The sequence below is a fragment of the Oceanibaculum nanhaiense genome (assembly GCF_002148795.1).
GTDB classification, from domain to species: Bacteria; Pseudomonadota; Alphaproteobacteria; order Oceanibaculales; family Oceanibaculaceae; genus Oceanibaculum; species Oceanibaculum nanhaiense.
In genome coordinates this window covers 57,185-164,565 of record NZ_MPOB01000007.1, presented here as the reverse complement: position 1 = coordinate 164,565, position 107,381 = coordinate 57,185, and the positions used below count along the sequence as shown (strand labels likewise).

At 65.9% G+C, this 107,381-nt stretch carries 111 protein-coding genes (1 of these 111 cut by a window edge); 57 read left to right on the top strand and 54 right to left on the bottom strand.

Annotated elements, in window-relative coordinates; all coding sequences use genetic code 11:
* A partial coding sequence (locus BKM74_RS18865; protein WP_217895488.1) for a hypothetical protein occupies positions 1–265 on the bottom strand: 265 nt, incomplete at its 3' end.
* A gap of 179 nt (positions 266–444) precedes the next feature.
* On the opposite strand from BKM74_RS18865, the gene dusA reads away from it, so the two are divergent.
* Entirely contained in the window at positions 445–1,455 is a 1,011-nt protein-coding gene (gene dusA, locus BKM74_RS14060; RefSeq protein ID WP_086466339.1) for a tRNA dihydrouridine(20/20a) synthase DusA, read from the top strand.
* Between the two features lie 298 nt (positions 1,456–1,753).
* Here the strand turns inward: dusA and BKM74_RS14055 are convergent, their stop codons facing one another.
* From BKM74_RS14055 to BKM74_RS14045, 3 genes are all read right to left on the bottom strand, one after another.
* On the bottom strand, positions 1,754–2,200 hold the full coding sequence (locus BKM74_RS14055) for a MaoC family dehydratase (protein ID WP_086466338.1): 447 nt from the start codon (positions 2,198–2,200) through the stop codon (positions 1,754–1,756).
* A complete protein-coding gene (locus tag BKM74_RS14050) occupies positions 2,197–3,261 on the bottom strand; it encodes a tartrate dehydrogenase (protein ID WP_086466337.1) in 1,065 nt (354 codons plus the stop codon). Before BKM74_RS14050 ends, BKM74_RS14055 begins: the two co-directional genes overlap by 4 nt.
* 115 nt (positions 3,262–3,376) lie before the next feature.
* Positions 3,377–3,631 carry a sulfurtransferase TusA family protein gene (locus BKM74_RS14045; protein WP_086466336.1) on the bottom strand — a complete coding sequence of 85 codons (255 nt, stop codon included), beginning with the start codon at positions 3,629–3,631 and terminating at the stop codon, positions 3,377–3,379.
* A 140-nt stretch (positions 3,632–3,771) separates the two neighbouring features.
* Between BKM74_RS14045 and BKM74_RS14040 the strand changes: the two genes are divergently transcribed.
* The 5 genes from BKM74_RS14040 to BKM74_RS14020 all read left to right on the top strand — a co-directional run bounded on the left by BKM74_RS14040 (position 3,772) and on the right by BKM74_RS14020 (position 6,801).
* Complete coding sequence (locus BKM74_RS14040; RefSeq protein WP_086466335.1) at positions 3,772–4,095, top strand: ArsR/SmtB family transcription factor; 324 nt, start codon at positions 3,772–3,774, stop codon at positions 4,093–4,095.
* A gap of 25 nt (positions 4,096–4,120) precedes the next feature.
* A complete protein-coding gene (locus tag BKM74_RS14035) occupies positions 4,121–4,459 on the top strand; it encodes a rhodanese-like domain-containing protein (protein WP_086466334.1) in 339 nt (112 codons plus the stop codon).
* Between the two features lie 121 nt (positions 4,460–4,580).
* The gene (locus BKM74_RS14030; protein WP_086466333.1) at positions 4,581–5,501 is read left to right on the top strand and encodes a sulfite exporter TauE/SafE family protein; all 921 of its coding nucleotides are present in this window, start codon (positions 4,581–4,583) and stop codon (positions 5,499–5,501) included.
* Positions 5,498–6,271 (top strand): TIGR02186 family protein, encoded by a 774-nt coding sequence (locus BKM74_RS14025; RefSeq protein ID WP_086466332.1) that lies wholly within the window; start codon positions 5,498–5,500, stop codon positions 6,269–6,271. The genes BKM74_RS14030 and BKM74_RS14025 overlap by 4 nt, the downstream gene beginning before the upstream one ends.
* A 5-nt stretch (positions 6,272–6,276) precedes the next feature.
* Entirely contained in the window at positions 6,277–6,801 is a 525-nt protein-coding gene (locus BKM74_RS14020; RefSeq protein ID WP_086466331.1) for a universal stress protein, read from the top strand.
* 2 nt (positions 6,802–6,803) lie between these two features.
* Here the strand turns inward: BKM74_RS14020 and BKM74_RS14015 are convergent, their stop codons facing one another.
* Positions 6,804–8,042: an MFS transporter gene (locus BKM74_RS14015; RefSeq protein WP_086466330.1), complete on the bottom strand. Its 1,239-nt coding sequence runs from the start codon at positions 8,040–8,042 to the stop codon at positions 6,804–6,806.
* Positions 8,043–8,525: 483 nt separating this feature from the next.
* Here BKM74_RS14015 and BKM74_RS14010 point away from each other — a divergent pair, with 483 nt between their 5' ends.
* The 11 genes from BKM74_RS14010 to BKM74_RS13960 all read left to right on the top strand — a co-directional run bounded on the left by BKM74_RS14010 (position 8,526) and on the right by BKM74_RS13960 (position 21,087).
* Positions 8,526–9,689 (top strand): phosphoserine transaminase, encoded by a 1,164-nt coding sequence (locus tag BKM74_RS14010; protein ID WP_086466329.1) that lies wholly within the window; start codon positions 8,526–8,528, stop codon positions 9,687–9,689.
* Between the two features lie 45 nt (positions 9,690–9,734).
* A complete protein-coding gene (gene serA / locus BKM74_RS14005) occupies positions 9,735–11,312 on the top strand; it encodes a phosphoglycerate dehydrogenase (RefSeq protein WP_086466328.1) in 1,578 nt (525 codons plus the stop codon).
* A gap of 156 nt (positions 11,313–11,468) precedes the next feature.
* Positions 11,469–12,818, top strand: coding sequence for a M16 family metallopeptidase (locus BKM74_RS14000; protein ID WP_086466327.1), 1,350 nt, complete (start codon positions 11,469–11,471; stop codon positions 12,816–12,818).
* 33 nt (positions 12,819–12,851) lie between these two features.
* The gene (locus tag BKM74_RS13995; RefSeq protein ID WP_086466326.1) at positions 12,852–14,204 is read left to right on the top strand and encodes a M16 family metallopeptidase; all 1,353 of its coding nucleotides are present in this window, start codon (positions 12,852–12,854) and stop codon (positions 14,202–14,204) included.
* A 189-nt stretch (positions 14,205–14,393) separates the two neighbouring features.
* Complete coding sequence (locus BKM74_RS13990; RefSeq protein WP_086466325.1) at positions 14,394–15,695, top strand: glucose-6-phosphate isomerase; 1,302 nt, start codon at positions 14,394–14,396, stop codon at positions 15,693–15,695.
* Positions 15,696–15,702: 7 nt separating this feature from the next.
* Positions 15,703–17,520, top strand: coding sequence for a DNA mismatch repair endonuclease MutL (gene mutL / locus BKM74_RS13985; protein WP_086466324.1), 1,818 nt, complete (start codon positions 15,703–15,705; stop codon positions 17,518–17,520).
* Positions 17,521–17,623: 103 nt separating this feature from the next.
* A complete protein-coding gene (locus BKM74_RS13980) occupies positions 17,624–18,220 on the top strand; it encodes an EF-hand domain-containing protein (RefSeq protein WP_086466323.1) in 597 nt (198 codons plus the stop codon).
* 34 nt (positions 18,221–18,254) lie between these two features.
* Positions 18,255–18,863: an RNA polymerase sigma factor gene (locus BKM74_RS13975; RefSeq protein WP_086466322.1), complete on the top strand. Its 609-nt coding sequence runs from the start codon at positions 18,255–18,257 to the stop codon at positions 18,861–18,863.
* Positions 18,860–19,366, top strand: coding sequence for a hypothetical protein (locus BKM74_RS13970; RefSeq protein ID WP_086466321.1), 507 nt, complete (start codon positions 18,860–18,862; stop codon positions 19,364–19,366). The genes BKM74_RS13975 and BKM74_RS13970 overlap by 4 nt, the downstream gene beginning before the upstream one ends.
* Positions 19,359–19,859 (top strand): periplasmic heavy metal sensor, encoded by a 501-nt coding sequence (locus BKM74_RS13965; RefSeq protein WP_086466320.1) that lies wholly within the window; start codon positions 19,359–19,361, stop codon positions 19,857–19,859. The genes BKM74_RS13970 and BKM74_RS13965 overlap by 8 nt, the downstream gene beginning before the upstream one ends.
* Before the next feature lie 193 nt (positions 19,860–20,052).
* On the top strand, positions 20,053–21,087 hold the full coding sequence (locus BKM74_RS13960; RefSeq protein ID WP_086466319.1) for an OmpA family protein: 1,035 nt from the start codon (positions 20,053–20,055) through the stop codon (positions 21,085–21,087).
* A gap of 146 nt (positions 21,088–21,233) precedes the next feature.
* On the opposite strand, the gene BKM74_RS13955 is transcribed toward BKM74_RS13960, so the two are convergent.
* Positions 21,234–21,749 (bottom strand): hypothetical protein, encoded by a 516-nt coding sequence (locus tag BKM74_RS13955; RefSeq protein ID WP_140056092.1) that lies wholly within the window; start codon positions 21,747–21,749, stop codon positions 21,234–21,236.
* Positions 21,750–22,036: 287 nt separating this feature from the next.
* Between BKM74_RS13955 and BKM74_RS13950 the strand changes: the two genes are divergently transcribed.
* Positions 22,037–22,801 carry an SDR family oxidoreductase gene (locus tag BKM74_RS13950; RefSeq protein WP_086466317.1) on the top strand — a complete coding sequence of 255 codons (765 nt, stop codon included), beginning with the start codon at positions 22,037–22,039 and terminating at the stop codon, positions 22,799–22,801.
* A gap of 25 nt (positions 22,802–22,826) precedes the next feature.
* On the opposite strand, the gene BKM74_RS13945 is transcribed toward BKM74_RS13950, so the two are convergent.
* From BKM74_RS13945 to BKM74_RS13885, 13 genes are all read right to left on the bottom strand, one after another.
* Positions 22,827–23,723, bottom strand: coding sequence for a methyltransferase domain-containing protein (locus BKM74_RS13945; protein ID WP_140056091.1), 897 nt, complete (start codon positions 23,721–23,723; stop codon positions 22,827–22,829).
* 140 nt (positions 23,724–23,863) lie between these two features.
* Positions 23,864–24,964 carry a branched-chain amino acid ABC transporter substrate-binding protein gene (locus tag BKM74_RS13940; protein WP_086466315.1) on the bottom strand — a complete coding sequence of 367 codons (1,101 nt, stop codon included), beginning with the start codon at positions 24,962–24,964 and terminating at the stop codon, positions 23,864–23,866.
* A 132-nt stretch (positions 24,965–25,096) separates the two neighbouring features.
* Positions 25,097–25,444: a DUF6867 family protein gene (locus BKM74_RS13935; protein WP_245825942.1), complete on the bottom strand. Its 348-nt coding sequence runs from the start codon at positions 25,442–25,444 to the stop codon at positions 25,097–25,099.
* Positions 25,445–25,455: 11 nt separating this feature from the next.
* Positions 25,456–26,166 (bottom strand): ABC transporter ATP-binding protein, encoded by a 711-nt coding sequence (locus tag BKM74_RS13930; protein WP_217895492.1) that lies wholly within the window; start codon positions 26,164–26,166, stop codon positions 25,456–25,458.
* 5 nt (positions 26,167–26,171) lie between these two features.
* Complete coding sequence (locus tag BKM74_RS13925; RefSeq protein WP_086466312.1) at positions 26,172–27,089, bottom strand: ABC transporter ATP-binding protein; 918 nt, start codon at positions 27,087–27,089, stop codon at positions 26,172–26,174.
* A complete protein-coding gene (livM, locus tag BKM74_RS13920; protein WP_086466311.1) occupies positions 27,086–28,435 on the bottom strand; it encodes a high-affinity branched-chain amino acid ABC transporter permease LivM in 1,350 nt (449 codons plus the stop codon). Before livM ends, BKM74_RS13925 begins: the two co-directional genes overlap by 4 nt.
* A gap of 2 nt (positions 28,436–28,437) precedes the next feature.
* Positions 28,438–29,352: an ABC transporter permease subunit gene (locus tag BKM74_RS13915; RefSeq protein WP_086466310.1), complete on the bottom strand. Its 915-nt coding sequence runs from the start codon at positions 29,350–29,352 to the stop codon at positions 28,438–28,440.
* A gap of 346 nt (positions 29,353–29,698) precedes the next feature.
* Positions 29,699–30,409 carry a DUF3035 domain-containing protein gene (locus BKM74_RS13910; protein ID WP_086466309.1) on the bottom strand — a complete coding sequence of 237 codons (711 nt, stop codon included), beginning with the start codon at positions 30,407–30,409 and terminating at the stop codon, positions 29,699–29,701.
* The gene (gene lspA, locus BKM74_RS13905) at positions 30,406–30,921 is read right to left on the bottom strand and encodes a signal peptidase II (RefSeq protein ID WP_350038979.1); all 516 of its coding nucleotides are present in this window, start codon (positions 30,919–30,921) and stop codon (positions 30,406–30,408) included. Before lspA ends, BKM74_RS13910 begins: the two co-directional genes overlap by 4 nt.
* On the bottom strand, positions 30,918–33,824 hold the full coding sequence (ileS, locus tag BKM74_RS13900) for an isoleucine--tRNA ligase (protein WP_086466308.1): 2,907 nt from the start codon (positions 33,822–33,824) through the stop codon (positions 30,918–30,920). Before ileS ends, lspA begins: the two co-directional genes overlap by 4 nt.
* Positions 33,825–33,893: 69 nt before the next feature.
* Complete coding sequence (locus tag BKM74_RS13895) at positions 33,894–34,859, bottom strand: bifunctional riboflavin kinase/FAD synthetase (RefSeq protein WP_086466307.1); 966 nt, start codon at positions 34,857–34,859, stop codon at positions 33,894–33,896.
* Positions 34,860–34,964: 105 nt separating this feature from the next.
* Positions 34,965–35,411, bottom strand: a complete 447-nt coding sequence (locus BKM74_RS13890; RefSeq protein WP_086466306.1) for a MaoC family dehydratase — start codon at positions 35,409–35,411, stop codon at positions 34,965–34,967.
* A 163-nt stretch (positions 35,412–35,574) separates the two neighbouring features.
* Complete coding sequence (locus tag BKM74_RS13885) at positions 35,575–36,057, bottom strand: peroxiredoxin (RefSeq protein ID WP_086466305.1); 483 nt, start codon at positions 36,055–36,057, stop codon at positions 35,575–35,577.
* 192 nt (positions 36,058–36,249) lie between these two features.
* Between BKM74_RS13885 and BKM74_RS13880 the strand changes: the two genes are divergently transcribed.
* Positions 36,250–36,843 (top strand): YqgE/AlgH family protein, encoded by a 594-nt coding sequence (locus tag BKM74_RS13880; protein ID WP_086466304.1) that lies wholly within the window; start codon positions 36,250–36,252, stop codon positions 36,841–36,843.
* Here BKM74_RS13880 and BKM74_RS13875 read toward each other — a convergent pair.
* Positions 36,840–37,442 carry a GNAT family N-acetyltransferase gene (locus BKM74_RS13875; RefSeq protein WP_086466303.1) on the bottom strand — a complete coding sequence of 201 codons (603 nt, stop codon included), beginning with the start codon at positions 37,440–37,442 and terminating at the stop codon, positions 36,840–36,842. The two genes, BKM74_RS13880 and BKM74_RS13875, sit on opposite strands and share 4 nt — an antisense overlap.
* A gap of 155 nt (positions 37,443–37,597) precedes the next feature.
* Here BKM74_RS13875 and ykgO point away from each other — a divergent pair, with 155 nt between their 5' ends.
* From ykgO to glcF, 4 genes are all read left to right on the top strand, one after another.
* Positions 37,598–37,723: a type B 50S ribosomal protein L36 gene (gene ykgO / locus BKM74_RS13870; RefSeq protein ID WP_086466302.1), complete on the top strand. Its 126-nt coding sequence runs from the start codon at positions 37,598–37,600 to the stop codon at positions 37,721–37,723.
* A gap of 191 nt (positions 37,724–37,914) precedes the next feature.
* Positions 37,915–39,402, top strand: coding sequence for an FAD-linked oxidase C-terminal domain-containing protein (locus BKM74_RS13865; RefSeq protein ID WP_086466301.1), 1,488 nt, complete (start codon positions 37,915–37,917; stop codon positions 39,400–39,402).
* Positions 39,403–39,412: 10 nt separating this feature from the next.
* Positions 39,413–40,642 (top strand): FAD-binding protein, encoded by a 1,230-nt coding sequence (locus tag BKM74_RS13860; protein WP_086466300.1) that lies wholly within the window; start codon positions 39,413–39,415, stop codon positions 40,640–40,642.
* Positions 40,643–40,647: 5 nt separating this feature from the next.
* A complete protein-coding gene (glcF, locus tag BKM74_RS13855; RefSeq protein WP_086466299.1) occupies positions 40,648–41,940 on the top strand; it encodes a glycolate oxidase subunit GlcF in 1,293 nt (430 codons plus the stop codon).
* Here the strand turns inward: glcF and BKM74_RS13850 are convergent.
* Both BKM74_RS13850 and BKM74_RS13845 read right to left on the bottom strand, forming a co-directional pair.
* Positions 41,937–42,248 (bottom strand): helix-turn-helix domain-containing protein, encoded by a 312-nt coding sequence (locus BKM74_RS13850; RefSeq protein WP_086466298.1) that lies wholly within the window; start codon positions 42,246–42,248, stop codon positions 41,937–41,939. The two genes, glcF and BKM74_RS13850, sit on opposite strands and share 4 nt — an antisense overlap.
* On the bottom strand, positions 42,238–42,585 hold the full coding sequence (locus BKM74_RS13845) for a type II toxin-antitoxin system RelE/ParE family toxin (protein ID WP_245825940.1): 348 nt from the start codon (positions 42,583–42,585) through the stop codon (positions 42,238–42,240). The genes BKM74_RS13850 and BKM74_RS13845 overlap by 11 nt, the downstream gene beginning before the upstream one ends.
* Positions 42,586–42,692: 107 nt before the next feature.
* Here BKM74_RS13845 and gmd point away from each other — a divergent pair, with 107 nt between their 5' ends.
* The 11 genes from gmd to BKM74_RS13790 all read left to right on the top strand — a co-directional run bounded on the left by gmd (position 42,693) and on the right by BKM74_RS13790 (position 53,449).
* Positions 42,693–43,727 (top strand): GDP-mannose 4,6-dehydratase, encoded by a 1,035-nt coding sequence (gmd, locus tag BKM74_RS13840; protein ID WP_086466297.1) that lies wholly within the window; start codon positions 42,693–42,695, stop codon positions 43,725–43,727.
* Positions 43,728–43,730: 3 nt separating this feature from the next.
* Positions 43,731–44,681 (top strand): GDP-L-fucose synthase family protein, encoded by a 951-nt coding sequence (locus BKM74_RS13835; RefSeq protein ID WP_086466296.1) that lies wholly within the window; start codon positions 43,731–43,733, stop codon positions 44,679–44,681.
* A 32-nt stretch (positions 44,682–44,713) separates the two neighbouring features.
* Positions 44,714–45,295 (top strand): SIS domain-containing protein, encoded by a 582-nt coding sequence (locus BKM74_RS13830; RefSeq protein ID WP_086466295.1) that lies wholly within the window; start codon positions 44,714–44,716, stop codon positions 45,293–45,295.
* Positions 45,292–46,767 carry a D-glycero-beta-D-manno-heptose-7-phosphate kinase gene (gene rfaE1, locus BKM74_RS13825; protein WP_086466294.1) on the top strand — a complete coding sequence of 492 codons (1,476 nt, stop codon included), beginning with the start codon at positions 45,292–45,294 and terminating at the stop codon, positions 46,765–46,767. Before BKM74_RS13830 ends, rfaE1 begins: the two co-directional genes overlap by 4 nt.
* A gap of 26 nt (positions 46,768–46,793) precedes the next feature.
* The gene (locus tag BKM74_RS13820) at positions 46,794–47,567 is read left to right on the top strand and encodes an SDR family NAD(P)-dependent oxidoreductase (RefSeq protein ID WP_086466293.1); all 774 of its coding nucleotides are present in this window, start codon (positions 46,794–46,796) and stop codon (positions 47,565–47,567) included.
* A 215-nt stretch (positions 47,568–47,782) separates the two neighbouring features.
* Positions 47,783–48,889, top strand: coding sequence for a TRAP transporter substrate-binding protein (locus tag BKM74_RS13815; RefSeq protein WP_086466292.1), 1,107 nt, complete (start codon positions 47,783–47,785; stop codon positions 48,887–48,889).
* 5 nt (positions 48,890–48,894) lie between these two features.
* Entirely contained in the window at positions 48,895–49,416 is a 522-nt protein-coding gene (locus BKM74_RS13810; RefSeq protein WP_086466291.1) for a TRAP transporter small permease subunit, read from the top strand.
* A gap of 36 nt (positions 49,417–49,452) precedes the next feature.
* Entirely contained in the window at positions 49,453–50,778 is a 1,326-nt protein-coding gene (locus tag BKM74_RS13805; RefSeq protein WP_086466290.1) for a TRAP transporter large permease, read from the top strand.
* Between the two features lie 68 nt (positions 50,779–50,846).
* Positions 50,847–51,521 carry a TerC family protein gene (locus BKM74_RS13800; RefSeq protein WP_086466289.1) on the top strand — a complete coding sequence of 225 codons (675 nt, stop codon included), beginning with the start codon at positions 50,847–50,849 and terminating at the stop codon, positions 51,519–51,521.
* A gap of 114 nt (positions 51,522–51,635) precedes the next feature.
* On the top strand, positions 51,636–52,988 hold the full coding sequence (locus BKM74_RS13795) for a pentapeptide repeat-containing protein (protein ID WP_086466288.1): 1,353 nt from the start codon (positions 51,636–51,638) through the stop codon (positions 52,986–52,988).
* Positions 52,985–53,449, top strand: coding sequence for an MmcB family DNA repair protein (locus BKM74_RS13790; RefSeq protein WP_086466287.1), 465 nt, complete (start codon positions 52,985–52,987; stop codon positions 53,447–53,449). Before BKM74_RS13795 ends, BKM74_RS13790 begins: the two co-directional genes overlap by 4 nt.
* A gap of 63 nt (positions 53,450–53,512) precedes the next feature.
* Here BKM74_RS13790 and rpmB read toward each other — a convergent pair whose 3' ends face one another.
* Together rpmB and BKM74_RS13780 are read right to left on the bottom strand one after the other, a co-directional pair.
* Positions 53,513–53,806 carry a 50S ribosomal protein L28 gene (gene rpmB / locus BKM74_RS13785; protein ID WP_086466286.1) on the bottom strand — a complete coding sequence of 98 codons (294 nt, stop codon included), beginning with the start codon at positions 53,804–53,806 and terminating at the stop codon, positions 53,513–53,515.
* 162 nt (positions 53,807–53,968) lie between these two features.
* On the bottom strand, positions 53,969–54,448 hold the full coding sequence (locus BKM74_RS13780) for an Lrp/AsnC family transcriptional regulator (RefSeq protein WP_086466285.1): 480 nt from the start codon (positions 54,446–54,448) through the stop codon (positions 53,969–53,971).
* Positions 54,449–54,570: 122 nt separating this feature from the next.
* On the opposite strand from BKM74_RS13780, the gene BKM74_RS13775 reads away from it, so the two are divergent.
* Together BKM74_RS13775 and BKM74_RS13770 are read left to right on the top strand one after the other, a co-directional pair.
* A complete protein-coding gene (locus tag BKM74_RS13775; RefSeq protein ID WP_086466284.1) occupies positions 54,571–55,215 on the top strand; it encodes a LysE family translocator in 645 nt (214 codons plus the stop codon).
* A 4-nt stretch (positions 55,216–55,219) separates the two neighbouring features.
* Positions 55,220–55,651: an NUDIX hydrolase gene (locus BKM74_RS13770; protein WP_086466283.1), complete on the top strand. Its 432-nt coding sequence runs from the start codon at positions 55,220–55,222 to the stop codon at positions 55,649–55,651.
* Positions 55,652–55,663: 12 nt separating this feature from the next.
* On the opposite strand, the gene BKM74_RS13765 is transcribed toward BKM74_RS13770, so the two are convergent.
* Positions 55,664–56,023 carry a PilZ domain-containing protein gene (locus BKM74_RS13765; protein ID WP_086466282.1) on the bottom strand — a complete coding sequence of 120 codons (360 nt, stop codon included), beginning with the start codon at positions 56,021–56,023 and terminating at the stop codon, positions 55,664–55,666.
* Positions 56,024–56,166: 143 nt separating this feature from the next.
* On the opposite strand from BKM74_RS13765, the gene BKM74_RS13760 reads away from it, so the two are divergent.
* The gene (locus tag BKM74_RS13760) at positions 56,167–56,463 is read left to right on the top strand and encodes a hypothetical protein (protein ID WP_086466281.1); all 297 of its coding nucleotides are present in this window, start codon (positions 56,167–56,169) and stop codon (positions 56,461–56,463) included.
* An 8-nt stretch (positions 56,464–56,471) separates the two neighbouring features.
* On the opposite strand, the gene BKM74_RS13755 is transcribed toward BKM74_RS13760, so the two are convergent.
* A complete protein-coding gene (locus tag BKM74_RS13755; protein ID WP_086466280.1) occupies positions 56,472–56,882 on the bottom strand; it encodes a DUF120 domain-containing protein in 411 nt (136 codons plus the stop codon).
* Between the two features lie 15 nt (positions 56,883–56,897).
* The gene (locus BKM74_RS13750; protein ID WP_086466279.1) at positions 56,898–57,434 is read right to left on the bottom strand and encodes a hypothetical protein; all 537 of its coding nucleotides are present in this window, start codon (positions 57,432–57,434) and stop codon (positions 56,898–56,900) included.
* A 205-nt stretch (positions 57,435–57,639) separates the two neighbouring features.
* On the opposite strand from BKM74_RS13750, the gene BKM74_RS13745 reads away from it, so the two are divergent.
* On the top strand, positions 57,640–59,322 hold the full coding sequence (locus BKM74_RS13745; RefSeq protein WP_086466278.1) for a formate--tetrahydrofolate ligase: 1,683 nt from the start codon (positions 57,640–57,642) through the stop codon (positions 59,320–59,322).
* A gap of 19 nt (positions 59,323–59,341) precedes the next feature.
* Here BKM74_RS13745 and BKM74_RS13740 read toward each other — a convergent pair whose 3' ends face one another.
* The 3 genes from BKM74_RS13740 to BKM74_RS13730 all read right to left on the bottom strand — a co-directional run bounded on the left by BKM74_RS13740 (position 59,342) and on the right by BKM74_RS13730 (position 62,825).
* The gene (locus BKM74_RS13740) at positions 59,342–60,298 is read right to left on the bottom strand and encodes an acetyl-CoA carboxylase carboxyltransferase subunit alpha (RefSeq protein ID WP_086466277.1); all 957 of its coding nucleotides are present in this window, start codon (positions 60,296–60,298) and stop codon (positions 59,342–59,344) included.
* 82 nt (positions 60,299–60,380) lie between these two features.
* Entirely contained in the window at positions 60,381–61,787 is a 1,407-nt protein-coding gene (locus BKM74_RS13735) for an MATE family efflux transporter (protein ID WP_086466276.1), read from the bottom strand.
* A 270-nt stretch (positions 61,788–62,057) separates the two neighbouring features.
* Positions 62,058–62,825 carry an MOSC domain-containing protein gene (locus BKM74_RS13730; protein WP_086466275.1) on the bottom strand — a complete coding sequence of 256 codons (768 nt, stop codon included), beginning with the start codon at positions 62,823–62,825 and terminating at the stop codon, positions 62,058–62,060.
* A gap of 210 nt (positions 62,826–63,035) precedes the next feature.
* Between BKM74_RS13730 and clpB the strand changes: the two genes are divergently transcribed.
* Complete coding sequence (gene clpB, locus BKM74_RS13725) at positions 63,036–65,633, top strand: ATP-dependent chaperone ClpB (protein ID WP_086466274.1); 2,598 nt, start codon at positions 63,036–63,038, stop codon at positions 65,631–65,633.
* 77 nt (positions 65,634–65,710) lie between these two features.
* Here clpB and BKM74_RS13720 read toward each other — a convergent pair whose 3' ends face one another.
* From BKM74_RS13720 to ptsP, 8 genes are all read right to left on the bottom strand, one after another.
* On the bottom strand, positions 65,711–66,637 hold the full coding sequence (locus tag BKM74_RS13720; RefSeq protein ID WP_086466273.1) for a DUF4167 domain-containing protein: 927 nt from the start codon (positions 66,635–66,637) through the stop codon (positions 65,711–65,713).
* A gap of 229 nt (positions 66,638–66,866) precedes the next feature.
* Positions 66,867–67,751 carry a peptide chain release factor N(5)-glutamine methyltransferase gene (gene prmC, locus BKM74_RS13715; protein ID WP_086466272.1) on the bottom strand — a complete coding sequence of 295 codons (885 nt, stop codon included), beginning with the start codon at positions 67,749–67,751 and terminating at the stop codon, positions 66,867–66,869.
* Positions 67,748–68,824: a peptide chain release factor 1 gene (gene prfA / locus BKM74_RS13710; RefSeq protein WP_086466271.1), complete on the bottom strand. Its 1,077-nt coding sequence runs from the start codon at positions 68,822–68,824 to the stop codon at positions 67,748–67,750. Before prfA ends, prmC begins: the two co-directional genes overlap by 4 nt.
* A gap of 4 nt (positions 68,825–68,828) precedes the next feature.
* Positions 68,829–70,133, bottom strand: a complete 1,305-nt coding sequence (hemA, locus tag BKM74_RS13705; RefSeq protein ID WP_086466347.1) for a glutamyl-tRNA reductase — start codon at positions 70,131–70,133, stop codon at positions 68,829–68,831.
* Between the two features lie 15 nt (positions 70,134–70,148).
* A complete protein-coding gene (gene hisS / locus BKM74_RS13700; RefSeq protein ID WP_086466270.1) occupies positions 70,149–71,393 on the bottom strand; it encodes a histidine--tRNA ligase in 1,245 nt (414 codons plus the stop codon).
* 30 nt (positions 71,394–71,423) lie between these two features.
* Positions 71,424–72,554 (bottom strand): flavodoxin-dependent (E)-4-hydroxy-3-methylbut-2-enyl-diphosphate synthase, encoded by a 1,131-nt coding sequence (gene ispG / locus BKM74_RS13695; RefSeq protein ID WP_086466269.1) that lies wholly within the window; start codon positions 72,552–72,554, stop codon positions 71,424–71,426.
* A gap of 125 nt (positions 72,555–72,679) precedes the next feature.
* Complete coding sequence (locus BKM74_RS13690) at positions 72,680–74,113, bottom strand: RodZ domain-containing protein (RefSeq protein ID WP_176342540.1); 1,434 nt, start codon at positions 74,111–74,113, stop codon at positions 72,680–72,682.
* Between the two features lie 278 nt (positions 74,114–74,391).
* Positions 74,392–76,626, bottom strand: a complete 2,235-nt coding sequence (ptsP, locus tag BKM74_RS13685; protein ID WP_086466267.1) for a phosphoenolpyruvate--protein phosphotransferase — start codon at positions 76,624–76,626, stop codon at positions 74,392–74,394.
* Between the two features lie 23 nt (positions 76,627–76,649).
* Here ptsP and BKM74_RS18770 point away from each other — a divergent pair, with 23 nt between their 5' ends.
* A complete protein-coding gene (locus tag BKM74_RS18770; RefSeq protein ID WP_176342539.1) occupies positions 76,650–76,817 on the top strand; it encodes a hypothetical protein in 168 nt (55 codons plus the stop codon).
* Here the strand turns inward: BKM74_RS18770 and BKM74_RS13680 are convergent.
* Positions 76,796–78,016 (bottom strand): aspartate kinase, encoded by a 1,221-nt coding sequence (locus BKM74_RS13680; RefSeq protein ID WP_086466266.1) that lies wholly within the window; start codon positions 78,014–78,016, stop codon positions 76,796–76,798. The two genes, BKM74_RS18770 and BKM74_RS13680, sit on opposite strands and share 22 nt — an antisense overlap.
* 149 nt (positions 78,017–78,165) lie before the next feature.
* Here BKM74_RS13680 and ubiG point away from each other — a divergent pair, with 149 nt between their 5' ends.
* Positions 78,166–78,897 (top strand): bifunctional 2-polyprenyl-6-hydroxyphenol methylase/3-demethylubiquinol 3-O-methyltransferase UbiG, encoded by a 732-nt coding sequence (gene ubiG, locus BKM74_RS13675; RefSeq protein ID WP_086466265.1) that lies wholly within the window; start codon positions 78,166–78,168, stop codon positions 78,895–78,897.
* Positions 78,898–78,907: 10 nt separating this feature from the next.
* A complete protein-coding gene (locus tag BKM74_RS13670; protein ID WP_086466264.1) occupies positions 78,908–79,642 on the top strand; it encodes a class I SAM-dependent methyltransferase in 735 nt (244 codons plus the stop codon).
* 7 nt (positions 79,643–79,649) lie between these two features.
* On the opposite strand, the gene BKM74_RS13665 is transcribed toward BKM74_RS13670, so the two are convergent.
* From BKM74_RS13665 to BKM74_RS13650, 4 genes are all read right to left on the bottom strand, one after another.
* Positions 79,650–80,834: a M20 aminoacylase family protein gene (locus tag BKM74_RS13665; RefSeq protein WP_086466263.1), complete on the bottom strand. Its 1,185-nt coding sequence runs from the start codon at positions 80,832–80,834 to the stop codon at positions 79,650–79,652.
* A 93-nt stretch (positions 80,835–80,927) separates the two neighbouring features.
* Complete coding sequence (locus BKM74_RS13660) at positions 80,928–81,635, bottom strand: RluA family pseudouridine synthase (protein WP_086466262.1); 708 nt, start codon at positions 81,633–81,635, stop codon at positions 80,928–80,930.
* Positions 81,632–82,042, bottom strand: coding sequence for a cupin domain-containing protein (locus BKM74_RS13655; protein ID WP_176342538.1), 411 nt, complete (start codon positions 82,040–82,042; stop codon positions 81,632–81,634). Before BKM74_RS13655 ends, BKM74_RS13660 begins: the two co-directional genes overlap by 4 nt.
* 41 nt (positions 82,043–82,083) lie before the next feature.
* On the bottom strand, positions 82,084–82,437 hold the full coding sequence (locus BKM74_RS13650) for a hypothetical protein (protein WP_086466261.1): 354 nt from the start codon (positions 82,435–82,437) through the stop codon (positions 82,084–82,086).
* 216 nt (positions 82,438–82,653) lie between these two features.
* Here BKM74_RS13650 and BKM74_RS13645 point away from each other — a divergent pair, with 216 nt between their 5' ends.
* The 3 genes from BKM74_RS13645 to BKM74_RS13635 are packed head-to-tail and all read left to right on the top strand — an operon-like array spanning position 82,654 to position 84,632.
* Complete coding sequence (locus BKM74_RS13645; protein WP_086466260.1) at positions 82,654–83,130, top strand: MaoC family dehydratase; 477 nt, start codon at positions 82,654–82,656, stop codon at positions 83,128–83,130.
* A 25-nt stretch (positions 83,131–83,155) separates the two neighbouring features.
* Positions 83,156–83,950, top strand: a complete 795-nt coding sequence (locus BKM74_RS13640) for an SDR family NAD(P)-dependent oxidoreductase (protein ID WP_086466259.1) — start codon at positions 83,156–83,158, stop codon at positions 83,948–83,950.
* Between the two features lie 16 nt (positions 83,951–83,966).
* Complete coding sequence (locus BKM74_RS13635) at positions 83,967–84,632, top strand: aspartate/glutamate racemase family protein (protein WP_086466258.1); 666 nt, start codon at positions 83,967–83,969, stop codon at positions 84,630–84,632.
* Between the two features lie 59 nt (positions 84,633–84,691).
* On the opposite strand, the gene BKM74_RS18555 is transcribed toward BKM74_RS13635, so the two are convergent.
* Entirely contained in the window at positions 84,692–84,886 is a 195-nt protein-coding gene (locus tag BKM74_RS18555) for a hypothetical protein (protein WP_140056089.1), read from the bottom strand.
* Here BKM74_RS18555 and BKM74_RS13630 point away from each other — a divergent pair.
* From BKM74_RS13630 to BKM74_RS13610, 5 genes are all read left to right on the top strand, one after another.
* Positions 84,876–85,178, top strand: a complete 303-nt coding sequence (locus tag BKM74_RS13630) for a BufA1 family periplasmic bufferin-type metallophore (protein WP_086466257.1) — start codon at positions 84,876–84,878, stop codon at positions 85,176–85,178. The two genes, BKM74_RS18555 and BKM74_RS13630, sit on opposite strands and share 11 nt — an antisense overlap.
* 62 nt (positions 85,179–85,240) lie before the next feature.
* The gene (gene bufB / locus BKM74_RS13625) at positions 85,241–86,101 is read left to right on the top strand and encodes an MNIO family bufferin maturase (RefSeq protein WP_086466256.1); all 861 of its coding nucleotides are present in this window, start codon (positions 85,241–85,243) and stop codon (positions 86,099–86,101) included.
* Positions 86,094–86,861, top strand: a complete 768-nt coding sequence (locus BKM74_RS13620; RefSeq protein WP_176342537.1) for an HvfC/BufC N-terminal domain-containing protein — start codon at positions 86,094–86,096, stop codon at positions 86,859–86,861. The genes bufB and BKM74_RS13620 overlap by 8 nt, the downstream gene beginning before the upstream one ends.
* Positions 86,858–87,301 carry a DoxX family protein gene (locus BKM74_RS13615; protein WP_086466254.1) on the top strand — a complete coding sequence of 148 codons (444 nt, stop codon included), beginning with the start codon at positions 86,858–86,860 and terminating at the stop codon, positions 87,299–87,301. The genes BKM74_RS13620 and BKM74_RS13615 overlap by 4 nt, the downstream gene beginning before the upstream one ends.
* A gap of 182 nt (positions 87,302–87,483) precedes the next feature.
* Positions 87,484–87,912 carry a CBS domain-containing protein gene (locus BKM74_RS13610; RefSeq protein ID WP_086466253.1) on the top strand — a complete coding sequence of 143 codons (429 nt, stop codon included), beginning with the start codon at positions 87,484–87,486 and terminating at the stop codon, positions 87,910–87,912.
* 12 nt (positions 87,913–87,924) lie between these two features.
* Here the strand turns inward: BKM74_RS13610 and BKM74_RS13605 are convergent, their stop codons facing one another.
* Both BKM74_RS13605 and BKM74_RS13600 read right to left on the bottom strand, forming a co-directional pair.
* Positions 87,925–88,236, bottom strand: coding sequence for an ArsR/SmtB family transcription factor (locus tag BKM74_RS13605; RefSeq protein WP_086466345.1), 312 nt, complete (start codon positions 88,234–88,236; stop codon positions 87,925–87,927).
* A gap of 102 nt (positions 88,237–88,338) precedes the next feature.
* Positions 88,339–89,673 (bottom strand): dicarboxylate/amino acid:cation symporter, encoded by a 1,335-nt coding sequence (locus BKM74_RS13600; protein WP_086466252.1) that lies wholly within the window; start codon positions 89,671–89,673, stop codon positions 88,339–88,341.
* A 152-nt stretch (positions 89,674–89,825) separates the two neighbouring features.
* On the opposite strand from BKM74_RS13600, the gene BKM74_RS13595 reads away from it, so the two are divergent.
* From BKM74_RS13595 to BKM74_RS13580, 4 genes are read left to right on the top strand one after another with little or no spacing between them, the layout of a single operon-like run.
* Positions 89,826–91,328 (top strand): thymidine phosphorylase family protein, encoded by a 1,503-nt coding sequence (locus BKM74_RS13595; protein ID WP_086466251.1) that lies wholly within the window; start codon positions 89,826–89,828, stop codon positions 91,326–91,328.
* On the top strand, positions 91,325–92,938 hold the full coding sequence (locus BKM74_RS13590) for an MBL fold metallo-hydrolase (protein ID WP_086466250.1): 1,614 nt from the start codon (positions 91,325–91,327) through the stop codon (positions 92,936–92,938). The genes BKM74_RS13595 and BKM74_RS13590 overlap by 4 nt, the downstream gene beginning before the upstream one ends.
* Positions 92,935–94,377, top strand: coding sequence for an alanine/glycine:cation symporter family protein (locus BKM74_RS13585; RefSeq protein ID WP_086466249.1), 1,443 nt, complete (start codon positions 92,935–92,937; stop codon positions 94,375–94,377). Before BKM74_RS13590 ends, BKM74_RS13585 begins: the two co-directional genes overlap by 4 nt.
* Before the next feature lie 22 nt (positions 94,378–94,399).
* Positions 94,400–97,108, top strand: a complete 2,709-nt coding sequence (locus BKM74_RS13580) for a bifunctional acetate--CoA ligase family protein/GNAT family N-acetyltransferase (protein ID WP_086466248.1) — start codon at positions 94,400–94,402, stop codon at positions 97,106–97,108.
* Here the strand turns inward: BKM74_RS13580 and BKM74_RS13575 are convergent.
* Positions 97,105–97,557 carry a hypothetical protein gene (locus BKM74_RS13575; protein ID WP_140056088.1) on the bottom strand — a complete coding sequence of 151 codons (453 nt, stop codon included), beginning with the start codon at positions 97,555–97,557 and terminating at the stop codon, positions 97,105–97,107. The genes BKM74_RS13580 and BKM74_RS13575 overlap by 4 nt on opposite strands.
* A gap of 168 nt (positions 97,558–97,725) precedes the next feature.
* Here BKM74_RS13575 and BKM74_RS13570 point away from each other — a divergent pair, with 168 nt between their 5' ends.
* The 3 genes from BKM74_RS13570 (at position 97,726) to BKM74_RS13560 (ending at position 100,331) form a co-directional block, all read left to right on the top strand.
* A complete protein-coding gene (locus BKM74_RS13570) occupies positions 97,726–98,469 on the top strand; it encodes a cyclic nucleotide-binding domain-containing protein (RefSeq protein WP_086466344.1) in 744 nt (247 codons plus the stop codon).
* Positions 98,470–98,631: 162 nt separating this feature from the next.
* A complete protein-coding gene (locus tag BKM74_RS13565) occupies positions 98,632–99,969 on the top strand; it encodes an NAD(P)/FAD-dependent oxidoreductase (RefSeq protein WP_086466343.1) in 1,338 nt (445 codons plus the stop codon).
* Between the two features lie 11 nt (positions 99,970–99,980).
* Positions 99,981–100,331: a hypothetical protein gene (locus BKM74_RS13560; protein WP_086466246.1), complete on the top strand. Its 351-nt coding sequence runs from the start codon at positions 99,981–99,983 to the stop codon at positions 100,329–100,331.
* Positions 100,332–100,336: 5 nt separating this feature from the next.
* Here BKM74_RS13560 and BKM74_RS13555 read toward each other — a convergent pair whose 3' ends face one another.
* The 7 genes from BKM74_RS13555 to BKM74_RS13525 form a co-directional block, all read right to left on the bottom strand.
* Positions 100,337–101,311 (bottom strand): ABC transporter ATP-binding protein, encoded by a 975-nt coding sequence (locus tag BKM74_RS13555; RefSeq protein WP_086466245.1) that lies wholly within the window; start codon positions 101,309–101,311, stop codon positions 100,337–100,339.
* A gap of 18 nt (positions 101,312–101,329) precedes the next feature.
* Positions 101,330–102,322 (bottom strand): ABC transporter ATP-binding protein, encoded by a 993-nt coding sequence (locus BKM74_RS13550; RefSeq protein ID WP_086466244.1) that lies wholly within the window; start codon positions 102,320–102,322, stop codon positions 101,330–101,332.
* Between the two features lie 13 nt (positions 102,323–102,335).
* Complete coding sequence (locus tag BKM74_RS13545; protein ID WP_086466243.1) at positions 102,336–103,277, bottom strand: ABC transporter permease; 942 nt, start codon at positions 103,275–103,277, stop codon at positions 102,336–102,338.
* Entirely contained in the window at positions 103,243–104,202 is a 960-nt protein-coding gene (locus BKM74_RS13540; RefSeq protein ID WP_086466242.1) for an ABC transporter permease, read from the bottom strand. Before BKM74_RS13540 ends, BKM74_RS13545 begins: the two co-directional genes overlap by 35 nt.
* A 79-nt stretch (positions 104,203–104,281) precedes the next feature.
* Positions 104,282–106,075: a peptide ABC transporter substrate-binding protein gene (locus tag BKM74_RS13535; protein WP_086466241.1), complete on the bottom strand. Its 1,794-nt coding sequence runs from the start codon at positions 106,073–106,075 to the stop codon at positions 104,282–104,284.
* Between the two features lie 184 nt (positions 106,076–106,259).
* Positions 106,260–106,652: a response regulator gene (locus tag BKM74_RS13530; protein ID WP_086466240.1), complete on the bottom strand. Its 393-nt coding sequence runs from the start codon at positions 106,650–106,652 to the stop codon at positions 106,260–106,262.
* Between the two features lie 19 nt (positions 106,653–106,671).
* Positions 106,672–107,381, bottom strand: partial view of an ATP-binding protein gene (locus BKM74_RS13525; protein ID WP_176342536.1) — the 3' end only. It continues 2,404 nt past the right edge of the window; 710 of the gene's 3,114 nt are visible here — the last part of the coding sequence; the start codon falls outside the window, past its right edge — the gene reads right to left on this strand; its stop codon occupies positions 106,672–106,674.

The following is a 107,381-nucleotide window of genomic DNA, read 5'->3' as shown; positions in this document are numbered from 1 at the left end:
CTATATGACTATCGATCAAGAAATGCCTTGATTGAGGTGGTAGGGCAAGTCGACTAAGAATAAATCGAACTATAAATTTTTCAGGGAATTTTCTTTCGGCTGCTTTTAGAAAATATATGGCCGAAAGACCGCTATCTCCTCCGACTATGATATCTGGACCATCCATCAGTAGAGGGTGATCTGGCGATGCAACAACTACTGAACTGGAATCGAGTCCATGCTGTAACAGGCGAGATACATTCCTACGCTGGTCATAGACATGCATTCTTAACAGCCTAATTTAGATTAAAATCACAAAACGCTGCCATGTACAAAGCTAAGAGTCGAGTACCCATCACGTCTTCTTGTGCATGAAGTAAGGCTGGCGTTTGCATGCCTGCGGTACCATTGACAGAAATGCCCCCCACATTGACCTCAGGACGGATAAGACGTACCTGATGCGCCATGAAGGCTGTTCCCGCGCATAGGCTCTCCGTCGCCCCGATGATGGACTGGACGGACCGGCATGACCGCTTCTTCCTGCGGCTCATCAGCCGGCAGGCGCTGCTCTATACCGAGATGGTGACGACCGGTGCCGTGCTGCATGGCGACCGGCAGCGGCTGCTGCGCTTCGACGGGGCCGAGCATCCGGTCGCCTGCCAGCTGGGCGGGTCGGAGGCGGACGATCTGGCGCGCGCGGCGGAGATCGTCGCGGGCTTCGGCTATGACGAGGTGAATCTGAATTGCGGCTGCCCCAGCGACCGGGTGCAGAAGGGCCGCTTCGGCGCCTGCCTGATGGCCGAGCCTGAGACCGTCGCGGCCGGCGTGAAGGCGATGATCGCCGCGACATCCCTGCCGGTCACGGTGAAGTCGCGCATCGGCGTCGATGAGATGGAGGATTACGCCGACCTGAAGCGCTTTATCGAGACCGTCGCGGATGCCGGCTGCCGCAGCTTCATCGTGCATGCCCGCAAGGCCTGGCTGAAAGGGCTGAGTCCGAAGGAGAACCGCGAGATTCCGCCGCTGCGCTACGAGCTGGTCTATCGGCTGAAGCAGGAGTTGCCGGAGCTGACCATCGTGCTGAATGGCGGCGTGACCACGCTGGACCAGGCGGCGGCGCATCTGGCCCATGTCGATGGCGTGATGATAGGCCGCGCGGCCTATCAGGAGCCGTACATGCTGGCCGAGGCCGACCGGCGCTTCTTCGCAGCATCCGCGCCCGCGCCCAGCCGTCGGCAAGTGCTGGAAGCCTTCATCCCCTATGTCGAGCGGGAACTGGCCGAGGGCACGCCGCTGGCCCACATGACCCGGCATATTCTGGGGCTGTATAACGGGCTGCCGGGTGCCCGCGCCTTCCGCCGGTATCTGTCGGAGAACGCGCACCGGCCGGGCGCCGATGCGTCGCTGATCCTGGAGGCCGCCGACAAGGTGCGCCTGCCCATCTCGCCCCCAGGCTTCTCCGACGCGGCGGATTAATCAGACTTTCCCTCGCCCCTTGCGGGAGAGGGTTGCGGAGCCTTATGAGCGAAGCGAATTAGGCGGCGCTGGGTGAGGGGTAATCGCACGGGCGGAGCCGCCCCCTCACCCGGACGCTGCGCGTCCACCCTCTCCCGCGAGGGGAGAGGGTTGGTTGGACGGCAATCCTCCACTTCGTCACCCTCGGGCTTGACCCGAGGGTCCAGCCGTCCGTGCGGTTCGCTCGGTCGCTGGATGGTCGGATCAAGTCCGACCATGACGAATTTAAAAACCCCTCTTCCGCGAGGAGAAGGTCTCGTTACACCGGCCGTCGGCGGACGATCTGCGCGGCCTTGAAGCTCATCACCTTCTCGCCCTTCTGGTTGAAGGTCTCGTAGCCGAAGGTGACGAAGCCGCGGTCCGGCTTCGAGCCGGATTCGCGCACTTCCAGCACCGACAGCACCACCTTCAGCGTGTCGCCCGGCCGCACCGGCTGCTGCCAGCGCAGCGCGTCCATGCCGAAGGCGCCCATGCCGGATTCGGCGATCAGCCCCAGCTGGTAGGTCAGCCGGAAGCTGACCGCCAGCGTCTGGAAACCGCTGGAGATCAGCCCGCCGAACGGGCCGGCCTCGGCTGCCGGCCTATCGATATGGAAGGGCTGCGGGTCGTACTGGAAGGCGAAGTCGAGGATCTGCGCTTCCGACAGCGTGACGCCCGGCGTCTCGAAGCGCTGGCCGACCGCGAAATCCTCGAACCACATCGTCATGACGACGCCACCACCTCGGCAATCGCGGAGCCGAGATCGGCGGTGCTGGCCTGGCCGCCCAGATCCGGCGTCTTCGGCCCGCCCTCGCGCAGCACCGTCTCGATGGCCTTCAGGATGGAATCATGCGCGTCCTGGTGGCCCATATGCTGCAGCATCATGGCGCCGGACCAGATCTGGCCGATCGGGTTGGCGATGCCCTTGCCGGCGATATCCGGGGCGGAACCGTGCACCGGCTCGAACATCGAGGGGTGCTTGCCTTCCGGGTTCAGGTTGGCCGAGGGCGCGATGGCGATGGTGCCGGTGGTCGCCGGGCCGAGGTCGGACAGGATGTCGCCGAACAGGTTGGAGCCCACCACCACGTCGAACCAGTCCGGGTGCTGCACGAAATGCGCGGTCAGGATGTCGATGTGGAACTGGTCGGTCTTCACCTCCGGGTAGGCCTGCTTCATCGCGGCGAAGCGCTCGTCCCAGTACGGCATGGTGTGGATGATGCCGTTCGACTTGGTGGCCGAGGTGACATGGCGGCCGCGAGTCATCGCCAGCTCGAAGGCGAACTTCATGACGCGGTCCACGCCGCGCCTTGTGAACACCGTCTCCTGCAGTACGAATTCATGCTCGGTGCCGGCATTGTGGCGGCCACCCATGGCGGAATACTCGCCCTCGCAATTCTCGCGCACGACGTAATAGTCGATGTCGCCGGGCTTGCGGTCGGCCAGCGGGCTGCGCACACCCTCGAACAGGCGGACCGGGCGCAGATTCACATACTGATCGAACTCGCGGCGGATCGGGATCAGCAGGCCCCAGAGCGACACATGGTCGGGCACGCCGGGCCAGCCGACAGCGCCGAGGAAGATCGCATCATGGCCGGAGAGCTGCTGGATGCCGTCCTTCGGCATGAACTCGCCGGTATCCTTGTAGCGCTCGCACGACCAGTCGAAATGGGTGAATTCATAGCTGATGCCGAATTTGCGGCCGGCGGCGTCCAGCACCTTCAGCCCCTCGGGCACCACCTCGGTGCCGATACCGTCGCCGGGGATGATCGCGATCTTGTGGGCAGCCATATGCCTCTTCCTATGCATTATTTTCCATTGGGCGGCACTCTATCCCGCCAGGCGCGAAACCCGCAAGAAACCGCCCCGATTGCTGCTATGCACAAAACGCAGATGAGCCCCGCTCCTATGCCGGGCGTTCCAACAGGATGGTATAGACCTCGCCGGCCTGGTCCCAGGACAGGTAGCGCGTGCCCGTCGCCTCGCAGAAAGCCTCGAAATCCTTGATCGCGCCGGGGTCCGTGGCCAGCACTTTCAGCTGCCCGCCGGGCGGCACCTCGCGCAGTTTCTTGCGTGCCTTCAGCACCGGCAGCGGGCATTTCAGACCCGTCGTATCCAGCTCGACTGCCTGCGTCGCTCCGCCGCACGCTTCCTTATTCATTGGCATTTCCTGTTTTTTCCACTAGATAAGCGCAGCAACTGGTTCGCAATACGCCACCCTTAGCGGTGGCTTGGTATGGCGGGCCGTCCCTCTAGCTGTTACCGGCTTCTCACCATATAGGGTTTATCTAGGAAATCGCGATGTTCAAGCAGAACACCCGACGTGCAAGCGCCGTTCTCAAAGCCATGGGCAACGAGCGCCGGCTTCTGATCCTGCATCTCCTGGCGAGCGAGGGCGAGAAGTCCGTCAGCGAGCTGGAGAAGCTGGTGAAGCTGAGCCAGTCTGCCCTGTCCCAGCATCTGGCGCGGTTGCGCCGCGATGGGCTGGTCAAGACCCGCCGCTCGGCACAGACCATCTTCTACTCGATCTCCACCGAGGAGGTCACGACCATCCTCGGCACGCTGTACGGCCTGTATAACTCTGCCCCCGTGCAGGAAGCCGCGCAGCAGGCCGACGCGGCCTGACGCGCCTTACCACGGAACGGCAGCCATGAGTGCTCCCGACATCCGCATCGAGACTCCCGCGACCATCCATGACTGGATGGTGCGCGGCGAGGCGGTGCTGATCGATGTGCGCGAGCCGCAGGAATGGGCGCAGGCCCGCATTCCCGGTGCCGTGCTGTTGCCCTTGTCGGGCTTCGACCCGGCGTCAGTTGAGGTGCCGCCCGGCAAGAAACTGGTGTTCCATTGCCGCAGCGGCGTGCGTTGCGGGGCGGCCGCCGAATTGCTCGCGGCCTCCGGCCTGGCACCCAAGGATGCACCGATCCACCGGCTGGGTGGCGGTATCCTTGCCTGGGCACAGGCCGGGCTGCCGATTGAGCAGGGCTAAACGGGCAAGGCGGTAAAAATACCACTGTACCAATACTATCCATTGCGTACCGGTCTGGTTAGCGCCACAGTATAAGCGCCTTTGATCGGCGCGCGTCCTTACCCTGGCGGCCCACGCGACCATGTATGTTTACCTGCCCATCGCCGAAATGTCGGTGAACGTCGTCCTGATTCTCGGGATGGGTTGGGTGGTGGGGTTCCTGTCAGGCGTTTTCGGCGTTGGCGGCGGATTCCTGATGACGCCGCTGCTGATCTTCATCGGCATCCCGCCGGCCGTCGCTGTCGGCACCCAGGCCAACCAGATCGTCGCCGCCTCGGTCTCCGGAGTGATCGCGCAATGGCGGCGCAAGAACGTCGATTTCAAGATGGGCGCTGTGCTGCTGGCCGGCGGCATCTTCGGCTCGACCATCGGCGTCTGGGTGTTCAGCTGGCTGCAGACTCTCGGCCAGATCGACCTCATCATCTCGCTGCTCTACGTCTTCCTGCTCGGCATTGTCGGGCTGCTGATGCTGCAGGAATCGCTGCGCGCCATCCTGCGCCGCCGCCGCGGCGTCGCCCGGCGCGGCAAGCTGCACGAACATAACTGGCTGCATGGCCTGCCGCTGAAGATGCGGTTCCGCCAGTCCAAGCTCTATATCAGCGCACTGCTGCCCTTCGCCATCGGCGCGCTGGTCGGCATCCTGTCGGCGATCATGGGTGTCGGCGGCAGCTTCATGCTGATGCCGGCCATGATCTATCTGCTGGGCATGCCGACGGCGATCGTGGTCGGCACCTCGCTGTTCCAGGTCATCTTCGTCACCGCCAACGTGACCTTCCTGCAGGCCTACCAGAACCAGACGGTGGACGTGTTCCTGGCGCTACTGCTGCTGGCCGGTGGCGTGCTGGGCGCACAGACCGGCGCGCGCTTCGGCGCCGCCCTGCGCGGCGAGCAGCTGCGCGCCCTGCTGGCGCTGCTGGTGCTGGTGGTCTGCGGCAAGCTGCTGTTCGACCTGGTGGTGGTGCCGGACGATTTCTTCTCGCTGCAATTCCCGGGGCGGCCATGAGCGGCGCCGCGGCAAGCCGCCTGCCGGCGCCCATCGGGCCGATATTGCTGGCGCTGATCCTGCTGCTGCCGGCCGGACGCGCCTCGGCGCAGGAGCTGGTCGCCGACCTGTCGAACCATCTGGTGGCGATCACCGCCGGCTTCACCGGCACCGAGGTGCTGTTGTTCGGCGCCATCGAGGGCGAGGGCGATGTGGTGGTCGCGGTGACCGGCCCGACGCAGGAGGTGCTCGTCCGGCGCAAGGACAAGCTGCTGGGCATCTGGCTGAACACGCGCTCCGTCGGCTTTACCGATGTGCCCGCCTTCTACGCCATCGCCAGCAGCCGCCCGCTGGAGGAAATCGCCAATGCGGCGGTGCGGGCCCGGCTGGAGATCGGCACCGGCAATCTGCGCCTGCCACTGGCCGAGGGGGAATCCCTGACGGCCACGGACGAAGCCGATTTCCGCGCCGCGCTGATCCGCCGCAAGCAGGCAAGGGGACTGTATCCGCCAACAGTGGGGCAGGTCGGATTCGTTGGCCGCACCCTGTTCCGCACCCGGCTGTTCCTGCCCTCCAACGTACCGACCGGCACCTATACGGTGACCGTCTATCTGATCCGCGAGCAGGAGGTGGTCAGCGCCCAGACCACGCCGCTGCTGGTCAGCAAGGCCGGCTTCGGTGCCGATGTCTATGAATTCGCCTACAATCACTCGGCCGCCTACGGCGCGATTGCCGTCATCATCGCGGTAGTGGCAGGATGGCTCGCCTCACTGGTCTTCAGAAAGAGCTGACGAGGATGACCGATACGCCAGAAACCGACTCCGGGAGCGACATGGGGGACGACATGCCCGCCAAGCAGCAAGAACGCGTCTTCCTGGTTATCGTGGACGACACGCCGGAAATGGCGGCAGCGCTGCGCTATGCCGCCCACCGCGCGCGCAATTCGCGCGGCCGGCTGGCCCTGCTCTATGTCATCGAGCCGGAGGATATCGAACCCTGGATGTCGGTCGGCGACCTGATCCGCGAGGAGAAGCGCCAGGAAGCGGAGGAAAATGTCGGGCGTTGCTCCGACCAGGCGGCGGCGATCACCGGCAAGATTCCCGTCGTGTATATCCGCGAAGGGCGGCGGCGGGAGCAGATCCTGCAACTGATCGACGAGGAGCCCGGCATCTCCATCCTGGTGCTGGCCGCCAGCATCGGGCCGGACGGGCCGGGACCGCTGGTCAGCCATATGATCGGCAAGATCGCCGGCAAGATGCGCATCCCGATCACCGTGGTGCCGGGCAATCTGTCGGCGGACGATATCGAGGCGCTCACCTGATTTCAGCCGGCGGCGTCTTCCTCGCCGCGCGGATCGAGTTCCGACGCCATGCCGGTCATCCGGGTCAGCGGCACGAACGGCCCCTGCTCCTCCACCGTCGGTGCGGCCCGGCGGGTCATGCGGTAAAGGCCGAACCCGGCAACCAGAACCGAGGTCAGCGCCAGCGTGTAATACAGCGCTTCCGGCCCGATCCGTTCCATCGCCTGCGACGCGCCCAGCGGCCCGATCACCGCCCCCGCGCCATAGGCGATCAGCAGGCCGGCCGAGGCCGGCACCAGATCGTCGGCGGAGATGTGATCGTTGGTGTGGGCGACGCTCAGCGGATAGACCACGAAGCTGAGGCCGCCCTGTAGGGCCGCCACCACCAGCAGCAGCTCGAAAGACAAGCCCAGCGCCGGCACGACCGCGAGGCTGACCAGCGCGGCGGCGACCAGCACCGCGACCATGACGCTGCGGCGGTCGAACCGGTCGGACAGCTTGCCGACCGGCCATTGCAGCACCAGCCCGCCCAGGATGGTGGCGCTCATGAAAGCGGAGATGCCGGCCAGCGACAGCCCCATCTCGGACGCGAAGATCGGCCCCAGCCCGTAGAAGGCGCCGGTCAGCACGCCGCTGGCCAGACAGCCGACGACACCCAGCGGCGATATCCGGTACAGCTTGGCGAAGCTGAACAGGGTGGGCTGCACCGGCGTCGGGTTCGCCTGACGGTCCAGCGCCAGCGGCACCAGCGAAATCGAGAACAGGATAGAGGCCAGGCTGAACAGCACGAAACTGGCCGGGTCGTAAAGCGTCAGCAGGAACTGGCCGAGGCCCAGCGCCAGATAGGTGGTGATCAGATAGGCGGAGAGCATCTGACCGCGATTCTGGTTGGTCGCCGCGCCGTTCAGCCAGCTTTCCGTGACCACAAAGACACCGGCCATGCAGATGCCGGTCAGCCCGCGCAACACCGCCCAGACCAGCGGATCGACGAAAATCGCGTGCAGCATGGCAAAGGCGGAGATCAGCGAGGCCAGCGCGGCGAAGGTGCGGATATGGCCGACCCGCTCGACCAGCTTGTGGGCGATCAGGCTGCCCAGCATCAGCCCGGCGAAATAGGCCGCCCCGACCACGCCGGCCAGGCCGATGGAGAAGCCTTCCGTCGCCATACGTACCGCCAGCAGCGTGGAGAACAGCCCGTTCGCCAGCAGCAGCAGGGCGACACTGACCAGCAGCGCCGCGACCGATTTCAGCATGCCGAACATTGGCCGGCCCCCTGGCTTTCCTCACCTTGTGCCTGCATGCGGCATATCGGCGGCGGATGCAACCGGGAACGGCGGGCGCTGTCGCCTTTATGAGGGATGCTGGCTTTGGGATGCTGGTGGCCGATTCATCTCAACCCGTCACCCCCGCACTTGTTGCGGGGGTCCAGGCTTCCGCGTGCTGGATATCGGTCGAGTAAGCTGAAGCCTGGATTCCCGGGACAAGCCCGGGAATGACGGTTGGAGTGGTGGCTCATGCGAGCATCGCTTTTCCAAAACGGTTCTGAGGGGAAACACACCCCCTCCCCCTTCTGCGTGGCGGAAACTCTTTCCGCAGGGTGAAAGCGGCGGAAATGCTGGCCTGTAAGCGCTGTTTACAGGCATGCCCCCTGCGTCAAGCTGTGCATTGACGCGATGCAGCATTATGCGCTTAGTATCGCCCGCAACCGCCTCCATTAGCGGCACCGAAAATAGGGGAACCCCGCCATGAAGCCGACCACGCGCCCCGTTGTCCCGTATTTTTCCTCCGGCCCCTGCGCCAAGCGCCCCGGCTGGTCGCCCGACGCGCTGACGGATGCAGCGCTGGCGCGCTCGCACCGCGCCAAGCTGGGCAAGGCCAAGCTGGCCGAGGTGATCGACCGCACCCGCGCCATCCTGGGCGTGCCGGCGGACTGGCGCATCGGCATTGTACCGGCCTCCGACACCGGCGCCTTCGAGATGGCGATGTGGACGCTGCTGGGTGCGCGCGGCGTCGATGCGCTGGCGTGGGAGAGCTTCGGCGCCGGCTGGGTCACCGACATCCTGAAGCAGTTGAAGCTGGACGATGTGCGCGTCATCGAGGCCGATTACGGCAAGCTGCCGGACCTCGGGCAGGTCGATTTCGCCCGCGATGTGGTGTTCACCTGGAACGGCACGACCTCGGGCGTGCGCGTGCCGAACGGCGACTGGATCCCCGCCGACCGTAAGGGGCTGACGCTGTGCGACGCCACCTCCGCCGCCTTCGCCATGGACCTGCCCTGGGACAAGCTGGATGCCGTCACCTATTCCTGGCAGAAGGTGCTGGGCGGCGAGGCGCAGCACGGCATGCTGATCCTTTCCTCGCGCGCCGTCGAGCGGCTGGAGAGCTACAAGCCGGCCTGGCCGCTGCCCAAGCTGTTCCGCATGACCAAGAACGGCAAGCTGAACGAGGGCATCTTCAAGGGCGAGACCATCAACACGCCCTCCATGCTCTGCGTTGAGGACCAGATCGACGCGCTGCGCTGGGCCGAGAGCATCGGCGGGCTGAAGGGGCTGATCGCCCGAAGCCAGGCCAATCTGAAGGCCGTCGAGGCCTGGGTCGAAAAGAGCGACTGGGCCGCCTTCCTGCCGGAGACGGCGGAAACCCGCTCCAGCACCTCGATCTGCCTCGTCATCAAGGATGCCTGGTTCACCGCCCTGCCCGCCGAGGCGCAGGCCGCTGCCGCCAAGAAACTGGCCGCGCTGGTCGAGGCCGAGGGTGCGGGCTATGACATCGGCGCCTATCGCGATGCGCCGGCCGGCCTGCGCATCTGGGGCGGCGCCACCGTCGAGACATCCGATATCGAGGCTTTGCTGCCCTGGCTCGACTGGGCCTACGCCCAGGTGAAGACCGAGGCCGCCAAGGCCGCCTGATACCCACTGCTGCCCTAATCGCTACTAAGGAAGAATAGGAAGACGATGCCCAAGGTTCTGATTTCCGATGCCCTGTCGGAGCGCGCCGTCGATATTTTCCGCGAGCGCGGGATCGAGGTGGATTACAAGCCCGGCATGAAGGCCGACGAGCTGGTCTCCGTCATCGGCAATTACGATGGCCTCGCCATCCGCTCCGCCACCAAGGTGACGGAAGCCGTGCTGGAAAAGGCCGGTGGGCTGAAGGTGATCGGCCGCGCCGGCATCGGCGTCGATAATGTCGATGTGCCGGCCGCCACCAGGAAGGGCGTGGTCGTCATGAACACGCCGTTCGGCAATTCCATCACCACGGCGGAACACGCCATCTCCATGATGATGGCGCTGGCCCGGCAGATTCCGGAGGCCAACGCCTCCACCCATGCCGGCAAGTGGGAAAAGAACCGCTTCATGGGCGTGGAGCTGTTCGGCAAGACGCTGGGCGTCATCGGCTGCGGCAATATCGGCTCGATCGTCATCGATCGCGCGCAGGGGCTGAAGATGAAGGTGATCGGCTTCGATCCCTTCCTCAGCGACGAGCGCGCGCTCGATCTCGGTATCGAGAAGGTGGATCTGGACGAGCTGCTGGCCCGTGCCGACTTCATCACCCTGCACACGCCGCTGACCGATTCCACCCGCAATGTCCTGAACGCCGAGAACATCGCCAAGACCAAGCAGGGCGTGCGCATCGTCAATTGCGCGCGCGGCGGGCTGATCGACGAATCGGCGCTGAAGGCAGCGCTGAAATCCGGCCATGTCGCCGGTGCCGCGCTGGACGTATTCGAGGTCGAGCCGGCGAAAGAGAACCCGCTGTTCGGCATGGCGAATGTGGTGGTCACGCCGCATCTCGGCGCCGCCACCTCGGAAGCGCAGGAGAATGTCGCGCTGCAGGTCGCCGAGCAGATGGCCGACTATCTGCTGACCGGCGCGATCTCCAATGCCGTGAACGTGGCGTCGGTTTCCGCCGAGGATGCGCCGAAGCTGAAGCCCTACATGCAGCTGGCCGAATATCTCGGCAGCATGCTGGGCCAGCTCACCGTCGAGGGCATCGGCCAGGTGACGGTGGAGCTGGAAGGCCATGCCGCCACGCTGAACAGCAAGCCGATCCTGGCCGCCGCACTGGCCGGGCTGATGAAGCCGATCAGCGACAGCGTGAACATGGTGAACGCACCCAGCTTCGCCCGCCAGCGCGACATCGCCGTCAGCCTGACCGCGCATGACCGCGACTGCGACTACCAGACGCTGGTGCGGGTGACCACCACCGATGGCTCGCAGACCCGCACCGTCGCCGGCACGCTGTTCGGTGGCCGTGCGCCGCGCCTGGTCGAGGTGCGCGGCATCAGCATGGAAGCCGATTTCGGCGCCACCATGCTGTATGTCCGCAACCGCGACGAGCCGGGCTTCATCGGCAAGCTGGGCAACGCGCTGGGCGAGGCCGGCATCAACATCGCCAGCTTCTATCTCGGCCGCACCGAGAAGGGTGGCGTCGCCCTGTCGCTGGTCGATATCGACGGCGCGGTCGATGACGCGATGCTGCAGCGCATCCGCGCCCTGCCCGGCGTCATCCGCGCCGAGCTGCTGAGCTTCTGACCTTTCGGCATTCCGAAAGCATGGCGCGGCGGTCCTCTCGGCCGCCGCGTTTTTATTTCCCTAACCTAGTACGCACACCTCGCCGCCGCGCCATCATCGGGCCATATTGATCGGGCTGGATCACCTTACCGTCCCGACCCCCGAGGAAAAGGCGCCATGACCCTGCCGAGACCCATCCTTCTCCACCTCTGTGCCGTGCTGGCGCTGCTGCTGGTTGCCGCCTCCCCAGGCCGGGCCGCCGTCTTCAATCCGAAGAGCTTCACGCTGGAAAACGGGTTGCAGGTGATCGTGGTGGAGAACCACCGTATCCCGGTCGTCACCCATATGGTCTGGTACCGCACCGGATCGGCCGACGAGCAGCGCGGCAAGTCAGGCATCGCGCATTTCCTGGAGCATCTGATGTTCCGCGGCACCGGCGATCTGGCCCCCGGCGAGTTCAGCCGCATCGTCAACCGCAATGGCGGCCAGGACAACGCCTTCACCTCCTGGGACTACACCGCCTACTTCCAGACCGTCGCCGCCGACCGGCTGGAACTGATGATGAAGCTGGAGGCCGACCGCATGGCCAATCTGGCGCTGACCGACACGGTGGTGCTGCCGGAACGCGATGTGATTCTGGAGGAACGCCGCCAGCGTATCGACAACAACCCCAGCGCCATCCTGGGTGAGCAGATGCGCGCCGCGCAATATCTGCACCACCCCTACCGTATCCCGATCATCGGCTGGGAATCGGAGATGCGCACGCTCTCCACCCAGGACGCGCTGGACTGGTACAAGCGCTGGTACGTGCCGAATAACGCCTTCGTGGTGATCGCCGGCGATGTGACGGTGGAGCAGGTCCGCCCGCTGGCCGAGAAATATTACGGCCCGATCCCGCGCCGCGAGATCGCCCCGCGCGACCGCGTGAATGAGCCGCCGCAGCAGGCCGCCCGCCGGCTGGAGCTGAGCGACGCCCGCGTGCAGCAGCCCAGCTTCTCCCGCCAGTATCTCGCCCCCTCCTATGTCTGGGGTGACAGCGAGCATGCCGACGCACTGGACGTGCTGGCGGAGATCCTGTCCGGCGGGCCGACCAGCCGGCTCTACCGCCGTCTGGTGATCGGCGACGGCATCGCCGCTTCCGCCGGCGCCTATTACAGCGCCGACGCGCTGGGGCCGGGCAATCTCGGCTTCTACGGCTCGCCGAAACCCGGCGTGGAGGTGGAACGGGTGGAAGCCGCCATCGACGCGGAGATCGCAGCATTGCTGGAATCTGGCGTGACCGACCAGGAAATCGCCGACGCCAAGCAGCGTCTGCGCGCCGATGCGGTGTTCGCCCGCGACAGCATCCGCGGCCCCGCCAATGTGATCGGCCGGGCGCTCGCCACCGGCCAGACGCTGGAGGATGTGGAAGCCTGGCCGGCGCGCATTGAGGCGGTGACCCGCGACCAGGTGGAGGCGGCCGCGCGCGCCGTGCTGCGCCCCGAACAATCGGTGACCGGCATCTTGCGCCCCAAACCCGCAAGCTAAGCCCGCCAGCTAAGCCCAAACAAGGATCAGACAATGCGGACCCATCTTTCCCGTCTGCTCGCCATCCTCCCGCTGCTGGCCTTCGCCCTCTTCGCCGCGCCGGCCCACGCCATCGAGATCAAGCGTGTGGTCAGCCCCGGCGGCATCGAGGCCTGGCTGGTCGAGGACCATTCCAACCCGATCATCGCGCTGGAAGCCGGCTTCCGGGGCGCTGGCGCCACCGCCGACCCCGACGGCAAGGCCGGGCTGGCCGGCATGACCGCCGACCTGCTGACCGAAGGCGCCGGCGACATGGACAGCCAGGCCTTCCAGAAGAAGCTGGCCGATTTGTCGATCTCGCTGGGATTCTCCGCCAGCCAGGACGGCATCAGCGGCGGGCTGCGCACCCTGACCGAGAACCGCGACACGGCGTTCGAGATGCTGCGCCTGGCGCTGACCCAGCCGCGCTTCGATCTTGAGCCGGTGCAGCGGGTACGCGGCCAGATGCTGGTCGGTCTGAAACGCGAGCGCGAGCAGCCCGGCAGCATCGCCAGCCGCGCCTTCTGGACCAGCGCCTATCCCGATCACCCCTATGGACGGCGCGGCAGCGGTACGCCCGAGTCTGTCGCCACGCTGACCGCCGACGACCTGAAGCAGGCGGTCGGACAGCGCTTCTCCCGCGCCAATCTTCTGGTCGGTGTGGTCGGCGACATCACGCCGGAAGAGCTGGCCCCGGCGCTTGACCGCATCTTCGGCACCCTGCCTGCCACGGCAAGCCTGCCGGAAATCCCCGAGATCCAGCCGGCCTTCGCCGGCGACCTCATGGTCATCGACCGCACCATGCCGCAAAGCACGGTGCTGTTCGGCCAGCGCGGGCTGAAGCGCGACGATCCCGACTATTTCGCCGCCGCCATCCTGATGGAGATCATGGGCGGCGGTTTCGGCTCCCGCCTGACCGAGGAGATCCGGGAAAAGCGCGGCCTCGCCTATTCCGTCTCCGCCGGCCTGACGCCGATGGACCATTCGGCGGCCATCGTCGGCAGCGTCGGCACCGCCAATGCGCGGGTCGCGGAATCCATCGCCCTGGTGCGCGCCGAATGGCAGCGCATGGCCGGCGACGGGCCGACCGAGGCAGAGGTGGCAGACGCCAAGGCGTACCTTACCGGTTCCTACTGGCTGTCGCTGGATGGCTCTGGCCGCATCGCCTCCATGCTGGTGGCGATCCAGCGCGAGAAGCTGGGCATCGATTATCTGGAACGCCGCGCCGGCCTGATCGAGGCGGTGACGATGGACGATCTGAAACGTCTCTCCGCCAGCCTGTTCGACCCGAAGGCGTTGACCTTCGTCATCGTCGGCCAGCCCGAGGGCGTCACCGCGACGAAGCCGGCGCCGAAGCAGGAATCCTGAAGCGGGAGCTTTCGGCGCGTTTGCGCCGTTATAGACTTGTTCCTGTGACCGTCACCCCTGGGACAAGCCCGGGCATGACGTAAGGTGGGGCGGCCAATTATCGAGCAACCCCCTCCGCCTCCCCAGCCCCCCTTGGCGGCGGGCCGGCAGCTTGCTACCCTACAGTTTACCTATTAATGGTGTTTTTTTATGTTCTACACACAAGATATTGCGGGCTGCCTGTCGGGGCGTATCGGCCCGGCCGGCCCGCGCGACAGCGAGCTCGGCCGCCGCGTGGCGCTGGCGGCACCAGCGCTGGCGACGCTGCGGCAGTGGCACAAGGACGGCAGCCTGCCGCTGCTACGCCTGCCGGCGCGCACCGACGATCTGCCCGCACTGGAGGCTATCGCCGCCGACTACCGCGCCCGCTTCGCCGATGTGATCGTGCTGGGCACTGGCGGTTCCAGCCTCGGCGGGCGCACGCTCTACCGCCTCGCCGACAAGGGTTTCGGCCCGCCCGAGGGTACGCCGCGCCTGCATTTCATGGACAATGTCGATCCCGCGAGCTTCCAGGCGCTGTTTGCCGCCGTCGATTTCAAGCGTACCGGCATCATCGTCATCTCCAAATCCGGCGGCACATCGGAAACGCTGATGCAGTTCCTCACCTGCCTGGAACCGCTGGTGCTGGCGGTCGGCGAGGATGGCGTCGCCGCGCATGTCACCGCGATCACCGAGAAGACCGAGAACCCACTGCGCAAGCTCGCCCAGCGCTATGGCATCCCGACCATCGACCATGATCCGAAAGTCGGCGGGCGCTATGCCGTGCTGTCCTGCGTCGGCATGCTGCCGGCGCTGATCGCCGGGCTGGATGTCCGCGCGCTGCGCCAGGGCGCGCAGTCGGTGCTGGACACCGCCTTCGCCGCAAAAGACCCGATGGACTGCCCGCCGGCGGTGGGCGCGGCGCTGTCGCTGCTGCTGGCCGACAGCCGGGGGGCGGCCCAGACCGTGCTGATGCCCTATCTCGACCAGCTGAACGACCTCAGCTTCTGGTACCGGCAGCTCTGGGCGGAAAGCCTGGGCAAGGACGGCAATGGCACGACGCCGGTGAACGCCCTGGGCACGGTCGATCAGCACAGCCAGCTGCAGCTCTATCTGGCCGGCCCGGCCGACAAGATGTTCACCCTCATCCTGGGCAAGGTGGCAGGCACTGGCCCGCGCATTGCCGACGGGGTGGCCGGCGAGACGACGCCGGAATATCTGCGCGGCCGCACCATGGGCGATTTGCTGGATGCCGAGCAGCGCGCCACCGCCGAGACGCTGATCCGCAACCAGCGCCCGACGCGGCTGATCCATATCGACAAGGTGGATGAGGGCACGCTGGGCGCGCTGATGATGCATTTCATGCTGGAGACCATCATCGCCGCACACCTGCTGGACATCGACCCGTTCGACCAGCCCGCCGTCGAGGAGGGCAAGGTGCTGACCCGCGACTACCTCGCCGCGATGGGCTGACGCCGCCATGGCCATCCGCCGCCTGCCCGACATATTGGTCAACCAGATCGCCGCCGGCGAGGTGGTGGAGCGCCCGGCCAGCGCCGTGAAGGAGCTGGTCGAGAACGCGCTGGACGCCGGGGCGACACATATCGACGTGATCCTGCGCGATGGCGGGCAATCGCTGATCTCGGTCAGCGACGACGGTTTCGGCATGACATCCGACGAGCTGGAACTGGCGGTCGAGCGGCACGCCACCTCGAAGCTGCCGGACGATGATCTGGTGCGCATAGCCTCGCTCGGCTTCCGGGGCGAGGCGCTGCCTTCCATCGGCGCGGTCAGCCGGCTTTCCCTCACCTCGCGCAAGGCGGGTTCCGACAGCGCCTGGAAGATCGCCATCGAGGGCGGGCGCAAGCTGCCGGTCGAACCCGCCGCCCATCCGCCGGGCACGCGGGTCGAGGTGCGTGACCTGTTCTACGCCACGCCGGCACGGCTGAAATTCCTGAAGACGCCGCGCGCCGAATATGGCCAGGCGGTCGATGTGCTGAACCGTCTTGCCATGGCACACCCGCATGTCGGCTTCACGCTGGGCGACGGCACGCGCAGCTCCGTGAAGCTGGCCGCCGGACAGGGCGAGCTATTCGATATAAGACTGCGCCGGCTGGCTGCGATCATGGGCGATTCCTTCGCCGAGAATGCGCTGCGCATCGACGCCACCCGCGAAGGTCTGCACCTGACCGGCTATGCCGGGCTGCCGACGCTCAATCGCGGCAATGCGCAGATGCAGTATCTTTTCGTGAATGGAAGGCCGGTGAAGGACCGGCTGCTGCAGGGCGCGGTGCGCGGGGCCTATCAGGATTTCCTGTCGCACGACCGGCATCCGCTGCTCGCGCTGTTCCTAGAAGTGCCGCCGGAAGCGGTGGATGTGAACGTGCATCCGGCCAAGGCGGAGGTGCGCTTCCGCGAAGCCGGGCTGGTGCGTGGCCTGATCGTCTCCGCCCTGAAGCACGCGCTGGCCGAGGCCGGGCACCGCGCCTCCACCACCGTCTCGGCGGCGGCGCTGGGTGCTTTCCGAAATGAAGGACCGGGAATGGGGCCGCAGGGCTGGCGCAGTCCGGCCTATGCCTATCCCATGCCTTACGCGCCGGCAGCACAGGGGGGCGCGTTGGCGGAAGCGCTGCATGATTATCATGCGCCGCTACCCGGCCTGGACGCGCAGCCCGCCGCCCGGCCGGTGCCCGTCCCCGACGCATCGCCGGCCGTCAATCTGCCGCTGGGCGTGCCGACAGCGCAGCTGCACGGCACCTATATCGTCGCCCAGACAGCCGATGGCATCGTCATCGTCGATCAGCATGCGGCGCATGAACGGCTGGTCTATGAGCGCATGAAGGAGGCGCTGGCGCGCGACGGCGTGAAGCGCCAGACGCTGCTGCTGCCCGAAGTGGTGGAGCTGGAGGAAGCCGCGGTCGAGCGGCTGACAGCCCGCGCCGAGGATCTGGCCCGGCTTGGCCTTGTCATTGAGGCTTTCGGTCCCGGCGCCGTGGTGGTGCGCGAGGTGCCTGTGCTGCTCGGCCAGACCAACGCCGCCGGGCTGGTGCGCGACCTCGCCGATGACCTCGCCGAATGGGATCAGGCGCTGACGCTGGAGGACCGGCTGGCGCATGTCTGCGGCACCATGGCCTGCCACGGATCGGTGCGCGCCGGCCGCCGGCTGAACGCCGAGGAGATGAGCGCGCTGCTGCGCCAGATGGAGGCGACGCCGCATTCCGGCCAGTGCAACCATGGCCGGCCGACCTATGTCGAGCTGAAGCTGGCCGATATCGAAAGGCTGTTCGGCCGGCGCTGAGGTAAGGGCGCTAGAAGACGCCGCGACGGAAATAAGCCGCCCCTGCGTGTATAGGGCAGGTCCAGGAGAAACGGACCGCCCCCTACACGAAAGGACTACCCCCATGACCACTTCCAACACACGCAAGCGGACCCCCCGCACCACCCTGCGTATCGCCCTGCTCGGCGCGGTCGCACTCGGTGTCACGCTCGGCGCCTTTTCCGCCCTGCCCGGCATCGCCCATGCGGTAAACGACATGCGCCAGGGCAAGATGAGCGCCGATCAGAAGGAGCGTGGCGAGCAGCGCGTCCAGCACATGCTGGAGCGTTTCGACGCCAACAAGGACGGCCAGATCACCCGCGCGGAGGTCAAGGCCGCACACGAGGCCCGGTTCGCCAGCTTCGATGCCGACAAGGATGGCGCCTTGTCGCAGGACGAGTTCCGCTCGATGATGGCGGCGCGGCTGGATGAGATGGCCAAGCGCGGCTTCGAGCGGATGGACAGCAACAAGGACGGCAAGATCGAACCCGGCGAGCAGCGCCATTCGCCCGCCTCTATGTTCGGCAGGATCGACGCCAACTGGGACGGCGTGGTGACGGCGGAGGAACTGCGCGAGGCGCGGTTCGAACGCAAGCATGACGGCCTGCCGCATCATGGTACGTTCCGAGACGGGCGCCACATGATGGGCCCGCGCGGCGACGCGCCGGGCGCGCGCGACTGATCCTACCTACAAGGCATCGGGCAGGAGCGGCGCCGTGCGGCGAACGACAGAATGGGGATGGCGTGTGCAGAAGACGGACGAGTCCGACGCTTCAGACGACAGCCTCATCCTGCGTCTCGCCGCCGGCGACGATGCCGCCTTCGCCCTGCTGCTCGACCGCCATCTCGGCATGCTTCACCGGCTCGCCTGGCGGTTACTGGGCGACCGGTCCGAGGCCGAGGATGTGGCGCAGGAAAGCTTCCTGCGGCTGTGGAACAACGCAGCCACCTGGCGGCCCGGCGAGGCCGGGCTGAAGAGCTGGCTCTACCGCGTCGCCTTCAACCTCTCCCATGACCGGCTGCGCCGCCGCCGGCTGGTGCTGATGGACGAGCCGCCGGAAACCGTCGATCCCGCCCCCCGGCCCGGCGAGGCGATGGAGGAGGACGAGCGCGGCGCCGCCGTACGCAACGCCCTCGACAGCCTGCCGGAGCGCCAGCGCGCGGCGCTGATCCTGAGCTATTACGAAGGGCTGAGCCAGGCCGAGGCGGCCGGGCTGATGGAAATCAGCGAGGAAGCACTGGAATCGCTGCTGGCGCGGGGCCGGCGCAAATTGCGCGAATTGCTGGGCGCTGAAGGGCGCGACCTGCTGGAGGGTTTGTCATGACCGAAAAACTTCAAGCGATGGATCTGCAGCGGCTGGAAACGCTGCTCGACGCCTATGGCGCCGACCCGGCGCGCTGGCCGGTAGTGGAACGCGCTGCCGCGCTGGCCTTGCTGGCCATTGAGCCCGCCGCGCAGGCCCGGCTGGAACAGGCACGCCAGCTGGACCGCGCGCTGGATGCGCTGCCGCCCGCCCCTGCACCGGCAGGCGACCTCGCGGCGCGCATCCGGGCCGCCGCCCGGCACCAAGACGCTCCGGCGGCACCGGTGGCGCCAATCCCGGCACCAATTCCGGCAAACGGCAACCGCGCGCCCTGGCGCTTCACCATGGCGCTGGCGGCCTCCGCCGTCATCGGCCTGTGGCTGGGATTCGCCGCCGGGCCATACACCCTCAATACCGGCGGCACAATCGACCTCGCCGCCCTCGACCAGCAGGATGTCGCTGTCCTGGCCTTCGGCCCGCTGACCGCCGGCCAGAACGCAACGGGAGATACGAGTTATGACTGACGCCCCCGAATCCACGACATCGGCGCCCGCGAAGAAAACCCGGTTCCGCCGCTGGCTGCTGCCCGCCTCGCTGGTGCTGAACCTGCTGCTGGTCGGGATCATCGCCGGCTCTGCGCTGTCGCACTGGCACGGCGATCGCGGGCCGAAGGACCGGCGGTTCGGCTTCGGCCCGCTGGAACACGCCGTGCCGCAGCAGGCGCGGGAGAAGCTGGGGCCGGTGTTCGAGCGTGAACGGGCCAACATGCGTAGCGCCTTCCGAGAACTGCGCGCGGCGCGCAGCGACATGCACGAGGCGATGCTGAAGCAACCCTACGATCCCGATGCGGCTTCCCGCGCGCTGGAGGATGTGCGCGACCGCTCGGCGGCGATGCAGGATGTGCTGCACAATCTGCTGCTGTCGATCAACGAAAAGCTGACACCGGAAGAACGCCGGCAGTTCCTTGACGCGCTGGAACGGCCGCTGAAAAAAGCGCCGCCCGGCCCGAAACAGTGAATCACGGTAGCCGGATAGTTTTTATGTGTCCTTTCAGCCACATTGGTAACCAATGAGCCACAGTCGATTGGAATCCCGTGAAGCCGTCCCCGTTATTTGATATTGCTATGAATAGTGTCGGTCGCGAGGAAACCATCCGGGGTCTGATGGCCGCCAGTTATTTCCTTCTACAAAAAAGAAGAGGGCACCTGTCATGAAGTTCAATGCGCCAATTATCGCCGCGGCGCTGCTGGTCGGTTTGCCGACTGCCGCTCTGGCGCAGCCGGAAGGCTGGTATATGGGCCTGGGTGCCGGCATCAACCTGCAGGAAGATGCCGATATCTCCGGCTCCGGCATCAGCAGCGAGGCCGATTTCGACACCGGCGCGCTCGGTGCGGCCTCTCTCGGCTACAAGTTCGGCGCCCCGCGCCTTGAGCTTGAATTCTCCTATCGCGGCAATGACGCCGATAGCGTCAGCGGCGTGAACGGGGCGGGCAACACCCGCGCCCAGGCGCTGATGATGAACCTGCTGTACGATTTCGACATGGGCGGCTTCACCCCCTATCTCGGTGTCGGTCTCGGTGGTGCTGCCGTGAAGTATGACGGCATTGCCCCGATTGGCGGCGGCAGCCTCAGCGACTCTGACATCGTGCTGGCCTATCAGGGCATCGCCGGCGTCGGCTATCAGGTGAGCGAGCAGCTCGGCCTGTTCGCTGACTACCGCTATTTCGCCACCCGCGATGCCGGCCTCACCACCTCGACCGGTGCCTCTGTCGATGCCGAATATGCCGCGCACACCGTTCTGGTCGGCCTGCGCTGGGCCTTCAATCCGCCGCCGAAGCCGATGCCGGCACCTGCCGCCGCACCGGCCCCGCAGCCGGCTCCGCAGCCCGCAGCCCAGCCGGCCCCGCCGGCCGTGCCGCGCAACTATCTGGTGTTCTTCGACTTCGACCGTTCGGACCTGACGCCGGATGCGCGCCAGATCGTGAAGCTGGCCGCCGACAATGCCAAGAAGGGCGGCATCAGCCGTCTGAACCTGGTTGGCCATGCTGACCGCTCCGGCCCGGCTGCCTACAATCTGCGTCTGTCGCAGCGCCGCGCCGATTCGGTGCAGGCTGCCCTGACCGCCGATGGCGTTCCGGCCGGGCAGATCAGCTCAGAGGCCCGTGGCGAGACCGACCCGCTGGTCCCGACCGCCGATGGCGTCCGCGAGCCGCAGAACCGGCGTGTGGAAATCATCTTCCGCTAGAGTGCGATCGCTTTAACGGGAAAACCCGGCTGTACAACCAGCCGGGTTTTTTCATGCCCAGAAAGAAGGCCGGCAGACGAAATCCGGCGCACAAAAAAGCCGGCTCCCTTGCGGGGCCGGCCAAATGTTTGCGCGAAACGGCGATGTTAGCGGGTACGGCCCCCGCTGTTGGGCACCGTATTGGACGCCGTGTACTGGCAGGCTTCGATACCGTGATTGGACGCGCCCGGCTGCAGGCTGGCGAAACTCTCGAAGCTGTGCGGCTGCCGCTCGTCCATCAGCGCCGTGAACTTGTCTTCCGCCGCGCTGCAGAATGCCGCGAACTCGGCAAGGCTGCGCTGCGAGGCTTCGTTCGCCATGCGGGTCACGAAGCCGTTCAGCTCCTGCGACGACCGCGCGCCATGAACCCGTGCGAAATACCCCTTCAGCGCCTTGCCGGTACCAGCCATCTCCCCCTGATAGCGGGCGACGACGGCATTGTAGCTGGGCCGCTGGTTGCAGCTCAACGCCGCCACCATGAGTTCGCTGAGCAGGACCCGCGCCTCAAGGGCAGCGTTCTCCTTCGGCGTCGCACAGGCGGCGAAGCTGACCGCCGGCGTTCCCGCCACGGTGACCGCAACCGCCAGAGCGGCGAGGCCACGCTTCAAAGCCGTTGATCGCATTGTTCCCCCTAGCCGATGCTGCAACGCGACTCCCGCTCCCCAGCGGTCGCGCCAGCACATATTCCGAACAGTATGGCACCATCAGGATTTTTCAGCAACCGCTTGATATTGTGTGATAACTGCTGGCCACACCCATATACCGCGTGGCGGCCGCCGATGGCGCATGGCAGACCGCCAACCGGCGCCGGCACTGCCGGATGACAGGGCGGACACGCGCAGGATACACTTTCTCCCACGAGGCCGGCACAGACCGGCCAGGGCAAATTGAACGGACCAAGGAGGATATCATGCGCCTGCAAGGCAAAGTCGCCATCGTCACCGGCGCGGGTTCCGGGTTCGGCGAGGGCATCGCCAAGCTTTATGCGCGCGAAGGCGCCAAACTCGTGGTGAATGACGTGAACGAGGCCGGCGGCGCCCGCGTGGCCGCCGAGATCGACAAGGAGCACGGCCAGGGCACGGCGATCTTCGTGAAGGCCGACGTTGCCAGCGATGCCGATGTGAAGGCCATGGTGGAGAAGACGCTCGCCACCTATGGCCGGCTGGACATCATGGTCAACAATGCCGGCGTCACCCACAAGAACAAGCCGATGCTGGAGGTGACGGAAGAGGAATTCGACCGCTGCTTCGCGGTGAACGCCAAGGCAATCTTCCTGGCCGCCCGGCATGCGGTGCCGGTGTTCCGCAAGCAGGGCCAGGGCGGCGTCATCATCAACACCGCCTCCACGGCGGGCCTGCGGCCGCGGCCGGGCCTCACCTGGTACAACGGCTCCAAGGGGGCGGCGATCACGCTGACCAAATCAATGGCCGCGGAACTGGCGCCGGAGAAGATCCGTGTGAATGCGCTGTGCCCGGTGGCCGGCGAGACCGGCATGCTGAACGACTTCATGGGTGAGGACACGCCGGAGCGGCGCCGGCAGTTCACCTCGGTCATCCCGATGGGCCGGTTCAGCCAGCCGGCCGACATCGCCAACGCGGCGCTGTTCCTGGCGGAGGACAGTTCGGAGTTCCTGACCGGCCTGGCCATGGAGATCGACGGCGGGCGCTGCATCTGAGCGAGCGCCGACGCCACGCTTTCGCTTACTCGGTCGGCTTGGTGACGTAGAAACGCTGGTAGCGCAGGCCGCCGGAACGAAGCGCCCCCACCCGGCGGACCCAGCGCTCGGCCTCCTCGACCAGGTACTGCATGGTTTCGGGCGCCAGGCCGCCGGGCTTCAGCCCGGCGGTCAGCGTTGCCCAGCCTTCCAGGATCGCCTTCTGGTGCGGCTCGCTCATATCCTCGGAGATGCGCACGTCCAGGTTCAGATTGACCAGCTCGACCTCGTAATGCTTCGCGGTCCAGGGCTGTGGCACCGGGTCCTCGCTGGTCATCCAGCCCTGCACGGCCGGGTTCTCCTTGGCCTCTTCGGAGGTCAGCACGTAATCGGTGAAGGTGAACTGGCCGCCCGGATGCAGGCCCTTCTCGATCATGCGCAGCAGGTGGCTCTTGTTCTCGATCCAGTAGAAGGCGCCGACCGCGAAGGCACAGTGATAGGCGCTGTCGCGCATGGTGAAGGTATCGGGTTCGAGATAGCTGACCGGCGCCTTGCGCGAGAGACCCATCCGTTCCGCCCGCTCCTCGCCAAAGGCCGCGCGCTCGGGATCGAACTCGTAGCCATTGACCCAGGCACCATATTCTTCCGCGACGATCTCGCCGCCGCCGCCGAGCCCCGCGCCGAAATCAGCGGCCGAGAAGGCCGGGTTGAGGCCGAAGGGCGAGACCAGCTTCAGCAGGTGCTCCTTGCCGCCCGGAAACACCAGCCCGTCGCCCCACAACGCCTGGATGAGGCCGAACCGGTCGGTTGACCATTGCTCGACTTTTTCGCTGGCGGCAGCTTCGCCGTCAGCCTGCATGCTGTCGTCGGTCTGCGCCATCGGGGTATGAGGAACATACTCATAGCCCTCCCACCATGCCCGGAATCGTTCCTTGAACGACATGCCCCCACCCTGAATACGGCGCCTTCACCGGTGGCCCGCTTGATAAAATCGTATCCTCGCAGAAGGCCATTAATCCAGTCTTAACGAAAAAGGCCCGGCCGCTACCGGCCGGGCCTCATCGCGCTGACGCGTATTACGCGTCAGAGATAGTCGTACTTGCCGTTCTTCCAGACATAGAAGACATAGCCCGGCAGGGTGACGTCGCCCTTCTTGTCGAAGGACAGGTCGCCCAGCACGGTGTCGAACTTCATGCCGCTCTGCAGCACCGGCAGGATCTTGCCGATGTCGGCGGAACCGGCCTTCTCGGCGGCCTGCTTGAAGATCTGCATCACCGCATAGGTGTAGAGCACATAGCCTTCCGGCTCGACGCCCTTGTCGCGGAACGCCTTCACGATCGGCGCGGCCTTCTCGTTCTTGCGCGGATCCGGGCTGAAGGTCATCAGCGTGCCTTCACCGGCCGGGCCGGTGATCGACCAGTACTCGTCGGTGACCAGCGCGTCGCCGGAAACCAGCACGGTGTTCATGCCCTGCTCGCGCATCTGGCGCACGATCAGGCCTGCCTCGGTGTGGTAGCCGCCGACATAGAGCACATCGACGCCGGCCTGCTTCAGCTTGGAGACCAGCGCGGAATAGTCCTTCTCGCCCGCGGTATAGGCCTCGTACATCACTTCCTTGCCGCCGGCAGCCTTGTAGGACTTCAGCGTCTCGTCGGCGAGACCCTTGCCGTAGGCGGTCTTGTCATGCACGAAGGCGATCTTCTTGCCGGCATAGTTCTTGGCGAGGAACGCACCGGCGACCTCACCCTGCTGGTCGTCACGGCCGCAAACGCGGAACACGTTCGGCCCGCCTTCCTCGGTCAGCTTCGGATTGGTCGAAGCCGGCGAGATCATCAGGATGCCTTCCTCCTCATAGACCTTGGAGGCCGGGATGGAGGAGCCGGAACAGAAATGGCCGGCCATCAGCTTCACGCCCTGGCGCACCATGTCGTTGGCGACAGCAACCGCCTGCTTGGGATCGCAGGCATCGTCGCCGACGCTCAGCTTCAGCTGCTGGCCGAGCACGCCGCCAGCGGCGTTGATATCGGCAACCGCCTGCTCCGCACCCGCCTTCATCTGGGCGCCGAAGCTGGCATACTGACCGGTCATCGGACCGGCGGTCGCCACCGTGATATCGGCTTTCGCGACCTGCCCGGTCAGGACCAGCGCAGCCGCTGCCAGGACCAGTGTGGATAGTTTCTTCATATCGATCTCCCTGCTCTTTTACTCGGTTGAAAGGGACCAGCCCTCACGCGCGGTAAAACGGCACGTTAACCACACAGTAGGACCGGCCACGGAAGCTGGCAACGGATTCCCGCTACCACCACCCGCCGCGTCTCACCCGTCGCGACGCGCACGCCAGCCGAACAGGCCGGCACGTTCGTACAACCAGGGGTATTGTGCCGCCATGCGGCTTGCCAGCGTCGCCCGATAGGCCACGAAGGCCATCAGCGCCAGCACCACCACATCGACGATGTAGCCGCTCAAGGACAGCAGATCGCCGCCAAACAGCGCGAAGCTGATGAAGCGCGAGGCCAGCCCCAGCAAGGCGCTGTACAGCAGACCCTGCCAGAACGGTCGCCAGGTGCGGGCCAGCGCGCTGCCCATCAGCATGGCGGCCCCGCCGGCCAGCACGATGGTGACGCCGATGAAAGTCGGAATGTCGTTGCCGAGAAGCTGTTCCATTGCCATCGCCCTCAATGCCCGCCTTCGAGATAGGCGGCGCGCACCTCCGGCCGGGACAGCAGATCGGCGCCGGTGCCCGACATGGTGATCTGGCCGGTCACCAGCACATAGCCGCGATGGGCCAGGCGCAGCGCGTGATAGGCGTTCTGCTCGACCAGCAGGATGGTCATGCCTTCCTCCTCGTTGATCTGCTTGATGGCCCCGAAGATCTGCTTCACCACCAGCGGCGCCAGCCCCAGCGACGGCTCGTCCAGCAGCAGCAGGCGCGGCCGGCTCATCAGCGCCCGGCCGATGGCCAGCATCTGCTGCTCGCCGCCCGACAGCGTGCCGCCGCGCTGGCCGCGCCGTTCCTTCAGGCGCGGGAACAGGGTGAAAACCTTCTCGATATCCTGGTCGAAATAGGCCGGATCGGTGGTCGTCGCCCCCATCTGCAGATTTTCCATCACCGTCATGCGCGGGAAGATGCGCCGCCCTTCCGGCGACTGCGCCATGCCCATGCGCATGATCTCGTGCGTCGGCATCCGGGTGATATCGACGCCATCATAGACGATGCTGCCGGTGCGGGCCTGCGGGCTGCCGCAGATCGTCATCAGCAGGGTCGATTTGCCGGCGCCGTTGGCGCCGATCAGCGTGACGATCTCGCCCTTGGCGACGCTGACATCGACGCCGCGCAGCGCCTGGATATTGCCGTAGAAGGTCTCGACCCCGGCGATCTCGAGCAGCGCGCTCATGCCCCGTCTCCCGTCTTCTGCTCGCCCGTCTTCTTTTCGATATCGGCGGCAATCTCGGGCGGCAGCTCCTCTTCCTCATCCTCGCCGAGATAGGCCTTGATGACCTTGGGGTCGTTGCGCACCGCCTCGGGGGCGCCATCGGCGATCTTGCGACCGTAATCCAGCACGATCACATGGTCGGAAATGCCCATGACGACGCTCATATCATGCTCGATCAGCAGCACGCCGATGCCATGCTCGTCGCGCACATAGCGCAGCAGCTCGTTCAGCTCCAGCGATTCGCGCGGGTTCAGGCCGGCCGCCGGCTCGTCCAGGCACAGCATCACCGGATCGGTGCACATGGCGCGGGCGATCTCCAGCCGGCGCTGGTCACCATAGGGCAGGTTGCCGGCATTCCAGTCCGCCCGGTCGGCCAGATTGATGCGTTCCAGCCAGTAGCGCGCCTTCTCCACCGCGTCCCGCTCAGCGTCGCGATAGCTCTTCAGCCCGATCAGCCCGGCAAAGCTCATGCCCGACGCCCGCATCAGCTTGTTGTGCTGGGCGACGACCAGATTCTCCAGCACGCTCATCGCCGGAAACAGCCGGATATTCTGGAAGGTGCGGGCAACCCGCGCCTCGTGCGCGATGCGGAAATCCTCCATCCGCTCCAGATAGAACAGCGTGCCGTTCCGGTTCAGCCGCAACTGGCCGACCGTCGGCTTGTAGAAGCCGGTCAGGCAATTGAACACCGTGGTCTTGCCGGCGCCGTTCGGGCCGATGATGGCGGTGATCTCCCGCTTGCGCGCCTCCAGCGACACATCGTCGATGGCGACCAGCCCGCCGAAGCGCATCGTCAGATGCTCGACCGTCAGCAGCGGCGTATCCGCGGTGGCGGCGTCGGTGGCGACGCGCGGATCGTCGAACAGCCCGATCATGCCGCCTCTCCTTCCGTACCGACGATCGGCTTCGCCTCCGGCTTTCGGCTGGGCGGCAGCTTCAGCGTCGGCTCGCGATGCGCCAGCAGGCCGCGCGGCTTCCAGATCATGATCAGCACCATGGCGCCGCCGAAGGCCAGCATGCGGAACTGCTCCAGCTCGCGGAACACTTCCGTGCCGCCGATCAGGAAGACCGAGGCGATGACAACGCCAATCTGGCTGCCCATGCCGCCCAGCACCACAATGGCGAGGATCACCGCCGATTCGATAAAGGTGAAACTTTCCGGGCTGATGAAGCCCTGGCGGGTGGCGAAGAACGCGCCGGCGAACCCGCCGAACATCGCGCCGATGGCGAAGGCCGTCAGCTTGGTGTTGGTCGGGTTGATACCCAGGGACCGGCAGGCGATCTCGTCCTCGCGCAGTGCCTCCCAGGCCCGGCCGACCGGCAGCTTGCGCAGCCGCAGCGTCACCAGATTGGTGATCAGCGCCAGGATCAGGATGATGTAATAGAGGAAGATGATGCGGTGCAGGGAGGAGAATTCCAGCCCGAAGAATTCATGGAAAGCGGTGCCGCCCTCCGGCGCGAAGCGGGAGAATTCCAGCCCGAAGAAGCTGGGGCGCGGGATGCCGGAAATACCGTCCGGCCCGTTGGTGAACTCGTACCAGTTCAGCAGCACGACGCGGATGATCTCGCCGAAGCCCAGCGTCACGATGGCGAGGTAGTCGCCGCGCAGCCGCAGCACCGGAAAGCCCAGGATGACGCCGAAGAAACAGGCGAACACACCGGCCAGCGGCAGGCAGACCCAGAACGACCAGCCGAAGCTGGTGGCGATCAGCGCGTAGGAATAGGCCCCCACCGCGTAGAAGGCGACATAGCCGAGATCGAGCAGGCCGGCGAGGCCGACCACGATGTTCAGCCCCCAGCCCAGCATGATGTAGGTCAGCACCAGGATGGAAATGTCGAGGATATAGCGGTCGGCGAAGGGCAGGCCCGGCATGATGAAGGCGAAGATGATCGCCACTGGCCCGCCATACAGCCCGACCTTCTTCATGAAGGCGGCGAAATTGTCGCCGCCGATCGCCTCGGCCTTGGGCTTCGGCCTGGACCGCCCGCCATAGCCCCACCAGATGTTGAGCGCCAGCCGGCCCAGGAAACCGGCCAGCACGGCGAACGCCACATCGCCCCAGCGATAATCGATGACCAGGCCGCCGGCGCCGTCCATCGTGCGCAGGCCGATGATCGGCACCGCCATCGCGAAGACGACCAGCGTGCTGGCCAGGCAATCCTTCAGAATCGCCGGAAGGTCGAGCGACCCCTCGGCGGTACGCACATGCGGCGCTGCCATGCTCAGACCTTCTCGATTTCGGGTTTGCCGAGCAAGCCGGTCGGCAGGAAGATCAGCACCAGCACGAGGATGGAGAACGCCGCCACATCCTTGTACTCAATGCTGAAATAGGCCGACCAGAAGGTCTCGATAAGGCCGATCAGCAGGCCGCCCAACATCGCGCCCGGCAGCGAGCCGATACCGCCCAGCACCGCCGCCGTGAAGGCCTTGATGCCGGCCAGGAAGCCGATGAAGAAATCGATCACGCCGTAATACAGCACGAACATCATGCCCGCGACCGAGGCCAGCGCGGCCCCCATCACGAAGGTCAGCGAGATCGTGCGATCGACATTGATGCCGAGCAGCGAGGCCATCTTCCTGTCCTGCTCGCACGAGCGCTGCTGGCGGCCCAGCGCGGTCTTCGCGATCAGCAGCGAGAAGCCGGTCATCAGCACCAGCGTGGTGACGATGATCAGCACCTGCATGTAGCTGAAGGTCACCACGAAATCGCTGCTCTTCATCATCGTGAAGCCGCCCTCGACCACCGGCTGGATCGGCTTGACCCGGGCGCCCTGGGAAAGCTGCACATAATTCTGCAGGAAGATCGACATGCCGATGGCAGAGATCAGCGGCGCCAGGCGGAAGGAGCCACGCAGCGGCCGGTAGGCGATGCGCTCGACCGTCCAGCCATAGACCGAGGTCAGCAGCATCGAGACGATGAGCACGATCAGCAGCGCCAGCGGGATGAAGGTCAGCCCGATACTGCCCAGGATGATCAGCGCGATCAGCGCAATGAAGGCGCCGATCATGAAGACGTCGCCATGCGCGAAATTGATCATGCCGATAATGCCGTAAACCATCGTATAGCCGATGGCGATCAGCCCGTAGATCGATCCGAGCGTCAGCCCGTTGATCAACTGCTGAAGGAAATACTCCATGCTTCCCGTTCCCCCGCGGATTGGAAACCCATAGCCTGTTCAAACTGGCAGCCGTCTTGCGGCCGTCCTTATTTCTTCAAGCATAGGCTGATTCGACGCTCAGGCCAGCCCGCTTTCCCACGCCCCTAAAGGGCAATCGCGAAAGCGGCCGCCGGAACACAACCGTGCTTACCTCGGGCATTACCGCATAGCACGCATGCTTGGCAAGCAATTGTCGCCCGGACAATGACCGGCACCGTCCGCAAAACCGATGACAGGCCCGGCCGAAGGCGTTTCGCGGCACGCCATGAAAAAACCCCCGGAAAACAGGCTTCCGGGGGTTTCCAATTTCGATTATTGCGGCCGATCAGAACAGGCTGACACCCTTGCGCTTGCGCTCGATGGTCGGCACCTCGCCGCTGTTCGGCGCGGAGCCCAGCGCGGCGTTTTCCTGCAGCCGCTTGCGCTCGGCCGCCGGGTCAACCACCACGGCGCTCGGGTCTTCCTTCTGCTTCCAGAACAAAAGATCGTCGAGCAGCCGGCTGTCGGCCTCGACGAGCTGCGTATGCTCGCGGTTGATCTTGGTGCGGATATCCGGGTCGGCCTGATTGAGCCCAAGCTGCTGACGGAAATTCTGCACCCCCGGCGTGGTCGGCGCGGCAGCGCTGACGCTGCGGTCGCCGCCGCTGCCCAGGGCCGCCCCACCCAGCGCGAAGCCGCTCTGCGAGAACGGCTTGCCGCCGCCCAGCGCGGCAACCGCGCCCTGCTGCTGCGCCGCGGCGCCGCCTGTAGTACCGCCACCCAGCACCTGCTGGCGCGCCTGCGCGGTCGGCGAGGGTTCCTGCGGGCGCGGCGCACCCGGCTCCGGCGGCCGCAGCGAATATTCCGGCGGCAGGCTGAGCGGCGCACGCTTCACCACGGTGAACTCGTCCGGCGCGCGCTTGCCCAGGCCCATCGCCTGCCTGGCTTCGCTGCAGCCGGCAAGCAGTCCGGCGGCGACAAGAAGAATTCCCGCTGCGCGTGCAGCGCCAAACCAGCGACCGCCGCCTGACCGATCCGTGATGAGCACCGTCCTCATTCCTTTTCTCCCGAAGCCTGGCCCGAAGCCAGGAACAACTCATGATACAGGATCATGACAACCCCAAGGCTGATCGCCGCATCGGCGATGTTAAACGCCGGCCAATGATAACCCGAAATGTGAAAATCGAGAAAATCCACGACCGCCCCGAACCGCACCCGGTCGATGACATTGCCCAGCGCCCCGCCGATCACCAGCCCCAGCGCCGCCGCGAGCAACGGGTTCCGGGCCCGGCGCAGCCAGACAAACAGGCCGGCCGCGATGATGATGGCAACCAGCGACAGGATCCAGGGGATCCATTCCTGATGTCCGGCGAACAGCCCGAAACTGACCCCCCGGTTCCACACCGGCGTCAGGTTGAAGAAGCCGGTCAGCACGATGCGGCGTGGCGGATCGAAAATCAGCGCCAGCATCCATTCCTTCGTCGCCAGGTCGGCGACAAACACCAGCAGAGCGATGATCAGCCCCAAGCGTGTGTGGGAAAGCCGCGTGCGGTAAACGCCTGACGTCACGCCGCCGCACCCTGGATGGTCTCAACCGCCTCGGCACAGCGCTGGCACACCGCCTCGTGGCCCTGCACATGGCCGACCTCGGGAAGCTGGCGCCAGCAGCGCTCGCACTTCTCGCCCCCGGCCAGGCCCGGCACCACGGCCACGCCGGCCACATCCGGCAGGCGGAACGCCTCGGCGGGTGCGTCACCGGTGGTCAGCGTCGCCTCGGAGGTGATGAAGATTTCCGCCGCGTCCAGCCCCTGATAGGCGGCCAGCGCCGCGTCCGAGACATGCACGGTGGGATGCGCCTGCAATGAGGAGCCAATGCGCTTCTGCGCGCGCTCCAGCTCCAGCGCGCCGGTGACGACGCGGCGCACATCGCGCACGATCTCCCATTTCGCCGCCAGCGCCGTGTCCAGCCAGTCCGCCGGCACCTCGGGGAACAGCTCCAGATGCACCGACCAATCCTCGGACGGGTGCCGGGCGAGCCAGGCCTCCTCCATGGTGAAGGGCAGCATCGGCGCCAGCCAGGTGACGGTGCAGTGGAACAGCCGGTCCACGACGTAAAGCGCTGCCTTGCGCCGCGGACTGTCCGGCGCGTCGCAATAGACCGCGTCCTTGCGCACGTCGAAATAGAAGGCTGACAGATCGACGGTCATGAACTGGATCATCGCCGCGACGATGCGCTTGAAGTCATAGACCCGGTAGCTGTCGCGCACCAGCCGGTCCAGCTCGGCCAGCCGGTGCAGCATGAGGCGCTCCAGCTCCGGCATCTCGGCCAACGGCACGGCAGCGCCGTCATAGCCGTCCAGCGTGCCCAGCATCCAGCGCATGGTGTTGCGCAGCTTGCGATAGGCATCGGTCGTGGTCTTCAGGATTTCCGGGCCGATACGCTGGTCCTCGGCATAGTCGGTGCTGGCCACCCACAGCCGCAGGATATCGGCGCCGGACTGGTCGATGACATCCTGCGGGAACACCTGGTTGCCCAGCGACTTCGACATCTTGCGGCCGTCCTCGGCCATGGTGAAGCCGTGGGTGATGACCGCGTCGTAGGGTGCCCGCCCGCGCGTGCCGCAGCTTTCGATCAGCGAGGAATGGAACCAGCCGCGATGCTGGTCGGTGCCTTCGAGATAGACATCCGCCGGCCATTTCAGGTCGGGCCGCTGTTCCAGCACGAAGGCGTGGGTCGAGCCGGAATCGAACCAGACGTCGAGAATGTCGCGCACCTGCTCCCACGGCTCCAGGTCGTTCACCAGCCCGCCGAGGAAACGCTCCCTGGCACCTTCGGCAAACCAGGCATCGGCCCCTTCCGCCGTAAAGGCATCGCGGATGCGCTTGGCCAATTCGTCATTGCCGGCGAAATCCGGTCCGGGGGCCAGTTCGCCGGTCTCCTTGTGGCGGAACACCGCGATCGGCACGCCCCAGGCGCGCTGGCGCGAGACCACCCAGTCCGGCTTGTTCTGGATCATCGAGCGCAGCCGGTTCTGCCCGGCCGCCGGGAAGAACGCCGTCTCGTCGATCGCCTTCAGCGAGCGCGCGCGCAGGCTGTCGCCCTTGCCCGCGATGTCGCGGTCCATATGGATGAACCATTGCGGCGTGTTCCGGAAGATGATCGGCTTCTTGGAGCGCCAGCTGTGCGGGTACTGGTGCTTCAGCCGGCCGCGCGCGACCATCATGCCGGCCGCCGCCAGCGCATCGATCACGGCCTGGTTGGCGTCGCCCTTCTCGCCCGTGTCGGTGATCACCCGGCGGCCCTCGAAGCCAGGGGCTTCTTTCGTGAAGAAGCCGTCATCATCCACCGTGAAGGGGATCGTCGTGTCGATGCCGCGCGCGGCGAGGACGCGGGCATTGTCCATCCACGCCTCGAAATCGTCGGCGCCATGGCCGGGGGCGGTATGCACGAAGCCGGTACCGGCCTCGTCGGTGACATGATCGCCTTCCAGCAACGGCACGTCGAATTCATAGCCCTGACCGCGCAGCGGATGGGCGCAGATACCGCCGGCCAGCGCCTCGCCCGGCACGCCGGTCAGCCGCTCATAGGCATCGACCTTGGCAGCCTTGAGCACACCCTCGGCCAGCGCGTCGGCCAGAATCAGCTTCTGCCCTTTCGCCGCCCAGTTACCCTCCGGCGCGTCGGTCACTTCATAGAGGCCGTAGGCCACGCGGTCGGAGTAGCAGATCGCCCGGTTGCCCGGCATGGTCCAGGGGGTGGTGGTCCAGATCACCACGCTGGCCCCGTCGAGCGCCGGGTCGCCACTCTTCACAACCGGAAACCGCACGAAGATCGTGTCCGACTGGTAGTCGTGATACTCGATCTCCGCCTCGGCCAGCGCGGTCTTCTCCACCACCGACCACATGACCGGCTTGGAACCGCGATAGAGCTGGCCGGTTTGCGCGAATTTCAGCAGCTCGGCGGCGATGATCGCCTCGGCCTCGTAGGCCATGGTGAGGTAGGGCCGTTCCCAGTCGCCCTCGACGCCCAGCCGGCGGAATTCCTCAGACTGGATGGCCACCCACTTTTCCGCATAGCGCCGGCATTCGGCGCGGAAATCGTTGATCGGCACCTCGTCCTTGTTGCGGCCGGCGGCGCGGTATTCCTCTTCCACCTTCCATTCGATGGGCAGGCCGTGGCAATCCCAGCCGGGAACGTAATTGGAGTCCTTGCCCAGCATCTGCTGCGAACGCGTGACCACATCCTTCAGCGTCTTGTTCAGCGCGTGGCCGATATGAAGATGGCCGTTGGCGTAGGGCGGGCCGTCATGCAGCACGAAGAGCGGGCGCCCCTTGGCGGTCTCCCGCATCTTCCGGTACAGGCCGATCCTCTGCCAGCGCTCGATCAGGCGCGGCTCCATCTGCGGCAGCCCCGCACGCATCGGGAAATCGGTCTTCGGCAGAAAGACGGTCGCTTTATAGTCAACGCTCATGAAACGAACTCTTGGTAGTCGAGAGGGGCCTGGCCCCGAAAAACAGTGGCGCCCGATCGGTTTCCGGTTTCAGGTTCCGGCAGCGGCGGCCCCGCGCGGCCCGGCGGCGGCAAGCCTTTCCCGCACCACGCGGCAATCGAGCGCGATTTGTGCCTGCAAAGCGTCCAGCCCGTCAAACTTCTTCTCCGGCCGCACATAATCGACCAGCCGCACACCGAGCCGCCTGCCATAGAGATCGCCGGTGAAATCCAGCAGATGCACCTCCATCAGGTCGCCGCGGTCGGCCACCGTCGGGCGGATGCCGAAATTCGCCGCCCCCGCGTGCCAGGGGCCGTGCCCGTCGATCTGCGCTTCCACCGCATAGATGCCGCGCGCCGGGTGCAGCACTGAACCGAGGCGGAGATTCGCGGTCGGGAAGCCGATCCTGCGGCCGATCTGGTCGCCGCGCTCGACCATGCCGTGCAGCGTCCAGTAGCGGCCCAGCAGCGCCGCCGCCTCGGATGGCCTTCCCTCGGCCAGCAGCGCGCGAATGCGGCTGGAGGAGCACACGCCGCCATCGGGGGCCGGTACCGGGGCCAGCGCGGTCACGCCGAAACCATGCTGCGCGCCCAGTTCGCCCAGCAGCGCGACATCGCCACCGCGCTTGTGGCCGAAATGGAAATCCTCGCCGACCACCACATGGCTGACGCCGAATTTCCGCACCAGAATCTCCTCGACGAACTCTGCCGCCGGCAGCAGCGACAGCGCCCGGTCGAAAATCTGTACATAGGCGGCGTCCAGCCCGGTCCCGGCCAGCAGCGCCAGCTTCTCCTCCGGCCCGTACAGCAGGAAGGGGGCAGCGTCCGGCTGGAACAGCAGCCGCGGATGCGGCTCAAAGGTCAGCGCGGCGGCGGGGCGGCCGCGCTCGGACGCAATGGCGCGCGCGCGGTCGATCAGCGCGCGGTGCCCGAGATGCACCCCGTCCATATTGCCGATGGCGATGGCTGCGCCGCGCTCGGCCGCCGGAATCGCCGCGAGGTCACGCCAGATGCGCATGGCCCTGCCTGTATTGTTTCACGAAAGCGGCCTGTAAGCTGGCCAATCTGGCCGGCAAGATCAACAGACTCTTATGCGGACGGCCTCCCGGCGCGTCGTAATGTCCTACTCCGCCGCCTCGGCGCGGGCGGGCACCATCACCGTCGCCTCGCCATCCAGCACCGCCTTGTTGCCGACATGGCAGACCGTCTCCAGCACCACGCGGTTCTTGTCCGGGAAGATTTCCTTCACCGTGACGCGGGCAGTCACCGTGTCGCCGATGCGCACCGGCGCCTTGAAATTCAGCGTCTGGTTGAGATAGATGCAGCCCGGCCCCGGCAGCTTGGTCCCCAGCACCGCCGACAGCAGGCTGGCCGACAGCAGGCCATGGGCAATCCGGCCGCGGAACACGGTCTGTCCGGCATATTGTTCGTCCAGATGCACCGGGTTGGTGTCGCCCGAAATACCGGCGAACAGCACGATATCGGCATCCGTTACGGTCTTGCTGAAACTCGCGGTCTGGCCGACCGCCAGCTCGTCGATATAAGCGCCGCGCCTCTCCTCAAGCGACATCGGACTCCCCATTGCTGCGTTGCACAACGGACGCGACTATAAGGCCTGCCCTGGCCCTTCACAAGCGAGCGGTCATGTACCGCACGTCGTGTACAGGGCATTATGCGGCAGAAACGAAAAAGGCGCCGCGAACGGCGCCTTTCCCGATTCAAAACTGGAAAGCTTACAACTTCGCCAGGATGTTCTCGGCGCTGGAAACCTGGAAGGCGCCCGGCTCCTCGACCTCGAGGCGGCTCACCTTGCCATCGTCCACGACCATGGCGTAGCGCTGCGAGCGCACACCCATGCCGCGTGCCACCAGGTCCAGCTCCAGGCCGACCGCCTTGGTGAAGGCAGCGCTGCCATCGGCCAGCATGACGATCTTGCCGTCGCTCTTCTGGTCCTTGGCCCAGGCGTCCATGACAAAGGCATCGTTCACCGACAGGCAGGCGATGGTGTCAACGCCCTTGCCCTTCAGCTCGGCGGCCTTCTCGACGAAGCCCGGCACATGCTTGGCCGAGCAGGTCGGGGTGAAGGCACCCGGCAGGGCGAACAGCACGACCTTCTTGCCCTTGAAGAAATCGTCGGTGGACACCTCGTTGATGCCGTCGGCGGTCTTCACCTGCAGCGTCACGGACGGAATCTTGTCGCCAACCTTGATCGTCATCGGACGTCATCCCTTCTCTGGATTTTCATCATTGCGCGGCGGAAATGCGGAACGTCGCCGGCATTCGTGCGAGACTATAACGCAATGCCCGGCGAAATCCAGTTGCGCCAGCCTGTAACGGCAGGACGTGATTTACCTGACCGCCGCCCCTAAATATAGTGACGATATTCTGACGCCTGCGACGAGACGCCGATGAGCTTCGACGACAGACACGACCCGCACGGCGACGATGGCTACCTGACGGGTAAGCTGCTGATCGCCATGCCGACAATGCGTGACCCGCGATTCGCCCGGGCGGTGATCTATCTGTGCGCGCACAATGAGGAGGGTGCGATGGGCCTGGTGGTGAACCGGCTGATCGGCACGCTGACCTTCACCGACCTGATGGCGCAGCTGAACCTGTCGCCGCCGCGGACCGAGCCGGACAAGAAGATTCATTTCGGCGGGCCGGTGGAGACCAGTCGCGGCTTCGTGCTGCACAGCGCGGAATACCGGCAGGAGGAGACCATGATGGTCGATGACGGCTTCGGGCTGACCGCGACCATCGATATTCTCCGCGCCATCGCCGATGGCGGCGGTCCCAGCCGCTCGCTGCTGGCGCTGGGCTATGCCGGCTGGGGGCCGGGGCAACTCGACACCGAAATTCAGGAGAATGGCTGGCTCAGCGTCGATGCCGACGATGCGCTGGTTTTCGATGCCGGCGACCTCGACCACAAATGGGAGCGTGCCATGGCGAAGATCGGCGTCGAGCCCAGCATGCTATCGGGCGAGGCAGGCAGGGCCTAAACGCTCTGGGGCAGGCTGTTCCGCAGATCCTCGCGCAGGATGGCGTAGAGCAGATGATCCTGCCAGGCGCCGTCGATCTTCAGATAACCGCGCGCCAGCCCTTCCCGGATGAAACCGGTTTTTTCCAGCACCCGCCGGCTGGCCTCGTTATGCACCAGGCAGGCCGCCTCCACCCGGTGCAGGCCCAGCGTACCGAAGGCGAAGCGCAGGCCCAGCCGCACCGAGTCCGTCATATAGCCCTGGCCGGCGAACGGCACGCCCATCCAGTAGCCGAAGCTGCCGCACTGCGCGACACCGCGCCGGACATTGCCCAGCGTGATGCCACCCAGCAGCTGGTCGTCATCCTTGCGAAACAGGAAGAAGGCGTAGCCCTCGTCGCGCTCCCACTCCTCGGCATAGCGCTGGAGGCGGCGGCGATAGGCGGAGCGGCTGAGCGCATCGCCCGCCCAGGTCGGCTCCCACGGCGTCAGGAAATCGCGGCTGAGCGCGCGCAATTCCGCCCATTGCCGCCAGTCGCGCCGACGCGGCGGGCGCAGATAAAGCCGCTCGCCCCGCAGGGCGGTTTCCGGCGTTGAGGGTGTCAAGAACGTCAGAACCACGGCCTATAATGACACCGTGAACCGAGCGCGGTAAAGCGGTAGCCGATCCGCCCGGAATCGTTTCCGCCGGGAATCCGTCGATCCGCCGTTGACAGGGGGGATTGCGGTCCGTATGTTCCCGGCCTCCTTCCATTCGACATACAAGGATTGCCGCGATGAAGATCGTCAATTCGCTGAAGTCGGTCAAGCAGCGCGACAAGAACTGCCGCATCGTGCGTCGTCGGGGTCGCCTGTATGTGATCAACAAGAAGAATCCGCGCTACAAGGCCCGCCAGGGTTAAGTCCTGAAGGCTTGGTCGCGGCTTCTGCCGCTATTCACGAAACCGCCGGTACCGCAAGGGCCGGCGGTTTTCGTTTGTGGTGGCTATGCCTTCCCCCACCGCGCCATTGCCCCCGGCGTCGCCTGGCTGTATGCAGGATGACAAGGGAAGACCCAACTGGTATTACCAATATGGGTTGAGGGAGGGTAGCCATGCAGATGCCGGAACCGGACAAGGCAACGCTGGCCCGCCGGGGCGAGATTGTCGCCGCGCTGCGCGCCATCGTACCGGGCGAGGGCGTGATCGACGCGCCCGAGGAAATGAAGCCCTATGAGAGCGACGGGCTGACCGCCTACCGCACCCTGCCGATGATCGTCGTGCTGCCCTCGACAACCGCGCAGGTTGCCGACGTGCTGCGCTACTGCCACGAGAACAAGGTGAAGGTGGTGCCGCGCGGGGCCGGCACCTCGCTGTCCGGCGGGGCGCTGCCGCTGGCCGATGGCGTGCTGCTGGGGCTGGGCAAGTTCAACCGCGTGCTCGATATCGACTATGAAAACCGCTGCGCCGTGGTGCAGCCGGGCGTCACCAATCTGGGCATCACCACCGCCGTGCAGGAGCAGGGCTTCTATTACGCGCCCGACCCGTCCAGCCAGATCGCCTGCACCATCGGCGGCAATGTGGCGGAGAATTCCGGCGGCGTGCACTGCCTGAAATACGGCCTCACCACCAACAATGTGCTGGGCGTGGAGATGGTGCTGATCGACGGCACGGTGGTGCGCATCGGCGGCAAGCACCTGGACTCGGAAGGCTATGACCTGCTGGGCGCGGTCATCGGCTCGGAAGGGCTGCTGGGGGTGGTGACGGAAGTGACCGTGCGCATCCTGCAGAAGCCGGCGGTCGCCCGCGCCGTGCTGCTGGGTTTTCCGACCAGCGAGAGTGCCGGCAATTGCGTCGGTGCCATCATCGGCGCCGGCATCATTCCCGGCGGCATGGAAATGATGGACAAGCCTGCGATCCACGCCGCCGAGGATTTCGTGCATGCTGGCTACCCGCGCGATGTCGAGGCGCTGCTGATCGTCGAGCTGGACGGGCCGGCGGTCGAGGTCGATTACCTGATCGAGCGCGTGGCCGCGATCGCCGCCGACCATGGCGCGGTCTATAACCGGGTCAGCGAGAGCGAGGCCGAGCGGCTGAATTTCTGGGCCGGGCGCAAGGCCGCCTTCCCGGCGGTCGGGCGCATCTCGCCGGATTATTACTGCATGGACGGCACCATCCCGCGCGGCCGCCTGCCCGAGGTGCTGGCCCGCATGACCGAACTGTCGAACCAGTACGGGCTGCGCGTCGCCAATGTGTTCCATGCCGGCGACGGCAATCTGCATCCGCTGATCCTGTACGACGCCAACAAGCCGGGCGAGCTGGAAAAGGCGGAGGAGTTCGGCAGCGACATATTGCGGCTGTGCGTCGAGGTCGGCGGGGTGCTGACCGGGGAGCATGGCGTCGGCGTCGAGAAGCGCGACCTGATGCCGGCCATGTTCACCGAGATCGACCTTGCGCAGCAGCAGCGGCTGAAATGCGCCTTCGACCCGGACGGGTTGCTGAACCCCGGCAAGGTGTTCCCGCAGCTGCACCGCTGCGCCGAGCTGGGCCGCATGCATATCCATCGCGGCCAGCTGCCGTTCCCCGACCTTCCGCGCTTCTGAGGCCCCGGTCATGAGCGATGTGATGCGCCCCGAAACGCTGGAGCAGCTGCGCGACGCCGTCGCCTGGGCGGTGGGTGAGGAACAGCCGCTGGAGATTGTCGCACGCGGCACGAAGCGCGGCCTGGGCCGCCCGGTGCAGGCCGGCCACACGCTGGATACCAGCGGCTTCAGCGGCATCAGCCTGTACGAAGCCGACGAGCTGGTGATGAGCGCCGGCCCCGGCACGCTGCTGGCCGAGATCGAGGCGGCGCTGGCGGAAAAGAACCAGCAGCTGGCCTTCGAGCCCGGCGACTGGGGGCCGCTGCTGGGCCAGAAGGCGGGTGCCGGCAGCATCGCCGGCATCTTCGCCTGCAACATCGCCGGTCCACGCCGGCTGAAGGCAGGTGCTGCGCGCGACCATATACTGGGCTTCAAGGGTGTCAGCGGGCGCGGCGAAATCTACAAGGCCGGCGGCCGGGTGGTGAAGAACGTCACCGGCTACGATCTGCCGAAGCTGTTCTGCTCCTCCCATGGCACTCTGACCGTGGCCTCGGAACTGACCTTCAAGGTGCTGCCGGCACCGGAGAAGACCTATACGGTGCTGGTGCTCGGCCTCGACGGTGCCGCCGCCACCCGCGCCATGGCGCTGGCGATGGGCAGTCCGCACGAGGTCGCCAGCGCCGCGCATCTGCCCGCCGACATCGCGGGCGGCTCCGCCGTCTCCTATCTGCGCGAGGCCGGCGCGTCGGTGACCGCGATCCGCGTCGAGGGGCCAGGCCCGTCGGTCGAGCATCGCTGCCGCGAACTGCGCACCCTGCTCGGCAGTCTCGGCCCGACCGAGGAGCTGCACACACATAACTCGAAGACACTGTGGCGCGAGCTGGCCGATGTGGCACCCTTCGTCGCCCGACCGGAGCTGCAGCTCTGGCGGATTTCCGTGGCGCCGATGGCAGGCGCCGGTGTCGCCGCCGCGATCACTGCCGCCGCGCCGGGCGCGGTGCATTATCTTGACTGGCAGGGCGGGCTGGTCTGGCTGGGCATGCCGCCCGTCCCCGACGCCCATGCCGGGACCGTGCGCGCCGCCGTGGCGGCATCCGGCGGCGGCCATGCCACGCTGATCCGGGCATCCGCGGATGTGCGCACCGCCATCGATATGTTTCAGCCACAGGAACCGGGCCTCGCCGCCATCAGCCGGCGGGTGAAGGATGCGTTCGATCCGCGCGGGGTGCTGAACCCCGGCCGGCTCTATCCGGGGGTGTAAGCCAGATGCAGACGAATTTCTCCCTGGCGCAGCTCGCCGACCCGGACATCGCCGTTGCCAACGATATTCTGCGGTCCTGCGTGCATTGCGGCTTCTGCACCGCGACCTGCCCGACCTATGTGCTGCTGGGGGATGAGCTGGACAGCCCGCGCGGCCGCATCTACCTGATCAAGGAGATGCTGGAAGGTGACCGCCCGGCGACCGAGAAGGTGGCGAAGCATATCGACCGCTGCCTCAGCTGCCTGTCCTGCATGACCACCTGCCCGTCCGGCGTGCATTACATGCATCTGGTCGATCACGCGCGCAGCCATATTGAGAAGACCTACAAGCGGCCCTTCCTCGACCGCGCGATGCGCGCACTGCTGGCCAATCTGCTGCCCTATCCGGACCGTTTCCGCCTCGCGCTGATCGGCGCCTGGCTGGCAAGGCCGCTGCGCAATGTCCTGCCGGGAAGGCTCGGAGCGATGCTGGCGCTGGCGCCGAAGGCGATCCCCAGCCCCTCCCCGGTGGACCGACCGCAGACCTTTCCCGCGCAGGGGCCGCGCCGCAAGCGCGTGGCGCTGCTGTCGGGCTGCGCCCAGCCGGTGCTCGCACCCGGCATCAACGAGGCGACCATCCGCCTGCTCACCCGCCATGGCTGCGAAGTGGTGGTGGCGGCTGGGGCAAGCTGCTGCGGTGCCTTGACCCATCATATGGGCCGCGAGGACAGCGCCCATGCCCTCGCCAAATCCACCATCGCCGCCTGGACCCGCGAGATCGAGGGCGAGGGGCTGGATGCCATCGTGATCAACGCCTCGGGTTGCGGGACCACGGTGAAGGATTACGGCTTCATGTTCCGCGAGGATGCGGACTGGGCGGAAAAAGCCGCCAGGGTCTCGGCTCTCACGAAGGATGTGACCGAGCTGATGGAAGAGCTGGGCCTGGCTTCCCCCTCGGTGGAGACCGGCCAGATTGTGGCCTACCACTCCGCCTGCTCGATGCAGCACGGCCAGAAGATCAAGACCCTGCCGCAGGCGCTACTCACCCAGGCCGGCTTCACCGTGAAGGACGTGCCGGAAGGGCATATCTGCTGCGGCTCGGCGGGCACCTACAACATGCTGCAGCCGGAAATCGCCAAGCGGTTGCGCGACCGCAAGCTGGCGAATATCGAGCGGACGCAGCCCGATATCATCGCCGCCGGCAATCTCGGCTGCATGACGCAGATCGGCAGCGCCACGGACATCCCCATCCTCCATACGGTCGAGTTGCTGGACTGGGCGACCGGCGGCCCCAAGCCGCAGGCGCTGGAACGGGGTTAGGCGGCCTCTAAAGCCCGGCGAACGGCCTGAGGCTCTTTGTCGATAATCGTCAGCAAAACGCGCGCCGGCCCTTCAGGCAGGCGGCGCCCCTGTTCCCAATTCTGGATCGTCCGAACGCTAACCTTGCAGTAGCTGGCAAATTCCTGCTGGGTAAAACCAAGTTTCGCACGTAGCACCGCGACATCCGGAATTGGCAGTTCGATCCGCGTTTCCCGCCCGCGCGACTTATCTCCATCAGCATAGGCCAGCGCGTCTTCCAGCCCTTCCATGATGCGATTGAAAGCGTCCTTACCCATTTCACCGACCATATCGTAATGCCAGCGCCTTGCAGCTCTTGGCCAAAATTGCGAGATCGCGTTTGCTTAGATCCGCCTTTTCATTCTTCGCAAATACCGTCAGCAGGAAAACCAGCACTGTGTGATCATAAAAATAATAGATCACCCGCGCGCCCGCACTTTTTCCCCTCCCACCGGTCGCCACGCGGAGCTTGCGGAGACCGCCACCGCCATCGATCAAAACACCGGCTGCCGGATTGCGGGCAAGCGTAACGATCAGCGCGTCTCTCTCATCGCTGCTCAGGCGCGACTTTGCATCCGCGATAAAGCGCGGTGTTTCAATGATGCTTATGTAGCCAGGGTGCGTCAATCGGAACCTACGTCATTGGCGTATATTGAGTGTCGATTCTCTCTTTTAATAGAATATTTTTTTATTATACTACTCTTATGAATCATCCCCTGCCCCGGACCTGAGCCATGAAGACCGCCCTGATCACCGGCGTGGCCGGTCAGGACGGGTCCTACCTCGCGGAATTCCTGCTGGAACAGGGCTATACCGTGCATGGTCTGGCGCGGCGCATCGAGGGTGGCGCCATCTGGCGCCTCGCGCCTCTGCTGGCCGAAAGCGACGAGACGGAACGCCGTTTCTTCCTGCATGAGGGCGATATTCTGGACGCCGGCTTCCTGCGCCGCCTGATTGACGAGACGCAGCCGGACGAGCTCTACAACCTCGCCGGCCAGAGCCATGTCGGCCTGTCCTTCGTGCAGCCCGCCCGCACCATGGCGGTGATCGCCACCGGCACGGCCATGGTGTTGGAAGCTTTGCACGCGCATTGCCGGGCCAGCGGGCGGCAGGTGCGGTTCTATCAGGCCGGATCGTCAGAGATGTTCGGCGCGTCGCCGCCGCCGCAGAACGAGGACACGCCCTTCCACCCGCGCAGTCCCTATGGCGTGGCCAAGCTGGCCGCGCATAACGCCACCGCGGTCTACCGCGACGCCTACGGGCTGTTCGCCTGCAACGGCATCCTGTTCAACCATGAAAGCCCGCGCCGGGGCGAAAACTTCGTCACCCGCAAGGTGACGCTAGCCGCCGCCCGCATCGCCGCCGGCATGCAGGACCGGTTGGCGCTGGGCGATCTGTCCGTACGCCGCGACTGGGGCCACGCCGCCGATTATGTGCGCGCCATGTGGCTGATGCTGCAGCAGGAGGAGCCGGAGGATTTCGTCATCGCCACCGGCCAGTCGCATGCCATCGGCGAATTGCTGGAGATCGCCTTCGGCCAGGCCGGACTGGACTGGCGGCGGCATGTGGTGGCCGATCCTGCCTGTCGTCGCCCGCTGGAGGTCGATCATTTGTGCGGCGATGCCGGCAAGGCGGCGCGGCTTTTGGGCTGGCGCCCGACCATCGGGTTCGAGGCGCTGATCGCGGAGATGATGGAAGCCGACCTCGCCCGCCTCGGGCTGCAGCCGGTCCAGGCGGCCCAGCCCGCGCCACGGCTGATGACCGCCTGAGCCATGCCGGGACCGGACAGCCGGATTTACGTGGCTGGCCATACCGGGCTGGCCGGATCGGCGATCTGTCGCAGGCTGGAGGCAGTGGGCTACCGAAACCTCATCCTGCGCACCCATGCCGACCTTGATCTGACCGACGAACGCGCTGTGGAGCGCTTCTTCGCCGCCGAACGGCCCAGCCATGTCATCCTCGCCGCCGCGAAGGTGGGTGGCATCGCCGCCAATGCCGCCTTTCCGACCGAGTTCCTGTCGGTCAATCTGCGCATCGCCGCCAATGTCATCGACTCCGCCTGGCGGCACGGGGCGGCGAAACTGCTCTATCTCGCCTCCTCCTGCATCTACCCGCGCCTGACACCGCAGCCGATCCGCGAGGAGGCGCTGCTGAGCGGCGCGCTGGAGCCGACCAACGAGGCCTATGCCATCGCCAAGATCGCCGGGCTGAAACTCTGCCAGGCCTACCGCCGGCAGCACGGGTTCGACGCCATCGTAGCGATGCCGACCAACCTCTATGGCCCGCACGACCGCTTCGATGCGGAGAGCAGCCATGTGCTGCCGGCGCTGCTGCGCCGCTTCCATGAGGCGAAAGAGGCAGGCGCGCCGGATGTGACGGTCTGGGGCAGCGGCACGCCGCGCCGCGATTTCCTGCATGCCGACGATCTGGCAACGGCCTGCCTCGCCATGCTGCGCGGCTATTCGGACGCGATGCCGGTGAATATCGGCAGCGGCAGCGACATCTCTATCCGCGAGCTTGCAGAGCTGATCGCGGACATCGTCGGCTATCGCGGCGCCATCCACTTCGATCCATCCCGGCCCGACGGCACGCCGGAAAAGCGCCTCGACATCACGCGCATCACGGCGCTGGACTGGTATCCCGCCATCGATCTGCGCCGTGGAATCGAACAGACCTATCGCTGGTACCGGGAGAATTGTGCTAGGGAAACCGCCACAGTCTGAATTCGGAACTCCTTAACCCGAACGGGGCGGTAATGGATCTTGCATCCTTCTACGCGGCGGAATTCGCGGAGCATGCGGACGTCACGGCGGCGACGCGCGATGCGCTGGCGAAACCCTTCGCGGCGCTGGTCGAGGCGTGCTGTGCTTCCGTCCAGGCCGGCGGCAAGCTGATCTTCTTCGGCAATGGCGGCAGCGCCGCCGACGCGCAGCATCTGGCGACCGAACTGTCGGTGCGCTACATCACCGACCGCAAGGCGATCCCGGCGCTGGCGCTGACCACCGACAGCTCGGCGCTGACCGCCATCGGCAATGATCTGGGGTTCGAGCAGCTGTTCGCCCGGCAGATCGAGGCGCTGTGCCGCAAGGAAGACATGGTGATCGGCATCTCCACCTCCGGGCGCAGCGCCAACGTCATCAAGGGGCTGCAGGCGGCGAAAGCCATCGGCGCGGGCGCGGCGGCGCTCAGCGGCAAGGATGGCGGCGATCTGGTTGGCCTTGCCGACCCGCTGCTGATCGTGCCGTCCTCGACCACCGCGCGCATCCAGGAGATGCACATCACGCTGGGCCAGATGTTGTGCGGCGCCATCGAACAGAAGCTGGGGCTGGTCGGATGACCGAGGAAACCACCGATTTCACCGCCGATCTGGAGCGTATCGCCGGCGCCCGTCTGCTGTGCGTCGGCGATGCCATGCTGGACCGCTTCATCTATGGCAGCGTAGACCGCATCTCGCCGGAAGCGCCGATCCCAGTGCTGCAGATTCAGCGCGAGCAGGCAATGCTGGGCGGTGCCGGCAATGTGGCGCGCAACCTGGCAGCGCTGGGCACCGAGAGTTGCTTCCTGACCGTGCTGGGCCGCGACGAGGCCGGCCGCATGCTGATCGGGCTGGTCGGCGAGGAAACCCGGATCGAGGCGCAGCTGCTGTTCGAGGAGAACCGCCGCACCACGGTGAAGCGCCGCTACATCGCCAGCGGCCAGCAGCTGCTGCGCGCCGATGACGAGCTGGTGGCCGCGATCTCCCCCGCCAATGTCGCCGATCTGCTGTCGCGCGCCGAGACCGATCTGGCGACCAGCGGCGGGCTGATCCTGTCCGATTACGGCAAGGGCGTGCTGACCGATGCGGTCGTCACCCGGCTGATAGAGATGGCGCGTGCCGCCGGCCGGCCCATCATTGTCGATCCCAAGGGGGCGGATTTCGGGCGCTATCGCGGCGCCACCATCCTGACGCCGAACCGCAAGGAACTGGCCGAGGCCAGCCGCCTGCCAGCCGGCACCGACGACGAGGTGGAGGCAGCCGCCCGCAAGATCATCGAGACCTGCGACGTCGCCATGGTGCTGGTGACGCGCAGCCAGGACGGCATGACGCTGGTTCAGGCCGACGCCCCGCCGCTGCATCTGAAGGCCGCCGCGCGCGAGGTCTATGACGTATCGGGCGCCGGCGACACGGTGGTCGCCTTGCTGGCCGCCGCGCTGGCCGCCGGCATCCCGGTCGAACGCGCGGCGGAACTGGCCAACCTCGCCGCCGGCATCGTCGTCGGCAAGGCCGGCACCGCCGTCGCCACGCCGGGCGAAATCCTGAACGCGCAGCACGCCACCAGCCTGATGTCGATGGACCGCAAGACCCTGCCGCTGTCCAGCGCCGCCGAGACGGTGCGCGGCTGGCGCGCGCATGGCCTGAAGATCGGCTTCACCAACGGCTGTTTCGACCTGTTGCATCCGGGCCATGTCTCGCTGCTGGCGCAGGCCCGCAAGGCCTGCGACCGGCTGGTGGTCGGCCTCAACAGCGATGCCTCTGTGAAGCGGCTGAAGGGCGAGGACCGGCCGGTGCAGTCGGAAGCCGCGCGCGCCGCCGTGCTGGGATCGCTGGCCAGCGTCGATATGGTGGTGATCTTCGCCGAGGACACGCCGATCCACCTGATCGAGACATTGCGCCCCGACGTGCTGGTGAAAGGCGCAGACTACACCGTGGACACCGTTGTCGGCGCCGAGATCGTGCAATCCTATGGCGGCAGGATCGTGCTGGCGACGCTTGAGGAAGGCTTCAGCACCACCGGCACGATTGGCAAGCTGACCGGCAGGAAGGCGTAGGGCACGCGGGTATAGGAGGCAGGGACATGGGCAGGCTGGACGGCAAGGTGGCGCTGATCACCGGAGCGGCTTCCGGCATTGGCCGGGCCATCGCCCGGCGCTTCGCCGCCGAAGGGGCCGCCATCGTCATCGCCGACCTGTCCGAGAGTGTGCGCGAGGGCGGCGAGCCGACTCGCGCGCTGATCGAGGCTGGTGGCCATCCCGTGCGCTTCGTCGCCACCGATGTTTCCGACGAAAGCCAGGCGCAGGCAGCGGTCGATACCGCCGTGGCCGCCTTCGGCAAGCTGGACATCCTGGTGAACAATGCCGCCATCGGCACCGACACGCCCCTGACCGACACGCCGCTGGGCGACTGGAACCGCGTCATGGCGGTGAATCTGACCGGCCCGTTCCTGATGGCGCGCGCCGCCGTTCGGCAGATGCTGACACAGGAGATCGTGCAGGGCGTGCGCGGGCGGATCGTGAACATCACCTCGCAGCACGGCATGGTCGCCGCCCCCAACGACATCGCCTATGGCGTGTCCAAATCCGGCCTGGTCTATATGACGCGGCAGATCGCGGTGGATTATGCGAAGCACCACATCCTGTGCAACGCCGTGGCGCCGGGCAAGATTCTGACCGGCAAGACCGGCCGCGCCGTCGCTCCCGAGATCCTCGCCTATTCCGAATCGCGCACGCCGATGCCGCGCCTCGGCACGCCCGACGATGTGGCGAGTGCCGCGCTGTTTCTCGCCTCCGACGATGCCAGCTATGTGACCGGCGAGAACCTCATGGTCGATGGCGGCTGGATGGCGTATTAGCCCCGAAATTGTGCAGCGCAGCGCGGCATTGCCCACGCTTTCATCGCCAGTCGCGCATATAGGCCCGCGTCGTCCGGCCCGCTATTGCCACCTAACCTCCTGATCTTCTGTCCTTTTGTCGCTGGTCCTACCAATGGCACGCGGCTTGCAGTTTGTACGGCGAAGCCTCGTTGCGAGGCTCCCAAGCAAAACAGACGGACAGAGGAGCACTTCACATGGAACGCCGTTCCTTCATCAAGGCTGGCATCAAGGCCGGCCTTGCCGGCACGGTGGGCGCGACCGCCGCGCTCGCCGCCCCCACCGTCGCGCGGGCACAGTCCAGCATCACCTGGAAGATGACCAACGCCTATGGCCCGAACGCGCCGTTCTATGTCGTCGGCCCGGGCAGCCCGACCGACATGGCGAAGAAGCTGGAGACCATGTCGGGCGGTCGGCTGAAGATCCAGCATTTCGCGGCAGGCGAGCTGATCCCGGCGCTGGAGGGCTTCGACGCGGTCGCCGCCGGCACGGTCGAGAGCAACGCCGCCAACTCCTATTTCTGGTCCGGCAAAGTGTTCGCCGCACAGTATTTCACCACCGTGCCCTTCGGCATGAGCTTCCAGGGCCACATGGCCTGGCTGTATCACGGCGGCGGCATGGAGTTGTGGCAGGAGGTCTATAAGCCCTTCAACATGGTCGCCTTCCCGATGAACAATACCGGCGTGCAGATGACCGGCTGGTTCCGCAAGCCGGTGGAGACCGTCGAGGATCTGAAGGGCCTGCGCATGCGCATTCCGGGCCTGGCCGGCAAGGTCTATGGCCAGCTCGGCGTCGATGCCCGACTGCTGCCCGGCGGCGAAATCTTCCCGGCGCTGGAGCGCGGCGTGATCGATGCGGCGGAATTCGTCGGCCCGTTCCAGGACCGCCGCCTCGGCCTGCAGAAGGCGGCCAAGTTCTACCACACCACCGGCTGGCACGAACCCGCCACCACCGGCGAGCTGATCATCGGCCTGGCGGCCTGGGAGAAGCTGCCGGCCGATCTGAAGGAGATGGTGAAGGTCGCCTCGATGGCCTGCGTGCTGGAAAGCCTGACCTGGAGCGAAGCGGTGAACGGCGAGGCGCTGACCGAGCTGGTGGAGAAGGACGGTGTCACCGCCAAGCCGCTGCCCGACGCGGTCATCGCGCGGCTGAAGGAAGCCACCTACGACACGCTGGCGGCCGAGGCGGCGAAAGACCCGCTGACCAAGAAGGTCCATGACAGCTATATGGGCTTCAAGAAGAAGCACGATAAATGGGCGAAGCTTAGCGAAGGTGCCTTCCAGAGCGCTGCCCTCGGCAGCTGAGGCCCATGACCGCACAGCAAAAACAAACGCTGGCGAAACTGGCCGGGCGGCTCGACCTCGTGGTCGAGCTGTTCGGCCGCCTCGCCGCCTGGATCAGCATCGCCTTGGTGCTGCTGGTCGCCGGCAATGTGCTGGTGCGCTATTTCCTGCACACCGGTGCGATCTGGCTGCAGGAGCTGGAGTGGCACCTGATCGCGCCGATCGCGCTGTTCGGCATGTCCTACGCCCTGCTGAACGGCGAGCCGCTGCGTGTCGATGGGCTGTACCAGCGCTTTCCCGCGCGCCTGCGCCTTGCCATCGACATCGTCTCCGGCCTTGCGATGGCGGTGATCGCCGCCCTGCTGGTGAAGCTGTCGATCCCCTTCGTGCTGCAATCCTACAATATGGGCGAAGGCTCACCGAACCCGGATGGCATCCCCCACCGCTTCCTGCTGAAGGGGCTGATCCCGCTGGGCTTCGCCGTGCTGTGCCTGCAGGCACTGGCGGAAACGCTGAAAGCTGTCCTCAGGCTCACCCCCTCCCGCTGACCCCCTTCTCCCCTGATCTACCTTTCAAGGGCCACCATGTCCCCGAACGAGATCCTGGCGATCCTGACGGTCGTCTCCTTTTTCACCCTGCTGATGGTGGGCGTGCCGGTCGCGGTCGGGCTCGCCGTCTCCGGCTTTGTGTTCGGCTATATCGGCTTCGGCCCGCTGCTGTTCAATCTGCTGCCGGCGCGCATCTTCGGCGTGGTCTCGAACTACACGCTGCTGGCCATCCCGCTCTTCGTCTTCATGGGGGTGATGCTGGAAAAATCGAAGCTGGCGGAGGAACTGCTGGACGTTGTCGGCCATCTCTCCGGCTCGATGCGCGGCGGCATGGGCATCGCCATCGTGTTGGTCGGCGTGCTGATGGGGGCCTCCACCGGCATTGTTGGTGCGACCATCGTGACGCTGGGCCTGCTGACCCTGCCGGCGCTGCTCCGGCGCGGCTACGACAAGGGGCTGGCCTGCGGCACGATCTGCGCCTCGGGCACGCTGGGGCAGATCATTCCGCCCAGCCTGATCCTGCTGCTGCTGGCCGATATATTGGGCGAATCGGTCGGCACCATGTTCGCCGCCGCCGTGTTCCCCGGCCTGATCCTGGCAGGGCTCTATGTGCTCTATATCCTCGCCACCGCCTATTTCCGGCCTGCCCACGCCCCGGCAATCTCCGCCGAGGAGCGCGCGGCAATGCCACGCCGGCAGCTCTACGCCAAGCTGTTCAAGGTGGTGCTGCCGCCGCTGTTGCTGGTGGTCGCCGTGCTGGGGGCGATCATCGGCGGCGTCGCCGCACCGACCGAGGCGGCCTCGATGGGGGCGCTGGGGGCGATCATCGTCTGCGCCGTCTCCGGCAAGCTGAACTACGCGCTGCTGCGCGATGCGGCACGGTCCAGCCTGTCGATTTCCGGCATGGTGTTCCTGATCCTGATCCTGTCGCAGGTGTTCGGCCTGGCGTTTCGCGGGCTGGGCGGCGAGAAGCTGGTCGAGCACATGTTCGACTGGGCGCCCGGCGGCGTGACCGGCAGCCTGATCTTCCTGATGCTGCTGCTGTTCGTGCTGGGCTGCTTCCTGGAATGGATCGAGATCAGCTACATCGCGGTGCCGCTGTTCCTGCCCTATTTCATCGCGCAGGACGTGAATCTGGTGTGGCTGGGCACGCTGATCTGCGTGAATTTGCAGACCAGCTTCCTGACGCCGCCCTTCGGCTGGGCACTGTTCTTCCTGAAAGGCGTCGCCCCGCCCGGCGTGACCACCGGCGACATCTATCGCGGCGTGGTGCCCTTCGTGCTGCTGCAGATGATCGGCATTGCCATCGTTTTCCTGATGCCGCAGACCGCGACCTGGCTGCCCGCGGCGATCGGTTGGTAGCGCCCCACTTGTAGAGAAGGGGCCGGCATGCGATGTAAGGGCCTCCCGCCGCTTAGAGACCCCTTCCCATGCTGGGCTTCGACTGGCTGACGCCGGACCTGTTGAGCGCCTTCTTCCAGGTGCTGATGATCGATATCGTGCTGGCCGGCGACAATGCCATCGTCGTTGGCCTCGCCGCGGCTGGCCTGCCGAAAGACCAGCGCGTGAAGGTCATCATGCTGGGCATCGCGGCGGCGACCGTGCTGCGTATCGTCTTCGCGCTGATGACCACCCAGCTGATGCAGGTGATCGGGCTGCTGTTCGCCGGCGGCATCCTGCTGCTGTGGGTGTCCTGGAAGATGTGGCGCGAGCTGCGCGCCGGCCACGCGGCCGAGGTGGCCGCCGCCAATGCGGCGCTGGACAGCGCCGATGGCAGTTCCCAGGACCCGGCGAGCAAAACCGCCCCGGAACTGCCGCGCAAGAGTTTCGCCCAGGCCGCCCTGCAGATCGTGCTGGCCGACGTCTCGATGTCGCTGGACAATGTGCTGGCGGTCGCGGGGGCGGCGCGCGAACACCCGGAAGTGCTGGTGATCGGCCTGATCCTGTCGGTTGCCTTCATGGGGCTGGCCGCCAGCCTGATCGCCAATCTGCTGAACCGCTATCGCTGGATCGCCTATGTCGGCCTCGTCATCATCCTCTATGTGGCGCTGGCGATGATCTATGAGGGCGGGATGCAGATCATGGCGGCGGCCCAAACCCTCTAGACCCAGACCCTCTAGACCCAGACCCTGTAGGCCCTAACCCTGTAGGCTGAGGCGCCTCGACAAAGCCACAGAAGCGCGCCAGTCTGGCTTCATGAAAGTTCGCCTGGAACGCGCATGAAGACGACACCATCAGCGGACAATGATGGCGGCTTCGAGTGGAAGCGGCTGACCCAGCAGGAGCTCGACCGCGCGCTCGACCTGCATGAGCAGTTCATCGGCGGCCGCATGGGTGGACAGCGCGCAAACTTCCTGCTGCATGACCTGTCCTATCTGGATTTCTCGGAGCGCGATATGTCCAACGCCGACCTGTCGGGCGCGCGGCTGCACCATGCCGTTCTGGAGGGCGTCAATCTGCGCGCGGCCTGCCTGTTCGGCGCCGACCTGACACAGGCCAATCTGCGCGGCGCCAACCTCACCCGCACCGATCTGCGCGGCGTACATCTGCGCGGCGCCGACCTGACCGATGCCATGATGGTCGAATGCGACCTGCGCGACGGGCTGCTGATGCGCCCCGACAAGAAGGGCAATCTGGTCGGCATCGGCCAGCATGCGCGCACCACCGATGTCGGTTCTGCGATCATGGCGCGCGCCGACCTGTCGAACGCCAAGATGTCGAATGCCTTCATCGTGCAGACCGACCTGACCGACTGCATCCTGCGCAATGTGAAGCTGGTGCGCGCCGACCTCAGCAACTCCAACCTCACCGGCTCGAACCTGGAAGGGGCCGACCTGACGGAGGCGACCTTCGACGGCGCCATCCTGCATGGCGCGATCCTGATTGGCGCCATCCTGAGCGAGACATCCTTCGCCGGTGCGGATCTGGCCGGGGCCGTGTTCGGCACCGTCGATTACGGCGCCGCCAATTTCCAGAACGCGCTGAAGCCGGTGCATTTCGATACGCTGGACATTACGCTGCAAACCCTGGTCCGCCAGCATTTCGACTGGATCCGCACCGCCGGCAAGAAGGGCAAGCGCGCCAACCTGACGCGGGTCGATCTCAGCGGCATGAAGCTGGCGGAGCTGAACTTCTCCGCCGGCGCCTTCGAATTCGCGGTGCTCGCCAATACCGACCTGCAGAAATGCGAGCTGCTGATGGCCGATATGGGGTTCGCCGATTTGCGCGGCGCCGACCTGTCGCGCTCCGATCTGCGCGGGGTCAATCTGAAGCGCGCCAACCTGACCGGCGCCCGGCTGGTCGCCGCCAAGATGAACCCGGTGCCGATCTTCGGCGCGGTGACCCAGTTCTGGACCAGCCAGCTGGAGCACGCGAAATTCATCGAGGCTGATCTGTCCGGCATCGACATGCGCAAGGCCGTCGCCCGCAACGCCAGCTTCGTGAAGGCGGTGCTGCGCAATGCCGATCTGTCGGGGGCCGACCTGCAGGACGCCGATTTCACCGACGCCGATCTGCGCGGCGCCAATCTCGAAGAATGCGACCTGCGGGGTGCCAAGGGGATCCGGCAATGAGCGACCTGGCGGCCAGCCCCTACCCGCCCCTTGCCAGCCCTCTCCTTGCCGGCGACATCGTGCGCGGCACCTGCCGGCTGCTGGCCGCCCACGGCTATGGCACGCTGACGGAAGTAACACTGCGCACCGGCCGCCGGGTCGATGTAATGGCGCTGGCGCCGGATGGCGGTATTGCCGTGGTCGAGGTGAAATCCTCGGTGCAGGATTTCCGCAGCGACCGCAAATGGCGGGACTATCTCGACTTCTGCGACCGGTTCTTCTTCGCCGTGGGTGAAGGCTTCCCGCACGACATCCTGCCCGGCGAGCCCGGACTGATCGTCGCCGACCGCTTCGGCGCGGCAATCCTGCGCGATGCGCCCGAGACGCGCCTGGCGCCGGCGCGCCGCAAGGCGCTGACCCTGAAATTCGCGCTGCTGGGCAGCCAGCGCCTGACCCGGATGCGCGACCCGGAAGCCTGCTGAGCCCCAAAAGCAAAAGGCCCGCTGCAAGAGCGGGCCTTCGCATCTCTCTGGAAGCGGCGCTTATCAGGCGGCCTGCTTCTTCTCCATCGCCTTCACCACGCGGCGCTTCAGCTGACGCGCCTCGGTGGTCAGCGCGGTCGCGCGGGCGTTCAGCAGATAGGCGTCGATGCCGCCATTCTTCTCGATGGTGCGGATCGCGTTGGTGCTGAGGCGCACACGCACCATGCCAAGCACATCGGACAGCAGCGAGGTTTCCTGCAGGTTCGGCAGGAACCGGCGGCGGGTCTTGTTATTGGCGTGGCTGACGTTGTTGCCGACCAGCACGCCCTTGCCGGTGATCGTGCAGCGTTTCGCCATATCTCGTCTCCGAATTCCTAAGGCAGGGCAAGCCCTGACGGTTGATCGGGCTTCCGCCCCACAAATAGCGTTCCGAGCCGGTGATCCGGCGCGGGGAGCGCGGTTTGTAGCCGTTCCCGCCAGCCCCGTCAAGTCGTCCGCGCTGGATTCTTTAACGCGGCCTCAAGGTTCGATGCGCACGCTGGGCCCGGACAACAGCATCTTGCTCTTTACCGGCGAGGACAGCACGATGGAGCTGCTGGTCTGGCCGAAGGTGCGCAGCTGGGCGATCACCGCCTCCAGATGCGCCGGGGAAGACACCAGCACCTTGAACAGGAAGCAGTCCATGCCGGTGACATGGTGGCATTCGATGACTTCGCTGAGATTGCGGGCCATCGCGGCGACACGGGCATACTGATCGCCGTTCAACCGCAGATGGATGAAGGCCAGGGTCGGAAAGCCCAGACGCGTCGGGTCGATGGTCGCGCGATAGCCGGCGACGATGCCCATATCCTCCATGCGGCGCACGCGTTCGGCCACGGCGGGTGAGGATAAACCCACGCGGCGTCCCAGCTCGCTGAAGGATAAACGGGCATCTTCCTGCAAAGCACGCAGGAGTTGCCACCCAACCTTGTCTAGAACACTTTCCGAATCGAAAGCCATATTATCTGGGGAGTTTGGTTTTAAGGATATTTTTTTTACTTTACTTTCCATCCACAGTTTCATCAACATTTTCCACAGCCACCGCGAAAACAATCAGCCGGCAGCACCCGATCGGACCCTCAATGGATCTGCTTTTCTTCTACAAGGCACTGGCTGTCGGCTTCGCGATCGCCGCTCCCGTTGGCCCGATTGGCGCACTGTGTATCCAGCGCACGCTGAAGCGCGGCCTGCCGGCGGGGCTTGCCGTCGGGCTGGGCGCCGCGCTCGCGGATGGCACCTATGGCGCCATCGCCGCCTTCGGGCTGGTGTCGGTGATGGATTTCTTCGTGCTCTGGCAGGATGTGCTGAAAATCGGCGGCGGCGTCTTCCTGATCCTGCTCGGCGTGAAGGCCTTCCTGATCTATCCCGATACCGGGCCGGCGCCGAAGCGCCCCGGCCTCCCCTTCCTTTCTCCCGGCGGGAAGCTGGGGCTGGCGGGCGAGGTTGCCACGACCTACGCGCTGACCCTCACCAACCCGATGACCATCCTGTCCTTCATCGCGATCTTCGCCGGGCTGGGGCTGATGCATGCCGGCGGCGAGACCGGCCAGTCGGTCGCCCTGGCGGTCGGGGTGTTTGTCGGCTCCGCCCTGTGGTGGGTGCTGCTGTCCGGTGTCGTGACGGCAATCCGCGGGCGGATACCGGACACGGCGCTGCCCTGGATCAACCGCTTCGCCGGCGCGCTGCTGATCGGCTTCGGCGCCGCCGCCATCACCAGCCAGGGCTGAACCGATGGCCGGGCCTGTCTTTCCGGTATCGATCAAGGGGGTGATCCTGCATCGCGGGCAGGTCATCCTGCTGCGCAACGAGCGCGCGGAATGGGAATTGCCGGGCGGCAGGCTGGAACCAGGCGAGCAGCCGGAAGCCTGCCTGCATCGGGAAATCTTCGAGGAATTGTATCTTGATGTCGCGGTGGGGGCGCTGCTGGATTGCTGGACCTACCGCATCGCGCAGGTGGATCGGCCAGAACCGATTGGAGAAGTGGTGATCGTCAGCTATGCCTGCCGGCTAAAGCACGATCTGGGGGCGCTCAGCTTCAGCGATGAGCACCTCGATGTCGGATTATTTTCGGTCGATGATCTGTCCGGGGATGCCTTATCCGGCCTCGCCCTGCCGGAAGGCTATCGCCGCGCCATCGCGAGGGCGGCCGCAGGCGGCCTCTGATCGGCGAAGCTGTTAATTCTCGTCGCCGACGAGTTCGCGCTGATGCGTGAAATATTTGATGATCTGCTTCTTCAGCCCCGGATTCATGCTGTAGAAGAAGGCGCCGACCATGCCGTCAGGCTGCACGCGTGCCACCACCGCCTCGACCGGAAAGTCGATATCGACCGCCTCGTCCTTCACGCACAGCCGCAGATAGATTTTCTGCTTCGGCACGACCAGATCGCACGGGCCGAAGAACAGGCCGGTGAGGCTCCAGTTCTTCAGGGCAAAGCGATGGCCATCGAGTTCCACGAAACAGTCGCCAACCGGCTCGACGCGCGGGGCGATCCGGCGATCATCGACCGTGAGCATTTGCTTCAGTTTCGCGAACATGACCCTATCTTGCCTTTCCGTGGCCCAACGTCTCAAATGTTCGCCACGAAACAATTAAACACGGTTAAGCTGAATCAATCGTTAACGCCGCAAAATATTGAGAACGCGGCCTTATTATCTCCGCCGGGGAAGGATTTCCGATCATGGCCGAAGCGAATCTGCTGCACGATCTGGGGGCGATGATCGGTGCGGCACTGGCCTGGGTCGCCGACACGGTGCTGGGTGCCCTGAACACGCTGCGCACGGTGCTGGCGGATTTCTTCGACGGCGTTGCCGCCGGTTCCGGCATGGGTGACGCCACGCTGTTCGCCTGGGTGCTGATGGGGCTGGGGGCGCTGTTCTTCGTCGGCGCGCTGCAGGCCTTCATCGCGGCCCGGATTGTCGGCGGCATCTTCCAGCTTGTCATCGGCGCCGCCCTGATCGGCTGGGCGATAACCTGACGGCGCTGCTATCTGAAACTATCGACCAGGCGGAAATCCAGGCGGGCGCCATCGGCCAGCCCCAAAGTGTCGCGCAGCCGCACCTCGCAGGCGATCTCCACCTGATTCGCCGGATAGGCCGGCTCGTCGCCGCGCAGCACCAGCCCGCGATAACGCTCGGCGATCAGCGCCCGTCCGATCGACAACCCCTTGCGGCCGGGCACATGGTCCGACCAGATGACGCCGCCCAGATCGGCCTCCGTCACATAGAAGGGCAGGACCCCGGCAAATGGCAGATCGAGCAGCAGGTTCAGCGTGCCAGGCACCATGGCGATGCCGCCGCCCAGCGCCTGCAATCCCTGCTGTACCTGGGGCAGCGCCATGCGCTCGCTGGCGAAACCGCGCCCTGACGCGACGCGGCCGAGATGGGCCGGCCCCATGCCCATCGTCTCCGGTCAGTCGAACAGGCGGTCGATATCGTCCTGGCTGACGCCCTGGCCCTTCAATTGCGGGCCATTCAACAGGGCTTTGTCGCCCTCGCGCACATCCTCGCCGATCTCCTTGGACAGGCGCGCCAGCTCGTCCTTGCCCCACAGGCTGACCATGGTGTTCAGCTTCTCGTCGATGAATTTCAGCGAGGTCACGACCTTGGAGACGCGCTGTCCGGTGATGTCCTGGAAGGTGCAGGCCTCGAACACCGCGCCGATGCGGTCGCCAATGGCATCCAGCTTCGCGGTCATCGGCTTGTTGTCCGGTGCCATGGCGCGGATATCCTGGGCGATGGCGTCGATCTCCTCGACGCTTTCCAGGATCGTGTTGGTCGCATCCTCGGTCGCCGCAACAATGGCGTCCAGTTCCTGCGACATGCTGTTGAACCGGTCCGAATCCTCGCCCGGCTTGCGAATCGCGGCAAGCTCGTTCCGGATCTTCTGAGTGAAGGCGAAAAGCTTCAGGATTTCGGGCTTCAGGTCGTTCGAATTATTGCCGGACATTGTCGCTCCCCACAGGCGGCGCACGCCGGCCGCATCGCACTAGACTAAATTCGCTTGGCTTAAGCAAAGGTTAACAAGGCCTTGCTGGACGAAAGCCAGCAACATTCGCCATAGTGGCCGCCGATATTCAGAAAACCCTTCCGACAGAATGCCAGCGTCAGATCGCCGCGGCCACCGGGAAAACAAAAACAGGGGGAGACCACAGGTGTCGAGCAGCCCGAAATCCGATATCGAGATTGCCCGCGAAGCCCGGCTGAAGCCCATCGAGGACATTGCCGCGCGCCTGGCGATCCCGGCCGACAAGCTGTACCGGTACGGGCCGACCAAGGCGAAGATCGACCTGGCCTATATCGCCTCCCTCAAGGACCGGCCGGACGGCCGGCTGATCCTGGTAACGGCGATGAGCCCGACGCCCGCCGGCGAGGGCAAGACCACCACCACGGTGGGTCTCGGTGACGGGCTGAACCGGATCGGCCGGAAGACGATGATCTGCCTGCGCGAGCCCAGCCTCGGCCCGTGCTTCGGCATGAAGGGCGGGGCCGCCGGCGGCGGTCACGCCCAGGTCGTGCCGATGGAAGATATCAACCTGCATTTCACCGGCGATTTCCACGCCATCGCGGCGGCGAACAATCTGCTGGCCGCGCTGATCGACAATCACATCCATTGGGGCAACAAAATCGGCATCGACACCCGCCGCGTCACCTGGCGCCGGGTGCTGGACATGAACGACCGGGCGCTGCGCCAGATCGTCAGCTCGCTGGGCGGCCCCGCCAACGGCTATCCGCGCGAGGACGGGTTCGACATCGTCGTAGCGTCGGAGGTGATGGCGATCTTCTGCCTGGCGACGGACCTGGAAGACCTGACCGCGCGGCTGGGCCGCATTGTCGTCGGCTACACAAGCGAACGCCGGCCGGTGCGCGCGGCGGAGCTGATGGCCGCCGGCCCGATGGCGGCGCTGCTGCGCGATGCGCTGATGCCCAATCTGGTGCAGACGCTGGAGAACAACCCGGCCCTGGTGCATGGCGGCCCGTTCGCCAACATCGCGCATGGCTGCAATTCGGTCATCGCCACCAAGGCAGCGCTGAAAATGGCCGATTACGTGGTCACTGAGGCCGGCTTCGGCGCCGATCTGGGGGCGGAGAAATTCTTCGACATCAAATGCCGCAAGGCCGGGCTGGCGCCGGACGCCGCCGTCATCGTCGCCACCATCCGCGCGCTGAAGATGCATGGCGGCGTGGCCAAGGCCGATCTGGGGCAGGAGAATGTCGCCGCCGTCGAGGCCGGCCTCGCCAATCTTGGCCGGCATATCGCCAATGTGCGGAAATATGGCGTCCCGCTGGTGGTTGGCATCAATGCCTTCACCGGCGATACCGGGGCGGAAACGGCGGCGGTGCTGGAATATTGCCGGGCGCAGGGCGTCGATTGCTTCCTGAACCGGCACTGGGCCGAGGGTGGTGCGGGCATCGAGGCGATGGCCGCGCGCGTGGCCGAACTGGCGGATAGCGGCCAGTCCAACTTCAAGACCCTCTATCCTGACGAGATGCGGCTGGCGGAAAAAGTGCGTACCGTTGCCCGGTCGATCTACGGCGCCGAGGACATCGCCTTCGACGCCACCGTCGCCCGCCGTTTCGAGCAGATGGAGGCGGACGGCTTCGGGCATTTCCCGGTCTGCATCGCCAAGACGCAATACAGCTTCTCAACCGACGCCACAGCGCGCGGCGCGCCCGCCGGCCATATCGTGCCGGTGCGCGAGGTCCGGCTGTCGGCAGGCGCCGAATTCGTGGTGGCGATCTGCGGCGACATCATGACGATGCCCGGCCTGCCGCGCGTGCCGGCGGCCAATTCGATCTATGTGAACCAGAAGGGCGAAATCGAGGGGCTGTTCTAACACAGCCCCTCAAAGCCGATCAGGACAGGCCGATCTTGCCCATGGCGAGGAATTTCTCACGGCGCTTCGCCTTGAGGTCCTTGCCATTCTGCGGCAGCAGAATCTTCAGCGCCTTCTCGATGGAATCGCCGAGCGCCGTCAGCGCCTCGTCAGGGCGGCGGTGCGCGCCGCCCACCGGCTCCTGCACGATTTCGTCGATCACATCCAGCTTGTACAGATCCTGCGCGGTCAGCCGCAGCGCCTCGGCGGCGACCTGCGACTGATCGGCGCTGCGCCACAGGATCGAGGCACAGCCTTCCGGCGAGATCACCGAATAGACCGAGTGTTCGAACATGATGATGTGATCGGCGGCGGCCAGCGCGATGGCGCCGCCGGAACCGCCCTCGCCGACGATGCAGGCGATCACCGGCACCTTGACGGCGAGGCAGGCCTCGATGGAGCGCGCGATGGCCTCGGCCTGGCCGCGCTCTTCCGCGCCGACGCCGGGGTAAGCGCCCGCCGTGTCGATGAAGGTCACGATCGGCAGGCCGAACCGGTCGGCCAGCTCGATCAGCCGGCGGGCCTTGCGGTAGCCCTCGGGCTTGGCCATGCCGAAATTGTAGCGCACGCGCTCTTCGGTGGTCGAACCCTTCTCCATCCCCATGACGACGACGGAATGGCCGCGGAACCGGCCCAGCCCGCCCGGCAGCGCGGAATCCTCGCCGAAGTTGCGGTCGCCCGCCAGCGGCGTGAATTCCTCGATCAGATGCGAGATGATGTTCCTGAAGCGCGGCCGGTCCTGATGGCGCGCCACCTGCACCTTCTGCCAGGGCGTGAGCTTCTGATAGGTGGTCAGCAGCAGACGCTCGACCTTGCCTTCCAGCCGCGCCACTTCCTCGGCAATGTTGATCTCACTGCCGCCGGACAGATGCCGAAGCTCCTCGATCTTGCCTTCGACCTCGGCAATCGGCTTCTCGAAATCCAGAAAACTGCGCATGCGTCCCCAGTGACCTGTTCAGTCGCGAAGTCGGCGGCACCATACCGGCGCCGCCGCCTCGGCACAAGTCAGGGGTTTTCGCCTAAACCCGCGTGCGGGCAAGAAAGCGCAGGATGAGCGCCACCGCCACGCTGGCAAGCCCGATGACGAAACCCAGCCACACGCCATAGACGCCGCCCCAGCCCGGCGCGATCTCGACCCAGTAGCCCAGGATCACCGCGCCGGTGAAGCCCAGCCCCCAATAGCCGGCAATCGCATAGGCCATCGGCACGGCGGTATCGCGCAGACCGCGCAACGCCCCCAGCGCGATGGTCTGGGTGGCGTCGAACAGCTGGAACCAGGCGGCGATCAGCAGCAGCCGCACCGCGATCTCGATGACCGGCAGATTTTTCGGATCGTGATGATCGAGGAACAGCCCGGCGATGAAGTCGCCCGCCAGCCAGAGGCCCAGCGCCGCAGCGACCGCATAGCCCAGCCCCAGCGACAGCGAGATCACCCCGGCACGGCGCACGCCGGGCCGGTTCTCCGCCCCTGCCGCCAGCCCGACACGGATCGTCGTCGCCTGCGACAGCCCATAGGGCACCATGAAGCTGAGCGCCGCGCATTGCAGGGCGATGGCGTGCGCCGCCAGCGCCTGGATGCTGATCGCGCCGATCAGGAAGCTGGCCGCCGAGAACAGCCCGACCTCCGCCAGGTTGGTCAGGCCGCTGGGCACGCCGATGCGGAAAATGGTGGCAAAGCGCGGCCAGTCCGGCCGCCACCAACGCGCCAGGATGCGATAGCGCCGCAGCCGCCGGTTCGTCAGGCAATAGGCCAGCAGGACCGAGAACATGGCGACGTTCACCAGCACGGAGCTGATCGCCGCCCCCACCAGCTCCAGCCTCGGAAAGCCGAAATTGCCGAACATGAAGGTGTAATTGCCGAGAATGTTCAGGAAGAAGCCGGTGGTGGAGCTGATGAGCACCAGATGCGCCTTGCCGTGCGAGGCCAGCAGGATGCGCAGCGGAATCAGCCACAGCACGAAGGGAATGGCGATCATCGATACATGCAGATAGCGTTCCGCCTCGGCCACCGCCTCCGGCTTCTGACCCAGCAGCGCCATGATCGGCGCCGAGAACAGCAGCAGGAAGAAATAGGGCACGGACAGCGCGGCACCGGCCCAGAAGCCCTGGCGCACGCTGCGCCGGACATTGCGGAACTGCCGCGCCCCCAGCGCCTGCGAGATCAGCGGCGCAACCGCCGCCAGAATCCCCATGCCCAGGAAGAACAGCGGAAACATATAGTTGGTCGCCAGCGTGCCGGCGGCCAGCATCTCCGGCCCCAGCCAGCCGGTCATCACAACATCGGTTGTGTTGATCGCCATCTGGGCGAGCTGCGCCAGAATCAGCGGCAGCGCCAGTTTCAGGGTGGCGCGGGTTTCGTCCCAGTTGGGCCGGCCGCTTTCGGCGGGCGGACGCGTGTCTCTCAGCAGACTGGCAGCGACGGACATCTCTTGTTCCTCCGCCGAGGGGCCGGAAGACGAGGGCGCTGGATTTTGGAGGCAAGAAGCCTGGCGATTAAGAAAAAGCGCGCCTTCGTCAGGGTCCGGCGCGCTCGGCTGTTCTTATATCAGCGTTGAATTATGGCGCGCGGCGGGCGGACTCGTCCCGGGAGTCCTCTTTGACTGCCGAGAACGGGACGGTCACAAGCCTGATGAAGGTGCGCTTTGCCATAATGATCCTGTCCTACCCGCCCCTCGCTGCCGGGTCAAGCAGGGAAGTCAGGAAACCGCCAGCGCGTCCCCGACCCGCACGGTGCCGGGTTCCGTCACCTGCAGATAGACACCCATGTCGAGATGGCCAAAGCCGCGGCGCAGCGCCAGCGGCAGATTGGCGTCGCGCTCCGCCGTCGCCGGATTCACATTGGTCGCCGCACAGCGGCCGATGCGCTTGTAGAGCCGGAACTCCACCCCGCCCAGCCGGATTTTCGTGTCCCCGGTCCAGCCGAATTCCGCCCAGGCCGGCAAGCCCTCGATATAGAGATTGCCGCGAAACCGGATCGGATCGACCGGATGGCCGGTCACCCTCTCCAGATCGTGGATGCTGGCGAGGTTGATGAGCGACAGCTTGCCTTCGCGCGAATCGGTGAAGGCATCCTCCTTCGCCTCGATCAGCCGGAGCGCGCCGCGAACCTCGCCTGCCAGATAGGCGCGCAGGAAATCCTCGACGATGGTGCGACCGAGCGGCGTACTGATATCGGCGCGTGCCACCTGCCTGCCGTCGCGCTTCAACGTCAGAAAGCCGGTTTCCGCATCGAAGCCGGCCTCGATGCCGGCCAGCTTGGCGCAGTTCACCAGCGTGACGAAATTCGCCTTGGGTGCCCACCCGCCATCCGGCGGCAGGTCGGTGGTCGAGCCATGGGCGATGGCGAAACGCCGGTCATGCGGCATCGCCATTCCCACGGAAAGCGCCACCGAATCGAGCTCATTCGCGCTCATCCCCTTCACGGGGTAGCGGCACAGGCGGGTAAGGGTCGGCGAATCGGACATGCGTCACTCTCTAAACCTATAGGCTGACCTGTCAACGCGCGATTCCAGTCGCTTATTCGCGCGCCTGCCTCTTGTGTGACACAAAGGACACGCCATCTCTAGCAAAGAGCATGGATCCGGTTCCGAAGCGGCCGCCGCCAGGCGGGGCCGCACTCTCGGAAATGGCCTGAGGGGCAGGCGGATCGATGTGTCGCAACAGGAGACAATCGCATGGATATCGAGAAATTCACCGAACGGTCGAAGGGCTTTCTGCAGTCTGCCCAGACCATGGCGCTGACGCGCGGCCATCAGAGGCTGATGCCGGAACACCTGCTGAAGGTGCTGCTGGACGATTCCGAAGGGCTGGCCGCCAACCTCATCCGCGCCTCGGGCGGCGATCCCGCCAAGGCGCTGTCAACCGTCGATGCGGCGCTGGAAAAGCTGCCGCGTGTCGAGGGCAGCGGTGCCGGCCAGGTCTATCTCTCGCCGGAACTGGCGCGCATCCTCGATCAGGCGACCAAGATCGCCGAGAAGGCGGGCGACAAGTTCGTCACCGCCGAGCGGCTGTTGCTGGCGCTCGCCCTGGCCGAGGGCAGCGATGCCGGCAAGGCGCTGAAGGAGGCCGGCCTCACCCCGCAGAAGCTGAACGAGGCGATCAACGATGTCCGCAAGGGCCGCACCGCCGACACCGCGTCGGCCGAGCAGGGCTATGACGCGCTGAAGCGCTATGCCCGCGACCTGACGGCCGCCGCCCGCGAGGGCAAGATCGACCCGGTGATCGGCCGCGACGAGGAAATCCGCCGCACCATCCAGGTGCTGTCACGCCGCACCAAGAACAATCCCGTGCTGATCGGCGAGCCCGGCGTCGGCAAGACCGCCATCGTCGAGGGGCTGGCCCAGCGCATCGTCAATGGCGACGTGCCGGAGACGCTGAAGAACCGCCGGCTGCTGTCGCTCGACCTGGGGTCGCTGATCGCCGGCGCCAAGTTCCGCGGCGAGTTCGAGGAGCGACTGAAAGCGGTGTTGAGCGAAATCTCGGCGGCGGCCGGCGAGATCATCCTGTTCATCGACGAGATGCACACGCTGGTGGGTGCCGGCAAGGCGGATGGCGCGATGGACGCCTCCAACATGCTGAAGCCGGCCCTGGCACGCGGCGAGCTGCATTGCGTCGGTGCCACGACACTGGACGAGTACCGCAAGCATGTGGAAAAGGACGCCGCCCTGGCGCGGCGCTTCCAGCCGGTGTTCGTGTCCGAACCCTCGGTGCCGGAGACCATCTCCATCCTGCGCGGGTTGAAGGAGAAGTACGAGCTGCATCACGGCGTGCGCATCACCGACAGCGCCATCGTCGCGGCGGCACAGCTCTCCAACCGCTATATCACCGACCGCTTCCTGCCCGACAAGGCCATCGATCTGGTGGACGAGGCCGGCAGCCGGCTGCGCATGCAGGTCGATTCCAAGCCGGAGGAAATCGACGAGCTGGACCGCAAGATCATCCAGCTGAAGATCGAGCGCGAAGCGCTGAAGAAGGAGACCGATTCCGCCTCGCGCGACCGGCTGGAGAAGCTGGAGGTGGAGCTGTCCGAACTGGAGAGCGAGAGCGCCGACCTGACCGCGCAGTGGCAGAGCGAGAAGGAAAGCCTGTCGGCCGGCCAGAAGCTGAAGGAACAGCTGGACCAGGCCCGCACCGAGCTGGAGATCGCACAGCGACGCGGCGAACTGCAGCGCGCCGGCGAGCTGATGTATGGCGTGATCCCGGAGCTGGAGCGCAAGCTGAAGGGTGCGGAGGATGATGACAGCCATCACATGCTGAAGGAGGAAGTGACGGCAGAGGAGATCGCGCAGATCGTCTCGCGCTGGACCGGCATCCCCGTCGACAAGATGATGGAAGGCGAGCGCGAGAAGCTGCTGACCATGGAAGGCAAGCTGCGCCAGCGCGTGATCGGCCAGGATCCGGCCGTCATCGCCGTCTCCAACGCCATCCGCCGCGCCCGCGCCGGGCTGCAGGACCCGAACCGGCCGATCGGTTCCTTCCTGTTCCTCGGCCCCACGGGTGTGGGCAAGACCGAGCTGACCAAGGCACTGGCCGAGTTCCTGTTCGACGACGAGCAGGCGATGGTGCGCATCGACATGTCGGAATATATGGAAAAGCACGCCGTCAGCCGGCTGATTGGTGCGCCTCCCGGCTATGTCGGCTATGAGGAAGGCGGGGCGCTGACCGAGGCGGTACGCCGCCGGCCTTACCAGGTGATCCTGTTCGACGAGGTCGAGAAGGCGCACCCCGACGTGTTCAACGTGCTGCTGCAGGTGCTGGACGATGGCCGCCTGACCGATGGCCAGGGCCGCACGGTCGACTTCCGCAACACGCTGATCATCATGACCTCGAATCTGGGGTCGGAGATGATGGCGGGCGATTCCAGCGGTGCCGAAGTGGAAAGCATGCGGGCCGCTGTGATGGAGGTGGTGCGTGCCGCCTTCCGTCCGGAATTCCTGAACCGGCTGGACGATATCCTGCTGTTCCACCGGCTGACGCGGGAGAACATGACCGGCATCGTCGAGGTGCAGCTGGGCCGGCTCTACGCGCTGCTGGAAGACCGCAACATCGCGCTGGAGCTGTCCGACGCCGCCAAGATCTGGTTGGGCGATGCCGGCTACGATCCGGTCTATGGCGCAAGGCCGCTGAAGCGGGTGATCCAGCGCGAGCTGCAGAATCCGCTGGCGACCATGATCCTGGAAGGCTCGATCCATGATGGCGACCGGGTGAAGGTCGATGTCGAGGACGGCGTGCTGGCGATCAACGGCAAACGGATCGTCGAACAGGCCGCCTGACGCTATCCATACCCGCGCAAAGCAAAACCCCCGGGAGCGATCCCGGGGGTTTTTTTGTACCGTTACAGCATGGCCAGTCAGGCTGCGCCGCTTTCCTCTTCCACCGGCAGGGTGCCCTGCTCGGCATCGGCACTCCGGGAGCGCGGGGCGCGGCGGCGGCGCACCGGGGCCGCCTGCGGCTCTGCCGTCTCAACAGCCTCCGGCGCGGCAGCGGCTTCCGCCGGTGCCGCGTCGGCATCGCGCGGCCGGCGCGGGCGGCGCAACGGACCGCGCCGCGGCGCCGTATCCTCATCGCCCTCGCCCTGCGCGCTGCTGGTGCTGGCCGGCGACCCGCCACCCAGGCCCATCATGCGCTGCAGCCCGTCGGCATCATCTTCGTCCCGGGACTCGTTCCGGCGCTCGTCACGCGGCGGACGCGGACGGCGCTCGCCCTGAGGTGCGGCCTGGCGACGCTCGGAACGGTCGGAGCGATCAGACCTGTCCGAACGGTCGGACCTGTCCGAGCGGTCGGAACGGTCATCGGACTCGTCCTCGGCCTCGCCATGCCGGTTCAGCATGACGACCTGGCCGTCACCATCCTCGTCTGACTCGTCGCTGGCATCGCCATCGCCGGTCTGCCGGTCGTCGCGGCCCCGTTCGTCGCGCCCGCGATCGTCACGGTTACGGTCACCGCGCTGCTCGAAGGAGCGCTCGCCGCCCTGATTGCGGTTGCCATTATGGCGCTGCTGGTTCTCGTCATACTCCGCCTGCGCGGCCTCTTCGGCCTGGATAATGCGCAGATAATGCTCGGCATGCTGCAGCAGGTTTTCGGCGCGGACGCGATCGCTCGACGCCGACGCGTCGCGCGCCAGCGCCATGTATTTCTCGTGAACCTGATAGGCGGTTCCCCGGATACGGACCTCGGGACCATTGCTGTCATACGTATGGTTCCGGGGCGACGAATGCGGCTTGCGTCCGCCGTTGCCGCGCCCGCGGGAGCGCTTCTGATGAGGACCTTGTCTCATGGCACCATTCTACACGTTGTAATGGGCATCACACGCCGGGCCGGCAGCACGAAAGGTGCGTCTCAACAGGACGAACCACCGATATTCGGGAGAGCTTGGCTTGGCGTTTTTCAACGCTGGGCCGCCGGGCGTTCAGCCGCGTTCAACCTAGTCGCTAATTCCGCCCTGTCCAACATTTTTTTACGTTTTGGCCGGCAAATTTGTCAGGACCGTTTACCGGCAGGCGGCGTTAACCACTTCCGGGAACCAGTTCCAGGCACCGCGCGATCCCGGCCAGATCGGCATGCAGTGCCCGCTGTATCAGCCCGCACTGCTGCGCCAGCGCCGCGACATCCGCTGCCTGACCCTGCCCCAGTTCCAGAAACGCATGTCCCTGCGCTGCCAGCAACCGCGCCACATCGGGCAGCAGCCGGCGATAGGCATCCAGCCCGTCCGCACCGCCGGCCAGCGCCAGCAGCGGGTCATGCCGTGCCACTTCCGGCGCCAGCGCCGGCACCACAGCCGCCTCGATATAAGGCGGGTTGGACAGGATGATGTCGAACGGCTCCCCCACCCCCTGGCCCCCAAGACCCTGGCCCCCAAGACCCTGGCCCCAGTCGCCCAGCCGGATTTCCGCCCGGCCGGCAAGGCCCAGATCAACAGCATTGGCACTGGCCGTCGCCACCGCGTCCTCCGCCTTGTCGATGCCAAGCCCGGTAGCATTCGGATATTCCGACAGCACCGCCAGCAGCAGACAGCCGGTGCCGGTGCCGAAATCCAGCACGCGCAAGGGCGCCGTCCGGTCCGGGAAGGCCTTCAGCACCGCCTCCACCAGCGTCTCGCTGTCCGGCCTGGGGTCCAGCGTCGCCGGCGACAGCCGGAAGGTGAGCCCCCAGAATTCACGCCGCCCCAGGATACGCGAGACCGGCACACGCGCCGCGCGCGCCGCCACGAAACCGGCAAAGCGGTCAGCGGCCGCGGGCGGGACATTGGTCTGCGGCTCCAGGATCAGCCGGTGCGCCTCCACCCCCAGCGCCTCGGCCAGCAGCAGGCGGGCATCGCGCCGTGCCTCTTCCACCCCGGCGGCCTCCAGCTGCACGGCGGCATCGCGCAGCAGAGCGACGGCAGGCGTCACGTCAGTTCCGCCAGCATCTCCGCCTGATCCTCGGCGGTCAGCGCGTCGATCACCTCGTCCAGCGCCTCGCCCAGCATGACTTTCTCGATCTTGTGCAGGGTCAGGCCGATGCGGTGATCGGTGACGCGCCCTTGCGGGAAATTATAGGTCCGGATGCGCTCCGACCGGTCGCCGGAGCCGACCTGGCTCTTGCGCGCGGCGGAGCGTTCGGCGTCCAGCTTGCCGCGTTCCAGATCGTACAGTCGGGACAGCAAGATCCGCATCGCCTTCTGCTTGTTGCGCAGCTGCGATTTCTCGTCCTGCTGGATAACAACCAGCCCGGTTGGCAGATGGGTGATGCGCACCGCGCTGTCGGTGGTGTTCACCGACTGGCCGCCCGGCCCGCTGGCCCGAAACACGTCGATGCGCAGATCCTTGTCCTCGACATTCACGTCCACTTCCTCGGCTTCCGGCAGCACGGCGACGGTGGCGGCGGAGGTGTGGATGCGGCCCTGATTCTCGGTTGCCGGCACGCGCTGAACGCGATGCACGCCGGATTCATATTTCAGCCGGGCAAAGACATTGGCGCCGGTGATGGTGGCAATGCCTTCCTTCATACCGCCGACATCATTCTCCGAGACTTCCATCACCTCGAAGCGCCAGCCATGCAGCACGGCATAACGGCGGTACATCTCGAACAGTTCGGCGGCGAAAAGCCCGGCCTCGTCGCCGCCGGTGCCGGCGCGGACTTCCAGGATGGCGTTCTTCGCATCTGCCTCATCTTTCGGCAGCAGGGCGATCTTCACCGCCTGCTCCAGCTTCGTCAGGCGATCCTCCAGGACGGACAGCTCGTCCTCGGCCATCGACTTCATTTCCGCATCGGTCGCCGGATCGGCCAGCATCTGGACCAGCCCGTCGCGCTCCGCCTCGCCGGCACGCAGGGCGTTGATGCTTTCGACCACGGCCTCCAGGTCGGAATATTCCTTCGACATGCGCGCGAAGCGCTGGGCATCCATCGGCCCGCCCGACGACAACATCGCCCGCAGCTCGTCATGCCGGGCAACCACGCGGTTCAGTTTGTGATTCAGGTCCACCGACCTACTCCTCATACTTCGTATCGTCAGGCGTATCGTCAGCCGGCACATCCAGAAACAGCCGCCGCAACAGCGCTTCGGCCGCCACCTGTTCTTCTGCCGCCCCTGGTCCCGTCACGGCCATCCGGCGCAATTCCGCCATCGGCCGATGCAGCAGCCGGTTCACCAGCAACTGGGTCGCGCGCTCCAGCGCCGGCCGCGCCGGATCGTCCGGCGGCAGTTCCGCCAGCACCGCCTGGCGTGCCGCCTCGAATCCCGCACGCAGCGCCACCAGCGTCGGCACCGCCTCACGCTCGGCCTGGCGTTGCCGGAAGCCAGCCAGCTCCGTCTCCAGGATCGCCCAGGCAGCACCGGCTGCCGTCTCGCGTTCGGCGCGGCCTTGCAGCGCCACCTGCTCCAATTCGTCCAGATCGTACAGAAAGGCGTCTTCCAGCCGGTTTACCGCCGGCTCGATGTCGCCCGGCACCGCCAGATCGACCAGGAAGACCGGCCGCCGCCGGCGACGGCGCAGCGCGCCCTCCACCATGTCGGCGCTCAGCATATAGCGCCCTTCGCCCTGGCACGCCACGACGATATCGGCCTCGGCCAGGCGATCCGGCAACTCCTCCAGCAGCGCGTAATGGCTACCAAGCCGGCGCGCCAGCGCCTCCGCCCGGCGCGCGGTGCGGGCAATCACCGTCGCTCCGCCCAGCCCGGAGGCCAGCAGCTGCTGCATCAGGAACTCGCCCATGTCGCCGGCGCCGATCAACAGCGCCCGGCAGCGCGACAGATCGCCCTGCACATCGCGGGCAAGCTGGCAGGCGGCAGCCGCCAGCGACACCGGGCGCTGGCCGATGGCGGTCTCATTGCGCACGCGCTTGGCCGCCTGATAGGCCGCCTGCAGGATCGGTTCGAGATGCGGGCCGACCCGGCCGGCATCGCGCGCCAGCCGGTGCGCCGCCTTCACCTGGCCCAGCACCTGCGGCTCGCCGATTACCTCGCTGTCGAGCGAAGCGGCGACCGCGAAGGCATGGCGCAGCGCCGCCTCGCCGGTTTCCAGAAAGCGCTGCGGCAACAGCGCGCGCGGCTCCATCCCGGCGTTTTCCGCCAGCAGGGCGAAGGCTGCCGCTCCCCCGTCTGGCGTGTCCCCGGCACCCCAGATTTCCACCCGGTCGCAGGTGCACAGCACCATCGCCTCGGCCATGCCGGCCGCGCACAGCCGATCGAGCAGCGCCGGCACAGCCTCATCCTCGACATAGAGACGGTCGCGCAGCTCCGCCGGTCCGGTCCGGCGATTGACGCCGACGACGGTAAAAATGCTGGCGGTCATGGCGCCGCGCACATGCTAACGCAAGCTGGTGAGGCGATCCGCGAGCAGCTCCAGGGGAACCTCCACCTGCTCGCCGCTGTCGAGATCGCGCAGCGTCGCGACCTGACGGGCAAGCTCGCTCTCGCCGAGCAGAATTGCCGCACGGGCGTTCAGCTTGTTGGCGCGTTTCATGCGCTTGCCGACATTGCCGCCATAGCCCATCTCCACCGCATGGCCGGCGCGGCGCAGCCGGTCGGCCAGGGCCAGCGCCGCCGGCTCCTCCGCCGCACTCACCGGGATGATGGCGACAGGACGCGGCGCTTGCGGGGTTTCCGTCAGCAGCAGGGCGAGACGCTCGATGCCGGCGGCCCAGCCGATGCCCGGCGTCTCCGGCCCGCCCATCATACCGACCAACCCGTCATAACGCCCGCCGGCCATCACCGTGCCCTGCGCGCCCAGCGCCTCGGTCACGAACTCGAAGGCGGTGTGGGTATAATAGTCGAGGCCGCGCACCAGCCGGGGGTTGACGGTATAGGGGATGCCCAGCGCCTCCAAACCCGCTTTCACCGCGCCGAAGAAATCCTGCGAGGCCTGGTTCAGATAATCGGCGAAGACCGGCGCATCGGCGATCAGCGCGCGGTCGCCTTCATCCTTCGAATCGAGGATGCGCAGCGGGTTGCGGTGCAGCCTCTCCTGGCTGTCCTTCGACAGCCTGTCGAGATGATCCTGGAAATAGGCGACCAGCACCTTGCGGTAGGCATCGCGGCTTTCCGGATCGCCCAGCGTGTTCAGTTCCAGATGCGTATGCTCCCACACACCCAGCCCTTCGAGGATATGCTGGCCCAGCGCCAGCACCTCGATATCGGCCTGCGGCCCCGGCACGCCCAGCAGCTCCACGCCGATCTGGTGGAACTGGCGCAGCCGCCCCTTCTGCGGCCGCTCATAGCGGAACATCGGCCCGGCATAGAAATATTTCAGCGGCAGATGCTGCGACAGACCGTTGGAGATCAGCGCGCGGGCCACGCCAGCGGTGTTTTCCGGGCGCAGCGTCACCTGCTCCCCGCCCTTGTCGGTGAAGGTGTACATTTCCTTCGTCACGATGTCCGAGGTGTCGCCCAGCGTGCGCTGGAACACTTCCGTGAACTCGAAGATCGGCGTGGCGATGGGCGCGAAGCCATACAGCGACGCGGTCTCGCGGGCGATATCGATGACGCGGGCGTGCCGGCGGAAATCGTCCGGCAACAGATCGTGGGTGCCGCGGGCCGGCTGCAGGGAAGCCACGCTGTTCAGTCTCCTGGAACGGGAAAATCTCTATTCGGCGGCGGTCGGCTGTGCCGGTTGCTGGCCGGCGGCGTCGATCTCCGCCGCCTTCTTCTCAATCAGCGAGACCAGATGGTCAACGATATTCGCGTCTTTCAACCGGTGATCGGGCAGGCCGTTCACATAGACCTGATGGGTGCCGTTGCCGCCGCCGGTGAAGCCGATATCGGTCTCGCGCGCCTCGCCCGGCCCGTTCACCACGCAGCCGATCACCGAAACGGTCATCGGCGTGGTGATATGGGCCAGCCGCTCCTCCAGCACTTCGACGGTCTTGATGACCTGGAATTGCTGGCGCGCGCAGGACGGACAGGAAATCACCGTGACGCCGCGCCGGCGCAGCCCCAGCGACTTCAGAATATCGTAACCGACCTTCACCTCCTCGACCGGATCGGCCGAGAGCGACACGCGGATCGTGTCGCCGATGCCGGCCCACAGCAGGCTGCCGAGGCCGATGGAGGATTTGATGGTGCCGGCGCGCAGGCCGCCGGCCTCGGTCACGCCCAGATGCAGCGGATAGTCGCAGGCATCGGCCAGCCCCTGATAGGCGGCGACGGCGAGGAACACGTCGGACGCCTTCACGCTGATCTTGAATTCGAAGAAATCATTGTCTTCCAGGATGCGGGCATGATCGAGCGCGCTTTCCACCATCGCCTCGGGGCAGGGCTCGCCATATTTATCCAGCAAATGCTTTTCCAGGCTACCGGCATTCACGCCGATGCGCATGGAGCAGCCATGATCCTTCGCCGCCTGCACCACCTCGCGCACCCGCGCGGCGGAGCCGATATTGCCGGGATTGATGCGCAGGCAGGCCGCGCCGGCCTTCGCCGCCTCAATGGCGCGCTTATAGTGGAAATGGATATCGGCGACGATCGGTACCGGCGACTGGCGCACGATCTCCGCCAGTGCCGCCGTGGACTCCTCGTCCGGGCAGGAGACGCGTACGATATCGGCCCCCGCCTCGGCGGCGGCCTGCACCTGGGCGACCGTCGCCGCCACATCGGGCGTCAGCGTGTTGGTCATGGTCTGCACGCTGATCGGCGAATCGCCGCCGACCGGCACGGAGCCGACATGGATCAGCCGCGACTTGCGGCGCTGGATATCACGATAAGGGCGAACGCTCATGCGTCGTCTCTCCCGTCCCGGGCGGTTGGGTGAAACCAGTGCTTAAGCTGCGCGTTCCGGCGCCGCGGATCAAGAGGCCGAAGGATGAAAAGGCGGAAGTCGCCAGCGCCTTATTGCCGAACGCCCTATTGCCGCGCGCTGGCCCCCGCCAGCAGCGACTTCGGATCGAGCGCCACATCGCGCCGGACAGCGCCCAGCGGCCCCAGCGTCGGCGCCGGCTGGCCATCGACCAGGATCTCCAGCGCGCCGGCATTGCCAGTCAGCAGGGTGAGGCCGCTGCGATTCGGCACGCGGTAGCTGTCGCCCTTGCGCAGGATGCGGGTGACCAGCGCATTGTCGCCATCGCGAATCTGCAGCCAGACCTCGTCGGTCGCGTTCAGCACGATGCGCGGCCCGACCGTCGGGCCAGCTTCCGGCGCAGCGCTGGCGCCAGCGGAGGCAGCCGGCAGGCTGGCGAGCGTTTGGGGCGCTGAAGTCTGGGATGCTGAAGTCTGGGATGGTTCAGGAGCGGCAGCCGGCGCCTGAGTCGCAGAGTTCTGGGTCGCGGAGTTCTGGGCCGTGACAGGCGCAGGCACGCGCTCCTCGCTGGCGGCCGGTTCGCGGGCAGCCAGGGCCGGGCCGGAATTCGTCGGCGTGCCGGAAATGCTGGAGGGCTCGGGCGTGCTCTCCTCCTCGCTGGCAGGCGCGCCGGCCGGCGCGCTGACTGTCGGGGCTGCTGGGGCGGCCGGGGCAAGAGACGGCGCGGCGACGATATCGGTCGCGGCCTGCGGCACCGGTTGCGGCACGGCCTGCGGGGCAGCCAGAGGGGTGGCCTGCGGGGTAGCCTGCGGGGTAGCCTGCGACGGCACCGGGTCCGCCGCTCGCGGCGGCACTGGTGCCACCGTCGCGGCAGGCGCTGTAACAGCGGGCCCCGTCAGAGCAGGGGTCGGCAATGTTGCGGTGGCGGGAGCAGGCAGTGGCGGTTCTTCGTCGCGGGCAGTCGCCGCGACAGCTTGGCGGGCCGACGGCTCTTCCGTCGCGACCGGTTCCGTCGCGACCGGTTCCGCCGCACGACCGCCTTCCAGCAGGGCGACCAGCCGTTCAGGGACTGCCGGCACCAGTTCCGCCACGCCTTTTTCCGTGACCGAAACATAATACCAGCCGCCATAGGCCAGCAGCGCGACCAGCACCGAGACGAACAGGATGGCCCCGCCGGGAATCCGGCCTTCGGGCGGCGGCGAGGGGAAGACCAGTTCCGTGCGGCCCTTCAGGGCCGTGGTCTCGGCCTTGAATTCATTGACCAGCCGGGCGGCGTCCAGCCCCAGCAATTCGGCATAGGCGCGCACGAAGCCGATCGCATAAGTACGGCCCGGCAGCGCGTCATAGCGCTCCGCCTCGATGGCTTCGAGGTAGTTTTTCCGGACCCGCAGATAACCGGCCACATCGGCAATCGAATAGCCGGCACCCTCCCTGGCCTGGGCCAACCGGAGCCCGACGCCGTTCGGCGTCTCCGCCGATTTGGCCGCACCGGACACTTCCTCAATCTCCAGGAAATTCAGACGGTTCTTGCTTTTCAGCACATCGCCCTCAACGCTTACGCCTTCCCCACCCATCGCCTTCCTCACCGCCGCCGGTTCGGGATTCACCGGCGAAACAAGACTTTGACAGCGCGCCACTGCGCCGCGCTGTCCGGGCAGTCAAAACGCCAAATCACGCGTCCTGCCCAGAGGAAGACGTAGCACCTTGCGACTCAGTCTCTAGCGCAAAGCACGTCGTAACGAGAATCAAACAGAATCAATATAATGGAGCATACACCAGAGATATAGTATTAGCAAACACTACACACCCTCAGGCGATCCTACAAAATAACGCCGTAATCTTTTGCGAAAGAACGGAGTTTGCGGCGCAGGGAATGATCGGGTTGGTGCAGCAGCGTCAGGATGTATTCCTGGGCCTGTGCCAGGTCCAGGCTACGCACCATGCTCTTCACCGGACCGATTCCCGCCGGGTTCATCGACAGGCGGCGGAACCCCAGCGCCAGCAGCGCCATCGCATCCAGCGGCCGGCCTGCCATCTCGCCGCACACGGTGATCGGCTTGCCGGCGGCATCCGCCTTCTCCACGATCCCGCGCAGGAAGCACAGCATGGCTGGTGCGAGACAGTCATAACGATCGGCCAGAAGCGGGCTGCCGCGGTCGCTGGCGAAGAAGAACTGCAACAGATCGTTGCTGCCGACCGACAGGAAATCGACCCGCTGCAAAACCTGGTCGAGCTGCCAGTAGAGCGACGGCACCTCGATCATCACCCCGACCGACAGGGGCTGCGGCAGCGGCCGCCCGGCCGCCGCCTCGCGCGTCATTTCCATATCGAGCACGGCGCGCGCCACATCGATTTCCGCGACCTCCGCCACCATCGGGAACATCACCGACAGCGGCCGCCCCGCCGCCGCGCGGATCATCGCGCGCAGCTGCTGGCGCAACATCGCCGGCCGGTCGATGGAAATGCGCATGGCGCGCCAGCCCATCGCCGGATTCTCGTCATCGTCATAGCTGAAATAGGGCAGCCTTTTGTCGCCGCCGACATCCAGCGTGCGGAACACCACCGGACGGTCGCCGGCACGTTCCAGCGCGCGGGCATAAATCTCCACCTGGCTCTGCATGTCGGGATAGGCCGAGCGGATCATGAACGGAATTTCCGTGCGGTAGAGGCCGATCCCCGCCGCCCCGGTCTCCTCGACATGGGTCAGGTCGGCCAGCATGCCGGCGTTCAGCAGCAGCCCGACATCGACGCCATCCTTGGTGCGTGCCGGCAGGTCGCGCAGCGCAGCATAGCCCGCCTTCTGCTGCTTGCGGGCGCCCATAGCCGCCGCAAAATGCTCCAGCACATCCTCGCCCGGCCGCACCATGACCAGGCCGTTATCGCCATCGACGACGATCTGGTCGCCACTCTCTACCCGGGCGACGATGCCGGACACGCGGCCGATCACGGGAATGTCCAGCGCCCGCGCAACGATGGCGACATGCGAGGTGACGGAGCCCTCCTCCAGCAGCAGTGCGCGCAGGCTGGCGCGGTCATAGTCCAGCAGCTCCGCCGGTCCCATCGAGCGCGCGATCAGCACCACATCGTTCGGCGGCAGATCGACAAGAAGATCGGGATCGCCGGACAGATGCTGCAGCAGCCGCATGGCCAGATCGTCGAGATCCAATAACCGCTCGCGCAGGTAAGGGTCAGTGATCTGGTTCATGCGGGCGCGGGTGTCGTTCTGCACCTTCTGTACCGCCGCCTCGGCGGTGAGGCCGGTGCGGATCGCCTCGGCGATACGACCGATCCAGCCGCGATCCTCGGCGAACATGCGATAGGATTCCAGAATGTCGCGATGCTCGCCCGCATCGATATCGCTGTCCACCGCATCAATCATCCGGGCAATCGCCGACTGCATGCCGGCCAGCGCGGTGCGGAAGCGCAACAACTCCTCCTCCGCATCCTCGGCCACCACGCGGCGGATGACGACCTGGCGCTGGTGCAGCACGGCCTGGCCGATGGCCAGCCCGCCATTGATTTTCACGCCCTCCAGCCGCGAGGGCAGCATGGCATTGCCCTCGGTCGAGAGCATCTCGGCCGGCTTGATCAGTTCGCCGGTGGCAACCAGTTCCGCCAGCACCATGGCGATGGTTTCCAGATGCTCGGCTTCTTCCTCGGTATATTGCCGGCGCGTCCGGTTCTGCACGGCGAGCACGCCCAGCACCTTGCCGGAGCGCAGAATCGGCACGCCCATCAGCGAGGCATAGACTTCTTCCCCGGTTTCCGGGCGATAGGCGAATTGCGGATGGGCCTGCGCGTCGGCCAGCGCCAGCGGCCGGGCATGCGCGGCGATATCGCCTACCAGGCCTTCGCCGATGCGCAGCCGCGTGCGGTGCACCGCCTCGGGATTCAGGCCTTCGGTGGCGAACAGTTCCAGCAGCTCGCCGGCGCGCCTGATATAGACCGAGCACACCTCGGCCACCATGTCGGCGGCGATCACCGTCACGACCTGTTCGAGGCGTTCCTGCGCGCTGCCAGGTCCGGCCATGACATCGCGCAGCCGCTTCAACATCTGACGCGGCTGGGGACGTACGCTTGCAGGTGACATCAGCGAAGAATCCCGAGCCGGCCCGGCTTGAGGAGGGGTCGCGGGCCGCGCCAGACCATGGCGCCACCGGCGCGCTGACAGGCCTGCCGATCGGCAGTTCCGGTCATCGCGAGGGCGGCGGCATGGATCATCGTCAGGCGGCGTCCAGCCCGTAGGCGGTGTGCAGCGCGCGCAAAGCGAGCTCGGTATATTCCTCGTTGATCAGCACGCTGATCTTGATCTCCGAGGTGGAGATGACCTGGATGTTGATGCCGCGGTCGGCCAGCGTCTTGAACATGGTCTGCGCGACGCCGGCATGGCTGCGCATGCCCACGCCGATGACCGAAACCTTCACGACATTGGGGTCCGGCGTGATCGCCTTGTAGTCCAGATCGGCCTTGCGCGATTCCAGCACCTGCACGGTACGGTCGAGATCCGCCTTGGTGACGGTGAAGGTAAGGTCGGTGGATTTACCGTCCTCCGACACGTTCTGCACGATCATATCGACATTGATCGCCGCATCGGCCAGCGGCCCGAAGATGCCCGCCGCGATGCCCGGCCGGTCGGCGACCTTCACCAGGGTGATCTTCGCCTCGTCCTTGGAATAGGCGATGCCGCTGACGACTTGCTGTTCCACGATCTCTCCCTCATCGACTACCATGGTGCCGGGCGCATCCACGAAGCTGGACAGCACCTGCACCCGCACCCCGTGATTCATTGCCAGCTCGACCGAGCGGGTCTGCAGCACCTTCGCCCCGAGGGATGCCATTTCCAGCATCTCCTCATAGGTGATCTTATCCAGCTTGCGCGCCTTCGTCACGATGCGCGGATCGGTCGTATAGACTCCATCCACGTCGGTGAAGATGTCGCAGCGGTCGGCATTCAGCGCGGCAGCCAGCGCCACGGCGGAGGTATCCGACCCGCCGCGCCCCAGCGTGGTGATTCGATTGTCCGGCCCCAGCCCCTGAAAACCGGCGACGACCGGGAACTGGCCATCCTTCATGCGCTTGACGAGATCGCCGGTGTCGATCCCCAGAATACGCGCCTTGCCGTGCACGCCGTCGGTGCGCACCGGAATCTGCCAGCCCAGCCAGGACCGCGCATTCACGCCCACGGCCTGCAGCGCCAGCGCGGTCAGGCCGGCGGTCACCTGCTCGCCCGAGGCGACGACGGCGTCATATTCGCGCGCATCGTGCATCGCCGCCGCTTCGCGCGCATACGCCACCAGCTTGTTGGTCTCGCCCGACATGGCGGAAACCACCACCGCCACCTCGTTACCGGCATCAACCTCGCGCTTCACGCGCTCTGCCACCGCCTTGATGCGGGTCATGTCGGCGACCGATGTGCCGCCGAATTTCATCACGATACGCGCCATAACAGCCCCTTCGGCCAAGTCCCCGCGCCGATGGCCCCCTCGAAAGCGGTTGCCGGGCGCAAGCCGGGCCCATACATACTCTGTGGGTTGTGCCGGAGCAAGGCTGCCGGGACAGCCAGACTTACCTTTTTCGACGAAAGGCAACAGCAATGGGCAGCACGGTTGACGCAAGGGAAATCGCGCAGTTCGCCGCCATCGCGGATGCCTGGTGGGACGAGGAAGGCGCGTTCAAGCCGCTGCACCGGCTGAACCCGGTCCGGCTGCGCTATATCCGCGACAATCTGTGCGCGCATTTCGGACTCGATTCCGAGGCGCCAAAACCGCTGGCTGGCCTGCGCCTCGCCGATGTCGGCTGCGGCGGCGGACTGTTGTGCGAACCGCTGACCCGGATGGGGGCGACCGTCACCGGCATCGACGCCGCCGAGGAAGGCATCGCCGCCGCCAGGGCGCATGCCGAAGCGGTCGGGCTGGAGATCGACTACCGCGCCGCCACCGCCGAATCGCTGGTCGCGGCGGGAGAGAGTTTCGACGCCGTCATTTCCATGGAGGTGCTGGAGCATGTCGCCGATGTCGATGCCTTCCTGGCCGCATGCCGCGACCTGACCCGGCCGGGCGGGGCGCTGGCGCTGTCCACGCTGAACCGCACGCCGAAATCCTACCTGATGGCCATCGTCGGCGCGGAATATGTGCTGCGCTGGCTGCCGCGCGGCACGCATGACTGGAAGAAATTCATCCGCCCGTCCGAACTGGCGGCAGCGCTGCGCCGGCAGGGGCTGGAGATGACGGACCTGACCGGCATCGAGTACAGCCCGCTGGCCGACCGCTTCTCGCTGGGCGACGATCTCGGCGTGAACTATCTGGCTTTCGCGACGCGGCCCTGAAAACGCGGTCATGACCCAGAATATCTACGACGATTCCGGCTTCTTCGAGGGCTACAGCCAGCTGCCGCGTTCCGTACACGGGCTGGCGGCGGCGCCGGAATGGCCGGCGCTGCGTGCGCAGCTGCCCGACATGAAGGGGCTCAGGGTGCTCGATCTCGGCTGCGGCTTCGGCTGGTTCTGCCGCTGGGCGCGGGAGCAGGGTGCGGCCAGCATGCACGGCGTCGATGTGTCGGAGCGCATGCTGGCGCGCGCCCGCACGGAAACATCCGATTCGGCAATCACCTACGAACGCGCCGACCTGGAAAGCTTCGCCATCGCACCGGGTTCCATCGACCTCGCCTACAGTTCGCTGGCCTTCCACTACATCCGCGATCTGGCGGGGCTGTTCGCGCGCCTACATGCCGGGCTGGCGCCGGGTGGGCGCTTCGTCTTCTCGGTCGAGCATCCGCTGTTCACCGCCCCCTCCCGCCCCGGCTGGGTGACGGACAAGGACGGCAAGCGGACCTGGCCGCTGGACATGTATCTCGGTGAGGGGCCGCGCGTGACCGACTGGCTGGCCCCCGGCGTGGTGAAGCAGCACCGCACCGTCGCAACCTATCTGACGCTGCTGATGCAGGCGGGCTTCGCGCTGACCTTCATCGACGAGTGGGGGCCAGACGCGGCGCAGATCGCGGAACGGCCGGACTGGGCGGCCGAACGCGACCGCCCGCCCTTCCTGCTGATCGCCTGCCGCCGCGACGGCTAACCGTGGCTTACACGCCTTCCTTCTGCAGGAAGCGCTCCACCGTCTGGGCGTAGAGGGCAGCCCCCAGCGGCAGGATCTTGTCGTTGAAGTCATAGCCCGGATTGTGCACCTCGCAGGAGGTCTCGCCGACGCTGTTGCCGCCGCCGCCGATCAGCATGTAGGCACCCGGACGCTCCAGCAGCATGGAGGCGAAATCCTCCGACCCCATGACCAGATTGCCGTTGCGCTCCACATTCTCCTCGCCGACCAGTGCGGCGGCGCAATCGGCATAGAGGTCGGTTTCCTCCGGATGGTTCACCAGCGGCGGGAACTTGCCGCGGAAGCTGAGCTCCGCCGTGGCGCCGAAGCCCTCCGCGACCGAGGCCGCGATGCGGCGCATATTGTCCTCGATCAGCTTCATGTTCTCCTTGGTGAAGCAACGCGCCGTGCCGCGCATCACCGCCGTTTCCGGGATGACGTTGTAGGCGTCACCGGCATGGATCTGGGTAATCGACAGCACCGCCGTATCCTGCGGACGCATGTTGCGCGACACGATGGTCTGCAGCGCCGTGGCGATATAGGACGCGACGACCACCGGGTCGATGCCGGATTCGGGGCGCGCGCCATGTGCGCCCTTGCCCTTGATGTTGATGTCCCAGGACGCGCCGCCGGCCATCATCGGGCCGGTACGGATGGCGAACTTGCCCGGTTCCAGGCTGGGGCGGTTATGCATGCCGAAGATGGCATCGCAGGGGAACTTGTCGAACAGCCCGTCGGCCAGCATGGCGTCGGCGCCACCCAGCCCTTCCTCGGCCGGCTGGAAGATGAAATGCACCGTGCCGTCGAAATTCTTGGTCGAGGCCAGATAGCGCGCCGCCCCGAGCAGCATGGTGGTGTGGCCATCATGGCCGCAGCCATGCATCTTGCCGTCGAACTTCGAGGCGTGCGGCAGGCCGTTCGTCTCCTGCATCGGCAGGCAGTCCATGTCGGCGCGCAGGCCGATCGATTTATGCGCGTTGCCGACGCGCAGCGTGCCGACGACGCCGGTCTTGCCGATGCCGCGCGCCACCTCGCAGCCCCAGCCCTTCAGCTTCTCGGCGACGATGTCGCTGGTGCGCTCCTCCTCGAAGCCCAGCTCGGGGTGCATGTGGATGTCGCGGCGGATCGCGGTCAGTTCGTCGTGATAGGCGGAAATCTTCTCGAGAATGCTCATCGGCCTGCCTTTTGGGTCTGGGGGTCTGGTTGATCTTCGTTGCCGCCAGCAAAGCACGAAGCCCGCCCGGGTGCCAAGCGCGGGCGGTGCATATCAGCCGCCATACCCGCACGCCCGGAGCGCCTTCAGCATGTGCGCGGGCGGTTCGGCGGTGACAGAGACCGGGTCGCGCTTCGGATAGAGCGGCACGCTGACAGCACGGGCATGCAGATGCAGCGGCACGCCGCCAGTTTCTCCCCCCAATTGGCCCGGCACGGGTCCATAGACCGGGTCGCCGAGAATCGGCCAGCCCATCGAAGAACAATGGATGCGCAGCTGATGGGTACGGCCGGTCAGCGGCTTCAGCTCCAGCCAGGTCACCCCACCATTTGGGCCATCGGCCCGGCCCAGCACGCGGAAGTCGGTCTGCGAGGGCTGGCCTTCCGGATCGACCACCATCTTCCAGCCGCTCTTCTTGTTGAGTTTCGACAGCGGCTTGTCGATATGGCCGGCCTCCTCGGCCGGGCCGCCCGCGACCACCGCCCAGTAGGTCTTGTCGATGCCGCCGGAGGAGAAAAGCCGTCCCAGCTTCGCCAGCGCCTTGCGGTGCCGGCCCAGCACCAGGCAGCCGCTGGTGTCGCGGTCGAGCCGGTGGGCGAGCGATGGCGGCTTCGGCAGGCCGAAGCGCAGCGCGTCGAACAGCGCCTCCAGATTGGGGCCGCCCTTCGGTCCGGCATGGCAGGGCAGCCCCGCCGGCTTGTCGATGATCAGCATCAGCCCGTCACGATGCAGCACCCGGGCCTGCAACTCCTCGGCTTTCAAGGTGCCTCGATCGCCACGGTCTCGAATTCGGCAGGGCTGACGATCTCGATCAGCTCCAGATCCGCCGAATGCTCAATCTCGCGGTGTTTGATGCCGGGCGGCTGATAGACGCAGGAGCCGGGCTTCAGCACCACCTCGCCGACGCCGTCATACTCGAAGCGCACCCAGCCCTTCAGCACATAGACCATCTGGAAATCGAGATTGTGATAATGCCAGCCGCCGGTCGCCTTGTGGCCGTCCTTGGCGCGGATCACATGCGCCTGCACCTTGCCGCCGCTGACCCCGGCCATGCCGAGATCGCGGTAATCGAAGAATTCGCGCAGGCCGCCATCGAACCCGGCCGCGTCGGCATGCGTCACCACGAAATCATCTGCGGGCCGTTTTGCCGGCTTGTCCAGTTCCGCCATGTCATCCTCCCTCACTGCCGTTTCCGCCATCCTAGAGGGGATCAGGCGGTTCCGCTATCGGGGCCAGAATCGGGACCAGCATCGGGGCCAGAACGCACGACACTCTCCACCGCGCCCAGCGCCTCATCGACCAGCTGATGCGCCATCGCCGTGGTGGTCAGCGCCGGTGCCGGGATCATCGCCGTGCGCACCGCCAGCGCCATGGCGAGTGCCTGGAGAATGTCGCCATTCGCGGTCTCGCCCAGCGTGCGGACATCGCGGTCGAGCGCGCCCAGGAGGGTGTTCACCAGCTGCGACACCCGCATCGGCGAGGCAGTGTCCTTGTGCAGCGGGAAGGAGAAATCGAGAACCGCCCCGGTCTGGGTGTGGGCGGTGAAGGGAAGGGTTTTGGCCAAAGGAACCTCGGCGTTGTTCGAAACGATCCTTCTTATACTGGACCCATGCCCGCCGATGTCGAGAGAGACCAAGCCATGTCACGAAGGCCCCCATGTCATGAAGGCACTCATGTCATGAAGGCCCCCATGTCATGAAGACACTGGCGATATCCGGTTTCTGCCCTTACCGTTCCGCGCAACGAGAAAAGCACCGCAAAACATCCACGGGGAACTCCCATGAGCGACGGGCACGATGACATCCCGAAAATCGGGGTCGGCTTTCATTTCGAGGATCTGCACCAGGGCATGCGGTTCCGCACCGCCAGCCGCACGCTGACCGAGGCCGACCTGGTCAATTTCTGCAACATGACCTGGCTGACCGAGGAGCTGTTCACCAACACCGCCCATCGCGGCGAGATGGCGCTGACGGAGCGCGTGGTGCCGGGGGCGCTGGTCTATTCCTTCTGTGAGGGGCTGATGCTGCCGATGATGCAGGATACCGGCCTCGCCTTCCTGCATATGGAACTCGACGTGAAGGCGCCGACCCGCGTGGGCGACACCATCACCGTGTTCTGCGAGGTGATTGAGCATCGGCTGACCTCGCGCGGCGACCGCGGGCTGGTGCGCACCCGCAACAGCGTACGCGACCAGGATGGACGCGAAGTGCTGGTCTATACGCCGCTGCGGTTGATAAAGCTGCGCGGCAAGGCGTGATCCGGAAACGAAGGAAAACACAAGAATGCTCAGTCTGAAAGGCAAGGTGGCGCTGGTCACCGGCTGCGGCTCCAGCGGCCCCGGCTGGGGCAATGGCAAGGCCATCGCCACCCTGTTCGCGCGCCAGGGCGCCATCGTCGTCGGCGTCGATATCAATCTCGCCGCCGCCGAGGAGACGAAGAAGATCATCGAAGGCGAGGGCGGCCTCTGCGAGGTCGCCAGCTGCGATGTCACCGACCTGGCGCAGGTGCAGGCGCTGGTGGACGGCATCGTCGCGCGCCATGGGCGGCTCGACATTCTGGTGAACAATGTCGGCCAGTCGGAGCCGGGCGGCCCGGTCGAGATGGCGCCGGAGGTCTGGGACCGGCAGCTGCAGCTGAACCTCACCACCGCCTATAATGGCTGCAAGGCGGCGATCCCCGTCATGGAGCGCCAGGGCGGCGGGGCCATCGTGAACATCTCCTCGGTCGCCGGGCTGCGCTATATCGGCAAGCCGCAGGTCGCCTATGCGGCGGCAAAGGCGGCGCTGATCCAGTTCACTAAGACCACCGCCGTGATCCACGCGGCGAAGAAGGTGCGGCTGAACTGCGTGGTGCCCGGCCTGATCTTCACGCCGCTGGTCACAAGGCTGGCCGACAAATATGCCGGCGGCGATTTCGATGGCTTCGTCGCCAAGCGCAACGCCCAAGTGCCGATGGGCCATATGGGCGAGGCCTGGGACATTGCCAACGCCGTGCTGTTCCTCGCCTCCGACGAGGCGAAATATGTGACCGCGACCGAGATCGTCGTCGATGGCGGCATCACCGCCACCACGCCCTGAGCGCCGGAGAGAAATCATGACCGACCCCACGCCCCGCATCATGCTGATCCACGCGCTGCGCGAATCGCAGGTGCCCGCCTGGCGCGCCTTCGAGGCAGGCTGGCCCCAAGCCCGCATCTTCAATCTGCTCGACGATTCGCTGTCGGCCGATGTCGCGGCGCGCGGCAAGCTGACCGACGACATGATCGAACGTTTCCTGACGCTGGGTCGCTACGCCGCCGGCACCGGGGCGGATGCGATCCAGTTCACCTGCTCCGCCTTCGGCCCGGCCATCGAGGCGGTGAAGCGGGACCTCTCCATCCCGGTGTTCAGCCCCAGCGAGGCAGCCTTCGAGGCGGCGCTTGAAAAGGGCTGCCGCATCGGGCTGATGGTCACTTTCCCGGTCTCGCTGACGCTGCTGGGCGACGAGCTGACCGCCATCGCCGCGAAGAAGGGCAGGCCGCTCGATATCCACGGCATCCTGGTGGATGGCGCCATCGCCGCGCTGCAATCCGGCAATGTCGCCGAGCATGACCGGCTGGCGCTGGAGGCGGCAAAGAACCTGCCGCCGCTCGACGCGCTGGTGCTGGGGCAGTTCTCGCTGGCGCATATGGCCGGGCCGATAGCGCAAGCGACCGGCCTGCCGGTGTTCACGACACCCGACAGCGCGGTCACGAAACTGCGCGGACTGCTCGATTCCTGACCGGGAACGGCACAGGACATGGCGCGGGATTCTTCCGGTTTTCCGCGCCATTAAAGAGATCACGCACGCCTCACATCAGCGTGATTGCTGTTGATTTTCCTCCCTTCCAGTAATTCGCCATTCTGTGCCGGCGATAAACGGGCATACGCCAAATAAAGCATTGCCCAGTATTTGTTGCCGACTAATGCGAAATCTGCGGAAGACGCGGCAACGCCGCGCGCCGCGACATGAAGGAGGATCACGATGAAGCTCAACAGCATGGCCCTGGGCGCCGCCCTGGTTTCCGCCCTCACCCTGACCGCCGCCAACGGCGTGCAGGCCCAGTCCGCCAATATGGAGAAGTGCTTCGGCGTCTCGATGGCCGGCAAGAATGACTGCGCCGCCGGCCCCGGCACCACCTGCGCCGGCACCTCGAAGGTGGATTATCAGGGCAATGCCTGGAAGCTGGTCCCGAAGGGCACCTGCGAATCCATGGTCATCAAGACGATGGACGGTAAGGAAGTGAAGGGCAGCCTGACGGCGCTGAAGCGTAACCTGCCGAGCTGAAAGCCGGACCACGGAAAGGGCGGTGCCGGGGGTGCCGCCCTTTTCGATCCCGCGAGGCACCCATGACCCATGGCAACCCGACCATCCCTGCCCGCGCCGGCGCCGGCTTCAAGCTGGGGCATGCCGCCGACATCGCGCACGACCGTCCCGATATCGGCTGGTTCGAGGTGCATCCCGAAAATTACATGGTCGAGGGCGGGCCGCGTCTGGCCGCGCTCACGCGCCTGCGCGCCGATTATCCGCTGTCGCTGCATGGCGTCGGGCTGTCGCTGGGCAGCGCGGCGCCGCCCGATCTGGGGCATCTGAAAGAATTTCGCCGGCTGATCGACCGCTTCGATCCCGGCCTGATTTCCGACCATCTATCCTGGTCGGCCGAGGGTGGTACCTATTTCGCCGATTTGCTGCCGCTGCCGCTCACCGAAGAGGCGCTGGACATTGTCTGCCGCAACATCGTCATCGCGCAGGATGTGCTGCGCCGCCCGCTGCTGATCGAGAACCCGTCGGTCTATGTTGGCTTCGAGGGGGCGGAAATGGACGAGCCTGAATTTCTCATCCAGCTCGCCCGGCGCACCGGGTGCGGCCTTTTGCTGGACGTGAACAACGCCTATGTCAGCGGCCGCAATATGGAGTACGACCCCGCCGCCTATCTCGATGCTTTTCCCGGTGATCTGATCGGCGAGATCCATCTCGCCGGCCACACAATCGAACGCCATCCGGAAGGCGAGTTGCTGATCGACACTCATTCCACCGCCGTGCCGGCTCCGGTCTGGCAGCTCTATGAGGCGCTGATTGCCCGCATCGGCCCGCGCCCGACGCTGATCGAATGGGACAATGACGTGCCCTCCTGGCCGGTGCTGGCCGCCGAGGTGCAAAAGGCCGACGGGATTATCGCCGCGCTGGCGCGGGAGCCGGCTCATGCTTGAAATCGTTCAGGCCAACTTCGCCGCTGCGCTGCGCTGGCAGGACACACCTCCCGCCGGTCTGGTCGACGATCCGCAGGGCAGGCACCCGCTGACCCGGCGCTTCGCGGTCTATCTGAACAATGTGCATCACGGGCTGACCCAGGCGCTGGCCGATGCCTATCCGGTGGTGCGGCGGCTGGTCGGTGACGACTTCTTCTCCGCCATGGCGCGGCTCTATGTGGCGGAGAACCTGCCGCGCACGCGCGGCCTCACCCATTATGGCGACCGCTTCCCGGCTTTCCTGTACCGGTTTCCACCGGCCCGCACCCTGCCCTATCTGGCCGATGTGGCGCGGCTGGAACGCGCCGCGCTGGAGGTGCTGCATGCCGCCGACGCCCCCGCCGCGACGCCGTACGATCTGCTGGCGCTGGGCGAGAGCCTCGCGGAAATACCGTTGCCGCTGCATCCCGCCGTGCGGCTGATCGCCTCGCGCCATCCCGCCCTCGCCATCCATGCCGCCAACAGCGGTGACACAACGGGTGACGAAGAGATCGAGGACCGGCCGCAATCCGTGCTGATCTATCGCGACGGGCCTGCCGTCCGATACACCGAAATCACCGTCGCCGAGTTGCACCTGCTGCGCCGCCTGAAGGCTGGCTGGTCCCTTGCCCGCATCGCCGAAACCTGCCCGCCGCAGCAGGAAGGCGCGGGGCTGGTCGCGCGTTTCCAGCGTCTGGCCGCGCTGCCGATTTTCACCCTGCCGACCGGAGACACAGCATGACACCGCACCAGCTTCTCGCTGCTGGCCAGGCCATAACCGACCGTCTTCAGCCCTTCGCCCTGCTCGCGCTGCGCCTGCCGGTCGCCTGGGTGTTCTGGGCCTCGGCCCGCACCAAGGTGGAGGGCTGGAACATCTTCGCCCCCAGCCCCAGCGCCTTTTTCCTGTTCGAGCATGAATACGGCCTGCCCTTCCCGGTGCTGTCCGCCCATCTCGCCACGCTGGCCGAACATATCCTGCCGGTGCTGCTGGTGCTGGGGCTGGCGACCCGGCTGGGCGCGCTGGGCCTGCTCACCATGACCCTGGTGATCCAGCTTTTCGTCTATCCCGACGCCTGGGTGTCGCATCACATGTTCTGGGCTTCCATCCTGTTCGCCGTGCTGGCGCTGGGGCCGGGCCGTTTCTCGCTGGACCATCTGATCTTCCGGCGACTGCAGGGCTGACCTGTCCACTTCTCGGCCTGCCGCGATTGCCAAGCCGCCTGTTCCGGGCCATCATCGGAACATTAGAAACAATAAATACGTCTATAGAGAATCGGGTCGCCCGGTTCCGGCGCTGTCTCTTCCGCGTGGCCCCGGGCGCCCGCCTGCAAAAGACGGCCAGAAACAGACGGGAGGATAAGGCCATGCTGGTATCCGATATTCTGAAGACCAAAGGCTCCGACGTCGTCGCCGTGCCGCCGACCATGGCGGTGTCCGACGCGGCAAAGCTGCTGGCGGAAAAGCGCATCGGTTCGGTGCTGGTGCTGGACAAGGAGAAGATCGCCGGCATCCTGTCCGAGCGTGACATCGTGCGCACGCTGGCCGCCGAAGGGGCAAGCTGCCTGGACGGCCCGGTCTCGCGGCTGATGACCGCCAAGGTGGTGACCTGCCGGCCGGATCAGTCGATCGGCGACGTCATGGAGCTGATGACGACAGGCCGGTTCCGCCATGTGCCGGTGGTCGAGGACGGCCACCTTGCCGGCATGATCTCCATCGGCGATGTGGTGAAATGGCGGCTGGAGGAAGCGCAGGAGGAAGTGCGCCAGATGGCGGCCTATGTAAGCGGCGCCTGACGGTCCTGCCGTTTATCGCCGCCGGGATATCTCTTCCGGTCCGCAGAACAGATCGTGCAGCAGGGCGATGACCTGCTGCGCCGCCGGATCGTCGATGCGGTAATAGATCGTCTGCCCGTCGCGCCGGGTGCTGACCAGCCTGTCCTTGCGCAGCAGGGCCAGATGCTGGGAGACATTGTTCTCCCGCACGTCCAGCACATCGGCGATCTGCCCCACCGATTTTTCCGATTCGACAAGGCTGCACAGGATTTTCAGGCGAGTCGGGTTGGACAGTGCCTTCAGCAGTTCGCTGGCCTGTTCCGCCGCCGCAGAGAGTCGCGTCATTTCCATTTGTTCGTATATATGGAAATCTCCCGGCGTCGGCAAGCGCGCGGCAAGGCGGCACGCCGGCTTCCTGATCACCGCCACCGTGCGTCTGGTCTCCGGTCAGGCCGGTGTCTCATCCTCCCGCGCGGACCAGCGTTCGATCAGCAGCGCCGTCACCAGATCGCCGTTCACATTCACCGCCGTGCGGCACATGTCGAGCAGCCGGTCCACCCCGATGATCAGCGCGATACCGGCCGCCGGGATGCCGACACCGGTCAGGATCGTCGCCAGAATGACGATCCCCACGCCGGGCGTGCCGGGCGAACCGATGGAGGTGCCGACCGCCGTCACCACGATCAGCACCAGAGCGGCGAGGCCCAGTTCGATGCCGAACACCTGCGCCAGGAACACCGCGGCCACGCCCTGATACAGGGCGGTGCCCGACATGTTGATGGTGGTGCCCAGCGGCACCACGAAACGCGACACCGCCGACCTGACATGCAGCTTGTCTTCCGCCGTGCGCAGCGACATCGGCATCACCGCAGCCGAGCTGGAGGTCGAAAAGGCCAGCAGCGTCACCTCGCGCACCGCCTTCAGATAAGTGAGCGGTCGCCGCCCACCTGCCAGCCAGGCGAGCAGGATGAAGGCCGCGTACAGCAGCCCCAGCCCCAGCAGCACGGTGCCGACATAGGCGGCCACGCCCACAATGGCGCTCAGCCCGACCTTCGCCGTGATTTCGCACAGCAGGCCGAACACCGCAAAGGGGGCCAGCTTCATGACCCAGCCGACCACCACCATGCAGGCGGCCTGGATCGACCCCATCAGATCGAAGAACGGCCGTGCCTGCTCGCCCGGCACCATCAGCAAGGCGCCACCGATCAACGCCGCGCCGATGACGATCTGCAGCATCGAGCCCTCGGCCAGATCGGAAAACGGATTCTGCGGAATGATTCCGATGATGCGGTCGGTCAGCGGAAGATCGCCGCCCACCGGCGCGATGCCGGAGACCAAAGTGTCACCCGCCATCGAGGCGATCAACCCGCTGTCGATCTGCAGGCCGGGTTGCAGCGCAAAGGCCAGCGCCATACCGATCACCACGGCCAGCGCGGTCATGGCGGTGAAGATCGCCACCACGCGCCCGCCCATTGCCCGCAGCGTGTCGATATCACCGCCGGCGGCGATACCCCGCACCACCGACGCCAGGATCAGCGGCACCACGACGAATTTGATGAGCGCCAGGAACAGATGGCCGGGAAAGGCCAGCCATTCCACCAGGCGGGCGATCCAGTATGACGGCAGCAGCGTCGTCTCCCCCAGGAATGTGCCGACGGCGATGCCCATAGCCAGCCCGGCCAGCACCTTCAGCCACAGCCTTTCCCGGCTCATCCGGCCGAGCGGTGCGGTATTGTGAATCAGCGAGCGCTGCTCAAGCGGGTTGGTATCGTGTAACGTCATGGCACTTTCCCGACGGGAGGATGGACGCTGTGATCGGCATGATGGGACGAAATGCTGCCGACGACAGCCTTGCCAGAACCAAATGCATCTTCGGTTGGCGATCCTTGACCCAGATCAACCTCACCATACCGGCGAACGGCTAGTTTGCACGCATGTTGAAACTCAAACGCATCGGCATCGACACCCACCGCGAGAGCATCGTCTATCTCAATCGCGGTTGTACCCTCTATCAACCGGAGGAATTCCAGGCGCTGGCCAAGATCGAGGTGGTCGGGCCGGGCCGGCAGATGCCGGCGACGCTGAACATCGTCGATGATCCTGAATTGCTGACGCCGGACGAGCTGGGCCTGTCGGAGGAAGCCTTCCGCCTGTTCCGCCTGCCCGAGGGCACACCGGTTTCCATCGGCCATCCCCGGCCGCTGGAAAGTCTGGAAGCCGTGCGCGCCAAGGCGCAGGGCCATGTGCTGTCGGCCGCCGACTACAATGCCGTCATCCGCGACATCGCCGCGCTGCGCTATTCCAAGATGGAGATCGCCGCCTTCCTGGTGGCCTGCGCCAGCTTCATGACCACGGAGGAAGTGCTGAACCTCACCCGCGCCATGGCCGCCGTCGGCCACCGGCTGGACTGGGGCGACAAATGGGTGGTGGACAAGCACTGCATCGGCGGCATCCCCGGCAACCGGACCTCGATGATCGTGGTGCCGCTGGTGATGGCGCATGGCCTCATTATTCCGAAAACCTCGTCACGCGCCATCACCTCCCCCGCCGGCACCGCCGACACGATGGAGGTGCTGGCCCGGGTCGATATCGAGACAGACGAGATGCGCGCCATCGTGGAGCGCATCGGCGGCTGCCTGGTCTGGGGCGGCCGGGTGAATCTGTCGCCCGCCGACGATGTGATGATCACGGTGGAACGCCCGCTCGGCATCGACACGCGCGAGCAGATGGTGGCCTCCATCCTGTCGAAGAAACTGACCGCCGGCTCGCGCTATCTGGTGCTCGACATTCCGGTCGGCCCCACCGCCAAGGTGCGCTCGCAGGGCGAGGCGATCCGGCTGCGCAAGCTGTTCGAGCACATCGCCGGTGCGGTCGGGCTGACGCTGGAGACGATCATCACCGATGGCAGCCAGCCCATCGGGCGCGGCGTCGGCCCGGTGCTGGAGGCGCGCGACGTCATGGCGGTGCTGCGCAACGATCCCGAGGCCCCATCGGATTTGCGCGAGCGCAGCCTTTTGCTGGCCGGCGCGCTGATCGAGAGCGACCGCAATGTGAAGGGCGGGCAAGGCATCCGCCGCGCCCGAGAACTGCTGGAAAACGGGGAAGCGCTGAAGGCCATGGAGCGCATTATCGACGCGCAGGGACCGGCCAGTCAGAAGCTGGAGCCCAGCACCCAATGCCATGAGGTGGTGGCGCCGCGCGCCGGTATTGTGGAGGCCATCGACTGCCTGCGCATCGCCCGTGTCGCCCGCATGGCCGGTGCGCCGGCCTTCAAGGGGGCGGGCGTCGATCTGCTGAAAAAAGCCGGCGACCCGGTGCGCGCGGGTGAGCCTTTGTACCGCATCCATGCCGGGCTGAAGGCGGATCTGGATTTCGCCGCCGAACTGGCGGGACAGGACACGGGCTATCTCGTGGATGGAGTCGCGGAAACGGCATGAGCATCACCCTCACCTTCCATGGAGCCGCCGGCACCGTCACCGGCTCCTGCTACCGCCTCGATGTCGGCAAGAAGAGCCTGCTGATCGATTGCGGCATGTTCCAGGGCGACAAGACGCTGAAGCAGCTGAACTACGATTCCTGGCCGTTCGACCCGAAGCGGATCGACGCGGTGCTGATGACCCATGCCCATATCGACCATAGCGGCCTGATTCCGAAACTGACCCGGGCCGGCTACAAGGGGCCCATCATTGCCACCGAGGGCACGGCGGAGCTGCTGCGCTTCATGCTGCCGGATTCCGGCTCGATCCAGGAGATGGAGGTGGAGCGGCTGAACCGGCGCAACCAGCGCCGCGGCCTGCCGGCCCTGAAACCGATCTATACCCAGCAGGACGCGCATGACGCGCTGGCGCAGATCGAGACGCGGGAATACGAGACCTGGTTCGAGGTGGCCCCCGGCATCCAGGCGCGGTTCTGGAACGCCGGCCACATCCTGGGCGCGGCCTCCATCGAGCTGGCGCTGGCGCAGGGCAACGGCAAGCCGATGAAGCTGCTGTTCTCCGGCGATATCGGGCCGGAAAACAAGGCGCTGGTGAAAAGCCCGGAAGCGCCGCGCGACCTCGACATCCTGGTCATGGAATCGACCTATGGCGGGCGCACCCGGCCGAAGCTGGACCCGCTGCAGCGCCGCGCCGTGCTGGCCGGAGAGGTCAATGCCGCACTGTCGGCCGGCGGCAACCTCGTGATCCCCGCCTTCGCGGTGGAGCGCACGCAGGAGCTGCTGGCCGACCTGAACAAGCTGATCGCCGACGGCACCGTGCCCAGCGTACCAATCTTCGTCGATTCGCCGCTCGCTACCCAGATTACCCAGGTGTTTACCCGCTTTCTCAACGCCGAGGGCGGCGTGCGCACCCCAACGCCGCAGCCCTTCGCCGCCGGCAATGTGCGCTTCACCCGTACGGTTCAGGAAAGCATGGAGATCGAGAAGGTGAAGGGCGGGGCGATCATCATCTCGGCCAGCGGCATGTGCGATGCCGGGCGCATCCGCCATCATCTGAAGAACAATCTGTGGCGCGCCAACGCCACCGTACTGCTGATCGGCTATATGGCGCCGGGCACGCTGGGCGCGCTGCTGGATGCCGGCGAGCGCAGGGTACGCATCCAGGGCGACGAGATCGCGGTCAAGGCGCGCATCCGCAGGCTGGAAATCTATTCCGGCCACGCCGACCATGACGAGCTGCTGGACTGGTTGCGCGACAGGCTGCCGGTCCGGCGCGGCCTGTTCCTGACGCATGGCGAAGTGGAGGCGGCAGCCAGCCTGCGCGGCGCGATTGCCGGCTGGAAGGAGGAGCTATCCGCCATCACCGTGCCGCATATCGACGAGAGCTACCGGCTGGACGGCAAGCGCCCCGTACGGATTCCGCCGGATGGTGCGCCACGCCGCCTCGACCGCTATGCCGAGGCAGAGGCGCTGGCCGGGCATGACTGGCACAATGACTATGCGCGACTGATGCTGCACGTACAGCAGCGGCTGCGCGGCATGGAGGACGATGCGGCGCGCAAACGCCTCATGCGCAAGCTGCAGCGCATGGTCGAAGCGGCCCCGAAATGAGCCTCGCCTCGCTGGATAGCTATATCGACGACCGGCTGTCGCCCTATGCCGATGCGGTCGCCGGCATCGTCTTCTATTCAGTGCGCGTCGCCGGTGCCGATATCAGCCTGATCGTGGTCTGGCTGATCCTTGGCGCCTGCTTCTTCACCGGCTATCTGGGTTTCGTCAATCTGCGCGGCTTCGGCCATGCCGTACGGCTGGTCACCGGCAAGGTGCGCGAGCCCAGCCGCGCGCCGGGCGAGGTCTCGCACTTCCAGGCGCTCTCGACGGCGCTGGCCGCCACGGTCGGCCTGGGCAACATCGCCGGCGTGGCGGTCGCCGTCTCGGTCGGCGGGCCGGGAGCGACCTTCTGGATGATCCTCGCCGGCCTGCTCGGCATGTCCTCGAAATTCGCCGAATGCACGCTGGGCGTGAAATACCGGCGGGTGAATGAAGACGGGTCGGTTTCCGGCGGACCGATGCATTACCTCAGCCACGGGCTGGCGGATCGCGGCCTGCCCCGGCTGGGAAAATTCCTGGCAGCCTTCTTCGCAGTCTGCTGCATCGGCGGGTCGCTGGGCGGCGGCAACATGTTCCAGGTGAACCAGGCCTACAGCCAGTTCGTCGGCGCGACCGGCGGCGCATCCAGCTTCTTCGCCGACAAGGCCTGGCTGTACGGGCTGATCGTGGCGGTTCTGGTCGGCCTCGTCATCATCGGCGGCATCCGCTCGATCGCGCGGGTCACCTCGAAGTTGGTACCGCTGATGGCCGCGGTTTACTGCACCGCCGCCCTTCTCATCCTGATCCTCAATTACGACCGGATTCCCTGGGCCTTCGGCATGATCGTCAGCGGCGCCTTCTCGCCGGAAGGGGTGACCGGCGGCTTCCTCGGCACGCTGATCCAGGGCTTCCGGCGCGCCGCCTTCTCCAATGAGGCCGGCATCGGTTCCGCCGCCATTGCCCATTCGGCGGTGAAGACGAAGGAGCCGGTGACCGAAGGCTATGTCGCCCTGCTGGAGCCCTTCATCGATACGGTGGTGATCTGCACCCTGACGGCGCTGGTCATCATCGTGACCGGCGTCATCCCGCCGCCCGGTGCGGTGAACGGCGTGGCGCTGACCTCCAGCGCCTTCGCCAGCGCGTTTTCCTGGTTCCCGGCAGTGCTGGCGCTGGCGGTCAATCTGTTCGCCTTTTCGACCCTGGTCGCCTGGTCTTATTACGGCAGCAAATGCTGGGCGTATCTGCTGGGCGAGAACCGCATGCTGGACATTCTGTTCAAGCTGATCTTCTGCGGCTTCGTGGTGATCGGCGCGACAATGAATCTGGAATCGGTGCTGGAATTCTCCGACTCTATGATCTTCGCCATGTCCCTGGCCAATCTGGCCGGACTGTACATTCTGGCCCCGGTGATCCGCGCGGCGCTGCGCGACTATGAAGCGCGTGGCCTGAGCAAACGCTAACCGCCCCGACAGGAGAGCACGCATGAGCGTTCGCAATCTGGAACATCTCTTCAAGCCCGCCTCGGTGGCCCTGATCGGCGCCAGCACGCGGGCCGGATCGGTCGGCGCGGTGGTGGCGCGCAACCTGTTCAACGCCGGATTCAAAGGGCCTGTCATGCCGGTCAACCCGAAGCATCGCGCGGTGGAAGGGGTGCTGGCCTACCCGGATGTCGCCAGCCTGCCGCTGACGCCCGATCTGGCGGTGATCTGCACCCCGCCGGACAGCGTGCCCGGCCTGATCGCCGAGCTGGGCGCGCGCGGCACGAAAGCCGCCATCATCATCACCGCCGGCCTGGGTGCGCCCGACCACAATGGCAACGGGAACGGCGGCACACTGCGGCAGGCAGCGCTGGATGCGGCAAAACCGCACCTGCTGCGCATCGTCGGGCCGAACTGCCTGGGCATCATGGCGCCGGGCACCGGGCTGAACGCCAGCTTCGCACATATAGCACCGCGCGCCGGCGACATCGCCTTCGTCACCCAGTCGGGCGCCATGGTGACCGCCGTGCTGGACTGGGCGGCGGCACGCAGCGTCGGCTTCTCGCATTTCGTGTCGCTGGGTGACATGGCGGATGTGGATTTCGGCGACATGCTGGATTATCTGGCCGCCGATCCCGGCACCAGGGCGGTGCTGCTCTATATCGAAGCGGTTACCGACGCGCGGAAATTCATGTCGGCGGCGCGGGCCTGCGCCCGCCTGAAACCGGTCATCATCATCAAGGCCGGCCGCCATGCGGAGGGGGCAAGGGCGGCTGCCTCGCACACCGGCGCACTGGCCGGGTCCGATGCGGTCTATGACGCCGCCTTCCGGCGGGCCGGCGCGCTGCGCGTCTATGAGATGCGCGAACTGTTCGATGCGGTGGAGACGCTGGCCACGGCCCGGCCGCCGCAGGGCGAGCGGCTGGCGATCCTGACCAATGGCGGCGGGCCCGGCGTGCTGGCCACCGACGCGCTGATCGATTTCCACGGTACGCTGGCCGAGCTGGCGCCGGAGACGATGGCCCGGCTGGACGCGGCGCTGCCCGCCACCTGGTCGCGCGGCAATCCGGTGGACATCATCGGCGACGCCCCGCCGGCACGCTATGCCGAGGCGCTGAAGGCGCTGCTGGCCGACCCGAACAGCGATGCCGTGCTGGTGCTGAACTGCCCGACGGCGGTGGCCGACAGCACCGAGGTCGCCCGCGCCATCATCGACGCCGCGGCAGGCTCGAAGCGTACCCTGCTGACCAACTGGCTGGGCGATCCGGCCGCCGCCGAGGCCCGCCACCTGTTCACCGAGCAGCGCATCCCGACCTACGCCACACCGGAACAGGCGGTGCGCGGCTTCATGGATCTGGTGCAGTTCCGGCGCAATCAGGCGCTGCTGATGGAAACCCCGCCCTCGCTGCCGGAGAATTTCGTGCCGGACCGCGACCGCGCCGGCAAAATTCTCGGTGCGGTCCTGGCCGAGGGGCGCGACTGGCTGTCGGAATCCGAGGCGAAAGAGGTGCTGGCCGCCTACCAGATCCCCGTCGTGCCGACCCGCATCGCCCGCACCCCGGCCGAGGCCGCCACCCATGCCGAGGAGATGGCCGGGCCGGTGGCGCTGAAAATCCTGTCGCCCGACATCACCCATAAATCCGATGCCGGCGGCGTGGCGCTGAATCTCGAAACGCCGGAGGAAGCCCGCCTGGCGGCCGAGACGATGCTGGCCACGATCCGCCGCCGGCAGCCGAAGGCCCGGCTGGAGGGCTTCACCGTGCAGCCGATGATCCGCCGGACGCATGCGCACGAGCTGATCGTCGGCATGACCGACGACCGCCAGTTCGGCCCCGTGCTGCTGTTCGGCCAGGGCGGCACGGCGGTCGAACTGCTGGACGACAAGGCGCTCGCCCTGCCGCCGCTGAACATGAAGCTGGCGCACGAGACGATGGCCGAAACCCGGATCATCCGGCTGCTGCGCGGCTACCGCGACCGGCCCGCCGCCGACCTGGACGCCATCGCGCTGACCCTCATCAAGATATCGCAGCTGGTGTGCGATTTTGCCGAGATCGCCGAGCTGGATATCAATCCGCTGCTGGCAGACGAGAAGGGCGTGATCGCGCTGGATGCCCGCATCCGGGTGGCCAAGCCGGAGCGGAGCGGCACCGCAAGGCTGGCGATCCGGCCCTATCCGCAGGAGCTGGAGCAGGAGATGGTCGTGCGCGACGGCAGCCGCTATGCCGTGCGGCCGATCCGGCCGGAGGACGGCCCGGCGCTGCAGGCGCTGTTCGCCAGGCTGGCGCCGGAGGATATCCGCATGCGCTTCTTCTCGCCGCTGAAATCGCTGCCGCCGGCGCTGGCCGCGCGCCTGACCCAGATCGACTATGACCGGGAAATGGCGCTGATCGCCAGCCCCATCCTCAGCCCCACCCCCGGGCATGGCCAGGCGCCGGAGGCGGAGATATCCGCCGTGGTGCGCATCAGCTGCGACCCGGATAATGAACGCGCGGAATACGCCATCCTGGTGCGCAGCGATCTGAAAGGGCGCGGCATCGGTTATGGGCTGATGAATCTCATCATCGCGCACGCACGGCAGCGCGGCATCCGGGAAGTGTTCGGCGATGTGTTGCGCGAGAACCAGCCCATGCTGCAGCTCTGCCGCGACCTGGGATTCACCGCGATGGAGTCGGAGGAAGACCCCGCCCTGGCGCGCATGGTGCTGCAGATTTAGGAGGTCGGCACCTTGCGGATCTGCGGATTGTCGAGCAGGTAGCCGCGCGCCGCAAACAGCGGATGCAGCCAATGTGCCGCGACCTTCATGTAGTTCGACGGCGTCGCCATCAGGATTGCCCCGCATCCCCGCGACTGCGCCAGATCGTCGATCGCCTGCAGCAGTGCAAGCAGCACCGGTTCGGCATCGATCAGATCGACCGCCGCCAGATGGCAGATGCGCAGGATGCGCCCATAATGCAGATGCTGCTCGCGCTGATAGGCAAACAGGCCAACGATATAATCCTGCTCGTTGAAGGCGCCGGTCAGGCCGGTAGCCCCCTCTTCTGGCGAGCCGGTGGCATAGGCCCGCCATTGTTCGAGCGTAACTTCCGGCGCGGCCGCCTGCACGACAGGAAAGGCCTGTTCGACCAGATTCGCTGTCACCGGGCGTATGGAAAACGCACGCACCTCTGCCACCCCTTGTTGTGCCTAGTGGGGCATACTGATATCGTCCGGAAAGCAGGGCATTGATTTGCATCAACGCTACGGTTCCGAATGAACATTGGAACTTGACGGGCAGAGATGGCTTGCTGTTCCCGCAGGGGCTCTTTGCCCTTCGGTGGAAGGATGGTTTTCGTGACCGGCGCGACAAGCACAGGAAAACTCCATTGCGACTGGCAGGAAGGGGCACTCGGTTCGCCCTGCAATGCCTGTCAGGTCCGTGGCCTGACCATCTGTGCGCCGCTGACCCACGATGATTTGCAGCACATGGTGAGTATCGTCAGCGAACGCCAGCTGGAGCCGGGCGGTACGCTGTTCAGCGAGGGCGACCCCGCCGACCATCTGTTCAACATCACCGCCGGCACGATCATGGTCTATCGGCTGCTGACCGACGGCCGGCGGCAGATCACCGGCTTCCTGTTTCCGGGGGATTTTCTGGGGCTGGGCAGCGACCATACCTATCGCTACAGCGCCGAGGCGCTGACGCCGGCAACCGTCTGCCGTTTCAAGCGCCCGGCCCTGCAGGAGGCGCTGGAGAAATTCCCGACGATGGAAAAACGGCTGTTCGGCATGGCCAGCAACGAACTGGCGGCGGCACAGGACCAGATGGTCCTGCTGGGCCGCAAGACGGCGCAGGAAAAGCTGGCCTCCTTCCTGCTGATGCTCTCCAGGCGGGCCGAGCGGCGCGGCCAGAAGCCGACCCCGATCCCGCTGGCGATGAAGCGGTCGGAAATCGGCGATTATCTCGGTCTCACCATCGAGACCACCAGCCGCGTCTTCACCAAGATGAAGCAGAGCGGCGTGATCGCCCTGCTGCCCTCCAGCCATATCGACATCCGCGATTTCGATGCGCTGGAGGAACTGGCGGAACAGGGCTGACCGCGTCTTCCCGGACGGTATAAGGCCGAATCACCCTCCAGACCGGCCGCTTGATCCAGATCAATGAGCGCATCGGGCTCATATCTTTATATTTTCAAATATAAGCCGATAATGGCGAGGGGCGGCAATCACCCACCCCTCGGAAATGGAGGAATGCGCCCCATGCCGGACATTGATTTCTCGCGGCTCGACCGCCGCGCCTTCCTGAGGGCCACGCTGGCGGTAACGGTTGCGGCGGCGGGCCTTCCCCTTGCCTCGTCACGCGCCAGTACCCAGGCGCTGGCGCAAAAGACACCGGCCCGCATCGCCATCGCCGGGGCGGGTGCCGCCGGCCTGGCGGTAGCGGCGCAACTGGCACGCCGTCTGGACCGGGCGGAGATCACCCTGATCGACGACCGCATCACCCACCTCTACCAGCCGGGTTTCACGCTGGTGGCAGCGGGGTTGTGGAGTCCGGATCGGGTGCAGTGGGCGAATGAGCGTTACATTCCCTCCCGCGTGCGCTGGGTGCGCTCACAGGTCGCCGAATTCGATCCCGAGGCGAACCGTGTCGTGGCCAAGGACGGCACGGCGGTACCCTACGATTTCCTGATCGTCGCCACCGGCCTCGATCTGCGCTACGACCTGATCGAGGGCATGGAAAAGGGGCTGATCGGCACGGAGCATCGTATCGGCAGCGTCTATGCCGGTCCGGAGGCCGCGTTCCGCACCTGGCAGGCGATGGCGCATTTCCGCGAGCAGGGCGGCGACGCCGTGTTCACCCGCCCGCCCGGTGATCTGAAATGCGCCGGCGCGCCGCTGAAGATGACCTTCATCACGGACGACCGGCTGCGCGAGACCGGCATGCGGTCCCGCGCGCGAGTGACCTATGCCGCGCATGACGGCACGCTGTTCAGCGTGAAGCCGGTGAACGAGAAGGTGAAGGAGCTGTTCGCCGGGCGCGATATCTCGGTCGCCTACAGCCATGTGCTGGAAGCCGTCGATCCCGGCCGCCGCATCGCCCGCTTCCGCCACGGGGCGGAGAGTGTGGAGATGCGCTATGACTTCCTGCATGTGGTACCGCCGATGCGCGCCGCGCCGCCGGTCGCCGATGGCCCGTTGAGCTGGAAGGAAGGCCCGTTCGCCGCCCAGGGCTGGCTGGAGGTGGACCGCGACACGCTGCAGCACCGCCGCTATCCCAACATCTTCGGCGTCGGCGACGTGAATGGCGTGCCGCGCGGCAAGACGGCCGCCAGCGTGAAGTGGCAGGCGCCGGTCGCGGTGCAGAATCTGATCGACACCATGGCGGGCAAGCCGCCGTCCGCCGTCTATAACGGCTACACCTCCTGCCCGATGATCACCCGGATTGGTCAGGCGATGCTGGTCGAGTTCGATTATGAAGGGCGGCTGATTCCAACCCTGCCGCTGATCGACCCGCTGGCGGAAAGCTGGGCCGCCTGGATTGTCGAGGAAAAGGCGCTGCGGCCGGTCTATGCCGCCATGCTGCGCGGTTTCGGTTAAGGGAGAACGCCATGTCCGGCTTGTCGATGGGAACCGTCTATTTCAGCGCCTTGGAATTTTTTGGCGCCTGGCTCTACCTGCTGGTGGCGCTGGCCGCCGGCTGGATCGTGTTGTCAATCCTGGCCTTGCGCGCGGCACCGCCAGCGGATCGCGGCAAGCCGCGTTTTATCGCCTTGCTGGCAGGCATCGCCGCGGCGCTGCTGACGGCGCTGCTGCTGCCGCTCTGGACAGATGCCAGCTTCCGCCATATCGCCGTGCTGGCGGATTACGTCGCGCTGATCGGCGGTGCGGTCGGCATCGGAACAGCCGTCGGGGTCGTGCTGCTGCCGGTTCTGTGGCTGGCCGGTCGCACCAGAAGCTGACGGACTCAGCCGCGCAGATGGCAGGACACCCAGTGCCCTTCCTTGGTCTGCTTCAGTTCCGGCCGTTCGGTGCCGCATAAAGGCATCTGCTTGATCGGGCAGCGTGTGTGGAAATGGCAGCCCGGTGGCGGGTTGATCGGGCTGGGCACATCGCCCTGCAGCATGATGCGGTTGCGCGCCACCGTCGGGTCGGGAATCGGCACCGCCGAGAGCAGCGCCTCGGTATAGGGGTGCAGCGGGTTGGTATAAAGCTCGTTGGCCGGGGCGATCTCCACCACGCGGCCGAGATACATCACCGCGACCCGCGTGCTGATATGCTCCACCACCGACAGATCATGGGCGATGAACAGGTAGGTGAGGCTGAATTTCTCCTGCAGATCCTCCAGCAGATTGATGACCTGCGCCTGGATCGACACGTCGAGCGCGGAGACCGGCTCGTCGCAGACGATCAGCTTCGGGCTGACGGCAAGGGCGCGGGCAATGCCGATGCGCTGGCGCTGGCCGCCGGAAAATTCATGCGGAAAGCGCCGCATGTGATCGGCGTTCAGGCCCACCGTCTCCAGCAGATCGACGATCCGGTCCTCGAATTCCTGCCGGCTGTTCACCAGATTGTGGATGATCAGCGCCTCGCCGATGATCGACCCCACCGTCATGCGGGGGTTCAGCGAGGCATAGGGATCCTGGAAAATGATCTGCATGTCGCGGCGCAGCGCGGCCAGCCCCTTGCGGTCCAGCGCCATAACATCCTTGCCCTCGAACCAGACCTCGCCCGAGGTCGGCTCGATCAGCCGCAGGATGCAGCGCCCGGTGGTCGATTTTCCGCAGCCCGATTCGCCGACCACGCCCAGCGTCTCGCCGGCGTCAAGCTCCAGACTGACGCCATCCACGGCATGCACGCGGTCCACCTCGCGCCCCAGGATGCCGCCCCGGACAGAAAAATGCTTCACCAGATTCCGGACCTTCAGAAGCGGTTCGGTCATCGCGTCCAATCCCCCGGATCAGTAAAGAATGCAGGCCACCTTGTGGCCCGGTTCGATTTCGCGCAGCACCGGAAGTTCCACCGTGCATTCCGGCCGCACCTGCTTGCAGCGCGCGGCAAAACGGCACCCGGCCGGCGGATTCAGCAGGCTGGGAACGGTGCCGGCGATCGCCTCCAGCCGTGTCTTCTTCACCGCGGCCAGATCGATGCGCGGGATCGAGCGGATCAGCCCCTGCGTATAAGGGTGCAGCGGGTTGGCGAAGATGCGCTCGACCGGCCCCTCCTCCACCACCTTGCCGGCATACATGACGACGACGCGCTGCGTCACCTCGGCGACCACACCCATCGCATGGGTGATCAGCATGACCGCCATGCCGAGCCGTTCCTTCATCTCGGCCAGCAGATCGAGAATCTGCGCCTGGATCGTCACGTCCAGCGCCGTGGTCGGTTCGTCGGCGATCAGCAGCTGCGGATTGCAGGACAGCGCCATGGCGATCATCACGCGCTGGCGCATGCCGCCGGAAAACTGGTGCGGATAGTCGCGCACCCTTCGTTCCGGCGTCGGGATGTTCACCAGCCGCAGCATCTCCACAGCCTTGTCCATCGCATCGCGGCGGCTGAGATTCTCGTGCAGGCGCACCACCTCGGCAATCTGCTCGCCCACCGTATAGACCGGGTTCAGGCTGGTCATCGGCTCCTGAAAGACGATGGCAATCTCCTTCGAGCGGATCTTGCGCATCTCGTCGGCATCCAGCTTCACGATGTCGCGGCCCTGCCAGAGGATTTCCCCCTCGACGATCTTGGCCGGCGGCATCGGGATCAGCTTCAGCACCGACATGGCGGTGACGGTCTTGCCGCAGCCCGATTCGCCGACCACGCCCAGCGTCTCGCCCCGGTTCAGCGTCAGATCAACGCCATCCACCGCGCGGACCCAGCCATCATCGGTCTTGAAATGGGTCTTCAGCCCGCGAATGCGCAGCAGGGCGTCGCCGCCCGCAGCCGGTTCGGTCATCCTCGGCAACTCCCTACATGACCTTGCGCGGGTCGAGCGCGTCGCGCAGCCCGTCGCCAATGAAATTGATGGTGAGCACCGCCAGGAAGATCGCCGCCCCGGCAAAGATCGCCCAATGCGGCGCGAAATCGAGATAATCCTTGGCGTCATACAGCAGCCGACCCCAGGTCGGGATGTCCGGCGGGAACCCCAGGCCAAGGAAGGACAGCGTCGATTCGGCGATAATCGCCGCCGCCACATCGATGGTGCCGGCAACGATCACCGGCCCCAGCGAATTCGGCAGGATGTGGCGCACCACCACGCGCGGCGTGGAGGCGCCGAGCGCCCGGGCCGCCTCGACGAACTCCTTCTCGCGCAGGGAGAAGAACTGCGCGCGCACCAGCCGGGCCACCGGCATCCAGCGCAAGCCGCCGATGACGATGACGATCAGGATGAACACGCCGACCTCCGGTCCGGCGATCTCCTTCAGCGTATCGCGGAACAGGTAGATCACCAGCAGCAGCAGCGGCAGCTGCGGCAACGACAGGAACAGGTCGGTCAGCCACATCAGCGCGGTATCGACGCTGCCGCGCGCAATGCCGGCGATCGCCCCGACCAGGGTGCCGACGAAGACAGCGACCATCATGGCGGCAAGACCGACCGCCAGCGAGATACGCCCGCCATAGAGCATGCGGGACAGCAGATCCTGCCCGAGATCGTCGGTGCCCAGCGGGTGTGCCCAGGACGGGCCTTCGAGCTGCGAGGAGAAATCGATCTCGTTGATCGGCACGGTCCAGAAGAACGGACCGACCAGCACCGCCAGCACCATGAAAATCAGGATGCCGGCACTGACCACCGCCAGCTTGTGACGGCGGAACCGCCGCCAGGCCTCCAGGCCCGGCGAGATGTGCTTCGCCCTGGCCACGGCCGGGACGACCGCGTCAGCGGTAGGAGATACGGGGGTCGAGCCAGCCATAGAGCAGGTCCGCGATCAGGTTGAAGAGAATGACGAGACAGGCAAACACGAAGGTCACCGCCATTATGACCGGCGTGTCGTTCGCCAGGATGGCGCTGATGAGCAGCGAACCGATGCCGGGGATGCGGAAGATCTGCTCGGTCACGATGGCGCCGCCGAACACGATGGGCATCTGCAGGGCCACCAGCGTAACCACCGGGATCAGCGCGTTGCGCACCACATGCTTCACGACGACGATGCGTTCGCGCAGCCCCTTGGCCCGCGCCGTAGTGACGTAATCCAGCCGGATCACGTCGAGCACGGCGGAACGCACGAAGCGCGTCCAGGACGCCCCCTGGAACAGCCCCAGCACGGCGATCGGCATGATCGACTGCTTGAAATGCTCCCACAGCCAGGCAAAGCCTGTCGCCTCCACATCCGATCTGTAGACGAAGGGCAGCCAGTCCAGATAGATCGAGAAGATCAGAATGAACAGCAGGCCGGTGAAGAAGGTTGGCAGGGAGAAGCCGATGAAGGCCAGCGTATTGGCAACCTGGTCGAACACCGAATAGGGCCGGGTCGCGGAATAGACGCCGACCGGCAGCGCAATCGCCAGCGCCAGCACCTGCGACAGGCCGATGATGATCAGGGTCGCCGGCAGGCGCTGCAGGATCAGCACATCGACATCGACGCGGCTGACGAAGGAGAACCCCCAGTCGCCATTCAGCATGGCGAACAGCCAGCGTACATAGCGTTCCCACACCGGATCGTCGAGGCCGAACTGCTCTCGCAGATTGGCGCGGACTTCCGGCGGAATGTTCGGATTGGTGGCGAGTTCCTCGAAGGGATCGCCCGGTGCCAGGGCCAGCACGGTGAACAGCACGATGCTGATTCCAAGCAAGCTTGGCAACGCCACCAAAAGACGGCGGATAAGATACTGACTCACGTTCGGGTCACTCCGCAGCGGCAGAGAATCGGGAAGAAGGGCCGGCCTTTATGGCCGGCCCCGTCCGGATATGGACTTCTCAGGCGTCGCGGTACCAGCTCCTCACATTCCACAGGCTGCTGTCCCAGCCGCTGGGCTGGCAGTGCAGCTTGTTGGAGGCCGCGGCAACGCCGGGACGATAGATGACCGGAATATTGACCACGTTCTCGATCACCAGATCGTTCATGGCGATGAACAGGGCCGCCCGCTTCACCGGGTCCAGTTCACCCTCCGCCTCGCGGTACAGCTTGTCGTAATCCTCATTGTACCAGCGGGTGATGTTGCGGCCCTGCCACTTGTTCTCCATCGTGGCGATCTCCCACGTGGTGAACTGGTTCATGAACAGCGCCGGATCGGGCTGCGGCTGGCCCGTGGTGTACATCTGGATGTCGCAATAGAACTTCGTGTAGGTGTCCGGATTGCCGACATCGGAAGAGAAGTACACGGACGCCGTGATCGACTTCAGCTCAAGGTCGATGCCCGCCTTCTGGCAAGCCTGTTTCACGATGGCCTGGTTCTTCTGGCGCGGCGCGTTGATCGAGGTCTGATAGACCATCTTCAGCTGCTTGCCATCCTTCTCGCGGATGCCGCCGCTGCCGACCTTCCAGCCACCATCCTCCAGAATCTTGATGGCCTTTTCGATATTGAACTCGAAGGTGGTTTTCTTGGAGCGGAAGGCCGGCGGATTGTTCAGGAAGTTGCGGGTGGCAACGCCGCCGCGGCCATAGATATGATCCTGCACCGACTGGCGATCGACCAGCAGGTTCAGCGCCTGCCGCACGGCCGGATCGGTCAGGAACGGATGCTTGGTCTTCATGCTGGACCGCTCGCCGCCCTCAACCTCGGTCCAGGGATCGGTATTGTTCAGCTGGATATGCTCGATGGAACCGCCTTCGAAGACCACGACCTTGCCCCGGCCGCCATCTTCCAGCCGCTTCAGGATCGAATCCTCGACCTGCATGTTCCAGGCATAGTCGTACTCGCCGGTCTGGATGACCGCGCGGGCCGCTGACACGGCATCGCCGCCGCCCTTCATCTCGATGGCGTCGAAATAGGGCATGTTGGAAACATGGTAGTTCGGGTTGCGCTCGCCGCGCACCAGATCGCCCGGCTTGAACTCGACGAACTTGAACGGCCCGGTGCCCACCGGCGCCAGGTTGGCCGGCGCCTCACGCGATTTCGCGCCGGCATATTCGGCGAACAGATGCTTCGGGATGAGGCAGCCGCGGTTGCCGACGAAGGCATCGGCCCAGAACGGCGTCGGCTTCTTGAACATCACCTTCACGGTGTGGCTGTCGACCTTCTCCACCTCGACATCGCGGTAGGTACCGCTGGTCACCGAGGCGGTCGCCGGATCGCGGCCATATTCCCAGTTGAACACACAGTCGTCGGCGGTGAACGGCTTGCCGTCATGCCAGGTGACGCCCTGCTTCAGCTTCCAGGTGACGGACTTGCCGTCCTCGGACAGGCCGCCATTCTCGCGGGTCGGGATTTCCGCCGCGAGAATCGGTATCAGCGTACCGTCCGGCGCCCAGGCGGCCAGCGGCTCGTAGAAGATGCGCGAACCGTCCTGATCCTTGGTTCCAACCGCAAAATGCGGGTTCAGCAGCGTCGGCCCCTGCCACCAGAGCAGTTTCAGCGTACCGCCACCACCCGCCTTGGTCGGCTTGTATTCCATGGCGCTCTTCGCCTGCGCAACACCGGCGGAAAGCAGCATCTGGCTCGCTAGCGGGGCGGTCAGCCCCAGCATGACCATGCGTGAAATGAACCCACGGCGTGACAGCTTGCCGTGCTTGACCTTGTTGATAAGCCCCCTGAGTTCCCGTTCTTTCATGAGAACCTCCCCCTCGATTGTGGTTCGAGTGAATGCCCCCAGATTCCAGCACGGAAACTGTAAGGAGCGATGACATGCTAATGTAGCATTTCTCGTCGCGCACCCCCTTTCTGCATACCCCCTGCGATTTTATTGCAAGGCTGCGCTCAGGGCCGGGCGGGCGTCGTGAAAACAAGGAGAATCCCTAACTAGCCAACAGGCTCACAATCCGCTTCTCGATGGATTGCAGGGAAACCGGCTTCACCAGATAGCCATTTACCCAGAGCTTTTTCGCCTTCATCACCGTCTCCTGCTGCGCGTCCGCCGTCAGGAACACGACCGGCGTGTCCTTCACCAGCCCCATCGGCAGCGCCCGCAGCCTGGTAAGGAAGGCGAGTCCGTCCACCGGCTCCATATGGATGTCGCAGAACACGATGTCGGGGCGCGTGCGCACCACCTCCTTCAGCCCCTCGCCGCCTTCCTTCGCCTCATAGATCAGCTCGACTCCCAGCTGATGCAAAAGCCGCCGGATCAGCACGCGGATGAAATCCTCATCCTCGATGATGACGATCTTCAACGCTCCGAAATTGACGCTCACCCTGTTCTCCCTGGCATTTTCAACCCAGCCTCTCCACGACGGCTTGCAACTCCTCAGCGCTGTCCGGCAATGACGATGCCAGCAGTTCCGCTGTGTCCATATCACCGGCATCCAGCACATCCTGCAGGTCCGATGCCGTCAGCCCCAGGCGCGTCGCCCCGATTGAAAGGGCCGCCCCCTTCAGCGCATGCGCCTCATGCCGCGCGGCGGTGGCATCGCCGGCCTGCAGGGCGGCATCAAGCCGGACCAGCCGCGCCGGCACGTCCTCGGCGAAGCGGCGCAGGAAGGCGATGGCCTCGTCATCGATCGCGCCGAAGCTCTCCGCCAGCCGGTCGAGCGACAATATGTCCGGATCGATGGCAGGTGCTGCCGCCACCGGAGGGGAAGAAGGCGCATCGGTGCTTTTCGGCCGGCGCAGCGGCTGTGCCTGCGGCAGCATCTCCTCCAACATGCGGGCCAGCGCCGCGCTGTTGATCGGCTTCGTCAGATAGCCATTCATGCCGGCCTCGAAACATTGCTGTTCGGTACCGGCCAGCGCATCAGCGGTCAGGGCGACGATGGGCAGGGGTGCTGACCCCGGCGCTTCTTTCGCGCGGATCGCGGCGGTCAGTTCGAAGCCATCCATCTCCGGCATGTGGAAATCGGTCAGCAGCAGCCCGTAGCCGGTCTCTGCCTCCAGCCGCTCAAGCGCCAGCCGGCCGTTCGCGGCGATCTCATGCGCATAACCAA

What these genes read in the sequence shown, in the direction of transcription:
- mutL (WP_086466324.1), top strand. Translation starts at nt 15,703, where the DNA reads ATGGCCATCCGCCGCCTGCCCGACATATTGGTCAACCAGATCGCCGCC.
- BKM74_RS13820 (WP_086466293.1), top strand. Translation starts at nt 46,794, where the DNA reads ATGGGCAGGCTGGACGGCAAGGTGGCGCTGATCACCGGAGCGGCTTCC.
- BKM74_RS13815 (WP_086466292.1), top strand. Translation starts at nt 47,783, where the DNA reads ATGGAACGCCGTTCCTTCATCAAGGCTGGCATCAAGGCCGGCCTTGCC.
- BKM74_RS13545 (WP_086466243.1), bottom strand. Translation starts at nt 103,277, where the DNA reads ATGGCTGGCTCGACCCCCGTATCTCCTACCGCTGACGCGGTCGTCCCG.
- BKM74_RS13580 (WP_086466248.1), top strand. Translation starts at nt 94,400, where the DNA reads ATGAGCGTTCGCAATCTGGAACATCTCTTCAAGCCCGCCTCGGTGGCC.
- BKM74_RS13780 (WP_086466285.1), bottom strand. Translation starts at nt 54,448, where the DNA reads ATGGCTTTCGATTCGGAAAGTGTTCTAGACAAGGTTGGGTGGCAACTC.
- BKM74_RS13795 (WP_086466288.1), top strand. Translation starts at nt 51,636, where the DNA reads ATGAAGACGACACCATCAGCGGACAATGATGGCGGCTTCGAGTGGAAG.
- BKM74_RS14020 (WP_086466331.1), top strand. Translation starts at nt 6,277, where the DNA reads ATGACCGATACGCCAGAAACCGACTCCGGGAGCGACATGGGGGACGAC.
- BKM74_RS13830 (WP_086466295.1), top strand. Translation starts at nt 44,714, where the DNA reads ATGGATCTTGCATCCTTCTACGCGGCGGAATTCGCGGAGCATGCGGAC.
- ileS (WP_086466308.1), bottom strand. Translation starts at nt 33,824, where the DNA reads ATGAGCGTTGACTATAAAGCGACCGTCTTTCTGCCGAAGACCGATTTC.
- BKM74_RS14045 (WP_086466336.1), bottom strand. Translation starts at nt 3,631, where the DNA reads ATGAATAAGGAAGCGTGCGGCGGAGCGACGCAGGCAGTCGAGCTGGAT.
- gmd (WP_086466297.1), top strand. Translation starts at nt 42,693, where the DNA reads ATGAAGACCGCCCTGATCACCGGCGTGGCCGGTCAGGACGGGTCCTAC.
- BKM74_RS13935 (WP_245825942.1), bottom strand. Translation starts at nt 25,444, where the DNA reads ATGGAACAGCTTCTCGGCAACGACATTCCGACTTTCATCGGCGTCACC.
- BKM74_RS14055 (WP_086466338.1), bottom strand. Translation starts at nt 2,200, where the DNA reads ATGACGATGTGGTTCGAGGATTTCGCGGTCGGCCAGCGCTTCGAGACG.
- ispG (WP_086466269.1), bottom strand. Translation starts at nt 72,554, where the DNA reads ATGAGCGTTCGCCCTTATCGTGATATCCAGCGCCGCAAGTCGCGGCTG.
- clpB (WP_086466274.1), top strand. Translation starts at nt 63,036, where the DNA reads ATGGATATCGAGAAATTCACCGAACGGTCGAAGGGCTTTCTGCAGTCT.
- BKM74_RS13615 (WP_086466254.1), top strand. Translation starts at nt 86,858, where the DNA reads ATGACACCGCACCAGCTTCTCGCTGCTGGCCAGGCCATAACCGACCGT.
- BKM74_RS13750 (WP_086466279.1), bottom strand. Translation starts at nt 57,434, where the DNA reads ATGTCCGGCAATAATTCGAACGACCTGAAGCCCGAAATCCTGAAGCTT.
- BKM74_RS13640 (WP_086466259.1), top strand. Translation starts at nt 83,156, where the DNA reads ATGCTCAGTCTGAAAGGCAAGGTGGCGCTGGTCACCGGCTGCGGCTCC.
- BKM74_RS13605 (WP_086466345.1), bottom strand. Translation starts at nt 88,236, where the DNA reads ATGACGCGACTCTCTGCGGCGGCGGAACAGGCCAGCGAACTGCTGAAG.
- BKM74_RS13965 (WP_086466320.1), top strand. Translation starts at nt 19,359, where the DNA reads ATGACTGACGCCCCCGAATCCACGACATCGGCGCCCGCGAAGAAAACC.
- BKM74_RS13955 (WP_140056092.1), bottom strand. Translation starts at nt 21,749, where the DNA reads ATGCGATCAACGGCTTTGAAGCGTGGCCTCGCCGCTCTGGCGGTTGCG.
- BKM74_RS13800 (WP_086466289.1), top strand. Translation starts at nt 50,847, where the DNA reads ATGCTGGGCTTCGACTGGCTGACGCCGGACCTGTTGAGCGCCTTCTTC.
- BKM74_RS13730 (WP_086466275.1), bottom strand. Translation starts at nt 62,825, where the DNA reads ATGTCCGATTCGCCGACCCTTACCCGCCTGTGCCGCTACCCCGTGAAG.
- BKM74_RS13995 (WP_086466326.1), top strand. Translation starts at nt 12,852, where the DNA reads ATGCGGACCCATCTTTCCCGTCTGCTCGCCATCCTCCCGCTGCTGGCC.
- BKM74_RS14000 (WP_086466327.1), top strand. Translation starts at nt 11,469, where the DNA reads ATGACCCTGCCGAGACCCATCCTTCTCCACCTCTGTGCCGTGCTGGCG.
- BKM74_RS13550 (WP_086466244.1), bottom strand. Translation starts at nt 102,322, where the DNA reads ATGACCGAACCGGCTGCGGGCGGCGACGCCCTGCTGCGCATTCGCGGG.
- BKM74_RS13910 (WP_086466309.1), bottom strand. Translation starts at nt 30,409, where the DNA reads ATGAGGACGGTGCTCATCACGGATCGGTCAGGCGGCGGTCGCTGGTTT.
- BKM74_RS13740 (WP_086466277.1), bottom strand. Translation starts at nt 60,298, where the DNA reads ATGCGCAGTTTTCTGGATTTCGAGAAGCCGATTGCCGAGGTCGAAGGC.
- BKM74_RS13655 (WP_176342538.1), bottom strand. Translation starts at nt 82,042, where the DNA reads ATGGCGGAACTGGACAAGCCGGCAAAACGGCCCGCAGATGATTTCGTG.
- BKM74_RS13590 (WP_086466250.1), top strand. Translation starts at nt 91,325, where the DNA reads ATGAGCATCACCCTCACCTTCCATGGAGCCGCCGGCACCGTCACCGGC.
- BKM74_RS13970 (WP_086466321.1), top strand. Translation starts at nt 18,860, where the DNA reads ATGACCGAAAAACTTCAAGCGATGGATCTGCAGCGGCTGGAAACGCTG.
- rfaE1 (WP_086466294.1), top strand. Translation starts at nt 45,292, where the DNA reads ATGACCGAGGAAACCACCGATTTCACCGCCGATCTGGAGCGTATCGCC.
- BKM74_RS13940 (WP_086466315.1), bottom strand. Translation starts at nt 24,964, where the DNA reads ATGAAGAAACTATCCACACTGGTCCTGGCAGCGGCTGCGCTGGTCCTG.
- BKM74_RS13610 (WP_086466253.1), top strand. Translation starts at nt 87,484, where the DNA reads ATGCTGGTATCCGATATTCTGAAGACCAAAGGCTCCGACGTCGTCGCC.
- BKM74_RS13635 (WP_086466258.1), top strand. Translation starts at nt 83,967, where the DNA reads ATGACCGACCCCACGCCCCGCATCATGCTGATCCACGCGCTGCGCGAA.
- BKM74_RS13760 (WP_086466281.1), top strand. Translation starts at nt 56,167, where the DNA reads ATGGCCGAAGCGAATCTGCTGCACGATCTGGGGGCGATGATCGGTGCG.
- dusA (WP_086466339.1), top strand. Translation starts at nt 445, where the DNA reads ATGAAGGCTGTTCCCGCGCATAGGCTCTCCGTCGCCCCGATGATGGAC.
- BKM74_RS13620 (WP_176342537.1), top strand. Translation starts at nt 86,094, where the DNA reads ATGCTTGAAATCGTTCAGGCCAACTTCGCCGCTGCGCTGCGCTGGCAG.
- BKM74_RS13630 (WP_086466257.1), top strand. Translation starts at nt 84,876, where the DNA reads ATGAAGCTCAACAGCATGGCCCTGGGCGCCGCCCTGGTTTCCGCCCTC.
- BKM74_RS13670 (WP_086466264.1), top strand. Translation starts at nt 78,908, where the DNA reads ATGACCCAGAATATCTACGACGATTCCGGCTTCTTCGAGGGCTACAGC.
- BKM74_RS13945 (WP_140056091.1), bottom strand. Translation starts at nt 23,723, where the DNA reads ATGTCGTTCAAGGAACGATTCCGGGCATGGTGGGAGGGCTATGAGTAT.
- livM (WP_086466311.1), bottom strand. Translation starts at nt 28,435, where the DNA reads ATGGCAGCGCCGCATGTGCGTACCGCCGAGGGGTCGCTCGACCTTCCG.
- ptsP (WP_086466267.1), bottom strand. Translation starts at nt 76,626, where the DNA reads ATGTTGAAGCGGCTGCGCGATGTCATGGCCGGACCTGGCAGCGCGCAG.
- BKM74_RS14015 (WP_086466330.1), bottom strand. Translation starts at nt 8,042, where the DNA reads ATGTTCGGCATGCTGAAATCGGTCGCGGCGCTGCTGGTCAGTGTCGCC.
- BKM74_RS13895 (WP_086466307.1), bottom strand. Translation starts at nt 34,859, where the DNA reads ATGCGCATCTGGCGTGACCTCGCGGCGATTCCGGCGGCCGAGCGCGGC.
- BKM74_RS13585 (WP_086466249.1), top strand. Translation starts at nt 92,935, where the DNA reads ATGAGCCTCGCCTCGCTGGATAGCTATATCGACGACCGGCTGTCGCCC.
- BKM74_RS13885 (WP_086466305.1), bottom strand. Translation starts at nt 36,057, where the DNA reads ATGACGATCAAGGTTGGCGACAAGATTCCGTCCGTGACGCTGCAGGTG.
- BKM74_RS13735 (WP_086466276.1), bottom strand. Translation starts at nt 61,787, where the DNA reads ATGTCCGTCGCTGCCAGTCTGCTGAGAGACACGCGTCCGCCCGCCGAA.
- BKM74_RS13980 (WP_086466323.1), top strand. Translation starts at nt 17,624, where the DNA reads ATGACCACTTCCAACACACGCAAGCGGACCCCCCGCACCACCCTGCGT.
- BKM74_RS13600 (WP_086466252.1), bottom strand. Translation starts at nt 89,673, where the DNA reads ATGACGTTACACGATACCAACCCGCTTGAGCAGCGCTCGCTGATTCAC.
- BKM74_RS13595 (WP_086466251.1), top strand. Translation starts at nt 89,826, where the DNA reads ATGTTGAAACTCAAACGCATCGGCATCGACACCCACCGCGAGAGCATC.
- BKM74_RS13950 (WP_086466317.1), top strand. Translation starts at nt 22,037, where the DNA reads ATGCGCCTGCAAGGCAAAGTCGCCATCGTCACCGGCGCGGGTTCCGGG.
- BKM74_RS13720 (WP_086466273.1), bottom strand. Translation starts at nt 66,637, where the DNA reads ATGAGACAAGGTCCTCATCAGAAGCGCTCCCGCGGGCGCGGCAACGGC.
- BKM74_RS13755 (WP_086466280.1), bottom strand. Translation starts at nt 56,882, where the DNA reads ATGGGGCCGGCCCATCTCGGCCGCGTCGCGTCAGGGCGCGGTTTCGCC.
- BKM74_RS14040 (WP_086466335.1), top strand. Translation starts at nt 3,772, where the DNA reads ATGTTCAAGCAGAACACCCGACGTGCAAGCGCCGTTCTCAAAGCCATG.
- BKM74_RS13915 (WP_086466310.1), bottom strand. Translation starts at nt 29,352, where the DNA reads ATGGAGTATTTCCTTCAGCAGTTGATCAACGGGCTGACGCTCGGATCG.
- BKM74_RS13775 (WP_086466284.1), top strand. Translation starts at nt 54,571, where the DNA reads ATGGATCTGCTTTTCTTCTACAAGGCACTGGCTGTCGGCTTCGCGATC.
- BKM74_RS14030 (WP_086466333.1), top strand. Translation starts at nt 4,581, where the DNA reads ATGTATGTTTACCTGCCCATCGCCGAAATGTCGGTGAACGTCGTCCTG.
- serA (WP_086466328.1), top strand. Translation starts at nt 9,735, where the DNA reads ATGCCCAAGGTTCTGATTTCCGATGCCCTGTCGGAGCGCGCCGTCGAT.
- BKM74_RS13645 (WP_086466260.1), top strand. Translation starts at nt 82,654, where the DNA reads ATGAGCGACGGGCACGATGACATCCCGAAAATCGGGGTCGGCTTTCAT.
- BKM74_RS13565 (WP_086466343.1), top strand. Translation starts at nt 98,632, where the DNA reads ATGCCGGACATTGATTTCTCGCGGCTCGACCGCCGCGCCTTCCTGAGG.
- BKM74_RS13960 (WP_086466319.1), top strand. Translation starts at nt 20,053, where the DNA reads ATGAAGTTCAATGCGCCAATTATCGCCGCGGCGCTGCTGGTCGGTTTG.
- BKM74_RS13535 (WP_086466241.1), bottom strand. Translation starts at nt 106,075, where the DNA reads ATGAAAGAACGGGAACTCAGGGGGCTTATCAACAAGGTCAAGCACGGC.
- BKM74_RS14035 (WP_086466334.1), top strand. Translation starts at nt 4,121, where the DNA reads ATGAGTGCTCCCGACATCCGCATCGAGACTCCCGCGACCATCCATGAC.
- BKM74_RS13765 (WP_086466282.1), bottom strand. Translation starts at nt 56,023, where the DNA reads ATGTTCGCGAAACTGAAGCAAATGCTCACGGTCGATGATCGCCGGATC.
- ubiG (WP_086466265.1), top strand. Translation starts at nt 78,166, where the DNA reads ATGGGCAGCACGGTTGACGCAAGGGAAATCGCGCAGTTCGCCGCCATC.
- bufB (WP_086466256.1), top strand. Translation starts at nt 85,241, where the DNA reads ATGACCCATGGCAACCCGACCATCCCTGCCCGCGCCGGCGCCGGCTTC.
- BKM74_RS13770 (WP_086466283.1), top strand. Translation starts at nt 55,220, where the DNA reads ATGGCCGGGCCTGTCTTTCCGGTATCGATCAAGGGGGTGATCCTGCAT.
- BKM74_RS13665 (WP_086466263.1), bottom strand. Translation starts at nt 80,834, where the DNA reads ATGAGCATTCTCGAGAAGATTTCCGCCTATCACGACGAACTGACCGCG.
- BKM74_RS14050 (WP_086466337.1), bottom strand. Translation starts at nt 3,261, where the DNA reads ATGGCTGCCCACAAGATCGCGATCATCCCCGGCGACGGTATCGGCACC.
- BKM74_RS14010 (WP_086466329.1), top strand. Translation starts at nt 8,526, where the DNA reads ATGAAGCCGACCACGCGCCCCGTTGTCCCGTATTTTTCCTCCGGCCCC.
- BKM74_RS13680 (WP_086466266.1), bottom strand. Translation starts at nt 78,016, where the DNA reads ATGGCGCGTATCGTGATGAAATTCGGCGGCACATCGGTCGCCGACATG.
- BKM74_RS13890 (WP_086466306.1), bottom strand. Translation starts at nt 35,411, where the DNA reads ATGTCGCTTGAGGAGAGGCGCGGCGCTTATATCGACGAGCTGGCGGTC.
- BKM74_RS13860 (WP_086466300.1), top strand. Translation starts at nt 39,413, where the DNA reads ATGAGCGATGTGATGCGCCCCGAAACGCTGGAGCAGCTGCGCGACGCC.
- BKM74_RS14025 (WP_086466332.1), top strand. Translation starts at nt 5,498, where the DNA reads ATGAGCGGCGCCGCGGCAAGCCGCCTGCCGGCGCCCATCGGGCCGATA.
- BKM74_RS13850 (WP_086466298.1), bottom strand. Translation starts at nt 42,248, where the DNA reads ATGGTCGGTGAAATGGGTAAGGACGCTTTCAATCGCATCATGGAAGGG.
- ykgO (WP_086466302.1), top strand. Translation starts at nt 37,598, where the DNA reads ATGAAGATCGTCAATTCGCTGAAGTCGGTCAAGCAGCGCGACAAGAAC.
- BKM74_RS13790 (WP_086466287.1), top strand. Translation starts at nt 52,985, where the DNA reads ATGAGCGACCTGGCGGCCAGCCCCTACCCGCCCCTTGCCAGCCCTCTC.
- BKM74_RS13990 (WP_086466325.1), top strand. Translation starts at nt 14,394, where the DNA reads ATGTTCTACACACAAGATATTGCGGGCTGCCTGTCGGGGCGTATCGGC.
- BKM74_RS13865 (WP_086466301.1), top strand. Translation starts at nt 37,915, where the DNA reads ATGCAGATGCCGGAACCGGACAAGGCAACGCTGGCCCGCCGGGGCGAG.
- BKM74_RS13805 (WP_086466290.1), top strand. Translation starts at nt 49,453, where the DNA reads ATGTCCCCGAACGAGATCCTGGCGATCCTGACGGTCGTCTCCTTTTTC.
- BKM74_RS13925 (WP_086466312.1), bottom strand. Translation starts at nt 27,089, where the DNA reads ATGATCGGGCTGTTCGACGATCCGCGCGTCGCCACCGACGCCGCCACC.
- rpmB (WP_086466286.1), bottom strand. Translation starts at nt 53,806, where the DNA reads ATGGCGAAACGCTGCACGATCACCGGCAAGGGCGTGCTGGTCGGCAAC.
- BKM74_RS13810 (WP_086466291.1), top strand. Translation starts at nt 48,895, where the DNA reads ATGACCGCACAGCAAAAACAAACGCTGGCGAAACTGGCCGGGCGGCTC.
- glcF (WP_086466299.1), top strand. Translation starts at nt 40,648, where the DNA reads ATGCAGACGAATTTCTCCCTGGCGCAGCTCGCCGACCCGGACATCGCC.
- BKM74_RS13560 (WP_086466246.1), top strand. Translation starts at nt 99,981, where the DNA reads ATGTCCGGCTTGTCGATGGGAACCGTCTATTTCAGCGCCTTGGAATTT.
- BKM74_RS13880 (WP_086466304.1), top strand. Translation starts at nt 36,250, where the DNA reads ATGAGCTTCGACGACAGACACGACCCGCACGGCGACGATGGCTACCTG.
- BKM74_RS13555 (WP_086466245.1), bottom strand. Translation starts at nt 101,311, where the DNA reads ATGACCGAACCGCTTCTGAAGGTCCGGAATCTGGTGAAGCATTTTTCT.
- hemA (WP_086466347.1), bottom strand. Translation starts at nt 70,133, where the DNA reads ATGACCGCCAGCATTTTTACCGTCGTCGGCGTCAATCGCCGGACCGGA.
- BKM74_RS13835 (WP_086466296.1), top strand. Translation starts at nt 43,731, where the DNA reads ATGCCGGGACCGGACAGCCGGATTTACGTGGCTGGCCATACCGGGCTG.